The sequence below is a fragment of the Corynebacterium sp. KPL2734 genome (genome assembly GCF_040225595.1).
GTDB classification, from domain to species: Bacteria; Actinomycetota; Actinomycetes; order Mycobacteriales; family Mycobacteriaceae; genus Corynebacterium; species Corynebacterium rhinophilum.
In genome coordinates this window covers 57,672-173,014 of sequence record NZ_JBEHFO010000002.1, presented here as the reverse complement: position 1 = coordinate 173,014, position 115,343 = coordinate 57,672, and the positions used below count along the sequence as shown (strand labels likewise).

Genomic DNA, 115,343 nt, shown 5'->3' with positions numbered 1-115,343 from the left:
CGCCGTAGTAGCAGAATCCTTCAACCATCCGCGGTGCAGTTCAGCCTCCTCCGCGAGGCATTCGTAGGCGCCCTGCGCCCAGTGCAATTGCTGTGCGGTATCGGGCGCTTGGCTGGCCAGGCGAGCCAGGGCCTTCGAGTAGGACGCCAGGTATTGCGAATCCTGATCGAGGTAGAAGCTGAAAGCATCGTTGGCAAGTGCCCCGGACCCCAGCTTCTGAATAAAGGGTAGTGCCTTTACCTGCTCCCAGTGCTCCGCCGCGATATTCCACAGGCGCTGCGTGTACGGGCCAGCGGCCGCTACCCGCGGCTGTTCCGGATTTTCTACCTCTTCCAATGGCCCGGACAAGTGAGGAAGCGGTACCGAGGACGCAGCCCGCATCAAGCGCTGCGAGCGGTGCAGGTGGTCTACCGGCCCGCTGCCTTTGCCGACGGCCAGCGCATCCGCATTAGCAATCGCCTCGTGCAGCCAGTCCGTGGACCACTCTAGGGCGGTGGCGACTTCATCGCCTGCGCCAAGCCGCGTTGCTAGGGCAGAGGAGAGGGAGCAGCCCGTGCCGTGGGTATTCTTGGTCTGCACTCGAGCCGATTCCACGCGGTGAACCTTGCCATCGGCAGTGACCACGGCGTTATCGGCAATCGCCGAGTCAAGGTGCCCGCCCTTGACGATGACCGCCGTATCCGCCTCAGCGGCCCACGTCTTAGCCACCTCGATGGCACGGTCCAAGTCCGTAGCTTCCTCCGTCTGCGTCAGGACGGCCAGCTCCTTGAGGTTGGGCGTGATGACATCAGCGCGGGAACACAGCTCGCGCACCGCCTTTTCCGCCGCGGGGTCCAAGAGGCGGTCGCCACTGGTGGCCACCATGACCGGGTCCAAGACCACGGGGACGGACGGGTCGATCTGGTCGAGGAACGTGGATACGAGGTCGGTGATGGGGGCATCGGCAAGCATGCCGATCTTGATGGCATCGATGTTTACGTCTTCGCGGACGGAATCCAGCTGCTCTTGGAGGAAATCCAGCGGCGGGACGTGGACGCTGCGCACGCCTTGGGTATTTTGGGCCACCAGCGCGGTGACCACGCTCATTCCATACCCGCCCGCGGCGGCGATGGACTTTAAATCGGCCTGGATACCGGCTCCGCCTGTGGGATCGGTTCCAGCAATCGAGAGAATACGGGGGTAGGTTCCTTTAGCCACAGTAGGCCTCCTTTAGGTTGTGTGCTGCCGCTGCCGGGTCATCGGCAGCCATAATGTCGCTGACCACGCAGATCCCTGCAAAGTCGCTTGCAGAAAGTTCGTGGGCATTGTGTGCCTTGATGCCGCCGATGGCGACGGACTCGATGCCGCGTTCGCGCGCCGCGGTGGCAAGGCGCCTGGCGGCCTCGGCACCGATTCCCGCTGGCGCATTCTTCTTGGTCGCCGTCGAGTGAACCGGGCCGATGCCAATGACATCGGGGGCTTCCTGCGGGTCAATGGCGTCCAGCTCTTCCCGCGTGCCCACCGAAAGCCCGATGAGCTTATCGGGGCCAAGCAGCTCCCGTGCTTGGTTAAAATCCATATCGTTTTGGCCAATGTGCAGGTGGCAGCCTACCTTGGCCGCTACCTCGGCGCGGTCATTGATAAAAAGCGGTACGCCGCCTAAGACCTTCATGAGTTCGCGGGCGGTAGCCTCGACCTCCTCGTCGCTGGCCTCCTTATCGCGCAATTGCACGACGGTAGCCCCGCCGCGTACCGCCTCTTGCACGATGGGAACGACCTTGTCCCGCCCGCCGGCGAGCTCAGGATCGGTGATGAGATACAGCGTCCAATCGATGCTCATGACAGCTCCGCAATGTCGGCGACCTCGGAGGCAGAGATGCGCTCCTCGATTACATCGGTGGACAGCCCATACAGCGCATCGAGCCAGGCAACCGCAAAGGAGCCGGGCGCCGTGGATTTCTCCGCGGCAACGCTGCCTGCGGCCCCCACATGCGCATGCGCTGCGATGATCGCTGTGAATGGATCCTCCCACGCTGCCAGGTAAGCCGCGCAGATGGCGCCCAGCGAACAACCCGTGCCGATGACGTTTTGCAGCATCGGGTGTCCAGACTCGAGGCTTACCGCACGCGGCGTTTCGCCTGCCTGCACGATGAGATCCGTGGGACCAGACACGGCAATTACGGCTCCAGTATCGCGGGACAGTTTGAGCGCTGGTTCCAGAGCCGCCTCCACGCCATCGGTGGACTCCACGCCGCGCCCGCCGGCTCCGGTTCCGGCCAAGGCTATGATCTCGGAGGCATTGCCGCGAATCGCCGTCGGTCGCTGCGGCAAGACTTCATGCATGAACTCGGTGCGCTTCTGCAGACCACCCGCGCCAACGGGATCGAGGACCCACGGGTTTCCAGCCGCGGTCGCACCGGCGATTGCCTCTCGCATGCCGGCGTATTGCTCGGAATTCGGGGTTCCGCAATTGATAAGCACACCGCTGGCGATCTTCGCAAAATCTTGCGACTCATCTGGGGTATCTACCATTGCCGGGCTGGCGCCGATGGCCAACAGTGCATTGGCAGAAATATTGCTGACGACCTTATTGGTCAAGCACTGAATAAGTGGAGCGGTATCGCGCACCGCATCGTGGGCACGGAGAAATGATAAGTCCACAACAATCCCTTCGCTAGTTCTAACTGAGAGCAGGTTCAATGGGTGTATCTCAGCCACTGCGTGGCACCCCATGTTGTAATGCCCAAGCCTAACAAAAATGGGAAAATAGGAACGAAAACCACAAAAGCCGCCGCCCACAGCCCCGCAGCGGGGTAGTAGGACGGCGGCTGGTGCCGAGGAGAATTTAGTTCTTCTTCTCTTCTTCTGCCTCATCGATGAGGTTGCGGGCGATGCGCTGCTGGGTAGTAATCTCCAGGTTGCCGCGGTTGCGGGAGAGAATATTAGCCGCCCAGTTGACCAATACAGCCAAGCGGCTGCGTAGACCAACGACGTAGGTCAGGTGCAAGGCCAGCCATGCCAACCAGCCTGGGAAGCCGGAGAATTCGGTCTTGCCCAGCTTCACAACGGCATTGAAGCGGGTCACGATGGCCATCGAGCCCTTGTCGAAGTACTCGAAAGGTTCCTTTTCATCGGCCGTGGACTCCTCGTCCACCTTGGTCTCGATGAGCTTGGCGACGTGCTCGCCACCCTGAATTGCCACCTGTGCCAAGCCCGGCAGGCGGTTCAGGGACATCATGTCACCGATGATGTAGACGTTGTTGAAGTCACCAACGGTCATGTCATCGTTGACGGAAACGCGGCCCGCGCGGTCAGCCTCGACTCCGGCCTGGTCAGCGACCATCTTGCCCAGTGGGGAAGCGGAAACACCAGCGGACCAGATCTTGGTCGCGCCCTCGAGGGTGACCTCTTCCTCGGTCTTCATGTTCTTGTAGGTCACGGAGTCTTCGTTGACGTTGGTCACCATGGCGTTCAGGCGAACGTTGACGCCTTCCTTCTCCAAAGTGCGCTGAGCACGGCGGCCGAGGCGCTTGCCAAACGGCGGGAGCACTTGCGGCGCACCGTCGAGCAGGTAAATCTTTGCGGCGGAGGTGCCGTAGGTGGAGTAGACATCGCTAAGCGTGCGGTTAGCCAACTCAGCGATCTGGCCGGTGAGCTCCACACCGGTCGGGCCGGCACCGACGATGATGAAGGTCAGGAGGCGCTCGCGCTCAGCGGGGTCATCGGTAAGCTCAGCTTTTTCGAAGGCGGAAATGATGCGGGAACGCAGCTCCAGGGCATCATCCAAGGTCTTCATGCCAGGGGCAAACTCCGCGAAGTGGTCGTTGCCAAAGTACGACTGGCTGGAACCAGCGGCAACCACGAGGGAGTCGTAGGAGTAGGTGCGCGAAAAGTCATCGAGCTCGGCGGTAACCGTCTGGTCCTCCAGGTTAATGTCGGTCACGTTGCCGTTGACAAAGTCCACATTATCCTGGTTGCGCAGCAGCTGGCGGGTCGAGGGGGCAACCTCACCAGCGGAAATCATGCCGGTAGCCACCTGGTAGAGCATTGGCTGGAACAGGTGGTGGTTCTTCTTATCGATGAGGGTGATCTCAACATCGGCGTTCTTCAACTTCTTCACAGTGTTAAGACCGCCGAATCCACCGCCAACCACGACGACGTGGTGACGGCTTCCGTTTGGACGATAAGGGGTATCAGTCATGGAATTAATGCGACCTTCCTCGAGAAAGCTTATTTAAGTACCCGTATAGTGTAAACGCTCGTTACATAACGTGCATACTTGATACCCATTTACATGCGTTTCAGGTTTCCTTTCATGCGGAGCGCCTTAACCGAAACCGCTCAGAATCTAGCTAAAATAAGCGCAACCGTGACCCTTGCACCCAGGAGCGCTCCCCAAACCATGAGTTTTTCCACCCCCGAGCATCTACGCTCCATCGACGCGGAGGCATGGCCCAATATTGCGACCGTGCCATCGCAGCGCTGGGCGGCGCTAAAATCCCGTCGGGCCGAGGCAGAATTCGCCAAGGCCTGCGATAATGCCGGCTTGGAACTGGAACTCGATGCTGCTGGCGGCCCCGATTTGAAGGTAGGCCACGATGCATTATTCGAGCGAATCGCCGCCACCGGATGGTTAGGCTTCGCCGAAAGCTATATGGCAGGCGAGTGGACCGTCTCATCCTCCACCCAATTAGTGAAAGTTTTAGGCAAACTCCTGCAGGTGGGGTATCTTCCCAAACCGCAAGGGGTAAGCGTGCGCGATTCTGAGCCAGGGGAGCTGCCTCTCGACCTAGTGCGCCTCTATGCTGGCGATGGTCTAAGCCACGTTGGTGGGATCTTCTCCAGCGGCGTGCCGACGACGATCCGGGAAACGGTCGAAAGCTTTAGTCCAAAGGCCGGCGGCAGGGAACCGAAGAGCCACTTTGTCGATGTCACCACGGTGAGCGAACCCACCAACGTAGACCGGGATGACTTGGGCGAGGCGCAGCGTAGGGCGGCGGATTGGCTTCTCGATGTCACCCGCACCGGCGCCGGCACCCACCTTCTGGTCTATCCCGCGGCCGGAATGCAGGCTGCGATCCGCGCTACCAAACGCCGCGCCACTGTCGATGTCCTGACCAGCGATGTTGAACAAATCACCCAGATGCGCGAGGCGCTTGTCTTCGCCGGAACGGAGGACTCTATCCACGTAGAGCGGATTCCGGATTCTGTTCCGAGCCCGAAGCAATGGCGCGGGCACTACGATGCGATCATCAGCGTGGAAAAGTTCGAGCAATTAAGCCCGCGAGAGCGCAAGGCCTATATCCGAGTCCTCGACCGATTCCTTACCGCAAACGGTCGGGCGGCTTTTCAATCGATCGTGGCCACCGAGTCCATGTCGGAGGCTGCCCGAGCATCCTTGCAGGCCATGCGGGCCTATATCTGGCCAGGACTCGACTATCCGCTGACTATGGACGTGCACCGGCTCGTAGATAAGAACTCTCACCTGCGCATCGTGTCCGAAACGCACGTGGGCAGCCACTATATTGAATCCCTGCGCCAGCAGCGATCCTTTTTTGATGGGCACCTTCGCGAGGCCGCCGCCGCCGGCTTTGATCCGGTTTTCCGCAGGTTATGGACCTTCCAATTCGCACTTCGCGAGGCGCTCATGACCCTCGGAATGATCGATTCCGTCCAATTCGGCCTGACCCACCGCAATCGCGGCGGGCGCCGTTAGGCTTTCTAGTGCTTTTAGTGCGGAAGCTCGTCGAATCCGTCTAGCAAATCGACGCTCGGGACGAAAAAGTTCGTTCCAGTCAGGGCGGTGGAGAAGTCCAGGATTCGGTCATAATTGCCTTCGGGATCGCCGATGAACATATTGCGCAAACGCTCGTTGATATCTTCTGGGTCCTTGGCATATCCGATGAAGTAAGTACCCATCTCACCTGCGGCAAAGGAACCAAAGACCATGTTCTCGCGGTAGATATCTTCCTCGAGGTCATTGAGAGCGACGTGGGAATTTGATGGCTGTGCATCCTCATCGAGCTCCACGTCATCGGCCTTGGTGCGCCCGATAACGCGTTCTTGCTCTTCGGTGCTGATGCCGCTCCACTTATCTAGGTCATGCGTGTATTTTTGCACAGTGACGTAGGAGCCGCGGGGATAATCGGCGTCATCGGCAAGCAGCACTGTCTCGAGGGCTTCCTCGGGGAGGGGATTAGCGGTGCCGTCCACAAAGCCCAGGAGATCGCGCTGGTCCAGGTACTTGAAGCCCTGGGTCTCATCGATGACGGTGGCGGCATCGCCCAGCTGACGCAAGACCTGGCGCGCCATCTCGTGGCAGAGGTCATAAGTATTCGCGCGGAAATGCAGCAGGATATCGCCGGGCGTGGAAGGCGCCTTGTACGCGCCCTCGAGCGGCTCGAACTCCTTGAGCTTGTCCGGCCGGGGAGCGCTGGTGAGGCGTGGCCACATGGACGCACCGATGCCAACGACCGTATACAGCTCGCCCTCATTGTGGCGGAAATTGACGGACTTGAAGGTATCGCCAAATGCGGAGAGCATGTCCCGAGTGGCTTGCTCGCCGCCTTCCGCAATGTCCAAGACCAGGAACAGGGCGGCGCGGGAAGGCTTAATGACAACGCGTTGAATAGTCATGAGTTCCAGCATATGTGTTGGCTTTCGGCGGTGCACGTTTGGTGTCGTGTGCCGGCGTGGCTTGCTGGCATGGCCTGCTGGCGTGATGCGATGGCATGGCGTGATGCGTTTTTGCAAATAGTGAGCCGATTTGGGCGTTTCGAAGGGCACTATTTGTAAATTTGGAACAAACTGCGCCCGGAGTGGCTTTGCCATTCTTGGATGAAAGGCCTTGGCACGATGGGAGGGGCGTTCATGGATCTAAAATGACATAATGTACATTATCGGACAATAATGGAGATATGGAGGTTAAGTTGAGGGTGGTTTGAGCATAATCCCTTAGGCTCGTGGATTCGGTCCGGGGCTTGGCTAGCTCACCTGTTGGCGCGCGCTAAGACCTTGAGAGACTCGAAGGTTCTGTGGCCCACCTGTTGGCTCGACCCCTAAGTTGCCAGAGCTTAGATTCCTGAAGCGAGCCGTGCTTGAGAATTCGCTTCGGCGAGGCTCGTGTGGGGTGTCTGGCAAGCGGCACGCCACGACCTCGGACGGCTCGGACATCCGATTGGGCGCAGATTCGCTTCAGGCGGGCCTTTCCTGCCGCTGGACCTTGGCGCACTTATACCCCGTCATTTAGTCACCGTGACGTTAAAACAAGAGGAACGCTATTGATTTTTGTAGGCGCTCCACAGCTGCCAGATGGTTAATACGGCTAGCAATGCTGCAAACGCCGTGACTAGCCACATCTGTTGAACCGCAACGAAAATCGAGAAAGCTATGACGACTACGAGGCGGAACCACAGTACGGAAATTAAACGTCGAGAATTCACGGTCTAGTCCTTATTCAAGGAGATGCGCAGGTTGATCTCGCCGTCCTCGGCAACCTTTGCCGCCAGCATGTCTGGCGTCTCCACGTTGTAGTCCAGGCGGTTGATCGGAACGTCTCCGCCAATGACGATATCGTCACCGTCGCGCAGGACATCGAACTCGTGGGTGATTTCCTGCGTTTTATCCTTGATCGTGAGGTCACCAGTGAGCTTAACGGAGCCGATGGTGCCGTCTTCGGGGACATCGGCAAGCGAGGCGGGCTTAGTAAGTGTGAAGGAAGACTCTGGGAAGTCTGAAGTCTTAAAGAGCTTGGACTTCATGTTTTGGTCGCGGACCTTCTTGTCCGTGGTGAGGGCATCCATATTGACCGTAATGGTGGCGGATTCCAGCGTGGAATCGGAAATCTCCGCCTGTCCAGTAACCTCTGTGGTCGATCCAGAGGTGGACGTCCTTTCCGCCGGTAGAACCTCGTCGAAGGTAAAGCCCACCGAAGTGTGGTTATCGGCGCGGCCCTTGGCCACGGACCAGGAACCGTCGAGCGGAGTCGAGGCTGCCTTGGCGCCATCGGCAGTCACGGGCTCCGTCTTGACGCCGCCGCTTTTGAAAAGCGAGTACACAATCGGGCCGATAGCTACGGCGGTAAGCACGAGGATTAAAACCACGAAGATGGAAACGACGAGTTTCCGGTTATAAAAAAGCTTTTTCATCTACTATCGAAGTCCTTCTAAACGCCGAGCCAGCGAAATAAGCTCCTCACACAGACTGGAAAGCTCTTCCGCGCTCGCGCCTTCTTCTGCGGCGGTTTGAATGTCTTCTGCGGAACACCGCAATTCAAAAAGGCCGTCGCGCAAACCTTGCACTTTATCTGGGCTTAAGATTACTGCATCGGCAGGAATATCCGTGCCACTAACATTGTTTCTTTGTTCATAAGCACGCTGTTTGCACGAGGCGCTGCAAAACTTACGTGGTCGTCCCCTACCGCCTTGGTCAATATCCTTTCCACACCATTGGCAGGAACCGACATTGCTTTCACGACTAGCTGTACGGATCACTAGATACACTTTAGCCCATTAATCGGCGGGCTGGGAACAATACCGCGTGGGTGTTCGTTATAATAAATAGCTCTTAGGCGAAACTATCGCCGTCAATCAGGGATCTCTTTGAAAAGGATGATGTTGCATGGCAGATCGCGTACTCCGTGGCAGCCGTATGGGTGCAGTCAGCTACGAAACTGACCGCGACCACGACCTCGCACCGCGCCAGATGGTGAAATACCGCACGGACGATGGTGAAATTTATGAGGTGCCCTTTGCACATGAGGCAGAAATCCCTGAAGAATGGATGTGCAAGAATGGCAAGCTGGGCCACCTCGTAGAGGGCGAAGGCGTGGAAGCTAAGCCCATCAAGCCACCTCGCACCCACTGGGATATGCTGCGTGAGCGCCGTTCCATCGAGGAACTCGATGAGCTTTTGGAAGAGCGCATTAACCACCTGCGCTCCCGCCGTCGGACCGCTGCTCGCCTCCTCAAGGAGCAAGAACAGCAGAAGAAGTCTTAAAGGCTCAAGCGGAATTAATTTAAGCCCGTACCCTGACTGCCATATTGGCACGGGGTACGGGCTTAAATGCTGCCTAGATTATTTCTTCTTGGTCAGCTGGCCCACCTGGTGCTTGACCAAGTAGCCCAGTTCATTGGCAAAATTGGTGGCCCAACCTACACCGTTGCGGGCCTTCTGGCCGGCATTGTGAACGGAGCCGTATTTGACCTCGTGGTCCGCCAGCTTGGACATCTCGCCGGCAAAATCTTTCACCTGCTCCGCGCGGTGAGCCACGCCCCACTTGGTTACCTCGAAGAGAGAGTCCTTGACAAAGGAACCGTCCAGCTTGGACTCGCCGTACTCGCGCTCGGTGAAGGTAATGGGCACCTCGCGGATATCGTATCCAGCTTTGACTGCGCGGAAGGCCAAGTCCACCTGGAAGATGTAACCGGCCTTAGACAGCTCATCAAAGTCGATGTCTTCCAAGAGTTCGCGGCGGAAGGCGCGGTAGCCGGCGGTCATATCGGACAGGTCGGTACCGAGCGCGAAAGAGATGTAGAGGTTGCCCAAGCGGGACAGGTACTCGCGGGATGCCGGCCAATTGACGGTCTCGCCGCCCGGCACGTAGCGGGAACCGATAACGAGGTCCGCGCCCTTGTCAATCTCTTCCAGCAGCAGGTGCAGCTGTTCTGGGGCGTGGGAGCCATCAGCATCCATTTCACAAAGGACCTGGTAGTCGCGCTCCAGTCCCCATTCAAAGCCTGCGATATAGGCGCCCAAAAGGCCGCCCTTGCCCTCGCGGTGCAGCACGTGAATGTGGTCATCTTCTGCTGCGAAAGCATCGGCCTTCTCGCCGGTGCCGTCGGGGGAATTATCATCCACAACGAGGATGTGAACCTCTGGCAGCGCCTCGCGGACACGGCCGGTAATCAGGGGAAGGTTTTCAATCTCGTTATACGTTGGGATGATAACCAGCGTCGCAGAATCAAGAGTGCTCACAGTAATTAATGCTCCTACTTTTCTTTAGCGCCGACACCGCGAGGTGTACGACCCAATCGGTTGGTACGCACGGCAACGAGTGCGCAGACGGTACCAATAATAACCATCAGCCACTGCATGAGCGAACCGTAGCGCACCGAAAATGTTTCACCGGTTTTTAGAGGCAGGCTTTCTACCAGTGTCGCGGGCTCAAATAGCTCCGTGGATTGGCTCACGCTACCATCTGGGTGCACGAGTGCGGAGACTCCAGAGGTGGCTGCAACCACGACGGCGCGGTCGGTTTCGAGCGCCCGCAGCCTGCTCATGGCCAGCTGCTGGTACGTCATATCGGAAAAGCCGAATGTTGCGTTATTGGTTGGTGTCGTAAGAATCTGCGCGCCGTTTTTGATGGATTCGTGGAAGGCGTTATCGAAGGAGACCTCGTAGCAGGTCGCCACACCTACCGCGACGGAATTCATGGAGACCACACCGGGCCCATCCCCTGCTTTGAAATCTCCGGCGAGGTCGACGTAGTCCGAGAAATGCGCGAAGAAGTCCCGCATGGGCATGGTCTCACCGAACGGTTGCAGGTACTTCTTATGGTGGTGATCGCCCACACCGTGGCCGGGGGTAAAGACTTGCATGGTATTGCGCGCGCCCACCTCATCGCGGGTGGCGGTACCGACCAACACGGGAGCGTCGATGGCATCGACGGCACCGCTAATGGCCTGGGCTGCTTCGCCGTCGCGGAAAGGATCGATATCGGAAGAATTTTCCGGCCAGATCACCAGATCTATATCGTCTTCGCGGCGCGCGAGTTTCTCTGTTTCCTGGACGTGGTTATTCAGGACCGCACGACGCTGCCCAGCGAAGTCCAAACCGCTGCGCGGCACGTTTCCTTGGATGGCCGCCACCTTGGTATCTCCCACTTTGGTATCTGCGGGATCGATGCCGCGCTCGGCCGCGAGTCCCGCAATGAGTGGGAGAATAAGGGCGGCGCCAGCCGCGATCTTTACCCGCCCACCGCGCAGCAATAAGCCGGCAAGGCCGCAAGCACACAATGCCGTTGTCACCGTAATCAGCGAGGTCCCGCCCCACGGCGCGAGATTGGCTAAGGGCCCTTCAATTTGCCCCCACGCCAGCTTGACCCAGGGAAATCCCCCAAAGGGCACCGTGGAACGAAGGACCTCGACGGCGAGGTACACGAGGGGAAAGACCAGAAATCCATATCGCCATCGCGCCACCGCGGCCCCAAAGATACCTAAAAGGATGGCATAGACCGAAAGCCAGATAGCAAGCGCCGCATAGGGCACGGTCCCAACCAACTCGCCAATCCACGGCAGGCTCAGCAGGTACAAGACCAACCCGTGCGTCACCGCCAAAAGCGCGCCTACGGATCCGCGCACCTGTCGCCCACGCCACGGCATCAGGCTCACATATAACAGGGCGATGCCAATAATCGCGCCCCACCACCAGCCACGCGGCTCAACGGCGGTAAAGGTCAGCGCACCAGAAATGCCCGCTATGACGAGGCGGGCGAAAAATACCGCCACTTATTTTCCACCCTGTGAGTTATCGTCGCCTCCGCGGGGACCGAAGTCATCAGGATCTAGGTTCTCGGACCAGTTGCGCAGCTCTTCCTCATCGATTACCTCGTGGGAGTCGCTCTGACCAGACGATTGCCCAAAAGCCTGTCCAAAAGATTGCCCCGAGGCCTGCCCAAAGGATCCAAAATTGCCATAGCTATCGTGCTGCTGTGCCATGGGCGATGCCTCGTAGATGCGCACACCCATCTTCTCTACCTTGCGGTAGATGGATACGGCCATAAACTTTCGAAAGAGCGACCGCGTTGGGGCGAAGATGAGCAGGATCCCCATAAAACTAGTCAAAAATCCGGGCAGGGACAGCAGCATGCCACCGGCCAGGGTGAGGCCCACATTCCCGGCGGTTTTGCCCATATCGTTATCGCGGACGTAGTAGGTCCCGTCACCAGCCTGCTCTACTTGTTTTCCCATCAACCGGCGCACCTCGATGCCAGCGATGGACATTCCAAAGAACATGGTGATGAACAGGGCAATGAGCGCCCAAAAGACGCCAATCCACTCGGCGACGGCCCAAAACGCTAGGGTTTCCGCCAGCATATAGAGGACGAGATATAAAAACGGCATAGCTTCCAGTTTAACGAGCAAAGCTGACGATATGCTGGCAACACTCGATCCCGGCGCAGGGCTTCTCACCGGCTACACTGGCAAGCTATGCATTACCCCAAATTTTTCCAGCATCCCGAGTCCGGCACCTGCCTGCGCCTGCACGTTGTGGGCGGTTTTACCAGCCCTAATGATTGGATCCATTTGGGTTATTGCGCGGCGCACTGGGCCGATGGCAGCGTTTATATTCGCCCCAATTCCGCCATCGAGTTGCGGGGAGTTACAGACAAGGCCCAGCTCGCGGCGGAGCTGGATAAATTAGAGCTGCTAAGCTTCCACATTCCCGTGCTGGCCTCTCCCCTTGCTCCCGCGGCGCAGCAGGCAGCGCGCCAGCTGACCGCGCACCTGAATACCGAACAGCCGGGCTTGGAGTCGCTCGCGATTACCACTGACGCCGACGATCTGCCGGTTTCAGCCGCGCAGGTTAGTATGCAGCTGCTTGACGATGCCACCTTAAACATCACCCATTCCCCTGCCACCAACAGCCCGACCGCGGGCCTCTCGCTTGCCGATGCCGCAGCCCATCTCCAGCGCCTCGGTGCCTTGCGCACCGAGGAGAGGAGTACCGAAGCAAAAGGCACTGAGGCGAAGGGTACTGGGGCAGCTGGTGTGGAACTCGCCGCAGAGCCTGGCCCCATTGGCTGGTTGGATGAGCACCAGGCAGAAGGCGTGGTCGACCTTGGTGCGGGGGTCTACCAAGGCGCCATCCCGGCGCAGTTCGCGCAGCTTATCGGTCAGCTAGAAGTGGACATCACGGTCACCCCGTGGGGAGGCCTAGTCTTTCACGACATCGCAGAGGGCGATGCCGAGGTCGTCCTCCGCGTGCTCGCCCCGCGCGGTTTCATCTTCGATATCAATTCGCCCCTCCTGCGGGACGGCGAGGCCGACTAACGCGGCATATGCCGCCACACGGGCCGGGGCACTAACCGCATGACCCAGGCCAAGGCTTGCAGGGCCTTCGGGATCCACAGGGTGTGGCTGCGCGCCTGACCGCGGCGGTCGTCGTTGTCTATGCGGGCAACGACGGCATCGGCGACATCGCCTGGCCGCACCGATAGCGGGGCCGGTTTCATCCCCTGGGTCATGGACCCAATGACGAACCCGGGGCGCGCGGTAATCAGCCCGAGCCCACTGCCGTGCAACCTGTCCGCAAGTCCCTGGCAAAATGCGTCCAGCCCAGCCTTGGTGGAACCGTAGACATAATTGGCGCGACGGGCTCGCCACCCAGCGATGGAGGAAAAGGCCACGATATGGCCGCGCGGCATCGACTGCGCCGCTACCGTGAGCACGGAGACCTGGGCGGTGTAGTCGATGGTGGCGATCTGTGCCGCGTGGGACGGGTCGGATTCCGCCTTGTCTTGATCCCCCAGGATGCCGAAGGCGACCACCGTCAGCTCGATGGCGCCGACGCGTTCCTTGGCCTCGGTAAAGATCTGGCGGTGTTGGGAGAAATCCTCCGCATCAAAGGACAGCTGGTGGACGCTGCGTGCACCTGCGGCCTTAAGCTGGGCGGTAATCTCCTCCAGCCCGTGGGTCCCGCGGGCGGCGAGGACGATGTCGTTACCGCGGGCCACGCGACGGGCGATTTCGCCGCCTATATCGCTGCGCCCGCCCAGGATCAGTACGCCAGCCACTTAACGCACTTCGCGTTCAACGACGTTGAGGGACTCGTAGCCATCCTTGGTAAGTACCACGATGTCTTCTAGGCGCATGCCCCACTGGCCTTCTAGGTAAATGCCTGGCTCAATGGAAAAGGCCATGCCCTCTTCCAGCGCTAGGTCATTTCCCTCCATGATGAAGGGCTCTTCGTGGGTCGAAAGGCCAATACCGTGGCCGGTGCGGTGAACGAATTTATCGCCCCAGCCGGCATCGGCAATAGCCTTCCTAGCAACCCCGTCGATTTCTTCGGCCGTGCTGCCGGGCTTGGCGGCGGCGCGGGCGGCCGCTTGGGCATCGTAAAGCACGGCATAGGCGTCCTGGAAGTCCTGCGGCGCCTGGCTGAGATCGCCACCTACGACGTAGGTGCGGGTGCAATCGGAGTGGTAGCCGGAGGGCAAGGTGCCGCCGAGATCCACGACGACGGGCTCGCCCGCAGCCAGCTTCCGGTCGGAGAAGCTGTGGTGTGGATTGGCGCCATTCGGGCCAGAACCTACGATGACGAAGTCAATGATGGAATGCTCTTTGAGGATGAGCTTTTCCAGTTCATGCGCTACCTCGGCCTCGGTGCGGCCGGGCTGCAGGAGCTCAGGAACCTGGGCGTGCACGGCGTCGATAGCCTGGCCGGCCTTGCGCAGCTCCGCGATTTCCGCCTCATCCTTGCGGGTGAAAAGCTCCGCGAGCGCGTAGGTGGCAAGGACATAATCCGCCTCGGGCACGCGCGCCTGGAACTGCAGAATATGGTCTGCCGTCAGGGATTGTCCCAGCGCGACCTTCTTGATCGACGCAGCACCCTTGAGGGCGAGCTCGTAGGGATTATCGCCGTCATTCCACCCGCGCAGCTCCACATCGAGCTTGCCGACGGGCGCCGATTTAATATCCGTAATATCCGTATTCGGCGAGACTATCCACGGCGTACCGCTTTGGGGAACGGCTAACACCGTTAGGCGCTCGTGGGACGCTACCCACGAACCGGTCAGGTAGGCAAAATCAGGGCCGGTGCCAATCAGCAAAAGGTCAATGCCCTGCTGGGCGGCCGCTTCCTGCGCTGCCGAGAGCCGGCGCGAATATACTTCGGGAGAAAAAGCCTGAGTAGTCATGGCCCACAGTCTACTAGCCAGTAGGACGGGCTAGCTTAAGCCCCGATCGCGACAACCCCGCGCTGAATGGCGTCGATTGCGCGGCGCGCATTGCGCTGAATCTGGCCATCGTAGCCAGTCTTGGCGATTTGCTGCAGGAGGTCCACAACTTGGCGGCACCACCGCACGAAATCACCGGGAGTAAGCTCCGCGCCCGCTTCATTGGCCGCCGCCATGCAATAGCCCAAGGGCGCACCCGCCGCCCACTGGTGAATGGCCAGCGCAAATCCGGCTTCAGGCTCGCGCGTTGGGGGCAGGCGGTGGCGGCGTTCATCGGCGCCGAGCTCGGTATAGATGCGCCAGGTCGCATTCATGGCATCGGCCATGCGATCCGTTGCCGCCTCCGGCTGGCCCCCAGTGGCCTTCCTATTTTCAAAGCAGCACAGAGATGCAACGCCGGCCAATTCCGCCGGATCCAGCTCATCCCAAATACCTCGCTTCAGGCATTGGGCAACGAGCAGATCGGATTCGCTATGAATCTTTGCCAGGCGCTCGCCTTCCTCAGTGATGACCGGCGTGCGATCATTGCCGGCACCAGAGAACTCGACATAGTCCATCTCCGCGAGCAGATCCACGATGCGTTCAAAGGTTCGGCCCAATGTATCGGTCGCCTTATTCACCTTGGCCTGTAGCTTTTCGAGGTCGCGCTCGCGGCGCGCCAACTTCTGCGCCACGCCGGCCAGTTGCTCCCTGTCGGTGGCGGGCCAGTCGTGTGCAGGGTGCTCGCGAATGGCATCGCGCAACTCGCCTACCCGCTTATTGGGTCGCAGGCGCGGCTTCGACTTCATCCGCTTTGGGCGGTCAAACTTTTCGCGGTGGAAGACATCCTGGATGTACTTGGTATTGCGCCGCGGATTCTTCCGCACCGGCTTCGGGATCTTAATACGGCCCAGTTGAATCGGCGGATTGCTAATACCAGTGGCATCGATGCGCCCTGACCACCCAGACTCCGTGGTCACCCACGGGCGAGGATCCTCAGTCTGGTTGGCCGGGGTGACCACCGCGGCAAGAGTGGGCCGCTTCTTTCCGGCAAGCGCGATGACATCGCCCAATTGCAGGCGGGCTAGCACCGCGACTACTTCCTGGGTGCGCTGGTGTTCCTTATCGACCTTGGATTGCTTTTCTTCCGCCGTCAACTCGCGGCGCAGCCGGATATAATCCATGAGCACCTCGGCGGGATCCTCGCCGTCCTTGGCTGGTGGTGCGAGGGCATCCACGGCATCGTCAAGCTGCTCACGCAATTCGCGCACGCGATGCTCCGCGCGCTCTAAATCGCGGGTTTCTTCCACCACGGAACCATCGGCCTGGAACTGTGCAAAAGACTTTTCCAGTAGCCGCAGCGAGTCCTCAAAGCCGAGCATGCCCAGCAGGTTGATGGCCATGTTATAGCCCGGCGCAAACGTAGAAATGAGCGGATACGTGCGCGTTGAAGCTAAACCGGCGACAAAACGCGGATCCATAGCCGGTGCCCACTGCACGACCGCGTTGCCCAGGGTATCGATTCCACGCCGGCCGGCGCGCCCGGTCAGCTGCGTGTATTGGCCTGGCGTGAGATCCACGTGTGCTTCGCCATTGAACTTAATCAACTTCTCAAGCACCACCGTGCGGGCGGGCATATTAATGCCCAAGGCAAGGGTCTCGGTAGCAAATACCGCGCGTACTAAACCGCGGACGAAGAGATCTTCTACGATGTGGCGAAACGCCGGGAGCATCCCTGCGTGGTGGGCGGCAAAACCACGGGAGAGCGCTTCGCGCCACCGCCGGAAATCCAGGACCTGCAGGTCTTCTTCCGGAATGCCCTCAACGCCGGCATCGACGATGGCCTTGATCTCTTCTGCTTCCTCTTGCGTCGTCAGCACCATTCTGCTGCGCAGGCACTGATAGAGCGCGCCATCGCAACCGGCGCGGGAAAAGATGAAGGTAATCGCGGGCAGCATATCTTGCGATTGCAGCACCTTCAGCACCTCAGGGCGTCCTAAGGGGCGGTAGCGATCTTGCGGCCGGGAGGAACCGGAACGCCCGCCCGCTTTACCATGAAATTCGCTGCGCCCGCCGCCCTTATGGCGCGCCCTCGCGCGAAAACCCTTGCCGGATTTATAGTCCGCGCGCCCATCATCGCTATCGCCTGCCTCCAAGCGCTGAATGCGGCGCTCTAATTCGGAATTGACCTGGCCGCCGGATTCCGGCTCAAAGAGCGGGTAAATCTTGCGGCCCAGCATCATCCATTGATCAAGTGGGACCGGCCGGTGTTCGGTCACAATGACAGAGGTATCGCCGCGGACCGTGGCGAGCCATTCACCGAATTCCTCGGAATTGGACACGGTGGCAGACAGCCCAATGATGGATACGTGGTCCGCCAAGTTCAAGATGACTTCTTCCCAGACCGCGCCGCGGGAGGCATCCGCAAGGAAGTGGATTTCATCCATGACCACGTGAGTAAGTCTATCCAGCGCGGGAGAATCCGCGTAGATCATATTGCGCAGCACCTCAGTGGTCATCACCACGATTTCGGCATCCGAGTTGATGGAGACATCGCCAGTAAGCAGGCCGACGGCATCCTCGCCGTGCTCAGCGACGAGGTCGTGGTATTTCTGGTTGCTCAGCGCCTTAATCGGGGTGGTATAAAAGCACTTCGTGCCGCGGCTTAGTGCCAAAGAAACGGCGAACTCGCCAACGACGGTTTTACCTGCACCAGTTGGGGCGCAAACGAGCACCCCTTGGCCATTTTCTACAGCCTCACACCCCTGCACCTGGAACTCATCCAAGGGGTATGGGAGGCCGGCGGCGAAGGTATCCAGGTGAGTTTCAGTCATATCTCACAAGGCTACCCGTGCTTAAAGCACATCGTCGAAAAAGCCGCCTTCATCGGTAGGTCGCTGCGGACCCTTGCGATCCTCAGCCCGTTGGGAAGTGCTATCCGACGCCCGATTTTCCGTGCGGACGGTCTGCGATGACGCCCCAGCTGCCGCAGGCTTAGGCGAGGCATATACGCCCGACGGGGCATCGACAGGCGCGGGCCCGCCCACACCAGTGGGGCTTTCGTCTAGCGCAGACGCGGATTCATCATCAAGATCCATCCAGTCAGGACGCTGCCGGTTCTGGCGCTTGTCGTGAATGCGGCAGAACTGGAAGGCAATCTCGATAAGCAGCATCAGGCTGGCGGACAATACCACCATCGTAAAGGGATCTTGGCCTGGGGTCACGAAGGCGGCAAAGATCATCACCACGACGATGACGATGCGGCGCTTATCCTTAACGTGGTTATATTCCAAGACGCCGATGAGATTGAGCGAGACGATTAACAGCGGAATCTCGAAGCTGATGCCAAAGATGAGCAAGAGCGCCAAGAGGAAGTAGAAGTATCGCTCACCAGTTAATGCTGCGGTTTGATACTCAGCCCCAATGCCGACGAGGAATTCCAAGCCCACGGACAAGATGAAGTAGGCCAAGATGGCGCCCGCCAGGAAGAGGGAGACGGCCACAACGACGAAGCTCAAGGTGTAGCGGCGCTCATTCTTATGCAGGCCTGGCACGATGAATGCCCACACCTGGTAGAGCCAGACTGGGGACGAAATAACCGTACCTGCCAACGCACCGACCTTCAGGCGCAAAATGAGCATCTCGAAGGGGCTGGTGGCAAGCAAGCGGCATTCGCCATCGTTATTGAAGTTGGCTCGTTTATCTTCCGGCAATGAGCAATAAGGCTCGCGCAGGATTTCTCCCAGCGGTGGAATCCGGAAGGGCGCCTGCTGGTACCAAATAAAACCGATGATCGCGCCGATAACCAAGGCCAGCAAGGAAATAATGATCCTTCGCCGCAGCTCTTGCAGGTGCTGCACTAAGGTCATCTCGCCCGTTGGGTTCTTGGGCTTGCGTGAAAAACCTCGCCGCTTGCGGCGCACGCGGGATCCGTGTTCACCGGCAGGGTTGGACTGTGAGGACATCAATCTGGCTCTTTCAACGCACAAGAACGAACACTACCCTGCCCACTCGATTTCTGAGGGCCGGTCTCCGGCACGGCCGACGAGTGCATAGGCAGAGCGTGTTCGCCTTTTTAGCTGGCAGGCGTTAATTCTGGGAGGAAGAGTTTCCCTGCTGGTGGCCAGGCTGCATATCTGGGCGGTTCCAGAACTCCTCATCGGACTGCTGGCGCTTCTGGCTCAGTTGAGCTTGGGTCTCAGAGCGCTTGGTATCCTCCGATTGCATTTCATTGACCTCAGATTTGAAAATGCGCATCGAGCGGCCCATGGAACGAGCAAGATCCGGCAATTTCTTCGCGCCAAATAGCAAGATGATGACGAGAACAATCAGGCCGATTTCCAATGGTCCTAAGGTCATAAGATCCTCTTTCGGTTCTTCTTTGCCTGCGCCAGATGGCCGCCGCGCTCCCTGACTTCGCGGGAAAATTCGCGAGGCAATTTTAAGACGCATGTGCGTGCAGTAACTGAATTTTAAGTATAGCCCTTCAACGCGGCATTTCCGCGTTCCGCAATGAGATTCACAATAGATTGAGGGGCTATAACGCGAAACCTATCGGCCTGCCCGAGGGCGAAACGAACCAGCCAATCAACGGACCCCACCTGCATCGTTGCAGCTATAGCGCCGTTTTCCAGGCGTTTGCCTAGTTGCATATCGTAGTATTCTGCAAGCCAGGTGAATTCTTCATGAATGATTAATTCCACGGAATCCGCCGTACCTAAATTAAAGGGTGCTGCAGCGTCGAAATCCAGCTCTTTAAGGCGCGGATGAGCAGTCTCCTCGGTCAACTCGGCATGCTTGATGCGGTCAATACGAAAGGTCCTGTGCCCCTGCTTTTCTTCTTCCCACGCCGCGAGATAGGGCTCGGCATCCACGATAAAAATCCGGGCCGGATCAACTAGGCGCTCGGTTTCTTTATTAGATGAAGCACTCCAATACCGCATCCGGATGCGCCGTTTTTCATTAAGCCCGCGGTTCAAGGTTGCCTGGATGTCGGATTCTTGCGGATCCACCGTCGATAACGTGTCATAGATGCTCAGCGTGCGTTCATCCATAATGGAGCGCAATTTCGCCGCGGCAGACTTAATCGCCCGCGCATCTAATAGCCCGGGCATAGCCTCGAGGGACTCAAGGGTAAGTAAGAGCGCGCCCGCCTCGGTCGGCGTAAGCCGCAATGCTTGCCCCAAGCCTTGGTCATTGTAGATGGTGACCCCATCGCGGTAGCTGAAAGAGAGATCGATGAGCTCTTCGGTATTGCGGCCGGTCCCAGAGCAAAATAGGCGGTCCACGGCATCTTTCAGCTCCCCTGGGTCCATCCCCAAATCCGCGGCTGCCTCCATCGGAGTTTTATCCGGATGGTTTTGGAAGTACGGGATGAGGTTCAGCGACCGGACGAGCGCTTGCAGTTTATGAGATCCATCGGCCATTGGTTTACTCAGCTCCGTTGTGGTTGGCGGCTGCGCGCAAAAGGTTAATGATGTCAGTGCGCACCTCGGGGGGATCGAGCACTTTTACTTCTGGGGCATAGCCTGCGGCGGTGCGCACCAACCAATCCTTTTGGACCCCGGTCAGCACTACGGTACCTTCGACGGTGCGCTCCCCCGCGCTTTCTAGCTCTTGGGCTTGACCTTCAGGAATATGCAGGGTCGCGTCCACCTTTTCGCCGCGTTGTAGCGCCTCTTTGACGAGCTTGTCGATGTCCACCGTCGGCTCGGAATGCTCAGCTGGCTGGTGTGACCTTTTGACCTCGGAAAGCCTTAAGGCCCGGAAGACGCGCGGGGCGGCGCGGTCAACATCGAAGCCAACGATATAGATGCGACTTTGATGGTTGACCACTCCCCAGGGATCCATGGTGCGGCGCACGGTCTCTGCCGCTGGGTGGGGGCGATAGGCAAAAGTAATCCGAATTTTATTACGCACGGCGGCCAAAACAAAAGTGATCACCTCGGGGGCAAGGCGGGTGATGTCATTGACCGCGGTATAGACGGGCGCGCCCTCCAAGTTCCGGGAGGCACCCGAGGCGGCGATCTTGGTCCACCCTGACAGGGAGAAATCGCTCAATCCACCCGGGGTTCCCACTCCCCCTGCGATACCAAGCACCATCGCTTCTTCCGGCGAAAATTCCACCGGTGGGAGCTGGTAATTGCTTTGGTCGAGGCGGTATGAGGCGCCGTCTTCCCCACCGGTGTGCACGATGGGGACTCCGGCGCGTTGCAAAGTGGCGATATCGCGCGCCAGGGCCTTGGTAAAAGCCTCGTCGGATTTATCGCTATAGCCTGCGACGTGGCTGCGAATCCACGCCGCGGAGCGGTCCGGTGAACCACCCGAATTCGCCGCTCCTTGCAGCGCAAAGGATAGGTTGGTGAGCCTTTCTACAGCCGCATCCTGCCGGCTCGGCGTGGATCGTGATGCCACCACGTTGTCTACTCTCCCCAGTGCTCAATGTGCACGCCCTAGGCGTGATTATCGTGCATATAGTCTAGCAATGCCGCAACGCGCGGATCAGTGGACGCGAAAGGATCCAGCAGCTCCTCGGTGCGCGGTTCGGGGCGGTTGACCTTCAGCCGCGTCCAATCCACGGTCACGTGCGCACCGCAGTCTTCGGCGGCAGTCAGGAACGCGCCGCGCAAGGCCGCACGCGTGGTCGGCGGCGCGGTCGATATTGCACGCTCGATGTCTTCATCTTCAATCCAGCGCTCGATCATCCCGCGGCGCAGCAGCACGTCGTATAAGCCTCGCCCGGGCCGGATATCGTGATAGGTCATATCAACCTGCGTAAGTTTCGGATGCGCCCAGTCACCGCCTAGGCGGGAACGGTAGCGCTCGAGCAGCTCGAACTTGATGACCCAATCAATCTCGCGGTTTACGCCGGAGAAATCTCCGGTCTCGATGGCGCGCAGGATGCGCTCCCACAGGTCAACCACACGCTCCAATTCCGACGTGGGGGTGCCGGCATCCTCGCGGTGAGCGAGCCAATCGCGCGCCCGCGCACAGAGCTGCTGCTGGACTTCTAGGGCGGTAATGGTTCCCCCGCTAACAAGCGGCAGCGGTGTAGAGCCTGTCACATCTCGCGCGATGGTGCGAATGTGGTGGATTGGATCTGCGATCTCGAGTTCGGGCAGCTCGAAGCCTGCCTCCAGCATCTCTAACATGAGCAGGGTGGAGCCGACCTTCAATGCGATGGTGGGCTCTGCCATATTGGAATCGCCGACGATGATGTGCATCCGGCGGAAGCGCTTGGAATCTCCGTGCGGCTCATCGCGGGTATTGATGATGGGCCGGGAACGGGTGGTCGCAGACGAGACACCCTCCCATACCTGGTCGGCGCGCTGGGATAAGAGGAATTGCGCGGGTTGATCGCCCTTGGCTGGCTGCACCATTCCCGCCCCGCAGATAAGTTGGCGGGTAATCAAAAAGGGTAAGAGCTCTACGCCCAGATCTTTGAGCACCATATGCCGGCTAATGAGGTAATTCTCGTGGCAGCCAAAGGAGTGCCCGGCGGAATCCACGTTGTTCTTAAACAGGTAGACCGGCCGCTCGTTTCCTTCTGCGGCCAACGCATCTTCCGCTTGCAGCGCAAGGCGGTTCATCACGCGGTCACCGGCGCATTCATAGGCGATCAGCTGGCTAAGGCTATCGCACTCGGCGGTAGCTACCTCAGGGTGCGAGCCGACGTCGAGGTATAGGCGGCTGGCATTGGTGGCAAAGATATTGGACGAGGCGTATTTTTCGACGATCGGCCGGAAGAGCACGCGCGCAACCTCATCCGGGCTTAATGCCCGCTGGCTCTTCGGCGTCGCCGTGGACAGGCCATATTCGGTCTCGATACCCATGATGCGCCGGGCAAAAACGGGACGGGTGGATTCCACGCCTACTGTCCGCCCTTTTGGACGTAGGAGCGGACGAATTCTTCCGCGTTATTTTCTAGCAGGCCATCGATCTCATCTAGCAGGTCATCGGTGCCAGAGGTGTTGATATTGAGCTGGGTTGCGGTAAATTCTTCCTCTGACTCGGGGCCATTTCCCCCATTATTGCTAGTGACCTGGCGATTCGAATTGGACACGCTGTCATCCTTTCGTCGTATTAGGCGATCATTACTTACGATACTCGGGCTGGATACCGATGGCAGCAAGGCCTTCCAGCAACTCTTCTACGCTACTTGCGCCCTCGATGATGCTTTCGCAGTCCGCGCGGGTGAGCCCGCGGGCATCATCCATGGCCACGGTGGCCCAGACTCCGTTTCGGGCGTGTCCGTCCTTATCACCACGGCGCAGGGTGAGGCTTTGCCAGCTGGCAGCGATGATATCTTCGCCGAATTTCTGCGTTATGCGCCCGCGGAAATATGCCCGCGTATCAGCGGGCGGCTCGGCCGCAGCGCGGTGCAAATCTTCGGCGCTAAAGAGCTGGCGCATCTGGCCCTTGCGCACCAGTGCATGATGCAGCGACTTCTCCGGATCGATTTCCGCATATTGCAAGTCAATAAGGCGCAGCTTGGGATCATCTGGGGCAATGCCGCGGTCCAAGTAGCTCTTGATCAACCGGTACTTGGCCACCCAATCTAAGAGGTGGGAGGCCTTGAGGGGGTCATCGGCAAGCAGCTCTACTGCCTCGTCCCAGGCCGCCAGCACCTTGTGATCGGCGTCGGTCTCCGGCTGCAGGCGGCGGCGGTATTCGTTGAGCAGCTCGAGGGCGGTGAGCGTGCGGCCATCGGCAAGCGTGAGCCGGTGGCGCAATTCAAGGTCGCGGCTTACCAGGGGGACCTCCGCGACGGCATCGGCCAAACGCAGATCGCTAAAGTCCGTGCCCGCCTCAATGGCATCGAGCACTAGCGAGGTCATGCCCAATTTCAGCAGCGTCGAGGTCTGCGACATATTCGCATCTCCAATGATGACGTGCAGGCGGCCAAAATCATCATGGATGGCATGGGGCTCGTCGCGGGTATTGATAATGCCGCGATTGAGGGTGGTTTCCAGGGAAATTTCCTGCTCAATATAATCCGCGCGCTGGGAAATCTGGAACCCCGGTTCCTCCCCAAACTCGCCGCGCCCCATGCGCCCAGCACCAATGACGACCTGACGGGCCACGAAGAAGGGGATCAGCGCTTGGGCCATGACCGAAAAATCGGTGCTGCGGGCATACTGATAATTTTCATGCGAACCGTAGCTGGCACCCTTGCCATCGACGTTGTTTTTATACAACCGTAGCGGCGGGCACGGCTGCCGGTCCGCCAAGACGGACTTTCCCTGTGCTGTTAGCTCCGCGACGGCATCCCGGGCCTGCAGCAGTGTGTAATCGCCGGCGACATCATAGAGCGTCGCGTCCCAAGCATTCGTGCACTCCGGAGCCGAATACTCGGGGTGGGCGTGGTCCACATAGAACCGCGCCCCGCTCGGGGTGACAACATTGGCTACCCCCACCGCATTGGGGTCTACCACGGGAACCGTATCGTAGCGCTTGAGATCGAAACCGCGCGAGTCCCGCAAGGGGTGTTCCTCCGCAAAATCCCAGCGCGAACGCGCCCCCGTATACAGCGCGGCATAGGCCACAACCGCATGGGTCGAGGTAATGATTGGGGATTCCTCCGGCGAATCAGGCGTAGAAATACCGTATTCCGTTTCCGTTCCTAGCACGCGGGCCACGTACAGCTCCTTCCGCTTAAAAGTTCCACACTGGTCACGCGCGAACCGCTGTGATCCGTGGAGACAATCTTGCTCCATTCCTCGGGGTTGGTTGAGGTGGGCATGTATTCCGATTCCTCCTGCTCAGCGGCGATGGCTGCCCGCAGGTGCTGCTTGCCGATGCCCCCTTCAACGCCCCCAGTGCCTTCCTCCACGGCGCGCTCCGCACCGTGGTGCGATAAAGCTTCCTTGATGGCCAGCTTTTTAGCCCGGGCCAAAATATTGGCAATCATCGCGCCAGAGACGAAATCCCGGTAGTGCAGGACCTGGCGCTGCCCATTGCTAAAGTGCAGCTGTGCAAACGGCCTATCGCTATACAGCTCATCCACGGCATCGCCAATGAGCTCGTCAATATCACCCACATGCGGAATGGACGGATCGAAGTGGCGGGCGAAGATCTCGCGCGCGCCGCGCTTGGTGGGGCGATTGATGCGCACCTTCATATCCAGCCGACCCGGGCGCATGATGGCGGGGTCAATGAGCTCTTCCCTATTGGTGGCGCCGATGATGACCACATTGCTGAGGCCCTCCACGCCGTCGAGCTCCGTTAGCAGCTGTGGAACTACGGTGGTTTCCATATCGGACGAGACCCCGGATCCGCGGGTGCGGAAAATGGATTCCATCTCATCAAAGAAGATGACCACCGGGCGATCCGCGCTGGCCTGGGCGAGCTCGCGGGCGCGCTCAAAGATCAGCCGGATGCGGCGCTCTGTTTCGCCGACGTACTTATTCAGCAGCTCTGGGCCCTTAACATTGAGGAAGTAGCTGGATCCGTCTCCCCCCATTTGGGTAGACAAAGAGTTCGCCACTGCTTTAGCAATGAGCGTCTTTCCGCAGCCGGGTGGGCCATAAAGCAATACGCCCTTGGGTGGTTGCAGGCCATATTCCCTGTAGAGCTCTGGGTGGATAAAGGGCAGCTCGACGGAATCACGGATCTGCGAAATTTGCTCGTCTAGGCCGCCGATATCCTCGTAGCGCACATCTGGCACTTCCTCCAGCGAGAGCTGGGATACCTCTGCTTGATCCACCTTTTCCACGGCCACGGAGGCCTTGGTATCTAACAGCACGACCTCGCCCGCGCGCACGCTTTCTTGCAGCGCTTGTGCGAGGAGAACGACGCGGTTATCCCCCGCGGAATTAGCCACGACGGCCCGGCGCTGGTCCAAGCGCTCGACCACGGTGGCAAGCTCGCCGGTGCTCGTGGGGGCGCAGCCTTCGACGACCACGAAGCCATCTCCCAGCCGCACCTGTTGGCCCACCTGCAGGCTTCCCGGCTCCACGTTGGGAGAGACCTTGAGCTGCATGACGCGGCCGTTGGTATAAACCTCCGCCGTGGTTCCTACCTCGCTTTGGTGCGGCGAGTAGGCCAAAAAGACACCGTAGGTAGAGGCAGGCTCTGCAAGTGCATTGACCTCAGCAAATAACTGCTCAAGCTCGGCGCGCGATTTCTGTAAAAGCTCCACCAGCTTTTGATTGCGCGCAGCAAGCTGGCTGAGTTGCCGCTTATTATCCGTGGCTTCATCCATGCACACCACTTTAACGCGCGAAAAGGTATGAGCGAGGCCACTTTAGCAATTAATTACATCCGTGTACTTAAATACTGCGCATACTATTTGCGGGCGCGGCGCTGGGGGCGCGGCGGGGTGACGCCATCGGCAAGCCGCCTGGTCCAAATGAGGAATGCGGTGTGCGCATTCATGCGGTGCTCTGGGCGGGTGGCCAGGCCTTCTACCTTCCACTCGCGCACCAGGGACTCCCATGCCTTCGGCTCTGTAAAGCACTGCAACTCGCGAATGCCCTCCATGACCTTCATCAGCTGCGGGACCGTTGCCACATAGGTCATGAACACGCCGCCGGGGATCAGCAGATCGCGTACGGTCTCCAAGTTCTCCCAGGGCTCAAGCATGTCCAAGATGATGCGGTCAACGGGGCCGCCTAGGTCCTCGGCTGTGACATCGCCAAGATCCCCTAGGCGCGGCGACCACCACTCGGGGCGGCTGCCAAAGTATTCCTCGACATTATCGACCGCATACTCCAAGTGATCCTCACGGATTTCGTAGGAATAGACGTGGCCTTCGGGGCCCACGGCGCGCAGGAGGGACATCGACAAGGCACCGGAGCCCGCACCAGCCTCAAGCACGCGGGCGCCCATGAAAATATCGCCCTCGACCAAGATTTGTGCGGCGTCCTTGGGGTAGATGACTGCGGCGCCGCGCGGCATCGAGAGGACGTGATCCACCATGAGGTGGCGGAAGAGCAGGAAGGACGAGCCCAAGGTGGACTCGATGACGGAACCTTCATCCATTCCCACGATGTCATCGTGGTTGATTATGCCTTTATGGGAATGGAACTGGCCTCCTTCTTTCAAAATGACCGTGTAGTGGCGCCGCTTGGCGTCCGTCAGCTGCACGCGGTCGCCATAGGAAAAGGGGCCAGAATAAGCCATGCCGCAAAACTCCTCGAGGTTGTGGGAAACTAACCCTTCAAGTATGCCTCAAGTGCCCGCGAGAGCCATATTTGGTCCTGCTCGCCCACCATCTCGCGCGCGGAGTGCATCGATAGCATCGGCACGCCCACATCGACGGTGTCGATGCCCAATCGCGTTGCGGTAATGGGGCCGATGGTCGATCCGCACGGCACATCGTTATTGCCCACGAAACGCTGCACCGGAACCCCAGCCGTGGCACACGCGGTCTCCCACAACGCGATCGTCTGCGCATCGGAGGCATAGCGCTGGTTACCGTTGATCTTGGTCACTGGGCCCTGCCCAATGATCGGCTGGTGGGTGGGATCGTGCTTATCCGTGTAATTGGGGTGCACCGAGTGCGCGGCATCGGCAGACACGCAGCTTGAGCGGGCGAACATCTGGAATCGCTCTTCCTCATTGGCCCCCAGCGCGCGGGCGGTGCGGGTCAACACGTCCTGCAGGATGGGCCCGGCGGCACCATAGCGGGAGCTCGATCCCACTTCCTCGTGGTCAAAGGCCATCATAACCAAAATATCGGAGCCGTCATAGTCCTGCGCAGCGCTCTGCATAGCCTCCAGCGAGGCATGCACCGAAGACAAGTTATCCATGCGGCCAGCCGCGATAAACTTTTCGCCCGCGCCAAAGACCGCGCCTCGGGCGGCATCGGCCGTAATCAGGTTGAAGGACGCGATATCCTGCTTGGCGATGCCCGCCTGCTCCCCCACCACCTGCAGGATCGACGCATCTTCATCGCCCACCGTCAGCACCGGCTGCATGTGCTTTTGCCGGTCCGGCTTGAACTCATCCTTGCGGTACAAGTGGATAGCCAGCGAAGGAAGGCGCAGAACTGGGCCCGTATTCACCAAGTGCTGGCGTCCATCCGTGGTCACAACTTGGCCGGCGACGGTAAGTTCGCGGTCAAACCACGTGTGCAGCAAGGCGCCGCCGTAGATTTCTACCGCGACCTGCTGCCAGCCCGCAGCAGAAAAATCGGGCGTGGGCTTAAGCGCCAGCCCCGGCGAATCAGTATGCGAACCGATAACGCGGAAACCGGAATTCTTATCGGCGCCTTCCGGCACGTACCACGCGGCAACTGCACCGCCGCGGACCATCACGTGCCCGCCCGGTGCCGCCGACCAGTCCTCGCGCTCATCCTGGACCTGGAAACCGAATTCTTGCAGCTGGCGCGCTACCTCATGCGCGGCGTGGTACGACGACGGCGAAGCCGCCAAGAAATCAAGGAACTTATCGGTATAACTCATACCTTCTAGCTTGCCACGAAACTATCGGCGATAGGCTAGATACACCATGGCTACTTCATCTACTCCCCGCCCTCTTGCCCTGTCGCCCTCGCGCGCCTCCGACTACCAGCAGTGCCCTCTGCTCTACCGTTTCCGGGCCATCGACAAGATTCCCGAGCCCAAGACCATCGCCCAAGTTATGGGAACCCTGGTCCACGCGGTCCTAGAAGAAACGCATAAACTCCCGCGCGAAGAGCGCACTTACCCAGCCGCAGTAAAGATGATTAAGCCAAGCTGGGCAGCGATGACGGAACAGGACGCTGAATTGCTCGAGCTCGTGTCCGAAGACGAGACGTATGATTTCTTCGTCGCCGCCCGCGAGCTGCTCAAAGGCTATTTCCAGATGGAAAACCCGCAGGGCTTCGACTGCCAAGAAACCGAGATGTATGTCAACACGGTTCTGCCCAACGGCGTGCCCGTGCGCGGGTTTATTGACCGCGTGGACCGCGCCCCCACCGGCGAGGTGCGCGTCGTGGATTATAAAACGGGCAAGAAACCAGCACCGCGCTTTTCCCACAGCGCCCAATTCCAGATGCGGTTTTATGCCCTAGTGTATTGGCGCCTGTTGGGAACAATCCCCCACCAGCTACGACTGATGTATCTAAAGGTGCTGGATTCGATGTTTTTAGCCCCTACCCAGGAGGAACTCGAATACTTCGAGCGCGATCTAGGCCAGCTGTGGGCCAAGATTGAGGCCGATGGGCGCGCCGGGGATTTTCGCCCGAAACGCTCCAAGCTCTGTAATTGGTGCGCGCATCAGGCGATCTGCCCCGAATTTGGCGGCACGCCGCCGGAGTACCCGGGTTGGCCGGGCTCCGCGGCGGATTAACTCCTTTTAGAACAGTCCGGATACCGTGCCATCGGCGGCGACGTCGATATTATTGGCCGCCGGCTTCTTGGGCAGGCCCGGCATGGTCATCACGTTGCCGGTAAGCACCACGATAAACCCCGAACCGGTGCGCGGCAATAGCTCGCGCACGTGCAGCGTGTGGCCTTCCGGAGCGCCCAATGCGGTTGCTTCATCCGAGAAGGAATACTGCGTCTTGGAAATGACCACGGGTAATTTATCCCAGCCATTGTCCTTGATGTATTGCAAGTCCTTCACAGCCTTTGAGCCGTATTCCACGCGGTCCGCGCGGTAGATCTCGCGGGCGATGGTCTCGATGGAGGCCTCGATGCCTTCTTCAGGATCATAGAGCTGCTGCGCGCCGCCCTCGAGGTTCTCCAGCAAGGTCTCGGCCAGCTTCGTCGCTCCCGCGCCGCCTTCGGCCCAGACGTTGGCCTCTTCCAAGGCCACGCCGAAGTCCTTGGCCCAATCGCGCATAAACTGGCGCTCCGCCTCCGTATCGGACCAGAAGAGGTTCAGCGCGACAACGGGCTTGATACCAAACTTGCGCAGGTTTTCTACGTGGCGCTCAAGGTTGACGATGCCCTTCTGCAGAGCCTCAACATTTTCCTCGGTGAGCTTATCCTTGGCAACGCCCCCGTTGTACTTCTGCGAGCGGATTGTCGCCACGACCACCGCGCCGGCCACGTCCAGGTCACCAAACCGGGACTTGATATCCATAAACTTCTCGCCGCCGAGATCCGCGCCGAAGCCGGCCTCAGACAGCACGATATCGCCGAACTGCAGGGCAGTCTGCGTCGCCAGCAAGGAGTTGCAGCCGTGCGCGATATTGGCGAAGGGGCCACCGTGCACGAGTGCGGGCACCCCGCCGAGGGTTTGCACGAGGTTCGGGTTCAAGGCATCGCGCATCAGCGCGGTCAGCGCGCCTTCCGCATCGAGCTCGCGCGCGGTCACCGGCCGCTGGTCATAGGTAAACCCGACGGTAATATCGCCGAGCCGCTGCTTGAGGTCATCGAGGCTCGTCGCCAAACACAAAATCGCCATGATCTCGGAGGCCGCCGTGATGGTAAAGCCCGTTTCTGCCGGCACGCCGTGTGCCGATCCACCAAGGCCGGTCACCACATTGCGCAATGCGCGGTCGTTCACGTCGACGCAGCGCTGCCACGTCACGCGGCGCGGGTCGATGCCCAGCTGGTTGCCCTGGTGAATGTGATTATCGATGATGGCCGCAAGCGTATTCGTAGCCGCGGCAATGGCGTGGAAGTCACCGGTGAAGTGCAGGTTGATATCCTCCATCGGCACAATCTGGGCGTAGCCACCGCCCGCGGCACCACCCTTGATACCCATTACCGGGCCTTGGGATGGCTCACGGAGGGCCACGATGGCCTTCTTCCCGATCTGATCCAGCGCATCGGTCAAGCCGATGAGGACCGTAGATTTTCCTTCCCCGGCAGGTGTTGGGGACACTCCTGTCACCAACACGAGCTTGCCGCGCTTATCCTTGGCGTAGTCCACCTTAGTGATATCCACCTTGGCTTTTGTGGAACCAAAAGGAATTACTGCATCTTCTGGGATTCCTGCTTTGTCTGCGATTTCCGCAATCGGCTGCAGGTTATGGGCTTGAGCGATTTCAACATCGGATGGCTGCGTAGTCATGGCATCTACCCTACCGATTTCTGGCATTAGCCAAGTCGCATGGGGGTATAAACTGTGAGGCAGAACATTTCTTTTGGTGAAGATTCCACATAAAAGTGGCGCCCTCTCCGCGGAGAAGACGCCACCAAGACCTCGAGTTCGAAGACTCGCTAAATGATTACCGCACCGAGTGCGTAGCCAAGGAGCACGGAACCGACGATGCTGACCACGCCGGGGATAAGGAATGGGTGGTTGAATACGGCCTTGCCGATCTTGGTCGTGCCCGTATCATCCATTTCGACAGCTGCCAGCAACGTTGGGTACGTCGGCAGGATGAACAGAGCAGATACTGCTGGGAATGCGGCCACGGCGGTAACCGGGTTAACACCTAGCGCCAATGCGGCGGGCATGAGCGCCTTAGTGGTAGCAGCCTGCGAGTACAGCAGGGCTGCGGCGAAGAAGAGCACCACTGCCAGCAACCATGGCGAAGCTTCGATGACGTCGCCGGCCAGCGCTTGAATATCGTCCAAGTAGTGGTTGATCAAGGTGGTTCCCAACCACGCAACGCCCAGCACACAGATGCAGGCGGACATACCCGATTTAAATACCGGAGTATTGAGCACGTCGCCGGTCGGAATCTTGGTTTTCAAGACGATGATCGTCGCGGCCGAGAGCATGACGGTCATGATTGCCTCATTGCGCGGCAACGTGGGATCCGTAATCAGGCCAACTTGTTCGGAAGAAATGGTAGCCCACGCCATGACGACGACGATGGCGATGAGAAAGATGACTACGGAAGACTTAGCGCCTTCCTTTGGCTCATATTTACTAGCACCAATCGGTTCTTTGACCAGGCCTTGGGCCTTGCGCTCTTGGTATACAGGATCATCTTCTAGTTCCTTGCCAAACTTATTGGCAAGCCAAGCTGCCGGGAAGATGGACAGGAAGGTAGCTGGAATCAGCACTCCGAGCACCTGGAGGTACCCCACCCCCATGGGCTCAAGCAGACCAGCCAGGATGACAACTGCAGCAGAAATCGGCGAGGCACAAATACCCATCTGCGCAGCGACAACCGCGATAGATAGCGGGCGCGACGGGCGAACCTTGCCTTCCTTGGCTACCTCTACGATGACCGGCAACGTGGAAAAGGACGTGTGCCCGGTACCGGCCAAGACCGTCATCAACCAGGTCACAATGGGTGCGTAAAACGTAATCTTTTTGGGGTTTTTGCGCAGGAACTTCTCGGCCACGTGAACCAAATAGTCCATGCCGCCGGCCTTTTGCATGGCGGCGATGGCCGCAATCACCGTCATAATAATGGCGATGACGTCGAACGGAATGTCTTCCCTGGTTACGGGAACTCCCGTAACGCCCAAAAGGAGAACGCCTAGGCCGCCGGCCATGCCGATGCCTATGGACCCAATTCTCGCACCCAGGATAATGGCCGCGAGAACGATGACAATATGAATAATAACCATGGATACGCTCCACACGTTCTCAACTACACGTGGTGGACCCGCCTTAGCCTGCCGGTCGTGGACCACCCTTACACTTCTATTTTGCCCTGAATATGTTGCTTTATTTACATATTCCGCCCGTTTGTGCTGCTTCCCACATGTGTTCTACCTCGCGTTATAAACCGTTCGGTATATTTCCATGCCGCTGCACTATGGAACCGTGAGTCACCAGTCAGGCATTCACGTAAGAGACCGCACACACCATGGAATACTTTTCCGCTTTCCACGGAAAAGTAAACACGGTGTGTGCGGAATGGTGGGCGCCTCCATGAGGATGGGCATCGCCCACCTCATGCGGGACTACAGATCGCGAACTTTACTTAGTTGTCATCGAGGAAAAGCTGACCGCGAAATTCTGGGTGCATCAGGTTTTCTACCGACAGGACCTTGTTCAGCGTTGCCTCATCAAGTAAACCCTTCTCCAGCACGAGTTCCTTGACGCCCTTGCCGGTCTTGAGGGATTCCTTTGCAACCTCATCACCGTTGTGGTGGCCAATAAATGGGTTCAAGTAGGTAACGATACCGATGGAGTTCTCCACGTACTGGCGGCACACATCAGCGTTGGCAGTAATACCGGTGACGCACTTCTCACGCAGCGCATCAACCGCGTTGCCCATGATGCGGATGGACTGGAACAGTGCCTCACCGATGACCGGCTCCATCACGTTGAGCTGCAGCTGGCCAGCCTCTGCGGCCATGGTCACAACGTGGTCATTGCCGAAGATCTTGAAGCAGGTCTGGTTGACAACCTCTGGGATAACTGGGTTGACCTTACCCGGCATGATGGAGGAACCTGCCTGGCGGGCGGGCAGGTTGATCTCGCCCAGGCCAGCGCGCGGGCCAGAGGAAAGCAGGCGCAAGTCATTACAAATCTTGGAGAGCTTCATGGCAGCGCGCTTGATGGCAGAGTGCAAGAAGACGTAGGCACCGCAGTCAGAGGTGGCCTCGATAAGGTCGCTTGCAGTCTTCATCTCCAGACCAGTGACCTCAGACAGGGCGGCGGTTACCTGGTGACGGTAGCCGGCTGGAGTGTTAACACCGGTGCCGATGGCGGTTGCACCGAGGTTGATCTGCAGCAAGCGGCTCTGTGCGTCGCGCAGAACGGCCTGCTCCTCGTTCAGGTTATTAGCAAAGCCCTTGAATTCATCGCCCAAAGTCATGGGGACGGCATCCTGCAGCTGGGTGCGGCCCATCTTCAGGATGTCTTGGAACTCATTGCCTTTGTCCTGGAATGCGGAACGCAGGCTGTCGATGCGCACGATGAGGTCATCGATGGCAGCGTACAGGCCCAGACGGAAGCCAGTTGGGTAAGCGTCGTTGGTGGACTGGGACATGTTGACATCGTCATTGGGGTTGATGATGTCGTAGGAGCCCTTCTCCTCCCCCAAGTGCTCAAGTGCCAGGTTGGCAACGACCTCATTGGTGTTCATGTTCAACGAGGTGCCGGCACCGCCCTGGAATACATCGAGCGGGAACTGGTCCATGCAGCGACCCTCGTCCAAGATCTGGTCACATGCCCAGATGATGGCCTCTGCCTTCTTCTTCGGCAGCACGTGCAGGCGACGGTTGGCCATCGCGGCGGCCTTCTTGACCTTCACCATGCCGCGGATGAAGTGCGGAATGGTGTTAATGGTCACGTAGGAAATCTGGAAGTTATCCATCGCGCGGACGGTGTGGACACCAAAGTAGGCGTCAGCAGGAATTTCCAAATCACCGATCAGGTCGGTTTCCGTACGAGTGTTTTTGCTCGACGTCTTTGGTTTCTTCTGCTCAGCTACCTTTTGCTGTGCAGACTGGGTGGTCTTATCCTCCTGCTTATCCTCCGCTTGCTTTGCGGCAGACTTAGTGTCTTTTTCTTCTTTCTTAGACGACTTTGCCATGATGGCGCGGCTCCTTTGCCTGTCGAGAATGATGTCCGAGTGAATAATCTCAAGCGCCAATGGTAGCCACGTTTCGCCCCAATTGGGACGACCAAGAATTTAATACTCCCCCTAAAAGCGGGCAATACGGAGATCGGAAGCCAAAATTGCCTCCGCACCGAGTTGGGAAAGTCGATCCATAATCTGGTTGGCTTCCTTTTGCGGAACCATCGCACGCACCGCCACCCAGTCCTGTCGCGCCAACGGTGAAACCGTCGGCCCAGTCAGGCCCGGAGTAACACCAGCTGCTTTGTCCAGATTTGCTTCCGCGATGTTGTAATCGATCATGAGGTAGGTGCGGGCGTGCAAAATACCTTGGATGCGGCCCAAGACAACCTGCTCTTCCGGCGTCACCTCTGCATCGTGGCGTTTAATGACGACAGCTTCCGAGCTGACGATGGGCTCACCAAAGGGTGCCAAACCCTGCTGTCGCAGCGTAGTACCAGTTGACACGACATCGGCAATGGCATCGGCCACACCTAAGTGGATGGATATTTCCACCGCGCCGTCGAGACGGATCACATCGGCGGAAATCCCCTTCTCCGCCAAGTCCTGTCGGACCAAATTCGGGTACGACGTTGCTACGCGCTTGCCCTCAAGGTGAGAGATATCCCACCCTTCTCCTTGGGGTGCGGCGTAGCGGAATGTTGAGTCACCGAAGCCAAGTGAGAGGACTTCTTTAAATTGGGCGTTGGAATCGAGCGCCAAATCGCGCCCTGTGATCCCGAGGTCGAGCACGCCGCGGGCGACATAGATTGCGATATCCTTCGGGCGGAGGAAGAAAAATTCCACCCCATTGTCTAGATCCACCACATTTAGGGTTTTGGAGTGACCGCGTCCCTTGTATCCGGCCTCACCAAGGATTTCTAAAGCCGCTTCTGATAGGGAACCTTTATTTGGTACTGCAATTTTGATCATGCTGTTCTCCAGGAAGTCTGCTCCACCGCAGGTGGGCAACAAGTTATAGGTATTTATAAATATCTTCAGGCCGCAGGCCGCGCTTGATCATCATGACCTGCGTCCAATAGATAAGCTGCGACATTTCTTCCGCCAGTTCCTCGTCGGACTGGTATTCGGCGGCGATCCATACTTCGCCTGCCTCTTCGATGATCTTTTTGCCAATATGATGGGCGCCTTCTTCCAACGCCTGGACGGTCCCAGAGCCCTCGGGCTTCTGGTCTGCTTTGTTCAGTAGCTCAGCAAAAAGTGTCTCAAAATCCTTCACAGCTACCTATTGTTCCACAGGTAAGCGGTCAATGCGAAGGATTTTATTTCATTTCCTGGATAGCCCGGAACCATTCATAGACATCTACATGGCGTGCGCCCGCAAGGTGGCGAGAATCGCGCAGCCGGGAGATCTCCACTACCCCCTCCGGTACTTCCACGCCTTCATCCTCGGGCAAACCGATAACGGTGCACCCCGCGGCAACGGCCGCGCGCATACCGGCCGGAGAGTCTTCGAATACGAGGCACTGAGCTGGATCAAGTTGAAGGCGCCGAGCCGCTTCCAAGTACATGTCTGGAGCGGGCTTGCCGGTGGGGACTTCATCACCGCAAATAGTGTCCACGAAATACTCCCGGCCTATTACCGCGATGGCTGCGTCCGCGACGTCGCGATCCGTATTCGTCGTGACCATCATCGGCATGCCGTCTTGGTGCAGCGCGGTTAAAAGCTCCGGGATTCCGGGAAAGATTTCTAGGCGGCCAGCAAAAAGAGTCTTCACATAATCAAACATCTTGCGCCGGTAGGCTTCGACGTCGCCTTCGCCCAAGGAAACTCCCGCATTATCAGCGCAAATGCGCAGCGTCGTAGGAAAGGTAGCCCCGACCGTATCCATGCGTTGCCTGGGTGTCAGGCGCTTGCCCAGCACTTCCGAAAGATAGTACGTCGCCTCACCCCACAAGGGCTCTGAGTTGGTCAAGGTGCCATCCATATCCCAGAAAATCGCCGCGGGACGGGACAAAGGCTGGGAATCACTTTCTGTGGTCATACACACTCCACCGGCTTTTCCGGCATGGAACTACGGCCCAACGGGGAGGAAATATTCGCGCTGCGCGGTGATCAATCAACGTCACCGTAGAAATTTACCCACAGTAGGCTGCAGGCGTAAAGGTTTTTAGAAGTCCAACTCGGGGATCTGTGAGAGTGCCTCATCATCGGCACCGGTAGCCGCAGAAGCGTTGTACATAAGCTCGGCGATTTCTTCCTTTTCCTCCGGCTCCACCACGGCATCGTGCTGTTTGCGATTAAAGGTAGCGAGTTTTTGCACGGTCTTATTCAATACCGCGGCGAGCTGGCCGCCATCAGGATCGTCCGGCAAACCGTCCAGCCCATCCAACATCTGCTCGAGATGGCCTTTAAGTTCTGGGAGCACCGCCGCGTCAAACGGCGCCTCCCAGAACTCTTTCTCCTCGTCTTTGAGGTAATCGCCGGTGGCAAAGGACTTAAGATCAGCAATGAACTCATCAACGGTGGGTTGGAAATCTGCGCGAATGCTCATGCTGTCGATATTGCCTTAAGTTGGCTAGGCCTGCACGCCGAGCAGCGAATTAAGTGCTGTACGCACCAACTCTGCAGCGCCTTCCTCGTCTTCGCCACGGTCGCTGCCTGCCCAATCGTCGATGGCGCGCAGCGCAGTGGGGGTATCGAGGTCATCGGCAAGTGCTTGGCGAAGCCCCGCTACCGCACCTTCCGCAGCCGACAGGGACCCAGGGGTTTCGAGGGCAGAGCGCCAAGTGGCCAGCCGGTTCTTGGCCTGGTCGAGCACCTCATCGGACCAGTCCCGCTCGGCGCGGTAATGACCGGAAAATACGCCGAGGCGAATAGCGGAGGGATCCTCGCCCTGCTCCACAAGCTTGTGCACGAAGACAAGGTTTCCCAGGGACTTGGACATTTTTACGCCGTCCAGGCCGATCATTCCGGTGTGGACATAAAACTGCGCCATGCGGTCAACGCCCAATGCGGCCTCTGCATGCGCGGCGGAAAATTCGTGGTGCGGGAATTTCAGATCGCTGCCGCCGCCCTGGATATTAAAGGTGCTACCCAAGTAGTTGGTGGCGATGGCAGAGCACTCGATGTGCCAGCCGGGGCGGCCTGGACCGAAGGGAGACTCCCACGCCGGCTCACCTTCGCGGTGGGCACGCCAAATCAGGGCATCCATGGGGTGCTTCTTGCCTGGACGATCGGGGTCCCCGCCGCGCTCGGCAAAAAATTCCTGCATCTGTTCCATCGAGTAGTTGGATTCATAACCAAATTCCTCGGTGGCATCGATGGAGGCATACACATCGGGATACTCAGGGTCATCCACCACGTAAGCGGCGCCGTTATCCAGCAACTTTTGCACCATGTCCACGATCTCATCGACTGTTTCCATGGCACCAATGAAGTGCTGCGGCGGGATGACCGATAAAAGCTCCATATCGGAGCGGAAAAGGTCGATCTGGGAGGTGCCGAGTTCGCGCCAATCAACGCCGTCGCGCTCCGCGCGCTCAAAGAGTGGGTCATCGACGTCGGTGATATTTTGCGCGTAATTAACCTTCTTGCCTGCATCCAAGAACTGCCGGTAAATCAGGTCAAAAGTGAGATAGGTGGCTGCGTGACCCAAGTGGGTCGAATCATACGGGGTAATGCCGCACACGTACATGGTGGCGGTATCCCCCTTTACCTGCACGGGGGCCTTGGTTTGATTCGCGGAATCGTAGAGATAGAGCTGTGCCGCATCGCCTGGGACGGGGCTAAAAGAAGGTGTTGGCCAAGAATGCATGGCACCTATACTAACGCTTCTTTATGGGTGGATTTAAATGGGCTGTAGGACTCCCAAGGCCAGCAGAATCATCACGATAATGCCTACTGGGATGCGGTAGGCCGCGAACCACGCAAAGGAGTGGTTGCCCACGAAGTTCAGCAACCACGCGATCGAGGCGTAGCCCAAGGCAAAGGCGATGCCGGTACCGACGAGCAGCTGCATACCGGAAGCGGCTTGGCCGGCCTCGGGCGCGAAGGCATCGGGAAGCGAAAAAAGCCCCGACGCCAGTACTGCCGGAATGGCCAAGAGGAAGCTAAAACGCGTGGCCACCTCGCGATCGAGACCCAAGAAAAGACCACCGGAAATGGTGCCGCCCGAACGTGACACGCCAGGAATCAACGCCAAGCACTGGCACAGACCCATGATGATGGCATCTTTCATCGTCAGCTCCTCAAAACCGCGCTTTTTGGAGCCGACGCGCTCTGCGGCGATGAAGACGAAGGAGAAGACGATCAGCATCGTGGCAGTGATCCACAGGTTGCGCAGCGCCCCACGAATGGCGTCTTCAAAGACCAAACCGATGACGCCGATGGGAATGGATCCGACGATGACCATCCAGCCCATGCGCCAGTCCTGCCCGCGCGAGGCGGGATTGGTCCACCCGCGGAACCACCCGGATAAGATTTGCCAGATCATCGGGGCGAAATAAACCAGCACGGCAAGCTCGGTGCCGAGCTGGATAACGGCGGTAAAAGAAGCGCCGGCGTCGTTGCCCCAAAAGAGCTCAGAAACAATGCGCAGGTGCCCCGAGGAGCTTACTGGGAGAAACTCCGTAAGGCCCTGCACAATGGATAAGACGATAACTTGTGCCCAAGAAACTGCTTCGGTCGCGGTATCAGAAATCACCCGCCATACACTACCGTCGCGCACGGCTTCGGGAAATCACAACGCGCGCTGTTAGGATAAGTATCCGTGAAATCACGATCCCGCTCCACATTCGTACTATCCAGCTTGCTAGCACTCTCCACTGCTGCGCTGGCCGCCTGCGATTCCACCGTGGGCGTAGGCGGTGATCCCGAAACCGCGGTAAAGGGCAACGCCACCCCGGCCGCATCTCCCAGTGACACCGATCCTACCGGCACGGTCATCGATTTCGATGAAGACATTACGGATCTGGCTGCGGTAAAAGATACGATTGCCGTTCGCACCGCAGACCAGGTGCACATTGGCAGCCAGGATGACTTTGGGGCCAACAAGGCTAAGAGCATCGATATCGATTCCACCTGCGGCGATTTAAGCTCTTCTGAATCTGGATTCGTCTTGGCTTGCCAGGACAAGGTCTTGCTCATCGATCCTTCTGCGCCGGAATCACCGGAAGAAATCAACATGGATGAGGGCTTCCAGGTCACCGCCGCTACCCAGATTTCGACCGGCGAGGTCTTTGTCACCGCAGACGATTCCGCTGTGGTGGGCCGGTACAAGGATGGCACGCGGGACGGCGAAATCTCCGTAGAGGCCGGATCGGACCAGATGCTCGCCGTTCCCAATGCGGATGGCGATGACGGGATTGTGCGCATTCAGCGTTCGGATTCCACGATCCAGAATATCGATTGGCCCAATGACCGCGCCGGCGGCCGGTTGCGCGCTGGCCAGGGTGTCGGCCAAATCGCGGTGGGTAATAACGGCGTCGTGCTCGCCTCCGATACCGAGGGCGGCCGGATCGCAGTCTATACTTCCGATGACGTCGTCCGCCTGCACCAATACGGCGTGGTGGACGGCACTCCCTGGGCGGTAACCTGGGATGACTCGCGCGAGCTCGCATGGGTCACCACCACCGATAACAACACCGCGCACGCCTATTCCATTGACAAGGGCGTTCCCGAATCCCGCGGCGACTTTGCCACGCTTGCCGATGCCCAAAATATTTCCGCTCTTTCCAATGGCACCATCGTGGTTGCCTCCGCATCCGGCCAGGGGCTGCAGTTCGTGGCGGATCCGCACCTGAAAAAGGAGTCTTAATCCATGGTTTCGACCTTTGATTCGCTGCGCAAAAGCGCCTATCAGCTGGCGTTGCGCGGGATGTTTCGCTTAAGCCCCGAGCGCATCCACGGCATAATCAACTCCGGCCTGCACATCCTGCACGCGGCAGGGCCCGCCAATCGCACGCTTGACCGCATCCTGCCTGTCAATGATCCAGTCTTGAAACAAGAAGTTTGCGGGATCACCTTCCCGCGCCCGCTTGGCCTCGCGGCCGGTTTTGATAAGAACGCCGCGGCTGCCGATGCCTGGTCGCCGCTTGGTTTCGGCTACGCCGAACTGGGCACCGTCACGGCGCAGGCGCAGCCGGGCAACCCGACTCCCCGCCTCTTCCGCCTCAAAGAAGATGCCGCGATCTTAAACCGGATGGGCTTTAATAATGAGGGCGCTGCCGCCGTAGCAGAAAACCTGCGCAAGCGCCGGTACAACGACGTCATCGGTATTAATATCGGCAAAACCAAGGTCACCCCGGCAGAACGCGCCGTGGATGATTACCGCCGCTCTGCTTCCGTTTTAGGCGGTCTGGCGGACTACCTGGTGGTCAATGTCTCCTCCCCCAATACTCCCGGGCTGCGGGACCTGCAGGCGGTCGAATCGCTTCGCCCCATCCTGCGCGCCGTGCAAGAATCCACCGATGTTCCCGTCATGGTCAAGATCGCACCAGATCTTTCGGATGCCGATGTCGATGCCGTCGCCGATCTCGCCGTGGAACTGGGCCTTGCCGGCATCGTCGCCACCAATACCACCATCTCCCGCGAGGGACTGAATACTCCCCGCGCGGAGGTAGAAGCCCTTGGCGCCGGTGGAATTTCCGGCCCACCCGTGGCCGAGCGCTCCTTAGAGGTGCTCCGCCGACTTAACGCGCGCGTGGGCTCGCAGCTTGTTCTGATTTCCGTCGGCGGGATTACCACCCCGGAGCAAGCGTGGGAGCGGATTGCCGCCGGTGCCAGCCTCCTCCAGGGCTATACCGGCCTTATCTACGGTGGTCCGGACTGGATTCGGGATATTCACAGGGGCATCGCCAAGCAAATTCGCACCCATGGCCTGAACAATATTTCTGAGGCCGTAGGCTCCAATCTGCCGTGGAAGGCGATAAACTAGCAGCCCACCAGATAGCACAATGCCACGTGTATAAACACGTGGCATTGCTTGTTTGAAGGGCTGCTTAAGAGGTCGCCATGACGCTGCGCCGCAAAATTAAGGCACAGATGGCGGACATGCCGGCATAAAAGAGCAGCCAATACTGCTGCTGAATCAGAAGTTCGTGCTGCGGCAGAAAGCGGCTAGCAATGATCAAGGCCACCGCCATTGCCAGGGCGATAATCTGCGCGCGACTACCAGCATGCTCCTTGCTCATCGTGCTGAATGCACCCACCATCACCGCAGCGATAATGATCGCGAGGTTGCTGTAGGTCCAGACAAAGGGTGCGCCCCATCCATCGCTAAAAACGGAGATGAGGGCGAATAGGACCAGCACAAAAGCGACGACCAAAAAAGCGCCGCCCACCCGCAGCGCTGCGGGTGGGGTCACTGGGTTTTTAGGAGCGGAACTCGCCATTACTTGGCCTCGTACCAGCCCCAAAGGATTGCCCGGCCCAATGCGTGGAAGTGCAGGTTGAAGCCGAGGACGGTCGGGGAAGAATCCGGATCGATATCAAGGGTTTCTACGTCTACGGCGTGGACCGCGTAGAGGTAGCGGTGCGGCGCGTGGCCGGCCGGTGGGTTGGCACCAAAATGGGTGCGGTTGCCGGAATCATTGCGCAGGCTGATAACACCGTCGATGCCAAGGTCCTCTGCCGCGCCGGCATTGGTGGGCAGCTCGGAGACATCGGTGGGGATATTAAAAGCGGCCCAGTGCCAGAAACCGGAGGCAGTCGGTGCATCTGGGTCAAAACAGGTAACCGCCAAAGACTTGGTTCCCTCCGGCAGTCCGGACCATGCCAGCTGTGGGGACACGCTTTCCGGCGCGCGGTGCTTTTCTGGGATCTCATCGCCTTCTACCAAGTCGGTAGAAGACAGCCCGAAGCTGGGGAGATCGCGCAGCGGAGCGTAGGGGTCAGGTCCGGGGAATCGAGTGTCATCTGCATAAGAAGTCATGTACCCCTTTGTACCGCAGATCACACGCGCTTGTCGATGCCCCTCCCACTCACCCCACAACCGTGCGGCTGGTGTCAGGCCGTGCTCCTATCTAGGCGCTGCGGCCTACCAAGTTACAAGGATGTATTTCCCCGCCTTGAAATCGTGCGGTTTATGAGGATTTACCTGGCGATTTGTATTCCGATAGCGGAACACGATAAAGTTTCGGGGTGCCCAACCGAGAGGTTGTAAACACCCTGCCCGGGTGGCGGAATGGCAGACGCGCTAGCTTGAGGTGCTAGTGTCCTATTAACGGACGTGGGGGTTCAAGTCCCCCTCCGGGCACACTGTGAAGTATCGAGACATCGTTCCTATGGTGTCTCGAGATTTTTCTTTTTTGCGGTGCCCAAAAATGTTCAAAACTTTAGGATCTTTGTGGCTTAATTTCCCGATTCATGGATCGTCGACGCCCGATGGAATCTGCCCGGGCGAAGTACTGTTCGGTGCGGAATGTAAGCCTTCGATGCAGGTTCTGCGGGCGCCAGAACTTTGCGACGAGGCACTTTTGAGCCTCTCGCGTGCCTGCTATCTTCGGTGGAAGCTGAGCTTAAGGTACGTGTAACTATCTGCTTGACGTTAACGCACTATGACCTTGTTGGAACGATGTCTCGAGACATTCCTTTTTGCCCAGTTGGGGCATTTTCATCCATGGGTTGTCTGCCGGATCGATGTGGTGAGACATTCTTGCAGGGCGAACCGGAACGATCTCATGAGACATGCGGAACGATGTCATGGAACCAGACACCCCTCCGGGCACACTGTGAAATCTCGAGACATCGTTCCTATGGTGTCTCGAGATTTTTCTATAAGTACAGCTCTTTTCTATCAGCCCGGCCGAGCCGACTACGATACAAACGCATGACCACTTTCCGGGATTGGATACGCAGCTTTGGTAGCTTCTGCGTTCAACTCACCCACTCAGCTTGGGGCTCAATCCGTGCGTGGTCGCCGCGACGCTGGATACTCATCATCGCGCTCGCACTTGCTGGAGCTGCGCTTTTTATCTGGCTCGACATTCCCGACCTCTCCCAGATGCGGGCCGCCGCTGCCCGCCTTGGCGCGTGGTTTCCGGTCGCCTTCACGCTAGGTTATGTCATATTTACGCAATTTCCCCTGCCCCGAACCATCTGGACGGTTGCAGCGGGTATCCTTTTCGGCCCTTGGCAGGGCCTTGCTATCTCGCTGCTCGCGCTCACCATCTCGGCCGTATTATCGTTGCTGATTGTGCGCCGCCTGCTCGGAGAATGGATGAGGCCGCATCTTGCCCATCCCGCGGTTTATACCATCAATACCCACCTGGAGCGGCGCGGTTGGCTGGCCATCGCTTCCCTGCGCATGGTGGCGGGAGTGCCCTTCAGCCTTCTCAACTATGTCGCCGCGCTTACCCCCATCAGCGTTTCGCACTTTACGGTCGCTACGTTGGTCGGCTCGATTCCCACCACGGTCATCGGTGTCTTTTTCGGCGATGCGCTTACTGGCACGGCCAGTCCCGGGATCATCGTTGCCTTTATCGTCTTTGCCCTCGCCGGTATCGGCGGGCTTGTGCTCGATTCGCGCCTGCCAACTCCCGTCCAGTCAAGGTTAAGCGGTAGACTGTAACGAACTGCTCGCAATAAAGGAGGATCCTCGTGCTCGCTGTCCATGCCCGCTACCGTGGGCGTTCCGTGCGCCGCGCTGAGCTCGTACAGCGCTCGGCCGCCGCGCTATCCACCCTCGAGGGCGTCGGCGAGTTTCACGTCCTTGGCGTCGAGGATATTTGCGCCGTGGTCGACTCCGCCACCGCAGTGTGTGAGGTCGTCATGGCCTTGCTTGCCGATGGCGACTGGGCCATCGGCATCGGCATCAGCCCTGGCAACCAGGCAGACGAAGAAAGCGCGCGCCACGTGGCTACCGCGGCGCTCAAAAATTCCGCGCGCATGGGGCAGGTCTACACCAAGCTCAATAAGCGCGGCCGTTCTGCGGAGGCGAGCGATATCGCCGCCGCCTTCGCGCTCATTGGATACGTGCTCAATAAGCGCACCATCGAGGGCCGCGAGGCAACCTCCCTTGTAAGGGCGGGGCTCAATCAAAATGAGGCCGCAGAAGAATTGGGAATTTCCAAACAGGCGATGTCCCAAAGGCTGCAAGCCGCGGGCTGGAGCGCCGAGATGGCCGGGTGGCAATTAGCGGTCAACCTCATTGAACGCGCCAATCTAGCCTAAACCGAGAAAGCGTCGCTTACTGGGGGCTTAGACAAGGTCTGATTTGCGCAGTTCAGGCGTGGTCACAAAATCCACCAGGCGCTCGACCGCACCAATCAGGCTCGAGTCTAAGTCCCTGAAGGAATGGACCGCGTTATAAACGTGGCGCCACCCATCGGAGGGATCGGACCACCCCACGCGGCGGCAGATTCCGGTTTTCCAATCTTCACCCCGCGGTACCTCCGGCCATGCTTGCAGGCCTACCCGTTGCGGTTTTACTGCCGCCCAAATATCCACGAAGGGATGGCCGGTAACTAGAACGTGCTCCCCCACAGACTCGGTCATTCGCGTTTCTTTCGACCCTTTGACCAGGTGGTCCGCGAGCACGCCGACCCGACGGCCGGGGCCAGGCTGAAATTCGGCGAGCCTTTCTTCGAGGTTGTCTAAGCCCTCCAGGTATTCCACGACCACGCCTTCTACGCGTAGATCGTGCCCCCATACCTTTTCCACAATGGCGGCATCGTGGACGCCTTCGACCCAAATGCGTGATGGCGCTGCCACCTTGGCCTCTACGTTTTCTACACGCCTAGAGCCCGAGTTTGATTTGCGGGGTGCTTGCTTGGGCACGTACCTCGTAAGCGTCACCGGCTGACCTTCTACCAAGAATCCGCCTTTAATGAGGTTAAATACTCGCTCGACGCCGTGGCGGTCTTCTAGCCGTACGACCTCACCAAAGACGGTCTTATCCACGCCTAAAACGGCGCCCACAAAGTCATCACCGCGCACTTCTACCACCATGCCCGGTTCTGCGGGCACTTCTGGGTACTGGGTGGGCTTGCTGCGTCGGTGCCCAGCAAAAATATCTCCGCCATAAGGATCTAAACTCATGGCCCGATAGTCTATCTACTACACTTGCTCGCCATGGATATGCGCGCCGAAGTCTGGTCCCCTCTCCAAAACTCTGCCATCTGGCTAGCTGCGTGGTTGTGGGGACATGAGACAACAGATGAGCTGCTCGATGCCCTGACAGAGCTGGGCGGGCGCCCCGAATGCTTGGATGAATCTCCCTTCATCGATTTGCTCGCCTTGCTGCGCGCCGAAACGAAGGAGCTCACTTCTCAGCCAGGCGCGGGCGGGGAGCCTCTTCTCCGGCTTATTTTATCTGGCCCGGGTGAAGCGCCGGCGCTTCCCGCAGGATCAGACTCTGCCCGTGCGGCCGCGCAAAGTTCAGCGGGCGCCATCGTTGTGCGCACCAACGATCCGGAAGTTTCGCTCGTCCTTGTCCCCCACCCCCATCGAGCTCACACGGCATGGCAGGTAATCCGCGAGGATCAGCCGCTACCTTCACCGGCATGGCTGAGCCCCGGCGAAGCGGATGCCTTGTTAACTAAGGCGACGGATGAATCCGCCGATCTCATTACGGCCACCGGCTACCAGTCCACCGCGCTGACTAATCCCCGGCTCACGGTGGGGACCCTGAGCGATTTTTATGACACGCCCGGCCTGCCACCGGCCACCCCGCCCCGGGCTGCGAAACTCTTTGCTCGCGCGGACCGCGTTGCCGCGATCATCGAAACCGTCACGGATAGGATCAACGATCACAGCCTCGATCCGCAGCTCCTCCGCTTATGGCGCCATATCCGGCAAGCGCGGATGACGGGAGTGGCTTATTCAGCAGCGGAATTCGCTCGCTAGAGCAGGCCCGCCCAGAGTACTTTTAGTGGGCGCGAATATCGCAGCAGCCTGCAGCGCAGGGCGCGCCGTTGGTGGTACACCCTTGTACGGTGACATTCCCGCTGGTCTCCCACGGTTTCCCCTGTTCGAGTTCTTCCACCAGATCCACGACCATGTCCGCAAACCGCTGGGAGGGGCCAGCGGTACGGGCGCGCTCGACCTGTACTCCCATCTCATCGGCGGCAGCTTGCAGTTCAGAGTCCAAGTCCCAGATGACCTCCATGTGATCGGAGATAAAACCGATGGGGCACACCACTACGGCGCCTACCCCGTCTTTTTCATGGAGTGCGGTGGTGTGGTCAACGATGTCCGGCTCCAGCCACGGCGTCTTCGGGTTACCGGAGCGCGATTGCCACACCAAGTCGTAATCCGAAATTCCGACGCGCTCGGCCACTAAGCGGGAGGCTTCGGCTACTTGCCGGGAATAAAGGTTCTTGTCCCCGTCTGCACCACCGACATTATCGTGTGCATTCGGCACCGAGTGGGCCGTAAACAGCATGCGCGCGCTGCCCGTTTTCTCGGCGGGAATACGCCGCCAGGCTTCGGCGACGGCATCGGCCATCTCCGCGATGAACTTGGGATGATCATAAAATTGTCGAATCTTGGTGAACTCGATTTCTGGCAGACCATTATCTGCAAGGTGTTGCCGCATCGCAGCAATGTCTTCATCGTATTGCCGGCACGCCGAGTAGCCACCCCAAGCGGAGGTGGCGAAGACGGCCACCCTGCGAATCCCTTCTTCCGCCATCTTCTCTGCGGTAGCTGTGGCAAAGGGGTGCCAGTTCCGATTGCCAAAATAAACCGGCAGATTATGTCCGCGTTTTTTCAGCTCGCCTTCGACGTTACTGATAATCTCCCGGTTCAGGCCGTTGATCGGGCTTACCCCGTCAAAGTGGTAATAATGCTCGCCCACTACTTCTAAGCGCTCGCGCGGAATTCCGCGGCCCCGCGTCACGTTCTCTAAAAACGGAACGACCTCCTCATTTCCTTCCGGGCCACCGAAAGAAAGAACGAGGAGGGCGTCGAAATTTTGGGCAGGATGCTGTGCGTCAGTCATGCCCTAAATAGTAGCAACCACAAGGCTGAGAATTAGAGAAGGCGCACGACCTCCGGGGTCGCACCAGCCCAGCGCACTGGGGAGACCTGTACATTCTGGCCAGACTGCGGGGCCTCAATCATTTGGTCATTGCCCAAGTAGATCGCAACGTGCTGGCTGCCGCCGGCGCCGTAGAAGATGAGGTCGCCGCGCTGCAAGTTGTCACGCGAAACCTTATTGCCCATTTGGTACTGCGCACCGGAGTAGTGCGGAAGGTCCAAGCCGGCCGCGGCGAACGCGTACTTAGTCAATCCAGAGCAATCAAAACCGCTCCGTCCGTAGTCACCAAAGCTATCGGCGATGCCGCCGTCCCGGAGGCCGCCAGTTGGGCCATTGTTGTCGCCACCGCCCCACACGTATGGGGTTCCGATGACAGATTCTGCGCGAGCGATCACCGCCTCAATCTGGCTGCTATTGCCCGGAGCAGGGTTAGATGGCGCTGCGGGCCCTTGACCGGTGGCGGAAGGATCAGTGCTTGCCGATGGCGCCGTATTCGGGCTGCCAATGCCCAACAGGTCTGCAGATCCGTCCATCAGTGCCCGCATATCGTCTTGATCAACGGCTGCGGCGAGATCGCCTGCGATGTCCATAACATCCGATGCCGAGGAACCGGTACCGTAGTCCACCGTGTTAAAAGACGGCGTTGCTCCTTGATTAAGTGCGGTGCCGAACTCCGCCTTCGGGGTGGCCGCATCCGCCCGCCCCTCTACGACGGCGTCATCGTGCGTCACCTCAGGAAGCGCAGTTTCATCCGGAACAATCTCGTCGGTAAAGTTTTGAGCCTTGTCTTTATTCAAGCCTTGCGGCTTGACGGGATCGCCGGAAAGCGCATCCGCGTCTACCTTAAAGTCAAGGTTTTCATCTTGATTTTGTACCTTTGGAAGGTCGCCCTGCTGGGTCACTTCCACCGCCTGCTGCTGGTGGGCAAAAGAGGCCTCAGCGAAGTTGCGGGTGGCATTCATTTGAGCCTCCCGCTGGGCTAAGTTGCGGCGGTGCTCGACCATTGCCGATTCGGCTGCACGCTTTTCAGCATAAGCTTGGTCAAACTCTGCCGCGTCGTCCGCAACCGCAGGATCGGCCGAAAGCTGGGCGATGCGCTCCGTCGCGGCCACCGCTTGCTCCTCCGCCTGGTCGAGCAGCTGGCGCAGCTGATCTACGTCCCGCTGCTGAGCATCAACGTTGGATACGGCGCGGGCAATGGAGTCATCTGCATCGGTGCTTGGAACTTCTTCAACCGCACCGGCCTGGGCGGGATCGAGGAGCTCATCTGCTCCGGCAGGAGCGATGGACGTCAGGGGCGATAGCGCTGCGACACCTATGACTGCAGCGATAGTTGCACGAACATGTCGGATGCGCGGTAGACGAATGGTGGCCACTGGAATTCTCCTTGTTTGGACCACCTCCCTTTTAAAGAATGGGACGCAATGTGCCGCACTTGGGCATAGGAATGCCCGAGACACTGAAGCTTGCGCATTTCGCACAGCAGCAAGCCCAGAGTCTTCTTTGCGATATTCCGAATCCGATAGCTCACACCCAAAGGCTTATGGGCTTATGGGTATGCGTTATCGCCCTGGCAGCCCGCGGCCCCAGGATGTACATGGCACATGAGCCCGAAAATTGTAGAGACTTCACCTAGGGAGTGCGCACGTCAATTAAAGCTCTATGCAACTGATGCTTGAGCTCAGTAGCCTCACGTCACGCTGTCCAACAATCGCTACTATTTCCCCATACCAGCGACAAGGATGGTGCATTTTCTCCACGTGTCCTACGCGGTTCATTGTGAACGTGAGCGCTCTAACGCTACTGGGAGCATTTACAACTCTCCCATCGCAGTGCCAATCTCAGATTGGCGCATCTTCATCGAGCTCCACTTGTGACGTGCAGTGAATTTAGGTAGCTGGCAGAGTCCAGACCCTTTCGCACGCTGCGCTTGGCACAGTGAGAACTGCCCTATGATCCTTGGCACGACTCGCCGCGGCGCAGTGGAGGTACAGCTTTATGCGTGTACCCATTCGTGCGAGGGCAAGTGGCCACAAACCATGAACAGGCCACACGATGCTGGCCCTAGTGTGATTCCGGTTCCCTCATTCTCTCATTCTGCACGTACCCGACTGCGCTTCTCAGCGAACCTCGTATCTGGATTCCGCTTGACCGAGAATCCACTATCGAAGGGCTCGACAAAGAACCACACCCGCATACCCACACGATGGAGCTCTAGCGAACTCGTCTCACCACTTTTAAGGAAGGTGGGTTGATGTTTATTTTTCGAACATTGTCATCGCTCAAGTGAAAAGTTTTTCTACTCTCCCGTTCGAGAGTTCCCTCGTGGTTCATTGACTTCCAAGAACCGCCAATTCCTCAATTCCCGCGAGGCGTGCTTCCCCACATACCCGTGCGAATCTTCAATTGACCGTCAAGGCTAAGCCCATGAACTCAAGAAGATATTCACGTCTCTTGAGTCGACACTCGAACCATACGTCACGACACGCCCTTTTCGCACACATTCCACTTAATTACGTGGAGTCAAGTTAAACCACATGACGCAACATTCGTACCTAACCTGCAATAATTTTGTTACCAACCCGTTATTGTGATGTTCGCCACTTTGGTTTTTATATTCCGAGGGCCGTGCGTCATGAGCTGCAGCCAAATCGGGGCCATTTCACCGCAGTAGAACCACTCCCCCAGTGAAAATCAACCACTAAGCCTTTACTTTTGCCCCTCCCCCGCTCCCCTGACACTTTTAGGCAATGGGAGTTTTCTTCATTCGCAACGACCCGGAGTCGCCCGAGGGCCGCCCATAAAGAACCGATGGATTACGCCAATGTCTGAACATCATTTTCCATAAATCTCAGGGTAGGCACCGCGAGTTCCTTCGGTGCGGTGCGCCACGACGCTCTTGCAGCCGTAAAATTTAGCTCGCTTCGACGGATGGTTTTGGGGCGCGCCGAGCGCCGAAAACGGAAAATTTTCTTCTACTTTTTCGAACAAACATAGTTAGAAGTTGGATACGCTTGGACGCCTTGATGCGTCCGCTCTCTCCAGATCGAGCCCCCTTAATGGCCGCTACTTATCCCGAATTTCGCGATGATGGGAGGCACGCCAATAACTTAAGCCGCCGAAAAGGAGGGCGAGTATGGCGACGACGGCGACGACGGCGACCATCGGAAAGCTGCTTTGCTCAAGCCCTGCATAGTACTGCTGCACAAGATCGACTTGGTTCAGTCCTGGCCTTAATTGCGCTTGGGAAGATTCAATATCCGCGCGGCTATAGTTCTCGCTAACCGAGGAGACATGACGCGGGGTCTGCACGATGACGGTGTGCAGATTGGTAGCATCATAAAGCTCTTGTGCAATGTCGCGCGCGTCGGCGGCCTTGAAAACAGAAACATCGACCACGGCAATCCCGTCGCCCTCACGCAGTTGCTCGGCGACGTGTGCATTTAGCTGAGCATCCGATTCCAGCGAGGGTGCAGAATAAGCTACGCCGTCCTGCTTGAGCTGCTGAGCCAACTGCGGGACGTCCACTTCACCCGGAACCATTCAATCCTCTTCCCTCTTCTTAATTATAGCCGGGGCTCGTGCACCCGAGATCGGGGGTTATGCCTTGCGCATATTCCTTGGTCTTTCTTCATTAAAGATAAAGGTTACCGCCGCCGCCTACACAGTAAACGCGCCGAGTACGGCAAAAAGCTTTAAACAGAACGCTTGTCCCGTTACAATTGGAGCAACGGAAGGTTTTTACCTCTACAATAAATAGGTGAACCATCGCGTTCTTTGCCGTCTTTGGCACTGCGGGCCCCATGGCTTCGTCTCGACCACTATGTGGTCGCGCACCTTTTGCTTATCCCGCATCTCCAGCAGGCGGCGAGTACAAAACAGAACAGACTGTTTATCAACAAGGAATGGAGCTCCCTGTGACTGAAAGCTTGAACTCCTTCGATGCCAAGAAGACCCTTGATGTCAACGGCAAGTCTTACGACTACTTTGACATCAACACGGTTCCTGGCATGGAGAAGTTGCCGTACTCCCTCAAGGTGCTGGCAGAAAACCTGCTGCGCAATGAGGACGGCAAGAATGTAAACGAGGACCACATCAAGGCCCTCGCCAATTGGGATCCAAAGTCCGAGCCGGATACTGAAATCCAGTTCACCCCAGCCCGCGTCCTCATGCAGGACTTCACCGGTGTTCCCTGTGTCGTCGACCTCGCAACCATGCGTGAAGCCGTGTCCGCTCTTGGCGGTACGCCAGACCAGGTTAACCCGCTGAACCCGGCCGAGATGGTTATTGACCACTCCGTCATCGTTGAGGCCTTTGGTTCCACCGACGCTCTTGAGAAGAACGTTGAAATCGAGTACCAGCGCAATGAAGAGCGCTACCAGTTCCTGCGTTGGGGTGCTGAGAACTTCTCCAACTTCCGCGTTGTTCCTCCGGGAACCGGTATTGTCCACCAGGTCAACATCGAGTACCTGTCTCGCGTTGTCTTTGACAACGAGGGTCTTGCATACCCGGATACCTGTATCGGTACCGACTCCCACACCACCATGGAAAACGGCCTGGGCATCCTGGGCTGGGGCGTTGGCGGCATCGAGGCAGAGGCTGCCATGCTTGGCCAGCCGGTATCGATGCTCATCCCAAAGGTCGTCGGATTCAAGCTCACCGGCGAAATCCCGACCGGCGTTACCGCAACTGACGTCGTCTTGACCATTACGGAGATGCTGCGTGAGCACGGCGTTGTCCAGAAGTTCGTAGAGTTCTACGGCAATGGCGTCAAGTCCGTCCCGCTGGCTAACCGCGCCACCATCGGCAACATGTCGCCAGAGTTCGGTTCCACCGCGGCCATCTTCCCCATCGACGAAGAGACCACCAAGTACCTCGAGCTCACCGGTCGCCCGCAGGAGCAGATCGACCGCGTCGAGCAGTACGCCAAGGCACAGGGCATGTGGCTGGCAGAGGACACTCCGGAGCCGGAGTACTCCGAGTACATCGAACTCGACCTGTCCACCGTTGAGCCATCCATCGCTGGTCCGAAGCGCCCGCAGGACCGTATCCTCCTTTCGGAGGCCAAGGAACAGTTCCGTAAGGACCTGTCCAACTACACCACCGACGAGGTATGCGTGGATGACTCCTCCGTAGAGGCAAAGCGCATGTCCGCTGAGGGCGGCGCGCCTGGCGATGAGGACGTTACCGGTGGTTTGAACAAGTCGCGCGAGGGCCACGGCGAATCCGCCGCCGCTGGTGCTAAGGGACGTCACTCCAACCCGATCACCGTTGAACCTGATAACGGTGGCGAGTACACCCTTGACCACGGCATGGTGGCAATTGCCTCCATCACCTCCTGCACCAACACCTCCAACCCATCCGTCATGGTGGGTGCAGGTTTGATTGCACGTAAGGCCGCCGAAAAGGGCCTGCGCTCCAAGCCATGGGTTAAGACCATTTGTGCACCTGGTTCCCAGGTTGTCGATGGCTACTTCCAGCGTGCAGACCTCTGGAAGGACCTCGAGGCTATGGGCTTCTACCTGTCCGGCTTCGGCTGCACCACCTGTATTGGTAACTCCGGCCCACTGCCAGAGGAAGTCTCTGCAGCCATCAATGAGAACGACTTGGCAGCTACCGCAGTTCTGTCCGGTAACCGCAACTTCGAGGGTCGTATCTCCCCGGACGTCAAGATGAACTACTTGGCATCCCCAATCATGGTTATCGCCTACGCTATTGCCGGTACCATGGACTTCGACTTCGACAACCAGCCGCTGGGCCAGGACGAAGACGGCAATGATGTCTTCTTGAAGGACATCTGGCCTACCCCACAGGAGATCGAGGACACCATCCAGTCCGCTATCTCTCGCGAGATGTACGAGGCTGACTACGCCGACGTCTTCAAGGGCGACGACGCATGGCGCAACCTGGATGTTCCAGAGGGCGAGACCTTCGAGTGGGATGAGGACTCCACCTACATCCGCAAGGCTCCATACTTCGAGGGCATGCCGACCGAGCCGGACCCAGTTGAGGACATCAAGGGCGCTCGCGTTCTTGCGAAGCTTGGCGATTCCGTCACCACCGACCACATCTCCCCTGCTTCTGCCATCAAGCCGGGCACCCCGGCCGCGCAGTACTTGGACGAGAACGGCGTTTCCCGCTCTGACTACAACTCCTTGGGTTCCCGCCGCGGTAACCACGAGGTCATGATGCGCGGTACCTTCGCTAACATCCGCCTGGCCAACCAGCTGGTGGACGAGACCGGTGGATACACCCGCGACTTCACCCAAGAGGGTGCACCGCAGGCATACATCTACGATGCATGCGAGAACTACAAGGAAGCCGGCATCCCACTGGTCGTTATCGCTGGTAAGGAATACGGCACCGGTTCTTCCCGTGACTGGGCTGCAAAGGGCACCAACCTTCTGGGTGTAAAGGCAGTTATCACCGAGTCCTTCGAGCGCATCCACCGCTCGAACCTCATCGGTATGGGCGTTATCCCGCTGCAGTTCCCTGATGGCGAGTCTCACGAGTCCTTGGGTCTGGACGGTACGGAGACCTTCGACATCGAAGGCATCACCGAGTTCAACGACGGTTCCATCCCGAAGACCGTTCACGTCACCGCTACCAAGCAGGACTCTGACGACGCCGTCGAGTTCGACGCTAACGTACGTATCGACACCCCGGGTGAGGCAGAGTACTTCCGCCACGGCGGTATCCTGCAGTACGTGCTGCGCCAGATGGTGAAGAACTAAGCCACTTAATGCGACGGAAAAGTACTAAGCTTTTTGGGCTTAGTGCTCGTCGCTGAGCTTGAAGACGCGGGGTCGCACCGCTCTCTCCCGTAGAGGGCTCTGCGGCCCCGCGTTTCTTTATTGTCGTTCTATGTTCGTTTCAGAACATACTTAACTTGAAGTATTAATCATTCCTAAAAGGAGACGACCTCACTATGCCAATCGTGAGTGAATCTGAGTTAAATCGGCGCAGGCACGAAATTCTCGTTGGGGCTCGCCGGTGCTTTGCCGAACATGGCTATGAGGGCGCGACTGTCCGCCTCTTAGAACAAGCCACCGGGAAATCACGCGGCGCCATTTTTCACCACTTTGGGGACAAGGAATCTCTATTTCTTTCCCTAGCACGCGAAGATGCCGCACGCCAGGCAGAAGTAGTGGCTAATAATGGCCTCGTCGAGGTCATGCGTGAAATGTTGCGTCACCCAGAACGCCACGATTGGCTTGCCACGCGTCTAGAGATCACTTCTCTATTGCGCACTGACCCCTCGTTTGCCGCGCGGTGGAAAGAACACCAGTCCATTCGTGACGAGGCTATCCGCGCCCGACTTGCATCCAACGCAGAGCAAGGCCGCCTTCGAGATGACGTGGATATAGATACCCTGGTGTGCTATTTGGAAACCTTCATGGATGGGTTTATTAATAGGCTCGCCTTAGGGGATACGGATGGTCTGGAGCGTGTCCTCGATCTGGTGGAGCAATCGATCCGGAGTTCTAAATCGCCACAGCGCTAACCGCGCATCAGCCTTCGCCTTTCTGTTTTCTTAGCAGGAGGCGGAGGCTGCGGCTCAACGCCGCCATGCTTAGTTGGTGTCTTCTTGTCTGCCGTCGGTGCTGGAAAGTTCCACTTCCTGGATACAGACATACTGCGCGATCTCTTCGACGAAGCCTGGATCGTGGCATGTAAGCACTATTGCCGCTCCTGATTCCAGCGCGCCGTGAATTAGTTGATGCATCAGTGCTCGGTCCGTTAGCGAAAGCAGGCTATCGGGCTCATCCATGAGCAAGATTCCGTGGCCCATCCCCACCACATGTGCCGTTTGGGCCAGCCTGAGCCGGGAGGCGGATAGATCTAACGGGTGCTCAGCCGCATCAAGCTCTAGTAGCTCCCGTAACGCGCTATCGGAAACAAAGTCACCCAAGGTGGAATATATTACCTGGTCATAAGGAGATTGGAGGACCAATCCCCGGGGCTCAGCTGGGCGCTGTGCCCCATCAAGGCCGGCGGCGGCGCGCAGGAGAGACGTTTTTCCAGTACCGTTTGCCCCGCGCAACCAAGTCACGCCCCCTCCGCGAATGGGTATGGTTACCGGTCCGACGCTAAAGGTATTGCCGGAAGGCTTCGCCGATTGCCACCACCGCTTCTTTTCTTGCCCGCGGCGCGCAGTAAGCGGACCAAGAGATCCCCGGGATCCATAAGAAGAAATCACGTCTACGCTTACTGGGGCTGGTTGTGGGATCTCCCCTACGACTTCCCCACCCAATTCGGGCCAATGCATGGATGACACGGCAAGAACGCAGGTATTGCGCAGCGAATGCAATAGCTTCACCATCATCGCCAACGATGTGGGGTCAAGACCCGCGCTCGGCTCACAAATAATGAGTACCTCGGGCTCGCGGATCGCTACGCATGCAGCGGCGAGCCTCCGCGTCTGACCGCCCGAAAGCTGGGTGGGGTTTTTCTCCGCGTAACCGCTGAGCCCCACCGCCGCGAGCATTTCCTCTCCCCGCACCTGCATGCGGGCTGGGTCCTCACCCTGGTTTTCTAATCCTAGGACCACTTCTTCGATGCAGGTATCGCGCAGGTAGCTCATCTGCGCGGAAGAGTCAGTACCGATGATGGCAGACGTAGAGAATTTTTCGCCCAGCTCTTGCGCCACGTTTTCGGCGATGGCATCCGAAGGCACAAGTACTTGGACGATGCTTCCCTTACTTGGCTGAATATCGTCTATATCCATACAAAGACCATGACTCCTATGGTTCCAAGGGGAACGATGTAGCGCAGCACGCGGGACAGGATTGAATCCGGTACCGGCCGCAAAAGGGTCCTGGTCCCCTCTTCATCAAAGCCCACGGCGGCAAGGGCGTGGCCACGCTCGGTGCCTTGAATCAAAAGGCGCGAAATCACTGGGATGACCACCCGGGAAATAGTATTGCGCCACGTCACTTTGATTCCCGCCAGCTGGTTGGCGTCGCGGACGGTCCGCCAGGCTTGCGCACCTTGCGGTAAAGACTGCAGTGAAGCACCAACGATATAGGCAATTTTGTGTCCTGCGCGCGAGACCTGGAGCCATTTCGCAATATCGGAAATTCGCAGCACGGACATCGCCACGATGAAGCACACCATTAACGCGAAAAAGCGCAGGGCTAGCGTGGCGGCAACAAGCAGGCCATCGGTTGTGACCAGCGGAATCAGTTGGTTATCGCCATAAGGGGCGTGGATCACCAGCATCGATAAGGCCACCGGAACACAGAGCGCCCCAGAGACCAAGACGATCGCGATGGACCTCGTGGCCCACACGCCATAGGCAAGCATTGCGCCTGCGACCAGTGCAGATGTTAGTGGGCTATTGAGAGCGAGGATGAGTAGCCAACCGCACGCAGCAATGGTGAGGACCGTCGACGGGTGAAGGCGATACATTAGCGAGGCTGCAAGGATTCCCGGGTGCGCTTGGGCAAGGATTTCACGGCAGCCCACACGATAAGGAAGACGACGGCCTTATCCAGTGGGTCAGAGATGAGGGACTGCATCGTCACGGATGCAATCAAGGAGTTGCCCAGTTCGCGGAAGAGGGACGTGAGCGCGCCGGTACCGACACCAGCCGTACCACCGTAGACGAAGGCGGCAACAGGAGCGGCGAGCATACCGCAGATGATGCCGATAATGGCACCACTGACGATGACCTTCCAGATCTTGGTGAACGCACCTTTTTGAATGGCCCAGCCAGAAAGGAAGCCGGTAGCCGCGGAAACGGCGGCGAAGGGGAGCGCCATCGGGTTAAGCAGGCCCCAGACCACTGATGACAGCGTACCGGTAGCGAGCCCGGCGATGGGGCCTGCGAGGGCGGCTACCAAGATGGTTCCCACGGAGTCGATATACAGCGGAATACCGCTCGAACCGATGATTTGGCCCACCACGATATTAAGAACCAACGCGATGGGAATAATGGCGATGGTACGAGCCGGCAGGGACGGCACGGTGCCGGCAAGCAACAGAACCGCACCAATGAGGTAGCCGGCCAAGGTGATCAAGGCTTCGGCGGAGCCCGCTACGGACTCCCAATCGGTCGGGCGGAAAAGCACCAAGTAGATCCATGTGGCGACGACTAGCGCGGCGCCCGCGATGACCATCCCCCGGCGGGCAGGGGTAAGAGAAAGCTGAGGCATAGAGGTATTCCTAATCCATCAATGTGTAAAGGAGAATGGGGCACACTGCTCTTTTGGTCCCAGCCTATGTCACCTCAGCGTAGGAAAATGTGGCGTATGCGCTGCGGATTAGGGTAAAAGATTTATTCGCCTTGAGCAACACGCGTGCCCAAGTTGCGCAGCGCCCTGTCGAATTCGCGATGGGCGGCTGGAATGTCTGCGCTGGTCACCAGCGAGGCATTGGTCGGCCGATCCCAGTGATTGCGGAGGTCTGCGACGCTGGTACCGCGCATCATCGCAGAGTCCGCTTCCACATCAATGGTCGTTTCTACCGCCTCAAACGGTATCTTCTTTAGGGCAATTATGCAGGTCAGAAGATCATGAATCTGGGCTTGGTAGCCTTCTTTTTGCGCTTGATGGAATTCGAAGTAGAACCGCAGTATCTCCGGCAATGTTACTGCCATCGGTTGTGTACCAAGAATCCCCTGAATTTCTGCCAAGCGCTCTGGGGTGATGAGAAATTGCTCGGTAACTTCGAGCGAGCAGAGAGTGCTGGGTAGTGCCGCTGAAGCTGCGAAATGGTGAGCTGCAGCGTGCGGATCCACCCAGAAATTCCACTCCGCAGTCGGCGTCGTATTGCCGCGGTAATTAACGGCACCGCCCATGATGGTAATCGAGCCGCACCGCGCAACGGCATCGCCATGCTCCCGCTCGAAGTCTGCCAAATTAGTTACCGGCCCGGTGATAATGAGGTGCAGACCTGGATTGTGGGCAATCGCGGTCGACCACAACTCCTGCCAGTGAATATCGCCGAAATCGTGGTCGGGTGCAGAAAGATAGCCCAAGCCGGTCTCCCCGTGTGTTTCCGGGGTTGTGGCCAGCTCAACTTCGAGCGGAGTCGGCCGCCCAGGCGCGACGGGGACCTCCGGCAATCCACAGAGGTCCAAAATCCACCGTGCATTGGTGGCAGTCTGCTGGACCTCGGCGTTTCCAGCAGTCGTGCTCACGCCCACTAATTCAATCTCGCCTGCGTGATGCAGCCCCGCTAAGTACATTAGGGCGAGGCAGTCATCAATCCCTGGATCGCAGTCGAGCAATACAGCTGGGCGCGAAACACTCATAGATAGTTTGGCTGACTATTACTTAATGGAGCTTACTGGCTTGTCGCCGTCAACGAATACGACTGGGGACGTTGGAAGCTCTTCGCGGCCCAGTACCTCTACGATGACGTCTGCCACTAGGTCACGAGACGAGGTCTGACCTTCTTGCAGCATCTTGTCCTCGGCGAACTCCAGTCCCTGCGCGGGCTCTTCCGTCAGGCCAGCGGGCTTCAGGATGATGTGTGGGATGGAGCTGTCTGCCAAGCGGTTGTCTACTTCCTTCTTGGATTCCACGTAGGCATACCACTTTTCATCGGCTGGATCGGTCGTCGCAACCTGAGAGTCGACATAAGAAATCATGACGAATTGCGGGACATCCTTGCCCAGCTTTTCCAGAGCCTCGATGGCCGCCAGGGCGCCGTCGCGGTCAACCGCCCACGTCAGCTCTGCGCCGCCACGGCCGCCGTTTCCGGCACCCCATACAACTGCGTCATAATCTGCGAATAGCTCGGCCCATTGGTCAACGGACTGCTCGGTAATATCTGCAATAACCGGCGTAGCGTTGGCCTGCTCGATATCGGCCTTTTGGTCTGGGTTACGGATAAGCGAGTGAACCTCGTGGCCAGCTTCCGCTAATTTTGGAGCCGCCAGCAGGCCAACCTTGCCGTGTCCACCGATGTACAAAACCTTTTTCTTAGTATCAGTCATAGCGCCCCATGGTAACAGCGCATTTTTTATGCTGCAGCGGCTCTTTCGCGGCGAACTAACTACATGCCGCGCCCGTGGTGTGAGCCTTACCCACCGAACCAGATAGAATATCGGTTATGTATGCCATTATGACCGTCACCGGTGCCGATAGCACCGGAATCATTGCCGCAGTGACCACGACCCTTGCTGATCTAGACATCAACGTCATTGATGTCTCGCAGACCATTATGGGTGACTACTTCACCATGATCCTCCGCGTTGAATTCGATGCGGATGCCGTATCCATCCAGACCATCAAGGAGCGGATGCGCCCGGTGGCGGAGGAAAAGCAGCAATCCATCCGCATTCAGTCCGAAGACCTCTTTACCGCCATGAACGAGATTTAACATGAGCACGCGTTTCAATACCACCAATATCTTGGACACCATCGAGATGATCGAAAATTATCGTCTCGATATCCGCACCGTGACGATGGGCATTTCCCTGCTGGGATGCACGCGCTCGACCATGGAGGCAACCTGCCAGGCCATCTACGACCGCGTAACGCAGCAAGCCGGCCGCTTGGTTGAGGTATGCGAGGGCATCGAAGGTGAGCTCGGCATCCCGATCGTCAACAAGCGCATCTCCGTCACCCCCATTTCCCTCGTTGTCGCAGGCTTGGATGGCAACCCCGTCGATGCCGCACGGGCGCTGGATAAGGCCGCGAAGGAGGTGGGCGTTAACTTCGTCGGCGGCTACTCCGCGCTGGTGGAAAAGGGCGCGACGAGCGCGGAGCAAAAGCTCATTGCCTCCATCCCAGAAGCCTTGGCTGATACGGACGTGGTGTGTTCCTCGGTCAATATCGCCAGCTCTCGCGCCGGCATCAATATGGATGCAACGAAGCAGATGGGCGAGGTCATTAAGGAAGCCGCTGAGCTCACCAAGGATAATTCCGCGATTGCCTGCGCCAAGCTCGTCGTCTTTGCCAATTCCGTGGGCGATAATCCGTTTATGGCTGGTGCTTTCCACGGCATCGAGGAGCCGGACTGCGTCGTTTCCGTCGGTGTCTCGGGCCCTGGCGTAGTGGACCGCGCCCTTGGTTCCTTGGAAGGCGCAACCCTGGATCAGGTTGCAGAGGAAGTGAAAAAGGCCGCCTTCAAGATCACCCGCGCCGGGCAGCTCGTGGGCAATATGGCCTCCGAGCGCCTCGGCGTTCCCTTCGGCATCATTGACCTTTCCTTGGCTCCCACGGCGGAACTCGGCGATTCCGTGGCGCACATCCTCGAGCACATGGGCCTCGATCAGGTAGGTACGCATGGCACGACGGCGGCATTGGCGCTGCTTAACGATGCCGTGAAGAAGGGCGGCATGATGGCATGCTCGCGCGTGGGTGGCTTGTCCGGTTCCTTCATTCCCGTCTCTGAGGACAGGGGCATGATCGATGCCGTGAAGTCCGGCTCCATTTCCATGGACAAGTTGGAGGCCATGACCGCGATCTGCTCGGTCGGCTTTGACATGATTGCACTGCCTGGTGATACCTCCGCGGCCACGATTTCCGGCATGATTGCGGATGAAGCCGCAATCGGCGTGATGAATCATAAGACCACCGCCGTGCGCGTCATTCCGGTACCTGGCGCCAAGGTGGGCGACGAGGTCAGCTTCGGTGGCCTATTGGGCTATGCCCCGATCATCCCGGTTAATACGGTGGGCAACTCGCAGTTCATTAACCGCGGTGGCTTTATCCCCGCACCGGTGCACGGTTTCCGCAACTAGGTGTGGGGTACTCCACACCTAGGGGGACACGCGCCTAGGGCAAGCGCGCCAAGGCTCCGCTAAGACTCGGAGTCCTCATTCTCCTCGCCCGGTTTCTCGGATTCTTCCCACCGGGCGAGGTTTGCTTTAAAGTGCTGAAAAGAATCCTCTAGCTGGCGCAATTCCACCTCGCCACCGACCTGGCGGCCCGCATCGGAGTAGATAGCCTCCGCCGCCTCATCTAGGACGTCGCGGCGCTCCACGGTGCGCAGCAGTGCCACCACCTTGGCCAGGTTATTGAGCAGGCTGAGATAGATTTCGGCGTTATCGGCCGCATCGCGGCGGATTTGGGTGAACATCGCCTCAATGATCTGTTCATAGCTAAAGGTTTGATAGTCCAGGCGGAACTCGCCATCGATATGCATAATGCCTTGCGGCAGGCGCTTGTCCCCTATGACCACCAAAATTTGCGTGAAGCGATCAATGATATCGATGACCGTATAAGGGTCATTGACGCCGGTACTTAAAGCACGGGCGGCGATTTCCGCAAGGTGCCGGGCCGTAAACCGCGGGTCGTGCGCGGAGGCGTCCTCGCGATGCTGCGTGACCACGATGTGCTTTTCAATGTTTTCCGGCATGTGCGGCACGCCGTGGGCAATGACCTCGCCTTCTAACACGAGATCGCCGGGGGCGACGCCCAGATGAACAGCACAATCTTCTTCGGCCGCGGCTTGGGCAATGGACTCGTAGTCCACGAACTTCAGGTACCCCGTTTGGGAGCTGCGGGTTGCGTCGGCGGATTCGTAGAAATCCGTCCCCGGGGCCTTTGATACCTTCTCTTCCTCACCACGCTCAATAAGGCGCCGCATATGCTCTTCCACATCTTGTGCCACCACGTGCACCACGTGAGACATGCTAATAGACTGCGCGATGTGGACGATGAAATAAATCAAAAAGACCACGCATATCAGCGCCAAGGCAATGTCGACTGCGACATTCAGCGAGGGGACGTGTTCTTGCTTGCCCTCGCCGCCGGCGCGCACGGCACGCAGAGAGAGCAGCGAATAGGTAAAAGTCGCCAGGTAGATCCCCAGCGTGGACTGGATGGAACGGTCCTTTAAAAACTCGTGCAATAGGCGCGGGCCCATCACCGTCACCACGCCGGAAAGCGCGGTCAGGGTGATAAAGAACAGGGTCCCGGCCAAAGACAGCGTGGCGGTGGCAACGGCGGTGAGCAGGCCCTGGGCACTTTCCGCGCTGCCGTCATAAAGTCGAGAGAGCGCCAGATCGAAGTTGCGGTCGATCGCCAGCATGCCTTCGGCCGCCACGACGGCTACCGCTACCGCTACGGCGGGAATGACCCAAAACTTATCCCGCCAGGCGGGCATCCTCTCGATCAGCGTCTTCATAAGGCTTAAGCCAGCTCGACGATTTCCATGTACTCATCGGACCACAGATCTTCATCGCCGTCCGGCATGATGATCACGCGCTCGGGGTCGAGTGCCTTGACCGCACCCGGATCGTGGGTTACCAAGACCACCGCGCCCGTGTACGTATTGAGCGCATCGAGCACCTGCTCGCGGGAAATGGGGTCGAGGTTGTTGGTCGGCTCATCGAGGAGCAGCACGTTCGCGCGGCTGGAGACCAGAGTAGCCAGGGACAGGCGAGTTTTCTCACCGCCGGACAGCGTTCCGGCGGGCTGCTGCAGTTTATCGCCGGAAAACATGAAGGCACCCAGCAGCCCGCGCAGCTCTTGCTGGTCCGCATCGGGGCAGGCCTCGATGGTGTTTTCCCACACGCTCTTATCCGGGTGGATATTGTCGTGCTCCTGGGCAAAGTAGCCAATGCGCAAACCGTGGCCACTGACGATGCCGCCTTCGCCGTCGGTGCGCTCCTCCCCCGCCAAAAGCTTCAGCAGGGTGGTCTTACCGGCACCGTTGTATCCCAGGACAACGACCCTGGAGCCCTTATCGATGGCCAGGTCCACTCCCGCGAACACCTCCAGCGAGCCATACATCTTGGTCAAGCCCTTAGCGTTCATAGGCGTTTTGCCACACGCGGCCGGCTCGGGGAATTTAATATTGGCTACCTTATCCGCAACACGCACCTCATCGAGGTCATTCATCATGCGTTCGGCTCGGTTCAGCATCTGCTTAGCCGCTGCGGCCTTGGTGGCCTTGGCACCCAATTTAGCGGCCTGCTTTTGCAACGCGGAGGCCTTCTTTTCCGCATTCGCGCGCTCGCGGCGCCGGCGCGCCTCATCAGTGGCGCGGGCGTCGAGGTACTTCTTATACCCCATGTTGTAGACATCCGCCTCGCCGCGCACCGCATCAAGGAACCAGACCTTATTACAGACCGCCTCGAGCAACTCCACGTCGTGCGAAATCATGACCAGACCGCCCTCGTGCTTGGACAGGAACTGGCGGAGCCAGACGATGGAGTCTGCATCTAGGTGGTTGGTCGGCTCATCCAGGAGCAACGTGGTCTGGGATTTGCCTGATCCCTCGCTGGCTGCAAAAAGGATCTGCGCCAGCTCTACGCGGCGCCGCTGGCCACCGGATAACGTCTTAAGCTTTTGGTCTAAAACGCGCTGCGGCAGGCCCAAGTTATCGCAGATTTGAGCGCACTCGGAGTCGGCCTCGTAACCGCCCAAGGAATCGAATTGTTCTTCCAGACGGGAGTATTTACGGATGGCCTTGTCGCGAAGCTTCTCGTCCGTTGCCGTTTCCATCAGCTCTTGCTGCTTGGCCATCCGCCGCTTAATATCATCCAGCCCTCGGGCAGAAAGCACGCGCTCGCGCGCGGTTTGCTCGATATTGCCTTCACGCGAATCCTGCGGAAGGTAGCCAATCGGACCCGAGCGAGAAACCGTGCCTCCATAAGGCTCGGTCTCACCGGCCAAGATGCGCATGGTCGTGGTCTTTCCCGCACCATTGCGGCCCACTAGCCCGATGCGGTCGCCGGGTTGGACGCGGAGGTGCTGTCCGGGGGCATCGAGAAGCGTGCGGGCGCCTACGCGTACCTCAAAATCATTGGTCACAATCACGACAAGCCAGTCTAGCAATCAAAGCTCAAGGCACTAATTCACGCAGAAAAGCGGCGGTAATACTACCGCCGCTTTCCCGCTATTCCGTGGTGATTAAACCGCGAAGCCCAGAGCTTGGAGCTGCTCGCGGCCTTCTTCGGAAATCATGTGTGGGCCCCAAGGCGGCATCCACACCCAGTTGATACGCACGCCATCGGCAAGCTTCTTGCCGGTAACGATGTCCTCAACCTGCTCCGCAATGACATCGGTCAAAGGGCAGGCCGGCGAGGTCAGCGTCATGTTAATCATGGCGAGCTCTTTGCCATCTTCTTCTTCCAGCCACAGGTCATAGACCAAGCCCAAGTCAACAACGTTGATGCCGAGCTCGGGGTCGATGACGTCGCGCATGAACTCGGTGATGTCAAAGGCCTTCGACAGCTGTTCTTCCGTCTGCTCCGGCCGCTCACCGCCTGCGCTGAAGGACGAATTCTCGTTCTGGTAAGGATCTACGGGATCGGTCATTTACTTCTCCACTTCATTGAGCGCATCTGCGGTGGCGGCCTGAAAAGCCTTCCACCCTAGCAGCGCGCATTTAACTCGTGCCGGGTATTGAGAAACGCCTGCAAAGGCAACACCATCGCCGATGATGTCCTCATCGCCTTCGTCCTGGCCACGCGAGGTAACCATCTTTTCAAACTCGGCAAGCTTTTTATTGGCTTCCTCCAAGGGCAGGCCGACGATCTCTTCCGCCATGACGGACGTCGATGCTTGGGAGATGGAGCAGCCTTCGGCGTCGTAGGACACATCCTCAACGGTCTTGCCATCTGCGGAAAGGTTGACGCGCAACGTGAGCTCATCACCGCATGAGGGGTTCACGTGGTGGACCTCTGCCTGGAACGGCTCGCGCAACCCCGCGTGTTGCGGATTTTTATAGTGATCCAAGATCACGTCTTGGTACATCGAATCAAGATTCATTAGGCAACTCCAAAGAAATCGCGGGCGGCCTTAATGGCTTCTACCAGCTTATCTACTTCAGCTTCCGTGTTGTACAGGTAAAAGCTAGCGCGCGCGGTGGACTGTGCACCGCAGGCGCGGTGCAGCGGCCATGCGCAGTGGTGACCTACACGGATGGATACGCCCTGGTCATCGAGCACCTGCCCCAAATCGTGCGGGTGAACGCCTTCCACGGTAAAGGAGATGGCCGCGCCACGGTTTCCAGCCGTTTCTGGGCCGATGATGCGCAGGCCAGGAATCTCACGAAGCTGCTCCAAGGCATAGGCGGTGAGCTTCTGCTCGTGGGCATGGATATTATCCATCCCCACTTCCTCGAGGAACTTCACCGCTGCACCGAGGCCTACGACCTGGCTGGTCATCTGCGTTCCGGCTTCAAACCGCGTTGGCGGTTCCGCGAAGGTGGTGCCTTCCATCTTCACTACCTCGATCATGGATCCACCCGTGAGGAATGGAGGAAGCTTGCGCAGCAACTCGTCCTTGCCGTAGAGCACGCCCACACCATTGGGGCCACACATCTTGTGGCCTGAGAATGCGGCGAAATCCACATCCAAGGCATGGAAATCTACCGGCATGTGCGGGACGGACTGGCAGGCATCGAGCACCACCATGGCGTTAACCGCGCGGGCGCGGCGCACCATTTCCTCGACATCGGATACAGCGCCAGTCACATTGGACTGATGAGTAAACGCAACAACCTTGACGGACTCATCGAGCTCGAGCGAATCCAGGTCGATGCGGCCATCGTCAGTTAACGAGTACCACTTCAAGGTGGCCCCGGTGCGCTCACAGAGCTCTTGCCAAGGCACGAGGTTAGCGTGATGCTCGAGCTCCGTGATGACGACGGTATCGCCCTCTCCTACGTAGAGCTCGCCCGCGCGCTCATCGGAAAGCGTATAGGCAACCTCATTAAGCGCCTCGGTGGCGTTTTTCGCAAAGGCAATCTCATCGCGATCCGCGCCAACAAAGGCGGCAATGGCCTGCCGGGCCGACTCATAGGCGTTATCCGCCTCCTCAGCCAGCTGGTACGAGCCGCGGTGGACAGGGGCGTTGGTATGGAGAACGAACTCCTCCTCTGCCTTCCATACCGGCAGCGGGCGCTGGGAGGTAGCCCCCGAATCCAGGTACACCAGCGGCTTATCGCCGCGCACGGTGCGCTGCAGGATTGGGAACTGCTCCCTAATTGCGTTTACATCAAATCCAGACATAAAACTTCTTCGATTCATCGAGGATGAACCAGCACTGGGCTGGTCTTTACTGCAGGAACTGGTCGTAGCCGTCAGACTCAAGCTGGTCTGCCAACTCGGCCCCGCCGGTCTTAACAACCTGGCCGTTAGCGAATACGTGCACGAAATCAGGCTGGACGTAGTTGAGGATGCGCTTGTAGTGGGTAATCATCAAGATGCCGCCATTGGTGTCATCCTGGTAGCGGTTGATGCCATCAGAAACGATGCGCAGCGCGTCAACGTCCAAGCCGGAGTCGGTCTCATCCATGACCGCGAACTTGGGCTTTAGGATGTCCAGTTGCATGACCTCGTGGCGCTTCTTTTCGCCACCAGAAAAGCCCTCGTTGACGGAGCGGGAGATGAAGGACTTATCAATCTTCAGGTTCTCGCGAGCCTCAGTAAGTTCCTTATTCCACTCGCGCAGCTTGGGGGCCTCGCCGCGGATGGAGGTCACGGCGGAACGCATGAACTGCGATACCTTCACGCCAGGCACCTCGGTTGGGTACTGCATGGCTAGGAACAGGCCGGCGCGAGCGCGCTCGTCGACGGGCATGTCAAGGAGGTTTTCGCCATCGAGAAGCACCTCACCCTCGGTGACCTCGTACTTCGGGTGACCAGCAATGGTGTAGGACAAGGTGGACTTGCCGGAGCCGTTCGGGCCCATGATGGCGTGGATCTCGCCGGAGTTGATGGTGAGGTTGACGCCCTTGAGGATTTCCTTGGGCTCGCCGTTTTCTTCATTCGGCAGAACCTGGGCGTGGAGATTCTTAATTTCCAGAGTAGACATAGTTTTTGTGGGTTTCCTTCTGTAAGTGCGTTAAGCGGAGATCTTTTCCAGTTCTTCGGAAATGCGGTTTTCCAGTTCCTCGGACAGGGATTGCACCGGAATGCGGTGGATGACCTCATTGAAGAAGCCACGAATGATGAGGCGACGAGCCTCTGCCTCCGGAATGCCGCGGGACATCAAGTAGAACAGCTCGATATCGTCAAAGCGTCCAACCGTGGCGGCGTGGCCGGCGCCGGTGATCTCACCGGTTTCGATTTCCAAGTTCGGGATGGCGTCAGCGCGCGCACCGTCCGTGAGAATAAGGTTATTATTCGTCTCATAGGTATCGGTGCCCTGTGCGTTGGAGCGGATAAGCACGTCTCCTACCCAGCAGGTACGAGCCTCGTTCTTCTTCTCACCCTGCAATGCGCCCTTGTACAGGACATTGGAGCGACAATTCGGAACCGAGTGATCCACGAGCATGCGGTTTTCGAAGTACTGACCAGAATCGGCGAAGTACACGCCCAGCAACTCGGCGTCGCCGCCAGGAGCGGTGAAGTTCACGCGTGGGACGATGCGCACGACCTCGCCGCCGAAGATGGCAGAGTTATGGCGCAGCACTGCATCGCGTCCTACCTGAGCTACCTGGTTGGACAGGTGCACCGCGTCGTTTTCCCAGTCGACATCCACGATGACGGTCAGGTGCGCGCCATCGCCGAGGATGAACTCCACGTTATCCGCATGGGTGCCAGAGCCAACGTACTTCAGCACAACGGTGGCTTCTGCATGGTGGCCTACCTCGATGGAGGTGGCACCGAAGGAGGTCACGTCCTCGCCCTTACCCGTATAGGTAATGGTGATGGGATCTTCCACCTGCACCTCAGGGTCAACGGTTACCACTTGACCTCCCGGCATGGAGGTCCATGCCTGGGCGGCCACGCGGTCAGAAGGCTTGCCCACGCGGCCAAGACGCTCATCGTCGCGGCTTACAGTCTCCGCAGAAACGCCAGGGTGCTCGCTTACCTTCACGTCCTGGGCAACCGCTTGAGCAAATTCCCCGTTGTGCAGGCCCCGCAGCTTGCGGAGGGAAACAAAGCGCCATACCTCGTCGCGGCCGTGCGGTACCGGGAAATCCTCCACGTTGGTAGAGGTAAAGACGTCACCCTTGGTGATCTTATCCGGATTGAATTCGTTCGAAGCGACCATTTCTTTAGCCGACCGATCCTTCCATTTGCAGTTCGATGAGGCGGTTGAGCTCGAGGGCGTACTCCATCGGCAGCTCCTTAGCAATCGGCTCAACGAAGCCACGCACGATCATTGCCATTGCTTCTTCTTCCGCAATGCCGCGGGACATGAGGTAGAACAGCTGCTCTTCAGAAACCTGCGAAACGGTTGCCTCGTGGCCCAGCGTGACGTACTCGTTGCGGATATCGTTGTACGGGTATGTGTCCGAACGCGAGATATTGTCCACGAGCAAGGCATCGCATTCCACGTTGGACGTGGAGTGGTGCGCATTCTGATTGACCTGCACCAGTCCGCGGTAAGCAGCGCGGCCACCGGCGCGGGCAACGGACTTGGAGACGATATTGGAGGAGGTGTAGGGAGCCATGTGCGTCATCTTCGCACCGGTGTCCTGGAACTGTCCCTCGCCGGCGAAGGCAACGGAGAGCACCTCACCCTTAGCGTGCGGACCGGTCATCCACACGGCCGGGTACTTCATGGTGACCTTGGAGCCGATGTTGCCATCGACCCATTCCATGGTGCCGCCCTCTTCCACCTTGGTGCGCTTGGTCACCAAGTTGTAGACGTTGCTGGACCAGTTCTGGATCGTTGTATAGCGGCAGCGGCCGCCCTTCTTCACGATGATCTCAACTACCGCGGAGTGCAGGGAGTCTGACTTGTAGATAGGAGCGGTGCAGCCTTCCACGTAGTGAACGTAGGCATCCTCATCCACGATGATGAGGGTGCGCTCAAACTGGCCCATGTTCTCAGTATTAATACGGAAGTAGGCCTGCAGCGGGATGTCAACGTGCACGCCCTTCGGGACATAAATGAAGGAGCCGCCGGACCACACTGCGGAGTTCAACGCGGAGAATTTATTGTCACCGGCAGGGATGACGGTGCCGAAGTATTCTTCAAAAAGCTCCGGGTAATCGCGCAGCGCAGTATCGGTATCAACGAAGATAACGCCCTGGCTTTCCAGGTCCTCGCGAATCTGGTGGTAGACAACCTCAGACTCGTACTGCGCGGCCACACCGGCAACTAAGCGCTGCTTTTCCGCCTCTGGAATGCCCAGCTTGTCGTAGGTGGCCTTAATATCATCCGGGAGGTCGTCCCAGGTCTGTGCCTGCTCTTCGGTGGACTTGACGTAGTACTTGATCTGGTCAAAGTCGATGCCGGAGAGATCCGCACCCCAAGAGGGAATAGGCTTCTTGTCAAAGATATTCAGAGCCTTGAGACGCTGGTTCAGCATCCACTCGGGCTCGCCCTTCTTTGCGGAAATATCGCGGACAACGTCCTCGTTCAGGCCACGGGCGGCAGAAGCGCCGGCCGAGTCCGAGTCGTGCCAGCCGTACTCATACGCACCAATAGAATCGATGATCTCATCATCGGTCATTTTATTGTCAGGTGCCGATTGTGCCTGGGTCATGACTCGCTCCTTTCAGTATTAGTTTTGACAGGTGTCAAGGGGATATTCGTGGTACAAATTCCGTGGCCATCTGCGATAGAAGCCAAAGGTTGTACGTGTTTGCCTAAGAGGGCGGAAAAGACTTCCTGCTCTGCCTCGCACAGTTCGGGATGCTCGGCCGCCACATGGGCAACCGGGCAATGGTGCTGACAGATTTGCACTCCCTGTCCAGCACGGTCCACGGTGGCGGCGTACCCGTGCTTGTCCAGGGTTTCAGCCAGTTTGCGCGCTACTTCCTCGACCGATTCTTCCGCGTCCACGAAGGGACGCACATCAGCGATGATGCGCTCAAACCGAGCCTTAGCGAAGTTCTTCACAGCCTCTGAACCGCCCGCAGAGCGCAGCGCGGTCAACGCTTCAGAAGCTAATTCATCATAGGCGTGGCCAAATTGCGCACGCCCACGATCCGTCAGGCGGAAGTGCTTTGCCGGTCGCCCACGCCCCGTTCCGGAGTGCATCCGCGAACGAGAAACTGGACGGCGCTCGACAACTTCCGTTAGTTCTTCTTCCACCAGAATGTCTAAATGCCGGCGGATCCCGGCGGTCGAAAGACCAAGGCGCTCACCCAGGTAAGAGGCGGTTACAGGGCCATCTTTAAGCAAAAGCAGCAGTACCTGGCGGCGGGTATCACCATCCGTGGATCGTGATTCCTTCACCGCCATATGCGCGGCTGCCGCGCGCTGCGTGTTGCCCATACCCTAAAACCTCCCTTCCCTAGGTCAGCTACCTGCAGTCGCTGTGCTCCGTCGCGCCGAAAATACCGTCGCCACGGAAGCGCCATAACTGCGCTTTCATCATTAGACAACACTAGTGTTCCTTAATTCATTCCGGAATGCCACCATTGCAGTTACCGGGCGTGGCAGCGGGGGTAAATTTCCCACCCTACGGTCCTCGCGTAAGGTCTTAAGCCATGAAAGGGAAACTACGGGGAGTGCTCGATAGCGTTAAGGCAGAATTGCCGCGCTTGGGTACCGCAGGTTCTCGTTCCGCACAGTTGCACGCTGAAGGCACAGGCGCGCAAGCCGGTGATACTCGCTACGATTTCATCACCCAAGCGCCAGAGGTCCTCCAGCACACCACAGTCTCCCAAAAGCGCACCTTTTTCATCTTGCGGTGGGCGGGAACCGTCGGATCCCTTCTCATCGCCTTTGGCGCGTTGGGCGCGGGTGCCTTGCCGGTAGTGGGCAACCCTTATGACAATGTGCCCTTTGGCTCGCTCATGTCACGCATGCTGCAGACCTCGTCTGCGCTCGTCATGGTGGGCGTGGGACTTTTAGTTACGGCCTGGATTTTCCTCGCCCCATTCGTGGGCACCCCGCTGCGCCAGGCCCGACCCGGCGAGCCCGCCAGAGATCGCCCCCGCCGGCTCGTTTCTCCGCGCCAGCTGTGGATCACGTGGGCCGGGTGGGTCTTCCCCCTCATCTTCACCGCGCCCTTATTTACCCAAGACATTTATTCTTATTTGGCCAATGGATCCATCGTCGCACAAGGGATGGATCCCTATTCCGCCGGCCCGGTGCAGCTCTTGGGCGCTGGCGACGAGCTCGCGCGCTCCGTCCCATTTATCTGGGCAAATTCACCATCCCCCTACGGGCCAGTTGCCCTGGGATTGGCGGCAGTCGTCAGCATCGTCACCGGAAACTCCATCGTCTTAGGCGTAATCGCCCACCGCCTACTTTCCATCGTGGGCATCATCGTGGCCGGCTGGGCCATCACGCAGCTTGCTCAGCGATGCCGCGTCTCCCCTGCCTCTGCACTATGGCTCGGCATCTTGAACCCACTGACCATTCTTCACCTCGTGGGCGGTATCCATAATGAATCCATCATGCTTGGATTGTCGTTATTGGGCATGGAGCTCGGTTTAAGGGGCATCGATAAGCTGGGACACGATAAAAGAGGAGCCTACTTAGCACTCATAGCCTCGGGAGTTTTCCTATCCTGCGCCGGAATGGTCAAGGTTACTGGCTTTATTGGACTCGGCTTTATCGGCATGGCTTATGCCCGCCACTTGCACATGCAGGCACGCGTGCCACGCTGGCAAGCCTTATTCACGGCCATCGCCGTACAGGCTGCGGTGCTCGTAGTCACCATTGCGCTCATCAGCCTCATCACGGGAATTAACCTCGGATGGATTACCGGGCAAGGCGGCGCCGCCACAATTCGGTCTTGGCTTTCACTGTCCACAACGGTAGGAGTTGGCGCCGGTTTCCTCGGGATGTTTTTAGGGCTTGGGGACCATACAGACGCCATATTGACCATCACCCGCAGTTTCGGTGTCTTGGTCGCAGTCGCCTTTATGGCCCGCATGCTGTACGCCACCCTGCGCGGATATATCCACCCCGTCGGCGGGCTGGGAATCTCTACCCTGGTGCTTGTCATTTTCTTCCCGGTGGTCCACCCCTGGTACATCCTGTGGGCCGTTTTGCCATTGGCAGCATGGGCGAACCGGCACATCTTCCGGTTTAGCGTCGTTGCCTATACCGGCGCGATGAGCTTTTTCGTCCTACCGCGTGGCCTAGGCCTACCTGCGGGAACGGTGCTTTCCATTTATATCGCCGCTGCCTGCGCATTCGCCGTAGTGGCCGGATTGTGGTGGGTTGCTATGCGCCGAAATGGAATCCGTGTCTTAAACTAGGCACCCGTGAATGCAATTCCAGCTGATAACCCCGCCCTGTCCTTGGAGGGTGTGGTAAAGAAATTTGGCCCCACGGCAGCCGTCAACGGGCTCAGCCTGAGCGTTGCACACGGCGAAATATTCTGCCTGCTCGGGCCCAATGGTGCTGGCAAGTCCACCACCATCGAAATGTCTGAAGGCTTTATCCACCCCACCGCCGGGTCCATTAAGGTCTTGGGCCTTGACCCGAGCACCGCACCAGATAGGGTGCGCGAAAAAGTGGGGATCATGCTTCAAGGCGGCGGGTCCTACTCAGGTATCCGCGTGCTAGAAATGCTGGAATTGACCGCTCGCTATAACGCCAATCCACTGCCACCGGAATGGTTGCTCGAAACCCTCGGCTTGCAAGGTGTTGCACGCACGTCCTACCGACGGCTGTCCGGAGGGCAACAACAGCGGCTATCGCTCGCACTCGCGGTCATCGGCAGGCCCGAGCTGGTTTTCCTCGATGAACCCACCGCGGGCATGGACGCCCAATCCCGCCTCGCCGTGTGGGATCTCATCCGCGCCCTCAAGCGCGACGGGGCCACCGTTATTTTGACCACCCACCTGATGGATGAGGCTGAATCGCTGGCAGATCACATCGCCATCATGGATCACGGCGCGCTCGTGGCGCAGGGAACCCCGGCAGAACTGACCTCCCAGGGCGAGGCCGCCGGTTTTAGTTTTAGCGCCAACTCCGCAGTTGACTTGGACGCCTTGCAGCGAATTGGGATCCCCACGACCGCCTCGCGGCCACTGCACTACCGCGTGAGCCAGCCCAGTTCACCGGAATTGATTTCCGCCCTCGCCGCCGAGCTCGCCCGGCAAGGAGTGCTTTTGCGAAGCCTAGAATCCCACCACCGGAACCTCGAGGAGGTATTCCTCGATCTCACAGGCAGGCACTTGCGCAGTTGATGAAGCCCTGTGTCTTGTCTTCATCCTAGAATCACCAGTACCCGCACCCACCACAAGCGAATTTTCAAGGAATAGGCCCCCGTTTATGAGCACAACGTTTCCCCCCGGCACTTTCCGCCCGGCACCCAAGCGGGCGAGCGCAGGCGCCATCATCCTTGCCCAAGGCGGCATGGAAGCCAAGCTCATGCTGCGCCACGGCGAACAACAACTGCTCAGCATCGTTATCCCACTCGCCATCCTGCTTGGGACCGCCCACCTGGAATCAACCACAGGCCATGGTCTGCACGAAGTTTTTCCCATGGTGCTTGCGGTGGCGGCGACATCGGCTGGCTTTACCGGGCAAGCCATCTCCCTGGCCTTTGACCGCCGATACGGGGCTTTAAAGCGCACCGGCGCCTCCGGCGTACCGGCATGGGCGATTATCGGCGGCAAAATCATCGGCGTGTTGACGATGGTGGTATTCCAGATTCTCGTGCTCGGTGCCACTGCCTTTGCCTTGGGCCTGCGCATCAGTGTGCCCGGGATTCTGCTCATGATCGTCTCGCTCATATTTGGCGTCGCTGCCTTTACCGCCATGGGTTTGGTGCTAGGCGGCACCCTCAGCTCCGAAGCCGTACTCGCGCTAGCAAACCTCATTTGGTTCATCCTTCTGGCGATCGTCGGCTGGGCCCTATATTCTCAGGGCTTGGGGGATAATGGCCTGCTCAATATCGTGCCTACGGTGGCGCTTGCGGGCGCGCTTGCTGATGCCTCCAATTCCACCTTTCCCGGCATCGAACTCATTTCCTTGACCGCGTGGCTGGCAGTGGCGTCGTATGCGGCCGTTCGTTGGTTCCGCTTCGACGGCTAAATGTGAGTTATTACCAGATCCCTGCGAAATAGAGCCAAAGGTTTCGGTTCGCTACACACCCACTAGTAGGATGCACCTTGTGAATTACTGGACCAGAACTAAACGCTTTTTTAAAGAAGCCGTCCCCACCGTGGAGCAACAGCGCCTCATCGCGCTGATCCTGATCTTCTGCCAAGGCGGCATCACCGTATCTGGTTCCATTGTCCGCGTCACCGGCTCCGGCCTTGGCTGCCCCACATGGCCCCAGTGCCAGCCTGGTTCCCTGGTGCCGGTAGAAGGCGCAGCACCGGCAATCCACCAGGTCATCGAGTTTGGCAACCGCCTCCTCACCTTTGTTGATTCCGCCGCAGCCGGCGCGGCAGTAATCGCGATGTACATGGCGTGCCGCCGTCCTGAGCTCAGGGTCTATGCCTGGCTCAACGTGGCCGGCATCGTGCTGCAGGCCGTTATCGGCGGCATCTCCGTGCACCTGGATCTGCGCTGGTGGTCCGTAGCACTTCACTTCCTGCCTTCCATGGTGCTGGTATGGCTTGCCTGCATGTTGTACGCCCGCATTAAGGAACCCGATGATGGCACCGCACAGCCGCGGTTCCCGCAAGCGATTCGTATTCTCGCCGTCATCGCTACCATCGCCCTCTCGATCGTCCTGATTACCGGCACCATGGTGACCGGTTCCGGTGTGCACTCCGGTGACTCCGGAGTGGGAATGGAAGGCCGCTTGGATGTAGATACCGAGTCCATGGCTATCGCCCACGCCATGTGCATGTACGTCTACCTCATCTTTACCGCCATTACCGTCTTCCTGCTGTACAAGCACCGCACGCCGCAGGAAACCAAGAAGGCTGGCTGGGTCCTTATCGTCTGCATCCTCATTCAGTGGGCCGTGGGCGTCTTGCAGTTCTATCTGGGCGTGCCGCGGTGGACGGTCCCCTTCCACATCGGTATGTCCGCCGTGGTCACCGGTTTTACCGCCCTGCTCTGGGCACATGGGCGCCACCGCGTCGGTGGCACTCCGAACCTCATCTCAGGCTCGCCCCTCGGGGACGATAAATACGCCGTCCGCCAGCATGCATTAAATGAGGAACGCGCCGCCGTCTAAGATTTAGACAGCACTATTTTTCTGCAGCTACTGGGCTTTGTGGGATAGCATGGCCGTATGCATGCTATCCAGATCAGAGAAACGGGCAGGCCGGAAGTCTTGCGCTATGCCGAGGTTCCTGCCCCTACGCCCACTGAGGATGAAGTCTTAGTCGATGTCACCGTAGCGGGCGTGAACTATATCGATACCTACTACCGCGAGGGTATCTATAATGCTCAGACGCCTTTCATCCCTGGCTTTGAGGGAACGGGACGCGTTGTCCACGATCCCAAGGGAGAAATTGCGGAAGGCTCCCTGGTGGCATGGCACCACGCCTTTGGCTCCTATGCGGAGCAGGTTTGCGTCCCTCGAAATGGCCTTGTCGCCGTGCCGGATGATTTCCCCACCGAAATCGCGGCCTCGATGCTGCTGCAAGGCATGACCGCACACTTCCTGTCCCACGGCGTCTATGAGCTGGGCGAAGGCGCCACCTGCCTTATCACCGCTGGTGCGGGTGGTGTGGGCCAACTGTTGACCCAAATGGCGTCCTCTTTGGGGGCAACGGTCTATACCGTCGTCTCCACCGATGAGAAGGAAGAGATTTCGTATAAGTGCGGCGCCGACCACGTCTTTCGCTACAGCGATGGCTTGGGCGAGCAGGTTCGCCGGTTTAATGGCGGCGGCGGCGTCGATGTGGTCTATGACGGCGTGGGCCAAGCCACCTTCTTCGAATCGCTCGAAGCCGTTCGCCCGCGCGGCACCGTCGCACTCTTTGGTGCTGCCTCCGGCCCGGTCGAGCCCATCGATCCTCAGCTGCTTAATAAGCACGGCTCGATTTTCTTAACGCGACCTTCACTTGGAGCGTGGACGGCGCAAGAGGGCGAATTCCAGATGCGCGCGCAAGCGGTGGTCCAGGCCGTGATGGATGGAGACCTCAAGTTCAACGTTTCGGCCTCCTACCCCTTAGAAGATGCAGCACAGGCCCACCGCGACCTACAATCGCGCAGCACCACCGGTTCCATTGTCCTGCGGGTAAAACAGGACTAAGGCACAAAAAGCGCGGGCCACAAAGGCTCGCGCTTGAACGTGCTACTGGGTTCTAGAACAGGGTGGAGGACCAACCGAGCATCCGACCGATTGGTTCCCAGCCTATGACGGCATCGATGGACAGGCCGATAAAGAGTACCGATAAGTAGTTATTTGAATAGATAAACAGGCGCATGGGTTTTACCTTTGCGCCTTTCTTTACGCCTTGATGCAGGCGAATGGATAGCCACAAAAAGACCGCACCGGAAGTTACGGCGGCGATAAGGTAAATCCACGATGCCGCGGGAACGATCAACAGCGTGACGATGACGGTGCCGATGGAATACCACACGATTTGGCGCGTTACCTCTTGCTCCGTCGCCACGACCGGCAACATCGGGACGCCGGCCTTGCGGTAATCTTCCTTATACTTCATGGCCAAGGCCCACGTATGTGGCGGAGTCCAGAAAAAGATAATGAGGAATAGGACTATTGCCTGCCACCAGCGGTCGGGCTCGCCTGCTGGCGCGTTATCACGAATCACGGCCCAGCCCACCATGGCCGGCATACATCCTGCTAAACCGCCCCACACGATGTTTTGGGCATTGCGCATCTTCAAAAACTTGGTGTAGACGAAGACATAGAAGAAGTTCGTCAGGATGACGAAGAACGCCGCCAACCAAGAATTTGCCAGGATTCCCAGCCACAGCACCGACACCACGAGCATGATCCAGGCAAAGATCGCCGCGTTCCGCTTAGAAATCGTGGCGCGCACTAGTGGCCGCGCGCGGGTGCGTTGCATCTTTTGGTCAATTTCATAATCGACCACATTATTAAAGGTATGGGCAGCAGCAGCGCCCATCCAACCGCCGAAAATGGTGGAAATGATGAGCCAGATATTTTCAGAAACCGCCTCAACGCCCCGTTGTGCTTGGAGCATCGCCGGAATTGCGGCCACGAGGAGGAGTTCAATAATCCTCGGCTTCGTTAGCGCAAAATAGGCCTTGATGGTCTCCAAGGAATTCCTCCACTATCTGAACAGACGTTAATCTACAGCACACACGCTACACAGCGCGGTATGCCCACGGTGTAGTGGTCGCACACCCCGGCACAAAAGTTCCGGAGAATTAATTCACACTATGGCTTACATTTAAAATGCGCTACACATGGATCGTATCAATGCAGCGGAAATGCAGAGAGTAACTAATGCTATGCCGTACACCGCTTAGCCATGCCAGCTTACCGGTTACCCGCAGCTTTCAATAATTCCGCACCACCGTCAAAAAAGTAACTAGACTGTATGGAGTTCAGTAATTAACGCCTAGAGTTAAGCGAGGCCTTATACCGTGTCGAAAGATAATTTGTCCCCAGACCTGCAAGCTATGGTCGAGCGCCGTTATCCGGACGACTGGACAGAGACCGATACTCGCGCGGTCGACACCGTGCGCGTCCTTGCTGCCGATGCCGTCCAGAATTGCGGCTCCGGGCACCCAGGCACGGCGATGTCCTTGGCTCCCCTCGCCTACACGCTTTACCAACGCGTTCTCAATCACGACCCCAATGACGTGAATTGGGCGGGCCGCGACCGCTTCGTGCTGTCTGTCGGCCACTCCTCCCTCACCCTCTACATTCAGCTCTTCTTGGGCGGTTTCGGCTTGGAGATGAAAGATCTCCAACAGCTGCGCACCTGGGGCTCCCTTACCCCTGGCCACCCTGAGGTGCACCACACCGATGGCGTGGAGATCACCACCGGCCCCCTCGGCCAGGGCCTGGCATCATCGGTGGGCATGGCCATGGCCGCCCGCAAAGAGCGCGGCCTCTTCGACCCTGAGGCACCAGCTGGTCAATCCCCATTTGACCACTACGTCTACACCATCGCCTCCGATGGTGACCTGCAGGAAGGCGTTACCGCAGAGGCATCGTCCTTGGCGGGCACCCAGAAGCTAGGCAACCTTATCGTTTTCTGGGACGATAACCGCATTTCCATCGAGGATGACACCAATATCGCCTTCAACGAGGACGTCGCCGGGCGATATGAGGCATACGGCTGGCACGTCCAGACGGTTGAATCCGGCGAGGACGTCGTCGCCATTGAAGAGGCAGTGCGCAATGCCCAGCAGGAAACGGAGCGCCCCTCCTTCATCCGCGTCAAGACGGTGATCGGTTACCCGGCCCCCACCAAGATGAACACCGGTGGCGTCCACGGCGCCGCGCTTGGCGATGACGAAGTTGCCGCCACCAAGGAAGTGCTCGGCTTCGATCCAGAAAAAACCTTCCACATCGATGAAGAGGTCTTGGCTCACACCCGCAAGCTGGGTGAACGCGGTGCCGAAAAGCACGCGCAGTGGCAAGAAAAGTTCGACGCTTGGGCAGCGGAAAACGCCGAGAATAAGGCGCTCTTTGACCGTGTGACGGCCCGCGAATTGCCAGAAAACTTCGACGCCGAGCTGCCTGTATGGGAGCCAGGTGATGCGATTGCCACCCGTAAAGCCTCCGAAGCGACCATCCAAGCGCTGGCCGCTGCCTTGCCAGAAATGTGGGGCGGCTCGGCCGACTTGGCGGGTTCCAATAACACCGTGATTAAGGGCGCGGATTCCTTCGGTCCTGAAAACATCACCACCAATAAGTGGTCCGCACAGCCATATGGCCGCAACCTGCACTTTGGCATCCGCGAGCACGCGATGTCCGCCATCATGAACGGCATCGCTCTCCACGGAAATACCCGCGTATATGGCGGTACCTTCCTGATCTTCTCCGAGTATCAGTACCCTGCCGTGCGCCTCGGCTCGCTGATGTCTACCGATACCTACTATGTGTGGACGCACGATTCTATTGGCTTGGGCGAGGACGGCCCAACCCACCAGCCAGTAGAAACCCTGTCAGCGTTGCGCGCCATTCCGAACCTGTCTGTAATCCGCCCTGCCGATGCCAATGAAACCGCGCAGGCCTGGGCCGCAGCGATGGAATACAAGGCTGCACCGAAGGGCCTTGCGCTTAGCCGCCAGAATCTTCCCATCTTGGAAGGCACCAAGGAAAATGCACGCGATGGCGTTCGCCGCGGTGCCTACACCTTGGTCGAAGGCTCCAAGGATGAGCCAGATGTCATCTTGCTGGCCACTGGCTCGGAGGTACAGCTCGCGGTGGAGGCAGCCAACCAGCTCGAAAGCGAAGGCACGTCCGCTCGCGTGGTATCTGCTCCGTGCCTGGAGTGGTTCGACGAGCAGGATGCAGAGTACCGCGAATCGGTCCTGCCCAGCAGCGTGAAGGCTCGCGTTTCCGTTGAGGCTGGCCTCGCCATGTCCTGGCACAAGTACACCGGTACTTTCGGCCGCAACGTCTCCCTAGAGCACTACGGCGCTTCTGCTCCCGGCGATGAGCTCTTCAAAAAGTTTGGCTTTACCTCTGCTGCGGTTGCCGATGCCGCACGCGAGAGCATCGCCGAAACGCAGCGCTAAGCCCACCTCACCGACGCTTAAAGGAATGACTATGAACAACATTTCTGAACTTGCCCAATTAGGTACCTCCACATGGCTCGATGATCTCTCGCGCCAGCGTTTGGAGTCTGGAAACTTAAAAGAGATTATTTCCTCCAAGTCCATCGTGGGTGTGACGACCAACCCGGCCATCTTCGCCACCGCTATGACTAGTGGCACAGCCTATGACGCGGACTTGGCTGCATTGAAGGAGAAGGGTGCTTCGGCCGATGAGGCCGTCTACTCCCTGGCCATTACGGACGTGCAAAACGCCTGTGACCTTTTCGCCGATATTTACGCCGAGACCGACGGCCAGGATGGCCGCGTATCCATCGAGGTGGATCCGCGCATCTCTGACGATGCAGCGGCAACTCTCAAGCAGGCCCGCGAACTGTGGGATCAGGTGGATCGCCCAAACGCGATGATTAAGATTCCTGCTACCAAGGGCTCCCTTCCCGCAATCGAGGATGCCCTCGCAGATGGAATCAGCGTCAATGTCACCTTGATCTTTTCGGTGTCTCGCTACCGCGAGGTCATCTCCGCATTCCAGGCTGGGCTCAAGCGCGCGGCCGAGGGTGGCAAGGACGTCACCAAGATTCATTCGGTCGCATCCTTCTTCGTCTCCCGCCTGGATACGGAAGTTGATAAGCGCTTAGAAGCTATCGGTTCCGAAGAAGCCCTGTCCCTGCGCGGCAAGGCCGGTGTCGCTAATGCGCAGCGTGCCTACGCCCTCTTCCAAGAAGAATTGCTCGGTGACAACGGCCTCCCAGAAGGCGCTCCCGTACAGCGACCACTGTGGGCTTCCACCGGCGTGAAAAACCCTGATTACCCAGCAACGCTGTACGTGACCGAGCTGGCTGGGCCGCACACGGTCAATACCATGCCGGAAAAGACCATTGATGCGGTCCTGCAGGAAGGTGGCCTCCACGGCGACACCCTGTCCACGGCCGGCGAAGAAGCCGAGAAGGTCTTCTCCCAGCTCGAATCGGTGGGCATTGACCTAGAAGATGTCTTCGTGGTCCTTGAGCGCGAAGGCGTCGACAAGTTCGTCGCCGCGTGGAATGACCTCCTTGATTCCCTCAAACAGCGACTCGCGTAAACTACGACCGTGGTCTTAGCCCCGCCGGAAAGCCGGCGGGGCATTATGCCGCCACTAGTTGAAAGACTACTTAGCTTTTCCCTCCAGGAAGGATAATCCGTGACGGACTCAGCCGCTTGGGTCAATCCCTTGCGTAATGCCGCCGATAAACGATTGCCACGCATCGCGGGCCCCGCGGGCATGGTCATCTTTGGTGTAACCGGCGATTTAGCTTTCAAAAAGCTCTTGCCGGCCATCTATGACCTTGCCAGCCGCGGTCTCTTGCCCGCGGGCTTCACGCTCGTCGGCTATGGCCGCAAGGACTGGGATAACGCGGACTTCTGCGATTATTTCCGCAGCGCGGTAGAAGCCGGTGCCCGCACTGACTTTAACCACGACGTCTGGGAGCACTTATCCCAAGGAATCGAGTTCGTGCAAGGATCCTTTGATGATGAGGGCTTCGACAGGCTTTCTGCACGGTTGGCCGAGCTGGATAAGGCCCGGGGCACGGGAAGCAACTGGGCATACTACCTTTCGGTGCCGCCAGAGTTCTTCTCCGATATCTGCCACCAATTGGAACGCGTGGGCATGGCCAATTCCATGGAGGATTCGTGGCGCCGCGTGATCATCGAAAAGCCCTTTGGACATGACCAGGAATCCGCGCGCGAACTCAATGAAATTGTCAACGCGGTCTTCCCCGAATCGGCCGTCTTCCGCATCGATCACTACCTGGGCAAAGAGACCGTGCAAAATATTATGGCGCTGCGGTTTGCCAACCAGATCTTTGAGCCGATGTGGAACGCGCACTATATCGATCACGTGCAAATTACCATGGCCGAAGATATCGGCCTCGGCGGCCGCGCTGGCTATTATGACGGAATCGGCGCTGCACGCGACGTTATTCAAAACCACCTCCTGCAGCTGCTCGCCCTCGTCGCAATGGAGGAACCCTCTTCCTTCGAGCCGGAGGCGCTGCGCGCCGAAAAGGTCAAGGTGCTGCGCGCCACGCAGCCAGTGCATCCGCTGAATAAAACCACCGCTCGTGGCCAATACACCGCCGGCTGGCAGGGCTCGGAATACGTGAAGGGCTTACGCGAGGAGGAAGGCTTCGATCCCGCCTCCACTACCGAGACGTACGCGGCATGTACGCTGGAGGTCAATTCGCGGCGCTGGGGTGGCGTGCCGTTCTACCTGCGCACGGGAAAGCGGCTGGGGCGCCGCGTTACCGAGATTGCCTTGGTCTTCAAGGCCGCGCCGAACCAGCCCTTTGTCGATGGCGAAACCGATGCCCTTGGCCAAAATGCGGTGGTTATCCGCGTTCAACCAGATGAGGGCGTCACCATGCGCTTTGGCTCAAAGGTGCCAGGCTCCACCATGGAGGTGCGCGATGTGAACATGGACTTTGCCTATGCCGAGGCATTCACCGAGGAATCCCCCGAGGCCTATGAGCGCCTCATCTTGGATGCCCTCCTCGATGAATCATCCCTGTTCCCCACCAATGAAGAAGTCGAACTATCGTGGTCGATTTTGGATCCGATCATCGATTACTGGTCCAAGCATGGTGAGCCCGAAGATTATAAGGCGGGCACATGGGGGCCCACCTCAGCCGATAAGATGCTGCGCCGCCGGGGTCACTCCTGGCGCCGCCCGTAGAAGGGATGTAGTCAATGATTATTCCATTGCCTAATACCACCACTGGTGAAATTGCCAAGAAGCTTGTCGATGCCCAGGAGCACTACACCCGCACCACGGGCCGCGTGCTCACCTTAATCGTGGAGGCACAAGAAGGCGACGATCTGGAACAAATTCTTGCCTCTGTGCGCGATGCCTCTCATGAGCACCCCTCCCGCGTGCTCGTCGTGGTCCCCGGTGACCCGAATTCTGATACCCAGCTCGATGCCCAGCTCCGCGTCGGTGGCGAAGCCGGTGCCTCCGAGACCGTCGTCATGCAATTGCACGGGGCACTCGCGGATCAAGCCGAGTCCGTGCTCACCCCGCTCTTGCTGCCGGATACCCCACTGGTCGCATGGTGGCCCAACGTGTGCCCCCAGGTGCCGTCAAAAAGCCCCGTGGGCAAATTGGCCCAGCGCCGCATCACCAATGTGGCCCATAAAGGTACCGTGGGCGAGCAGGATCTGCGCGCGCTTTCTGATGGCTACTCCCCCGGCGATTCCGATATGTCCTGGGCCTCCATCACGCTGTGGCGCGGGGTCGTCGCATCGGCGCTCGATCACCATCCCCATGAAAAGGTGCTATCGGTAGAGGTCGCCGGCCCTGCCGGGCATCCGGCGCCTAACTTCGCGGCGGGTTGGTTGCTTGACCGCCTCAGCGTCCCAGTACAGCGCACGGCCGAGGAAGCAAATAATGACTATTTCCCGGTTACCCACCTGCGCTTTAACCGGGAATCGACCCACGTAGATGTGGATGTCGTCGATGAGCGCACTGTGCGAGTGCGCGTACCGGGTACCCCAGACTCGCTAGTCAGTTTGAGCCCGCGCACGCAAACCGAAATCCTCTCTGAGGAATTACGACACCTCGATGCCGATAAAACTTATGCCCAGGCACTACGTGCTCTGGGAGAAGTAGACTACAGTAAGCTTTAACAGCGCACTTGTTTATACCGATTCTTTGCAAAGGATTCTGATACCGAATGGTAACGCTTCACCGCGTCAGTGATGTAGATGACCTTATTTCCCAAGCCGCACTCAAATTTATTGAGACCATCGCCGGAATTCAGGCTGGCAACGGTGGCATCCATGGTGACGGCGTAGCAAGAATCGTACTAACGGGTGGGGGCGCAGGAATCGGACTGCTGCACGAGCTTGCGCGCCTTGACTTTTCCGCCCAACAGCAAGGTGAAAACTACCCTGCCCTGCGTATCGATTGGTCCCGCGTGCACATCTTCTTTGGCGATGAGCGCAATGTTCCGGTCAGCGACCCAGATTCCAACGAAGGTCAAGCGCGTTCCGCGCTGCTCGATCACGTCGATATTCCAGATCAGAATATCCACGGATTCGACCTCGGTGCGGTCTCCATGGAGGCTGCCGCCAATGCTTACGAGCCGGAGCTGAAAGACTTCGCACCTTTAGGCTTCGATCTACACCTTTTGGGCATGGGCGCAGAAGGCCACATTAACTCCCTGTTCCCCCACTCTCCTGCCATCCGTGAGCAGGAAGAACTCGCGGTACCGGTACACGATTCTCCCAAGCCACCCAGCGAGCGCATTACCCTCACGTTGCCGGCGGTCAATAGGTCCGAGCGCGTCTGGCTCTTGGTTGCCGGGGAGGAAAAGGCCGCTGCTGCGAAGAGCATCGTTGACGGCGTCGACGCTGAGGAGTGCCCAGCGGCCGGTGCGCAAGGGACGAAGGAGACGATCCTCTTCCTTGCTGACGATGCCGCGCAGGAACTTTAAAAACATCGCCGCCCTTCCTGCTTAACGCACAAAGCGCCGGTACCTCAGCCCCACCCTTTCTCTGCGAAAGGACACGGGATGAAGTACCGGCGCTGTTGTTTGGCCGGGTCCTAGGCCGCGAAGGCCTGGATGAGGTTAAGGCCAACGATGCAGGCCAACCAGATAATCACCATGACGATGGTATAGCGGTCCAAATTCTTTTCCACCACGGTCGAACCGGACAGGTTCGATTGCACACCGCCGCCGAAAAGGCTAGACAGGCCGCCGCCTTTGCCCTTGTGTAAAAGCACAAAGATGGACATCAAAATAGCTGAAATTAGCAAAATGATTTCCAGTGCTAAGACCATGAGGTTCTTCCTTTTCTCAACGTGCGCCCAGTGGCACCTTCGATGTACTACCGAAAGTCACGCTTGCCACCGGCGCGAAGTACTTACCTGCTTTGCCTACGCAAAGCAATCACAAGGGCCTACTGTACACCATGCCGCGGGCGGGGCTCACCCCAACCCGCGGCATACCAGTCACCTTGTGATGGTTGTTAACGCATGTTAACTAACGGCATTAGCTGCATTGGCGGCTAGCTTGGCGAAGTCCTCTCCTACCAAGGAAGCACCACCGATGAGGCCGCCGTCTACGTCCGGCTTGCTGACGATATCCGCAACGGAGTCAACCTTTACGGAACCGCCGTACAGGATGCGAATACCTTCGGCAACCTCGTCGCCCGCGAGTTCCTTGACCAAGCCACGGATGGCGGCGCACACTTCCTGCGCGTCATCCGCGGAGGCAACCTTGCCGGTGCCGATGGCCCACACGGGTTCGTAGGCGATAACCGTCTTGGATAGCTGCTCGGCGCTAAGTCCATGCAGGGAATCGCGGGTTTGGTTCACCACGTAGTCAACGTGGGTGCCGGCCTCGCGCACGTCGAGCGGCTCGCCCACGCAGACGATGGGGCTGATGCCATTTTCCAAGGCCGCTGCGGCCTTTTCAGCGACCAGCTGGTCGGTTTCGCCGTGGTATTCGCGACGCTCGGAGTGGCCAACGACTGCCCAGCTGCATCCCAGTTTGTTCAGCATCTGGCCGGATACCTCGCCGGTGTAGGCACCAGACTCGTGCTTGGAGATGTCCTGCGCACCGTAGGTGATCTTCAGCTTATCGCCCTCAACGAGCGTCTGAATCGTGCGGATATCGGTAAATGGAACCATGTAGGCTACATCTACCTTATCGTAGTAATCCTCCGGCAGGGAGAATGCGAACTTTTGAACGGAGCCGATGGCCTCAATGTGATCGAGGTTCATCTTCCAGTTGCCAGCAATAAGTGGTGTACGTGCCATAATTAGTCCTTTCTTTATACGCCTGTATTTAGCTGTTTAGGCGGTTTATGCTTCGAGCACGGAAACGCCCGGCAGCTCCTTGCCCTCGAGGTACTCGAGGGACGCGCCGCCGCCGGTGGAGATGTGGCTGAAGCCATCCTCATCGAGGCCCAGGGTGCGCACGGAGGCTGCGGAGTCGCCGCCGCCGACGACGGAGAAGGAACCGTTAGAGGAGGTGGCATCGATAATCGCCTGCGCTACTCCAGCGGTGCCCTTGGAGAAGGCCTCCATTTCGAATACGCCCATGGGGCCGTTCCAGAATACGGTCTTGGAGTCTGCCAGTACGTCGGCAAATTTCTCGATGGACTTCGGTCCGATGTCCAGGGACATCCAGCCCTCAGGAATGCCATCGAGCTCAACGACCTTGGTCTCAGCATCGGCGGCGAACTCGCTGGCGGCGGTGAGGTCAACGGGAAGGACGATCTTGTCGCCAAAGCGCTCCAGCAGGCTCTTGCAGTTTTCGATCTGGTCCTCTTGCAGCAAGGACTCCTGAACGTTGTAGCCCTTGGCTGCCAGCAGGGTGTAGCACATGCCGCCGCCGATGATGATCTTATCGGCCTTTCCAGCAAGTGCTTCGATAACGCCAAGCTTGTCAGAGACCTTTGCGCCACCCAGTACAACGACGTATGGGTGCGCCGGATCCTTTGCCACGGTGGACAATACGTCCAATTCCTTTTCCACCAGCTTGCCGGCGTAGGCGGGCAGGCGCTTGGCGACGTCATATACCGAGGTCTGCGCGCGGTGCACAACGCCGAAGCCATCAGAGACGAATGCGCCATTATCAGCAGCCAGGGCGACGAGCTCGTCGGCGAATTCGCCGCGCTCTGCCCCATCCTTAGAGGTCTCGCGAGGATCGAAGCGGACATTTTCTACCAGCATGACATCGCCGCTGTTTAGCCCGTTTGCGCGCTCGTGAGCGTCTTCCCCGGTGACGTCGTTGGCCAAGGCAACGTACTGATCTAGGGCCTCGGACAATGCTTCTGCGACAGGAGCCAGGGAGTACTTGGAATTTACCTCACCCTTGGGGCGGCCGAGGTGGGCGGAAAGGATGACCTTCGCGCCGCCATCGACAAGAGCCTTAATCGTGGGAAGAGATGCGGTGATGCGGCCGGGGTCGGTGATATTTCCGGCATCATCCAGCGGCACGTTGAAGTCAGAACGAACCAGAATGTGGCGGTCCTCTACGCCTTCTTCTAACAGGTTATCTAGGGTCTTAAAAGCCATGTGTTACTCCTTTTAAAGTGGATTCTGCAGTTAAGGTTGCTACATAAAATGATACCGGCCACAACGTCGTGCCGTCAGGGCGTTCGTTGTGGCCGGTATCGCATTAAGAGGTGCTCTGTATTAGAACTTTAGAGCTTTTCTGCAACCAAGTTGGTCATGCGGACGAGCTGGGAGGTGTAGCCCCACTCGTTGTCGTACCAACCCAGAACCTTGACCAAGTTGCCGTTGGAGACCTTGGTCATGCCGGCATCGAAGATGCAGCCGTGCGGGGAGGTTACGATGTCAGTGGAAACTAGGGGATCCTCGGTGTATGCGAGGGTGTCCTTCAGCTCGCCTTCAGCTGCCTCCTTCAGTGCCGCGTTGATTTCCTCAACGGTGACGTCGCGAGAAGCGGTGAAGGTCAGGTCAGTTGCGGAACCGGTGATGACCGGAACGCGCATTGCGTAACCGTCCAGCTTGCCTTCCAGCTCAGGCAGGACCAGGGACACGGCCTTTGCTGCACCGGTGGAGGTAGGCACCAAGTTGACGGCTGCGGCGCGGGCACGACGCAGGTCCTTGTGAGGAGCGTCCTGCAGACGCTGGTCACCGGTATAAGCGTGAACGGTGGTCATCAGGCCCTTTTCCACACCGAACTTGTCATTCAAGACCTTGGCCATAGGGGCCAGGCAGTTGGTGGTGCAGGAAGCTGCGGAAATAACGTTGTGGTTAGCTGAGTCGTAGGTGTCGGAGTTAACACCGTAGACGAAGGTTGCGTCAACTTCCTTACCAGGGGCGGAAATGATGACCTTCTTGGCGCCGGCCTCAATGTGAGCCTTTGCGTCGTTACCGTTGGTGAACAGGCCGGTGGACTCGATAACGAGGTCCACGTCCAGCTCGCCCCACTTCAGGTTCTTCGGGTCCTTCTCGTTGAAGACCTGGATGCGGTTGCCATTGACGGTGATGGAATCATCGTCGTAGGTAATCTCGCCGTCGAAGCGACCCAGTACGGAGTCATACTTCAACAGGTTAGAGAGAGTTTGGTTATCGGTCAGGTCGTTGACGGCAACGATCTCAAGGTCGTTGTCGGTCCGGTTAACTGCGTGGAAGAAGTTACGACCAATGCGGCCAAAGCCGTTAATGCCTACGCGGGTAGTCACTGTAAATCTCCTCAAAGAGTCGAGTAATTATTTCTATGGGCCTACCGCGGGTCCTTCGAGTACTTTACTGCTCTGGGTGAGTAAGGTGCCCGAGGCTTTGCCCAACAACCGCAATACTACAGAGCCTTTATAGCGCGTGCAGTGGGCTGCAAGCCTGACAACGCAGGATCTGAAAGTTTTCCGATCTAGGCGTACAATTTTCCCGAGTATTTTTGTTTTTTCCGAATATTCAGGCTGTTCAAGCCCGTTTAAGTTGGTTCTTGTGGACTTTACACCGTTAATGTGTGATATATCACTACATGTGGGCGTTCCCCTACTTCACCGCACACCAGTCCTCCAAAGACACAGTGGTATAAATTAACTTAACCCAAATCACACCTCAGCGTTTATGACGCGATATGCTTGCGCTAACTCACTGTGTTCCAGGTAGCACTCGGGCATTCGCTGGGCGCTAATCTCTCGCCTGAAACGCGTGGGCAATAAATTTACATCCCTCGCAGACCGAATGCGCCTGCGATAGTACCCCCGTTAGAATCGAGGATACTCAATGTTTGAGATAAACACCTCTGTTGTGGGAGACAGTCTTGGGCTCACCGCGCTCGTGGCGATTCTCCCCCTCGTAGCCTTTTTCATTATGTTGATGGGCTTTAAAGCCCGCGCACATACTTCGGGAGCCGTCGCCCTTGCGACCTCCATCATCCTAGCCATAGTTGCCTTTGCGATGCCCGTGGATATGGCACTGTCCTCCGCGGTCCGCGGTGGGCTCTTCGGCCTACTGCCCATCGTCTGGGTCATTATTACAGCGATTTGGTTTTACGAGATCACGGTCGCCTCAGGCCGCTTCGAAGATCTACGTAAGACCTTCGACCTCTTGGGCGATGGCGATATCCGCATCCAGTCGATGCTCATCGCCTTCTGCTTCGGTGGCCTCCTTGAAGCCCTTGCGGGCTTCGGTGCCCCCGTTGCTATTACCGCCACCATGATTATGGCGCTCGGCGTCAAGCCGCTGCGCGCTGCGACGGTGGTTCTTATTGCCAATACCGCACCGGTGGCATTCGGCGCGGTTGGTATTCCGGTCACCACCGCCGGTGAGGTTGGCGGACGTACCGCCGAGCAAACCCAAGATATCGCCGGCCTTATCGCCCTGCAGGTCTTGGTCATTGCCGCGATCGTCCCGTTCCTCATCGCCTTCATCTTGGACGGTATGCGCGGTGTGAAGGAAACTGCACCCGCCGCCGCGGTCATCGGTATCTCCTTTGCCGGCGCACAGTGGCTTACCGCCACCTTCTTCGCCTACCAGCTCACCAACGTTATTGCCTGCATCGTGTCCCTGGGTGCTGCCTTCATCTTCCTCCGCGTGTGGAAGCCACACGGTGTTACCGAGCTGCGCGAGCGCATGGAGCTGCCCGCTGCAGAAACCACGACCGACCTCAATGGTCGCCGCATCTGGATGGCGCTGCTGCCCTACGCCGTCGTTACCGCAGTATTTGCCGTTGCTACCGCAGCACCAGCAATCTTCGGCTTCTGGAAGCTGAAGTTCGCATGGCCGCTGCTTGATGGCACCGTCATCGGCACTAACGGTGAGGCCATGGACACCAGCTTTAGCTTCAATGTCTTTGGCAACCCCGGTACCTTGCTCTTGCTCTCCGGCATCATTGTGGCCATCGTTTACCACTTCTGGAACGAAAACGGCCGCTACAAGCTCAGCTTCTCCCAACCCGTGCAGGCCTTCGGTGAAGTTGCCAACCGCATGAAATTCTCTGGGCTGACCATCGTTCTGGTCCTCGCTTTGGCCTACACGATGAACTACTCGGGTCAGACCATCGCCATCGGTGAATTCGTCTCCTCCGCAGGCTCCATCTTCGCGCTCTTCGCACCCGTGCTGGGCTGGATTGGTACCGCGGTGACCGGCTCCGATACCTCTGCGAACGCGCTCTTTGGCAACCTGCAGGTTGCGGCCGCCGACCGCATTGGTGTGAACCCTGACCTCATGCTGGCTGCCAATACCGCCGGTGGTGTTGTGGGTAAGATGATTTCGCCACAATCACTGGCCATCGCGGCAACCGCCGTATCCATGGAAGGCAAGGAATCTGTCATCCTGAAAAACGTCGTGGGCTACTCCATCGCGTTCTTGGCCGTTGTCTGTGTCATCGTCTTCTTGATGACCAACGTCCTGGGCTTCTTGGTCCCATAAAACGCAAGCCACCACTGGCTATAAGCGCCTCAGCCGCGACGCAACAAAAGGCGGGAGGGAAAGCACCTCAATGCTTTCCTTCCCGCCTTTCGTGGTTCAAAGTTCCAGAGCCAATCGTGCCCCGCGACTAAGAGTCACCAAAAAGATCATCTGAGATGGACTCATTAGTATCGGGGATGTCCAGTTCTTCGGCCCGCTTATCCGCCATGGATAATAAGCGCCGAATGCGCCCTGCCACCGCATCTTTGGTCATAGGCGGATCCGCCAGCCTGCCGAGCTCCTCCAACGAGGCCTCGCGGTGCTGCACGCGCAAGCGGCCGGCATCGGCTAGGTGCTCAGGAACGTCATCCCCCAAAATCTCCATCGCCCTATCTACGCGCGCCGCGGCGGTGACGGCGGCCCGTGCCGAGCGGCGCAGGTTGGCATCATCAAAATTATCCAACCGGCGCGATGTATCGTGCGCTTCGCGCTTTACCCGCTTCTTTTCCCAAGACAGGCGGGTCACTTGCGCGCCCATGCGGGTAAGCAACGCGCCAATGGCATCGCCGTCGCGGACGACCACGCGATCTTCGCCGCGGGTCTCTTTAGTCTTTGCGGAAATTCCCAGGCGCCGTGCGCATCCCACGAGTGCCAACGCGGCCTCCTGGCAGGGGCAGCTGACTTCCAATGCTGAAGAACGCCCGGGTTCCGTCAGGCTGCCGTGCGCAAGGAAGGCACCGCGCCACGCCGCCTCGCTATCAGCCACCGTGCCGGAAATGACCTGCGGCGGAAGCCCCACCACAGCGTGACCGGAGCGGGTAATCAGGCCTAGGCGGCGGGTAAGCTCCTTTGCCCCTTTAGTGATGCGCACGATGACGCGCGATCTCTTCACCGTCCCCGCAGGGCCGACAACGTGGCTTTCCGCTTCGATCCCGTAGAGCTCGTCTAAAGCCACGAGGATGCGCTGCGCAATAGCCTGGTTATCAAGCTCCAGCTCATAGGCCATGCTCTCACCAGAGACATCTACTTCTCCGGCAAAGCGCAGGATCGATGCGAGCTCCGCAGCGCGCGCGGACTGACGTGTCACGCCAACCGCCGCTAGTTCTTCTTTGACCTGTTCGGTCAACGGTGTGGTCACCTAGTTCGCCCCATTTCTCTGTCACAGTCACGAATGACGCTTGTGCAATGCACGGTCCCACGCACACCAACTACTGCGTGGGAAACGGAATTTTCTCATTTTACCGTGTCCCGCGCCCTGAGGACTGGCTGGCCTGAACTTAGCTAGGCCCGCCGGTACTCGTTATAAAGATCCACGATGACAGAAGAAAGTTTGTCTGGATCGTGTTTCATCAATCGCTGTCCATTGTCATCCTGGATACTGACATCTGCAAATACCGCGCGTGCGCCCAAGGCTTGCGCAGCGCGCTGTACATATACCCGTTCGCTCTCATTTGGCAGCGCTGCCGCATCTAGGACGATGCGGTCGATGCGTAGATCCGGGGCGTGACGAGCCAGCACATGCACGTGGCGCTCCGCGGAAAAGCCTTGGGTTTCTCCCGGTTCGGCTGACAGGTTGAGCATCACGACGCGCAAAGCATCGGACTCAGAAATAGCCTGCACGATTTCTGGCACCAAGGTATGCGGTAATACCGAACTAAACCAGGATCCTGGACCGATGGTAATAAGATCTGCTTGCCTAATAGCCTCCAGCGCGGCGGGATTGGCTTCCGGGGCTTCAGGCAGGATTCGCACGCGCCGCACATGCCCCGGCGTCGATGCCACTGCGACCTGGCCGCGGACCTGGCGCATGACCCGGGGGTCATCGTCAAGCCCTGAGACATCAGCCTCAATCTCTAAGGGATGCGGGACCACGGGGATGACCCGCCCGTGCGAGTGCGTTAGCTCTGCTACCGCGTCCAAGGCGGCCTGGTAATCGCCCAAGACCCCGGTCAAACCGGCGATCATGAGGTTGCCCACGGCGTGGCCAGCCATGGCGCCATTGCCGCCGAAGCGATGCTGGAGGGTCTTGCCCCACAGCTCGCCTACGCGATTGTCATCGGCTAGCGCGGCCAACGCCATGCGCAGGTCACCAGGCGGAATGATATCCAATTCTCGGCGCAGGCGCCCCGAGGATCCGCCATCATCGGCGACCGTCACGATGGCAGAAATATCCGCCGCATTGCTGCGCCTAGCGGATAAAAGTGTTTGATAAAGACCATGGCCGCCGCCAAGGCAGACCATATGAGAAGGGTGTTTCATACAGTTTTTAATGCTCCTCAGCCCTAATTGCGGGCAATATCCCGGTGCAAAATGCTGACGTCAAGGGTGTCATTGGCGCGCAGGCGCTTGGCGATGTCCTCTGCTACCGCAACCGAGCGGTGATGCCCGCCCGTGCAGCCGACGCCCACGGTGATGAAGTTCTTTCCCTCGTGCCGGTATCCCTCCAGCATGGTAGAAAACATGGCGACAAAATTATCCACGAATTTCTGTGCGGCAGGCTGCGACAGGACATAATCCGCCACAGGCGCATCTGTACCGCGGCAGCCGCGCAGCTCCGGAATCCAGTAAGGATTGGGCAAAAAGCGCACGTCGACGACGATATCCGCATCGCGCGGGGAACCATTCTTAAAACCAAACGATTCCACCGTGACGTGCTGGTTGGTATTTTGAAATTCGCCAAACGCAGCTTCGATAGCTCGGCGCAAGTCATGAATCGAGAGGTTCGTGGAATCAATGATGATATCGGAGCGATCTCGAATTTCCGCCACCACTTGGCGTTCGCGTTGGATGCCCACCTTTAAGGTATCGTCGCCCTGCAAAGGGTGGGTGCGCCGCACGGAGTCGAAGCGACGGATGAGCACGTCATCGCGTGCATCGAGAAACAGAACGGTGGGTTTCATGCCCAATGCCGTTAGCTCATCGATGGTTTCCATGAGGGAACCCGGAAACATGCGAGACCGCACGTCCGTTACCGCGGCGACCTTTTCAACGGGTGTTTCTTCCTCGTTGCACAATTTCCACAGATCCACAATGGCGCGCGGCGGGATATTATGCGCCACATAGTAGCCCTTGTCCTCAAAAACCTTGGCGGCGGAGCTCAACCCGCCGCCGGACATGCCGGTAATCAAGATGGGCGGAGTGTCGAAGTGCGTCATGCCCACCAGTCTAGCGTTTTCGCGCTCTGGACTTCTGCCGGAAAGCTGCTTATTTACTGTGCGTCGTGCAACTTATCGTAGACAGTCTGGGCCAGTTTCGGCCCGAACCCGTTTACCTCGCAGATCTCATCCACCGTGGCCGCCTTGAGCTTTTTGACGGAGCCAAAATGCTTGACCAAATCCGTCCGGCGTTGCGGTCCAAGCCCCGGAATTGCATCGAGCGCCGAGGAGCGCATGCGCTTAGAGCGTTGTTGCCGGTGATAGGTAATGGCAAAGCGGTGCGCCTCATCGCGAATTTGCTGCAGCAAGAACAGCGCCTGGGAATTGCGCGGCAAAATCACCGGTTCATCATCCCCTGGCACCCAGATTTCCTCCAAGCGCTTGGCTAGCCCTACGAGGGTGACATCGACGATGCCCAGTTCATCAAAAACCTCTTGTGCCGCCGCCACCTGGGGCGCGCCGCCGTCCACGATGAATAACTGTGGAGGATAGGCAAAGCGGCGGCCTGCCTCGGCGGATTCTTCTGCCACCTTTTCTTCCGCGAAGGACGATTCTTCCTTTTCCTCGTCCGGGTTCGCCAATTTATCTTGGTTGTGGCGCTTAAACCGGCGACGCGTGATCTCCGCAATGGAGCCAACGTCATTGGAATGCCCGTCGCCGGCTGCTTCCTTGATGCGGTAGCGCCGGTAATCGGACTTCTTTGGGATGCCGTCTTCAAAAACCACCAGGGAGGCGACGACATCGGTGCCTTGGATATGCGAAATATCGGTGCACTCGATGCGCAGCGGTGCCTGGTCCATTCCCAAGGCATCCTGGATATCCTGCAGCGCCGCGGACCGCGCGGTAAGGTCACCGACGCGCTTGAGCTTATGCTGGCGCAGTTGCTCCTTGGCGTTCTTTTCCACGGTATCCATGAGCGAACGCTTATCGCCTCGTTGGGGTACGCGCAGATCAACGCGCGCGCCACGCAGCTCTTCCAAGAGGGAGACCACTTGATCGGATTCTTCCGGCATGGCTTGAACCAAAATCTCACGCGGTATGACGTGGACATGGCGCTGTTCCATGTGCGATTCCTGGTCCACGCCGCGCCGCTGCACATCAGCAGCTAAAGCCGCATCCTCACGAGCTTCTTGTTCTTCTCGCTCCACGGCATCGGAGTAAAACTGGATGAGGAAGTTTTGCACCAAGGCGGGCAGGGCCGGATCGGGTTGGCCCTCCTCTATGGGCTCAGAGGTTGCCTGGTCACCGGCGCGTTCAACGACCCAGCCGCGCTGGCCGCGGATCCTGCCGCCGCGTACGTGAAAGATTTGGACGGCGGCTTCCAACTCATCGGAATTAAACGCAATCAGATCGGCATCGGTGCCGTCGGCGAAGACAACCGCTTGCTGCTCCATGATCTTATCGATGGCCCCAAGATCATCGCGCAATCTAGCCGCACGCTCAAATTCGAGGTTTTCAGCGGCAGCCTCCATGTCTTTGACCAGCTTGCGCCTAACACCAGCCGTATTGCCATTCATGAATGAGACCAGCTCATTGACAGTCTCGCGGTGTTCTTCTTTGCTCACCCGTCCGATACAAGGTGCATCGCACTTGCCGATGTACCCCAAAAGGCACGGCCGCCCCAGCCGCTCATGCCGGTTATATACACCTTTAGAGCACGTGCGCATGGGGAAGACGCGGGTGAGCAGATCGAGGCTTTCGCGCACCGCCCACGCATGGGAATAGGGGCCAAAGTACCGCACTCCCTTGCGCCGGGGGCCGCGGTAGAAAAAGGCGCGCGGGACCACCTCTCCCACGGAGACGGCAAGCATGGGATACGTCTTGTCGTCGCGGTACATGACGTTAAAGTGCGGATCGAACCGCTTGATCCAGGTATATTCCAGCTGCAGCGCTTCAACTTCGCTGGCGACAACCGTCCATTCCACGGAGCTGGCGGTCAGCACCATCTGCCGCGTGCGCGGGTGCAGCTGCGTAATGTCTTGGAAATAATTAGACAGGCGCGCCCGCAGGTTTTTGGCCTTGCCTACGTAAATGACGCGCCGGTTCTCATCGCGGAACTTATAGACACCCGGCTCCGTCGGAATGGTTCCCGGGGCGGGGCGATAGGTTGTTGGATCTGCCAATGCTTAATCCTGCGGCATGTATTTGGCTTCCAGATCGCGGAAGTCACGGACTTTTGTGATCACGGTATCTTTATCGCCGGATTGCAATGCCCACACGGGCACGGCCTCAAATTCGGGCAGCTCAAGGCGGGCCATGCGCTGGCCGACGGGGAAAGACAGCCCGTAGACCACCTGCCACGAGTAAAAACGCGTGCCGATGATGTTGCGGACCTCTACCCCATCTTCATTGGCCTGCAGCCGCGGCCGGTTGAGAGCAATCCACGACAAGATGGAAATGACTACGCCGACACCGGGAAAGGCGAATTTGTCGATAGTGGTCACGTGCGCACCGGTAAAGGAAATATCGAGCGTAACACCCATAAAAATATGGATGGCCATGACAAGAATGACCCAACCGATGGCAATCTTGCGCAAGAACGGGGACTTGGCGCTATATTCCCACGGCTTCGACGTTGTCCGTGCGAAGGGATCCGCGCTGGTATAGGCCAATACCTCCGCATCGCTAAGGGTGCGGCGCGGCTGGGATTCATTCGAAGCTGCGGCCTCATTCATGTGCTTTACTCCTCTGGAAGTCCTGCCTGCCGGTCAATGGTCAGGATTTCGATTGGCCTTTTATTAATATTCTGCGTTTAGTCTACGCAATTGCAATGCGGTGTCTAAAGCCGCGATCATGGATTCTGCGCCCTTATTTTCCGCAGAGTCAGGGAAACCTGCGCGGTCGATGGCCTGCTGCTGGTCATTGACGGTCAAGACACCATTGCCAATCGGCGTCGATTCATCCAAGGAGATGCGCGTTAGGGCTTGGGTAACAGAATCGCAGACATAATCGAAGTGCGGAGTGCCGCCGCGGATGACGCAACCCAAGGCAACGACGGCATCGAATTTTCGCGCGGCTGCCTGAACAACCACGCCCAATTCTAGGGAACCAACGACCCGGAATTCTGCGACTTCTGCCCCATTTGCACGGGCAGTCTCCACTGCCTGCTGGTGCAGCTGATCGCAGACCTCTTCGTTCCAAGTCGCGGTCACGACCGCGACGCGGAGGCCGCGCGCATCTACCTGCGCGATAGTGGGTAATCCTTCTTTACTCATTTACCTAATTCTCCTTCGTGCTGCGCATCCCACTGTGCCACCTGCGGAAGATCGTGGCCCATGCGGTCGCGTTTGGTCCGCAGATACCGAATATTATCGGCGTTGGCAGCGATGGTAAGTGGGATATGTTGGCTGACTTCGATGCCGAATCCGGCGAGCCCTTCCCCCTTGTGCGGGTTATTGGTCAACAGTTGTGCCGATTCCACCCCAAGGTCCTTCAGGATCTGGCCCGCCACGGAATACTCCCGGGCATCTTCTGGCAGGCCTTGTTCCAAATTGGCGTCGACCGTATCCCAGCCCTCGTCCTGGAGCCGGTACGCCTGGAGCTTGTGCACCAATCCGATTCCGCGGCCTTCGTGGCCGCGCAGGTAAATTACTACCCCGCTGCCGGCTTCCTGCACCTTGCGCAGGGATTCTTGCAATTGAGGGCCACAGTCGCACCGGCGCGAGCCAAAGACATCGCCGGTAAGGCACTCAGAGTGCACGCGCACCACTATATCGCGGGCTCCGCGAAGCTGCGCGGGATCGCCGGCGATTAAGGCAATATGTTCTTGGCCGTCAAGGTCATGCCGGTAACCAATCGCGGTGAATTCGCCATACTCTGTGGGCAGGCGGGTTTCTACCGCGCGCTGGGTTTGCACCTCGTGGTGGCGGCGCCACTCAATAAGCTGCGCGATAGAGATCAGTGCGAGGCCATGCTTATCGGCAAAACGGCGCAGTTCCGGCCCGCGGGCCATATCCGTCAGGTCTTCTTCTGATACGACTTCACACAGCACGCCGGCGGGACGAAGGCCTGCAAGGCGTGCCAAATCGACGGCGGCTTCCGTGTGCCCATCGCGCTCTAATACCCCGCCGGGTCGCGCGCGCAGGGGGACCACGTGGCCTGGCCGGGTGAAGTCGCTGGACCGAGTCGAAGCATCAGCCAAGCGGCGGATGGTTTCTGCGCGGGAGGCCGCAGAAATTCCGGTAGAGCCCGTTGCCGCATCCACGGTGACCGTATAAGCGGTCTGGCGCACGTCCTGATTCTGCGCCATCATCGGCGGCAAATCGAGCCGCTGGCAATCTTCCGGCATTAATGAGGCGCAGACATATCCGGAGGAATACCGCACCATAAACGCGACCAGTTCCGGGGTTGCCAGCTCCGCGGCAAAGATTAGATCCCCTTCGTTTTCCCGTCCTTCATCATCCATGACGATGACCGGCTTGCCGGCGGCAATCTCCGCAATGGCGTGATCGATGGCATCAAAATGGATGCTCTCTTCAGTCGCGAACATAACCTAGCAGTCTAGTCCTTTGCTTGAGCACTTCCGGATTCGGGGTGAAGCATCTTTTCTACATACTTCGCCAGCACATCCACCTCGAGGTTTACGATATTGCCGGGCTGAGATTCTCCGTGCGTCGTCTCCCGCAAGGTGGTGGGAATAAGGGAGACCTCAAACCAGTCCTTACCTACGGCGCTGACCGTCAAAGACGTACCGTTGACCGCAATAGAGCCCTTTTCCACGACGTACTGGGTAAGCTCGCGGGGCAAGCTAAAGCGCAGCACGTCCCAGTGCTCCGAATGCTCGCGCGAGACCAACCGTGCCGTGCCATCGACATGGCCCTGCATAATGTGTCCACCCAGGCGCGTGGTGGGCAGTACTGCCGGCTCGACATTCACCCGCGCGCCTTCTTCCAGCTGGCCGAGTCCCGTCCGATCCAAGGATTCTCGCATCACATCGGCGCAGAAAATATCCCCATCCAATTCCGCGATGGTAAGGCACACGCCATTGATGGCAATGGAATCCCCTAGGTGCGCGTCACTCACCGTCTGCGGTGCGCGGATACTCAACCGCAGCGCATCCGCCTGCGGCTCTAGCGCGGCTACCGTGCCCTGTTCTTGTACTAGCCCTGTAAACAATGAAACCCCTTGTGCTCGTCTCTTAAGTATCTATTCTTTTAACGCTCGTTCCGCGCCTCGTATTCGATGAGGACATCGGGCCCAAGGCTGGTGGTGCGCACGGTGGTAAAACGTGGGGCATCGGCAAGCGTATGCGCCACCGCATTCGCCAGAACCCCGCGCCCCTGGCCTAACAGGATAGGGGCAATATACGCCGCGAGTGCATCCACGACACCGGCCTCGATGAAGCTCTGGGCCAGGCCCGCCCCGCCTTCAACCAAGACGTCGCGGGCGCCGCTGGCATAAAGCTCCTTCAGCGCGCCCTCGATGGTGTCATATTGTTCAAAACCCAGCCGCTGCAGGTGAGAAACCTTCTCACCCGCGGCCTGGAGATCGCGCTTGCCGATGACCACGCGGCGCGGCTGGTGCTCGCGCAAACTCCCATCGCTAAAGCGCGCGGTAAGCGAGGGGTTATCGGCAAGCGCGGTGCCCGTGCCAATGATGATGGCATCGCGCCGCGCCCTATCGACGTGGACCCACTCGCGGGCCTTAGGCCCGGTGATCCACTGGCTCGTGCCATCGGCGGCAGCGGTAAACCCATCCAAGGTCTGCGCAAATTTCAGGGTGACGTGCGGGCGCTGCAGCTTTACCGCGCGCAACCAGGCATACACCGCGTCTTCGACGCCATCCGGTGCGGTGAGCTCGCCCACCTCTACCCCGGCGGCGGCCAGGGCCTGCGCACCCCCGCCTGCTTGTGGCGTGGGATCGGCATGCAAGTAGTACACGCGGGCAATTCCGGCATCGATAAGCGCCGTGGCGCAGGGACCAGTCCTGCCCGTATGCGCGCAGGGCTCCAAGGTAACCACGGCCGTACCGCCGCGTGCCTTCTCGCCGGCCGCGCGCAGCGCCATGACTTCCGCGTGGGCGCCACCCACCGGCTGGGTCGCACCAATGCCCGCAACGGCGCCGGTAGCAGACAAAATCACCGCACCTACCGGCGGATTGGGGCTCGTGGTACCGCGCACCGCCGCACCGGCCTGCATGGCCTGAACCAAAGCTCCGGACACGTTGGTTTCATCCATCGCGCCGGCCATTATGAACGCGCCGCAAGCGCGCGCAGTTCTTCCACCGCCCGCGCTGGATCATCGCTTTTGAATACGGCCGATCCCGCCACGAAGGAATCGCATCCGGCCTCGGCTGCCAAGGCAATGGTATCCGGATCGATGCCGCCGTCGATCTCGATGATGGTATCGAGATTCTGCTGGTCAATGCTCTCGCGCAGGGCGCGGACCTTATCCAGCATATCGGGCATGAATTTCTGGCCGCCAAAACCTGGCTCTACGGACATGACCAGCACCTCATCGAAGTGGTGCAACTTGTCTAGCCACGGCTCAATGGGCGTATCCGGTTTGATGGAAAAGGCCGCACGCGCACCCAGGTCCCGGATCTTGTGGGCCAAATCCACCGCGGCTACCTCATCGTCTACCGCCTCCACGTGGAAAATGACGGTGGTGGCACCGGCCTTGATGTAGGTCTCCACCCATTTCGCCGGCTCCTCAATCATCAGGTGCACGTCAAGCGGCTTATCCGTGGACTTTCTCACCGTGGCCGTAATATCCGGGCCAAAGGAAAGGTTGGGGACAAAGTGGCCGTCCATGATGTCTACATGGATCCAATCAGCGTTGGAAATGGCCTCTAGTTGTTCACCCAACCGCGCGAAGTCAGCAGCCAAAATTGACGGAGAAATAAGTGGTGCAGGCATACCGTTAATTCTAGCTCCCTTCCTCATCGCCGCGCCGCAATACCGCCATGAACATGGCATCGGTGCCGTGGCGGTGCGGCCACATTTGGACAGATTTTTCTTTGCCCACATTGCCCATATCTGGGATAAATTCCCGCGCATCTAGCTCCTGTGCACCCAGCTTTTCTACCGCCTGGTCCACGATGGCGCGGGTTTCGCGCAGGTCCGGCGAACACGTGGAATACACCACGACCCCGCCCGGCCGCACGAGCTTGAGAGCAGAGGACAACAACTCGAATTGCAGTGTCGAAAGCTCGGCAATATCGGCTTCAGATTTCCGCCAGCGTGCCTCTGGGCGGCGCCGCAAAGCGCCCAGCCCCGAACACGGCGCGTCCACCAAGATGCGATCGAATCCCGAGCCGACTTGCGGGTCGCGGCCATCGGCCACGTGGACGGTCACCGGCAACCCCTGCACCGTCTTTTCAATCAGTTTTGCGCGGTGCGGCGATACCTCCACGGCATCAACGTGCGCGGACTCGATGCGCGCCAAGGCCCCCATCAGGGCCGCCTTGCCGCCCGGGCCCGCGCACAGGTCGAGCCAGCGGCCCTGGTCGGTACCGCTGACGGGCACCTCGCAGACCGCACGGGCGATAAGCTGTGAGCCTTCATCTTGTACCGCGGCCATTCCCTGCTGGACCGGTTCCAATTGGCCTGGATCCCCGGAATCCATATACACCGCGTAGGGCGAATAGGTACCTTCTTCGTTTCCGGTAATCAGCGCCAATTCCTCGGCGGAAATTTCGCCTGGACGCGCCACCAGGTGCACGCTCGGGCGCTCGGAATCCGCTTCTAAGGCAGCGGGCAATTCTTCGGGGCCGACAACGCGGGCAAAAGACTCCGCGATCCACGTCGGGTGGGCATGCCTAAAGGCCAGGCCTGCAATCTCGCCTTCTGGGGCCAGCCGCTTGAGCCACTCATTCGGCGGTGTGCGGGTAATGGTGCGCAAGATGCCATTGGCGAATCCCTTCGCTTTTTCTTCCCCTCCTGCCACAACGAGCCGGACGGAGGTATCTACCGCCGCGTGGGGTTCCACGCGCGTATACAGCACCTGGTAGGTGCCCAGGCGCAGGGCATCGATGACCACCGGCGAGATTGACTCAAGCTCGCGCGAAGAACACCGCGCGATCACCGCATCGAGCACACCCAAGGTGCGCAGGGTGCCATAGGTAATCTCCGTGGCAAATGCGGCATCGCGGCCGGAGAGTTTCTGCTTGCGCAGCGCCTTGGGCAAGACGAGGTTGGCAAACGCATCTTCTTCGCTTACCCGGCGCACCACTTCGAAGGCGACGGCGCGGGCCGGATCCACGCCCTGGTCGATGGCGGCCTGCACCAGTGATTTCCCCGCGCCTGTGTTCTTTGCGCCCGCATTCCGATTGCCTCGGTTACCTCGGTCATCGCGATTGCCACGGTTGCGCTGGTCCTGCATGCCGCGACCACGCTGGGCGGATCCACGTTGGGAGGGCCCACGCTGGCCTTGGCCGCGCTGCGCACTGCCACGCTGCGCATTACCGCGTTGGGGCGCGCCGTTCTTGCCGTGTTGTTTAGCCTCCGGCGCCTTGTCGCCGGACTTACTGCGGGAGCGGAATCCACCAGTCACTGGAACCTCACCTCTGCGTTCTTTCCTAATCCACGCGCCCAATCGGCCGCATTCATCATCTTTTTGCCCGGTGGCTGAATCCTATCCAGCTGCACCGGCTGCGTCGCGGTCCCGATATACACCGCGTCCTTGTTAATCAGCGCCTCGCCAGGCGCTAGGTGCTTGTCGATGCCCTCGGTAACGCGAACCGGGCCGACCTTGAGGCGGGAATCGTCAAGCAGCGTCCATGCGCCCGGGCCCGGGGTGTGGGCGCGGATATGCCGGTCAATGGCAAAGGCTGGCTGCGCCCAGTCGATGCGCGCTGCCGCGGTAGAGATTTTCGGCGCATAGGTGGCCTCTCCTTTTTGGGCCTGCGGCTCCAGCGTGCCGGCCTCGAGCCCATCCATGGTGGCTACCAGGAGATCTGCCCCGGAATACGCGAGCCGGGTGAGCAGATCGTCTGCGGTATCCGTCCCAGTGATGCCTTCTGTGACCGTGCCGAATACCGGGCCCGTATCCAGGCCTTCTTCGATCCGGAAGGTGGATGCGCCGGTAATATCATCGCCTGCCGCGATAGCCGCTTGTACCGGTGCCGCGCCACGCCAGGCGGGAAGGAGGGAAAAGTGCAGGTTGACCCAACCATGGCGCGCGACATCCAAGAGATCCTTGCTAATGAGATTGCCATAGGCCACCACCGGGATGGCCTCTGGCTGCAGCTCGGCCAAGCGCTGGCGCAGGTTATCGCCATCTTCCGTGCCAGGCCGCAGCGTGGATGGGGTCAGCACCTCGATGCCGTGCTCTTGCGCCAGCGCCTTTACCGGGCTCGGGTGAAGGCTGCGGCCCCTGCCTTTCTTCGCATCGGGCCGGGTGATGACCGCTACCACTTCATGGCTGGAGGCAAGCAATTTCTCCAATGCCACCACCGCCGGCTCTGGGGTGCCGGCAAAAATAATCCGCATACTGGATGAGTCTCCTCAGGGTCTCGGGTGAAAATTCTAGGGTACAACGACCCCGCCTGCGTTGCCGAAGCTCGCCTAGCCCGCGGTATTAAACCAATCGGCTTCGCGGATGGTACGCATGGCGGCCTTGCGGTCGTCGTCACCAAGCCGGCGCAGGAATAACACCCCGTCAAGGTGATCGGTTTCATGCTGAATGCACCGCGCCAAAAGGCCGGAGGCCACCATTCCCACCGGCCTGCCTTCTACTTCGCGCCCAGAGACAAATACCCGATTGTGCCGCGGCGTATCGGCGCGAATCCCAGGAATGGATAGGCAGCCTTCCAGGCCAGCCTGCATGTCTTCTCCCAAAGGCGTCCACACGGGGTTAATCAGAGCCCCGCGCAACCCGGTCTGCGTATACGAGCAGTCATAGACAAAGATGCGCTTGAGTATGCCCACTTGATTCGCCGCCAGCCCTACCCCACCGGCGGCATCCATGGTCTCCAGCATGTTTTGTGCCAGCGTGCGAAGACCAGAGTCAAAGGTAGTAATCTCTTCTGCCCGCGTACTTAGTACGGGATCCCCGTAGAGCCTGATGTCTAATTCCGCCACTGAATCTTCCCTTTCTCATGTACTGCCTATTCGCCTAAGTTTATGCGCACTTCTAACCCACGTGAATGGGATCGACCATGATGCGTAGTGGCAATTCATCCTTCCGGGCGCTGCGCGCCGCATTAGCCTTGCGCAATGCGCGCCCAAGCTGCGATCGCGGCCCCAGCGGGGCGCGAACCACCAAGCGTTGTGGTGGGCCAAAGCGGTCCGCATCGTATTCCCCGGGAAGGCTGTCCCCTGGCGGGAGCGGAACCGGGCCTAAGACCTCGGCGTGCTCTGGCAGGTCCACCAATTGCTCGAAGGAATCCAAAGCGGCGTCCGCCCCGTCAATGGCGGCGAAGTGCACGGCTGGTGGAAAGCGCACCTCGCGCCGGGCACGCAATTCTTCTGCAGCGGCCGCGACCATGTCCCAGCTCATGAAGTGGCGCACGACGGGAAGTTCCGGATCCGCGGCGATGATGACGCGCCCGCCCTTGAAATGCGGCCTGACCATGGTAGCTGCCTGCGCCCATTTGGCCAGGCAGTCCTCGGTGGCGCGCAAATCCTGCCAATTCAATAAGGTGCCTGCATCCAATAAGAGGGCAGCGCCATAGGCGCCGCCTTTCACCCGCGGCTCAGCGCCCGGGGTAGCAATCACTAATGCAGGGGCATTCTCAATTGAGCCCACAACCTTATTGCCGCCGGAGACCACAACGGATGTATTGGGAAAGGCCCGCCCCAATTCCTCCGCGGTGCGTTCAGAGCCTAAAACGATGGCGCGCAGCCGCGGCGAACCGCACTCAGTACAGCGGTGATTGGTGGCAATGCGCCCGCACCAACGGCAGGTAGGCATGACCGCCTCCTCGCTTGAGCGCTCGGAGCTCGGAGGCAACCCCAATGGCCCGTTGCAGTGGCGGCACCGCGCAGGAGAATGGCACTTTCCACAAGCCAAAATAGGCGCATACCCCTTGCGCGGGACCTGCACAAGCACCGGTTCACCGCGGTCGAGGGCCTGCTGCGCTGCCTGAAAGGCCGGCGCTTGTACAGAGGTGGTACCGCCCTCCAAATCCCGGGAAATGGACAGCCCGTAGGCACCAATGGCCAAAATATCGGGCCGGCGTGCCTCTATGGTTGAGCTACTCGGCACGAGGTCGTGTGCCCACCCAGAGTCCACCAATAATTGAGTTTCTGCCGTGCGCGAATGGTTGGCCGCAATGAAGCTGCAATTTTCGAATGCAGAGCGGGTAGTTAGCACTTCTCGGGCGTGGACGTAGGGCTTGATATTGTCTACCAAGTTATCGTTGCCGTCATCAAAAATAACGGCCAGCTGCAGGTTCTCCACGGGAGTAAAAGCCGCCGAGCGCGTACCAATGACTATTCGCGCCTGGCCCACCAAGGCCGAAAGGTACCGGCGATAACGCGCCTGCGGGCCCATACTATTGGTAAGCACCGTGATTTGTTTCGGCCCGACGACAGCGCGCAGGGCGTTTTCCAAGGAGTCGATTACCTTTTGGTCTGGGACGACGATAAGGACACCTCCCCCGCCCAAGGCGACCTTGGCAGCTAAGGCCGCGAGTGCATCTTCCCATTCATCGCCGGGAGCGATTTGCCATGCGGCGCGGGCTAATTTCCCGCTCAAGATGGAATCAACAAATGTTTCACCATGCTGATAGGCAGACCACCCTGATAAATCGGGCTCGCTGGCTGCGCCGAGGTCTTCCCACGGGGTATCCAAATCCGCTTCTTCCGCCTTTGCATGCCGCGGTGGAATGGCAGAGCGAATGATATCGGAGCAGATTCCGCCATAGCGATCCGCAAGGGCTTCTACCAGCTGGGACAGCTGCGGTGGGTAGACCTGAAATGGCGAGATGACTCGCTCAATAAAGCGCAGCTGCCCACCGAAGTCGGAATCATGCTTGCGCTCGACGATGATCGCATCCACCAGGCGCCCATTGAACCGAATGCGTACCTTCACCCCGGCTTGGGCGCTGTCAGATTCGGCCTCATCTACCAGGTAATCAAATCCCCGATCGAGGTGGGCAACCCCTAAAAGAGGCAACACCCGCGCGACCGGTTTCCGGGCGGCGGGTGTTTTCTTAGGCATAAGCCCACATTCTACAGACCAGCGGCAGCGCGCAATTCCTCCACGCGGTCCAACTGCTCCCAAGGCAGGTCAACGTCGGTGCGACCGAAGTGACCGTAGGCGGCGGTCTGGCCGTAAATAGGACGCAGCAGATCCAATTCGCGGATGATGGCGGCTGGGCGAAGGTCGAAGACCTTATTAACGGCAGCCTGGATGTGCTCATCGGTCAGGTTCTGCTTCGCGGTGCCGAAGGTCTCGACGTATAGGCCGACCGGCTTGGCGCGACCGATGGCATAGGCCACCTGCACCTCTGCGCGGTCTGCCAGGCCTGCGGCGACGATATTCTTAGCCACCCAACGCATGGCGTAGGCCGCAGAGCGGTCCACCTTGCTGGGGTCCTTGCCGGAGAAAGCACCGCCGCCGTGGCGGGCCATGCCACCGTAGGTATCCACGATGATCTTGCGCCCGGTAAGGCCTGCATCACCCATCGGGCCACCCAAAATGAAGGAGCCGGAAGGGTTGACCAAGAGGTTGGTGTCCTCGGTGTAGTACTTATCAAGGCCTGCGTCCTTGATAACCCATTCCAACACCTCGCTGCGCAGGTGGGTTTCTAGCCACTGACTATCTACCTCAGGATCGTGCTGGGTAGAAATAACGACCGTATCCAGGTGAGACGGCTCATTGTTCTCGGTATATGCGAAGGTCACCTGGGTCTTGCCATCCGGGCGCAGGTGGTCCACAATACCCTCTTTGCGCACCTGGGTCAGGCGGCGGGACAGGCGGTGCGCCAAGGCGATGGGCAATGGCATGTACTCCGCGGTTTCATTCGAAGCATAACCAAACATCAGGCCCTGGTCGCCGGCGCCGGCGGTGTCATTTTCTTCGTCATAATCCGCGCCCTGATCGCGTGCCTCGGTGGAGGTATCCACGCCAGCACCGATTTCCTGCGACTGCTCGCCGATGGCGATATTAACGCCACAGGTATTGCCATCGAAGCCCACATCGGAAGAGGTAAAGCCGATGGACTTCAGGGTCTCGCGCACGAGAGCCGGGATTTCCACGTAGGCATTGGTGCGAACTTCGCCCACGACGTGTACTTGGCCGGTGGTGACCAGGGTTTCCACGGCGACGCGGGACTCCGGATCCTTATCTAAAAGCGCATCCAAGATGGCATCCGAGATGGCGTCACAAATCTTGTCTGGGTGCCCCTCAGTAACGGACTCGCTTGTAAAAAGACGAGCTTCCACTGCAGCGTTATCAGTCACAAAAACTTCCTTTGATTATTACGTATTCGATACCGAGGCATTCTGCCCCTACCAATCATATGGCCACCCTAGACCAAGCGGTCTATAAACGCAATATTTAATTTCCCGGTTCAATCATTTCATTCACGACGCCGAGAATCTGCGCCGCGACGACCTGCTTAGATCCATGCTCTACGCGCTGCGGTTCCACATTCCGCCGCAGGATCCACCCCTCGCTACTTTCCTGGCCAAAGGTCACGCCGCGGCCGACCTCATTGGCCATCAGTACGTCACAACCCTTGCGCGCAAACTTTTCTTGGGCATACTCCAGTGCCGAAGAATCAGCATCTCCCGTCTCCGCCGCAAAGCCAACGATGACGCAGTTTTCCGGCACCTCGCCCTCTTCGCGCGCGGCCACGAGAGACTTCAAAATATCTGGATTTTCCACCATCTCCAGCGCGGCAAGCGCATCATCCGCTTTGCCCTTTTTCATCTTGGACTCTGCCACATTGGCGGGCCGGTAGTCCGCGACCGCCGCGGCCATGATGACGATATCGGCATCGCGGGATTCCTCGCGCATCGCGGTTTCTAGGTCTTGCGCGGACACGATGTCCCGGATTGTAGCCCCGCTCGGTAACGGCAACTCCGCGGTATTGCCCGCCACAATCGTGACATCTGCGCCCTTGTGCGCGGCCACTTCTGCCAGCGCAAACCCTTGCCGGCCGGAGGAACGGTTTCCTATATAGCGAACTGGGTCTAATTCCTCTTGCGTGCCACCGGCGGAGATAACAACCTTCAGCCCCGACCAGCTGTGGTCGATGTGAAAGCCAGCCAGCTCGGTGCGTGCGATGGCCGCAATCTGTTCTGGATCCGGTAGCCTTCCTGCGCCCGTATCCTTACCCGTAAGACGACCGTGCGCCGGTTCCATGACGGTAATTCCGCGCCGGCGCAGGGTCTTCACGTTGTCTTGTGTCGCTGGGTTATTCCACATTTCGGTGTGCATGGCGGGCGCCACGATGATGGGGCACGTTGCTACCAGCACGGTCGCGGTCAAGAGATCATCGGCGCGTCCCGCAGCCAGGCGGGCAATGAGGTCCGCCGTAGCAGGGGCGATGACCACGGCATCGGCCTCCTGCCCCACAGCTACGTGTCGAACGTCCTCTACGGCTTCAAAAACACTGGTTGAGACGGGGTTTCCGGATAATGCCTCGAATGTTGCGGCGCCGACGAAGTTCAAGGCGCTTTCTGTAGGAACGACGCGGACATTATCGCCGTGTTCTTTAAAATTGCGCACTAGGTGGCAGGCTTTATACGCGGCGATGCCACCGGCAACGCCCAGCACGATATTGCGAGGAGAATTTGAAACAGTCACACCGCACAATCGTACCGTGCAGGCATGACAAGAGCCCCGCCCGGCCACCACGTTAGTTCCACAAAAGTGAAACCATTGGGGGGTTAGCCGGACGGGGCTGAAATGAGGCACAAGGTGCGCACGCGAAAGCGCGCGTTACTTACTTGCCTTCCTCGTGGTCCAACAGACCTGCGTCGATTTCGCGCAGCGCGATGGACAGTGGCTTCTCGCCGGGTTCTGGGTTAACCAGCGGGCCCACGAACTCAAAGACGCCTTCATCTTGCTCTTGGTAGTAGCTATTGATCTGGCGTGCACGCTTGGCAGCGAAAATTACCAAGGCGTACTTGGAAGAAACCTTGTCCAACAGCTCATCGATTGGCGGGTCAGTAATACCAATCGGATCATCAAATACCGGTTCCGACTTTGCGGATTCAGTGTTAGAAGGGGTGGTCACGTTAGTCACATGCACCTTTACATTGGTTGAAGATGGTCAAAAGAAGAATCTATCCTCGCAGGATATCACTAATGGCGGCCACTGCCTCATCTAGGTTTTCATTGACCACAACGTGATCAAACTCATCCTGTGCAGCTAGTTCCTCATATGCAGTGTGCAACCTACGATCGATGACGTCTTGTGGTTCGGTACCGCGACCGGTCAGGCGCTCTACCAACACCTCCCAGGAAGGAGGGGCCAAGAAGACCAAGTCCGCCTCCGGAAGGGCCTTCCGGACGCTACGCGCACCGGCCAGGTCAACCTCGACGAGAACCGGGCGCCCTGCCTCCAAAGCCTCTTCTACGGGACGGGCAGGTGTTCCAGAACGCTGCAATCCGCCGTGAATATCTGCCCACTCGAGCATCTCACCGGCATCAATGCGTTCTTGAAAAGCCTCAGGGGTGACGAAGAAATAATCCACGCCGTCTTTTTCCCCGGGGCGGGGCTGGCGCGTAGTCATAGACACGCTGAAATACAGCCCCTCGACGTCATGCCGTAGACGCGACACTACGGTGGATTTACCCACTGCGGAGGGACCCGCCAACACGACGAGGCGACCGCGAGCAGTTGCGTCAGCCATGGACGTGATTATTCGTCGCCGTAACCGAAGCGCTCAAGAAGAGCACGACGCTGGCGCTCACCCAGACCGCGCAGGCGGCGGGTCTGTGCAATCTCCAGATCTTCCATGATTTCCTTGGCCTTGACCTTGCCAACCTTAGGCAGAGCCTCGAGGAGTGCAGAAACCTTGGTCTTGCCGATGATCTCATCGGTCTCAGCCTTTTCCAGCACGTCCTTCAGGTCGGTCTCGCCGCGCTTAAGCGCAGCCTTGAGCTCAGCGCGAGCCTTGCGGGCCTCAGCGGCCTTTGCGAGAGCTTCCTTACGCTGCTCATCAGTCAACTTTGGAAGGGCCACGAGTTTCCTCCGATTCATTAGATTGGTTCTATTACTTCTGGCACTGGGTACCAGATTCCGGTTGCCAAACGCGATAGAAATACCGCGGAAAGTTACCCTGAACCTTCGAGCACACCGACTTCTGATTATCCTAGCACCGCTAGTGACACGATGACGATAGGCGACCCAGATGGGCCACTCGTTTTAGCACGTCAACACACATGCTTAGACTAAAATACCAGGTAAACGGCGCGGCCGTTAATCGACCCCGCCGCGTGTTCTAATCCCGGAATTGGTCTGCGGTATCGATCACCGCTTTGCGCAGGTCATCGACCTGAGGACCGCGCTGTAGGACGGCGCGCGAGACATTCGCAAAGCCCAGCTGCGGGCACTCAGACACAATGGCGTGCACCTGCGCGGGACCCGCCCCCTGGGCACCGACGCCGGGAAGCAACACCGGGCCATTAAGCGAGTCCAATCGGGGCGGATTATCCACGGTCGCACCCACCACAATGCCCACGCTTCCAGCAACACCGGCCTCTTTCTCCGAGGCATTGAAGGCGGCGCACTCGTCGACGACCGCTTGGGCAATCGAGTCCGCAGTGCCTGCAGGCACTGCCTGAATGGCGCGGGCCTCCGGATTAGAGGTAGCCGCGAGGACGAATACACCGCGGTTGTTTTCTTGCGCCGTGGCAATAGCCGCGCCCAGCGCCCCAACGCCGAGGTAAGGCGAAAGTGTCACCGAGTCAGCGCGTAGGGGCGAGGTCTCCCCTAGCCAAGCATCGCCATAGCCTTCCATGGTGGAGCCGATATCGCCGCGCTTGGCATCCGCCACCGTCAGGCATCCTGCCTCGCGCAAACCGGACAGCGTTTCTTCCAAGACCGCAAAGCCTGCGGCGCCGAAGCGCTCGAAGAAAGCCACCTGTGGTTTTACCAAGGCTGCGGAATCCGCGAAGGCCTCGACGCAGCGCATACTGAAGGTGCGCAGGCCTTCTGCCGAATTATCCAGCCCCCATTGCTCTAAGAGGTACGGGTGAGGATCGATGCCTACACACAGGCGACCTCGTTCGCGGCCGGCGTCTACCAGGCGCTGGCCAAAGGATTTAGTTGCGTGGTCCATGCTCAAGCTCCTGAAGTGCGCGGACCTGCAAATCACCCTGGCGCAGCGCTTCGATGCCCTGCACCGCCGCCGTCACGCCTTGAACCACCGTGACCAGTGGCAGCCCCATGTGCACCGCTGCGGCGCGGATATCGTAGCCGTCGTGACGGGAACCGGCGGAGCCTGCTGGCGTATTGAGGATCCAATCCACCTCGCCGTTGAGGATCTTGTCCACGATGGACTCTTCGCCGTCCTTGGCCTCAGAGACCTTGACGGCGACCTCACACTCGATGCCATTGCGGCGCAGCATCTGCGCGGTACCCGCAGTAGCGATGATGTTGTAGCCCATCGTGGCCAAGCGCTGGATGGGGAAAATCAGCGTGCGCTTATCCCGGTTGGCGACGGAGACGAAGACCGTGCCTTCAATCGGCGGACGAGCAAACGCGGAGATTTCCGCCTTAGCAAAGGCCGCACCGAAGTTGGTGGCCAAGCCCATGACCTCACCGGTGGACTTCATCTCGGGGGATAGCAAGGAATCGAGCAGGCTGCCATCTGGGCGTCGGAAACGGTTGAAGGGCAAGACCGCTTCCTTGACCGCAATCGGGTGATCAAGTGGCAAGGAACCGCCATCGTAGGACGATGGAATAAGTCCTTCTTCTCGCAGTTCCGCGATGGTGGATCCCATCATGATGCGGGCGGCGGCCTTTGCTAGCGGCACGCCGGTCGCCTTTGAGACGAACGGAACGGTGCGCGAGGCGCGTGGGTTGGCCTCGATGACATAAAGGATGTCGTCCTTCAAGGCGAACTGGACGTTCATCAGGCCCTTGACGCCGATTCCCTCGGCCAAACGGCGCGTGGACTCGCGCACATTCTCGATGTCCTCTGGGCCCAGCGTCATCGGCGGCAGAGCGCAGGAGGAGTCACCGGAGTGAACGCCAGCCTCCTCGATGTGCTCCATCACGCCGCCGAGATAGACCTCGTTGCCATCGCACAGGGCATCAACGTCAATCTCGATGGCCGAGTCCAAGAAGCGGTCCACCAGGACCGGGTGGTCTGGGGAAAGCTCGGTGGCGCGCTCAATATAGTTCTCCAGAGACCGCTCATCGTAAACAATTTCCATGCCGCTGCCGCCCAACACGTAGGAAGGACGAACCAGGACTGGATAACCGATGGAGGCGGCTACCTTCCGGGCCTCCTCGAAGGAGGTGGCGGTGCCGAATTGCGGTGCGGCAAGCCCACCGGCTTCCAGAACCTTGCCGAATTCGCCGCGGTCCTCGGCGGAGTCGATGGCAGCAGGGCTGGTGCCCACCACCGGCACGCCGGCGGCATCGAGGCGCTCTGCCAAGCCCAGCGGGGTCTGGCCGCCCAGCTGCACCAGCACGCCGGCGACCTCGCCGGAGGCCGCCTCTGCGTGGTAGACCTCCATGACATCTTCAAAGGTCAGCGGCTCGAAGTACAGGCGGTCAGCGGTGTCATAGTCCGTCGATACCGTCTCCGGGTTGCAGTTGACCATCACGGTCTCATAGCCCTTGCGAGAAAGCTCGAGCGCCGCGTGCACGCAGGAGTAGTCGAATTCGATGCCCTGGCCAATGCGGTTCGGGCCAGAGCCCAAGATGATGACCTTGCCCTTCGAGCCTTCCGGCGCTGGGTGCACCTCGGTTTCGGCATCGGGGTCCAGCTCATAGGAGCTGTAGTGGTACGGCGTTTGCGCCTCAAACTCGCCGGCACACGTATCGACGGTCTTGAAGACGGGGCGGATGCCCATGCGCCAGCGCAGGCTGCGCACGCCATCCTCGCCGTTGAACTCGGGGCGCAGGGCGGCAATTTGGGCATCGGAAAGCCCAAAGACCTTGGCCTCGCGCAGGAGTTGCTCGGTGAGCACGGGGGCATCGACAAGCTCCTGGCGGAATTCCACCAGGCCCTCGAGCTCCGCAATGAACCATGGATCCACGCCGGAGGCTTCGTGGACCTCATCCACCGTGGCGCCGAGGCGCAGGGCCAGCTCGATATCGTACATGCGGCCCTCAGTGGGGCGCTCGAGGTCCTTGAGCACCGCCTGCACGTCGGTGGCGCGCTCGCCCGCGAAATACTCATCGGGCTTGGTCCAGAAACCATTGGGCTTGTTTTCCAGCGAACGCATGACCTTATTCAGGCCAGAGATATAGTTGCGGCCGATGCCCATGGCTTCGCCCACAGATTTCATCGTGGTGGTCAAGGTGTCATCGGAGCCGGGGAACTTCTCAAAGGCAAAGCGGGGCGCCTTGACGATGACATAGTCCAAAGTCGGCTCGAAGGCCGCTTGGGTTTCGCCGGTGATGTCATTTTGCACCTCGTCCAAGGTGTAGCCGATGGCCAACTTCGCGGCCAGCTTGGCAATGGGGAAACCCGTTGCCTTGGAGGCCAGCGCCGAGGAGCGGGATACGCGCGGGTTCATCTCGATGACGATGATGCGGCCATCATCTGGGTTCAAGGCGAACTGGATATTGCAGCCGCCGGTATCGACGCCAACCTCGCGGATGATGTCGATGCCCAAATCGCGCATCTTCTGGTACTCGCGGTCCGTCAGCGTCAGCGCCGGAGCCACGGTAACGGAGTCACCGGTGTGCACGCCCAAGGCATCGACGTTTTCGATAGAGGCCACGACGACCACGTTGTCGTCGCCATCGCGCATGAGCTCGAGCTCGTATTCTTTCCAGCCGAGGATGGATTCCTCGATGAGCACATTAGCCTCGGGCGAGGCCGCAAGCCCGCCGCCGGCGATGCGCTCAAGGTCCTCGTTATTGAAGGCTAGGCCGGAACCCAGTCCACCCATGGTGAAGGACGGGCGCACCACGACGGGCAGGCCGAGCTTGTCGACGGTCTCGTGGACCTCGTCCATGTTGTGGCACACCGCCGAGCGAGCGGATTCTCCGCCTACAGAGGCCACGATGTCCTTAAACTTTTGGCGGTCCTCGCCGCGCTCGATGGCATCGATATCGGCGCCGATGAGCTCGATATCGTACTTATCCAAAATTCCCTGGCGGTCTAGCTGCACCGCAGCGTTGAGCGCGGTTTGCCCGCCCAAGGTGGCCAGGACGGCGTCGATGGGGTGGCCTTCCTCTGCCTCCTTGACCAGGATCTTTTCGATGTACTCCGGCTCGATGGGCTCGACGTAGGTGTGGTCGGCGAATTCCGGATCCGTCATGATGGTCGCGGGGTTCGAGTTCACCAGGGTCACGCGCAGGCCTTCGTCCTTCAGGACGCGGCAGGCCTGGGTTCCGGAGTAGTCGAACTCGCAGGCCTGGCCGATGACGATGGGCCCGGAGCCGATGACCAGGACGTGATTAATGTCAGTGCGCTTTGGCATAATATTTCTTCCTTTTCCTGGGTGACTACTTATTCGGGGTGTGGTTGGCCATGAGCTCTAAGAATTGATCAAAGAGCGGGTTGGCATCGTGCGGGCCGGCGGCGGATTCCGGGTGGTACTGCACCGAAAAGGCCATGCCATTGCGCAAGGCGACGCCCTCGACCGTGTCATCGTTCAAGCAGATGTGCGTGATGTGGGCCGGGCCGAAGTCCGAGGCGAATTCGGCATCTTCATCGGCCAAGTCGTAGTTATCTGGGGCTTGCAGCGCGAAGCCGTGGTTTTGGGAGGTGATATCGATTTTGCCGGTGAGCATGTTGCGTACTGGGACGTTGATACCGCGGTGGCCGAACTTCATCTTGTAGGTGGATAGGCCAAGCGCGCGCCCGAGCAGCTGGTTGCCAAAGCAGATGCCGAAGAACGGGATTTTCGCCTCAAGTACCTTCTTAATGGTGGCAACAGTGTCGTCGGCGGTGGCCGGGTCACCCGGGCCGTTGGAGACAAAGACGCCATCCGGGTTATAGGACTGAACTTCTGCAAAGGTGGTGGTAGACGGCACCACGATGGTCTCGATTCCGCGCTGGGAAAGGTAGCGCGGCGTGGCGGATTTCACGCCCATGTCAAAGGCGACGATGGTGTATTTCTTCTCCCCCTTGGCCTCAACAACGTAGGGCTTGTCGGTAGATACCTCGGCGGCAAGGTCCGCGCCCTCCATGGAGGATTGACTCTTTACCTCCGCGAGTAGTTCCTCGACGGGCCGGGTGGCAGCCTCACCAGAGAAGAGGCCCGCGGAGATAGAACCGTAGTTGCGCAGGTGGCGCACCAGGGTGCGGGTATCGATGCCGCGGATGCCGATGACACCTTGCGCCTGCATTTCCTCGCTCAAGCTGCGCTCGGCGCGCCAGCTGGATACGCGGCGGGACAGATCGCGGATAACCAGGCCTGCGACCCAAATATTATTGCCGTGGGACTCGTTGTCCTCATCGTTCCAGCCGGTATTGCCAATGTGCGGGGCGGCGGAGACAACGATCTGGCGGTGGTAGGACGGATCCGTCATCGTTTCTTGGTAGCCGGTCATCGCGGTGGTAAATACGGCCTCGCCGAGGGTGGTGCCGGTAGCGCCGAAGCCGTAGCCACGGAAGGTACGCCCATCCGCAAGGACGAGGATTGCTGGGGTTTTGTCAGTCACGTCGTGGCCTTTCTGTGCCTTGATTGGGTGCTGTGTGCAAGGTTAGTCCTGAGTAGCGGCGTTCAGATCGAACGTTACCGAGCCGCGCAAGATGGTGTGGGTAACTCGCGCACCAAATTCCTCGCCCGCATAGGGGTTGTTCTGGGACTTGGATGCGAGCTGCGCGGAATCGGATACCCAGTGGTGTTGTGGGTCAACGATGGTTAAGTTGGCTGGCTCCCCCACTTCCAAGGGGCGACCGTGGCCTGGCAGGCGCGTGATTTCGGCGGGGCGCTCGGACATGACGCGGGCGATAAAGCGCCAGTCCGCCAGGCCGGTTTCCACAAAGAGCTTGGCGATGACCGCCAGCGAGGACTCCAGCCCCAGCATGCCGGGACGCGCGTTTTCGAATTCCACGCACTTGTCTTCGGAGCCGTGCGGTGCGTGGTCGGTGGCGACGCAGTCAATGGTGCCATCAAGAAGCGCCTGGCGCAGCGCCTCTGTATCGCGCTGTTCGCGCAGCGGCGGGT

At 58.8% G+C, this 115,343-nt stretch carries 104 protein-coding genes, 1 tRNA gene and 1 riboswitch (2 of these 106 cut by a window edge); of the genes, 25 read left to right on the top strand and 80 right to left on the bottom strand.

Annotation, left to right across the window (positions count from 1 at the left end):
- The 4 genes from ABRP88_RS02365 to ABRP88_RS02350 form a co-directional block, all read right to left on the bottom strand.
- Positions 1-1,197, bottom strand: partial view of a bifunctional hydroxymethylpyrimidine kinase/phosphomethylpyrimidine kinase gene (locus ABRP88_RS02365; RefSeq protein ID WP_349836011.1) — the 5' portion only. Its footprint begins 339 nt before the window's first position; the window shows 1,197 of its 1,536 coding nt (coding positions 1-1,197); it begins with the start codon at positions 1,195-1,197; its stop codon lies beyond the left edge, outside the window.
- A complete protein-coding gene (thiE, locus tag ABRP88_RS02360; protein WP_284782822.1) occupies positions 1,190-1,819 on the bottom strand; it encodes a thiamine phosphate synthase in 630 nt (209 codons plus the stop codon). Before thiE ends, ABRP88_RS02365 begins: the two co-directional genes overlap by 8 nt.
- Positions 1,816-2,640, bottom strand: coding sequence for a hydroxyethylthiazole kinase (thiM, locus tag ABRP88_RS02355; RefSeq protein WP_349836009.1), 825 nt, complete (start codon positions 2,638-2,640; stop codon positions 1,816-1,818). Before thiM ends, thiE begins: the two co-directional genes overlap by 4 nt.
- Positions 2,628-2,721: riboswitch (TPP riboswitch) on the bottom strand. It overlaps the preceding gene by 13 nt.
- 103 nt (positions 2,722-2,824) lie before the next feature.
- A complete protein-coding gene (locus tag ABRP88_RS02350) occupies positions 2,825-4,180 on the bottom strand; it encodes an NAD(P)/FAD-dependent oxidoreductase (protein WP_284782821.1) in 1,356 nt (451 codons plus the stop codon).
- Between the two features lie 201 nt (positions 4,181-4,381).
- Here ABRP88_RS02350 and ABRP88_RS02345 point away from each other — a divergent pair, with 201 nt between their 5' ends.
- Positions 4,382-5,695 carry a class I SAM-dependent methyltransferase gene (locus ABRP88_RS02345; RefSeq protein ID WP_349836007.1) on the top strand — a complete coding sequence of 438 codons (1,314 nt, stop codon included), beginning with the start codon at positions 4,382-4,384 and terminating at the stop codon, positions 5,693-5,695.
- 14 nt (positions 5,696-5,709) lie between these two features.
- Here ABRP88_RS02345 and ABRP88_RS02340 read toward each other — a convergent pair whose 3' ends face one another.
- The 3 genes from ABRP88_RS02340 to ABRP88_RS02330 form a co-directional block, all read right to left on the bottom strand.
- Positions 5,710-6,615, bottom strand: coding sequence for a Dyp-type peroxidase (locus ABRP88_RS02340; RefSeq protein WP_349836005.1), 906 nt, complete (start codon positions 6,613-6,615; stop codon positions 5,710-5,712).
- Positions 6,616-7,424: 809 nt separating this feature from the next.
- Positions 7,425-8,126, bottom strand: a complete 702-nt coding sequence (locus ABRP88_RS02335) for a YceI family protein (RefSeq protein ID WP_239268093.1) — start codon at positions 8,124-8,126, stop codon at positions 7,425-7,427.
- 3 nt (positions 8,127-8,129) lie between these two features.
- Complete coding sequence (locus ABRP88_RS02330) at positions 8,130-8,471, bottom strand: hypothetical protein (protein ID WP_042403724.1); 342 nt, start codon at positions 8,469-8,471, stop codon at positions 8,130-8,132.
- Positions 8,472-8,598: 127 nt separating this feature from the next.
- Here ABRP88_RS02330 and ABRP88_RS02325 point away from each other — a divergent pair, with 127 nt between their 5' ends.
- Positions 8,599-8,976, top strand: coding sequence for an RNA polymerase-binding protein RbpA (locus ABRP88_RS02325; RefSeq protein ID WP_005279221.1), 378 nt, complete (start codon positions 8,599-8,601; stop codon positions 8,974-8,976).
- A gap of 78 nt (positions 8,977-9,054) precedes the next feature.
- Here the strand turns inward: ABRP88_RS02325 and ABRP88_RS02320 are convergent, their stop codons facing one another.
- The 3 genes from ABRP88_RS02320 to ABRP88_RS02310 are packed head-to-tail and all read right to left on the bottom strand — an operon-like array spanning position 9,055 to position 12,101.
- On the bottom strand, positions 9,055-9,954 hold the full coding sequence (locus ABRP88_RS02320; protein WP_349836004.1) for a polyprenol monophosphomannose synthase: 900 nt from the start codon (positions 9,952-9,954) through the stop codon (positions 9,055-9,057).
- Positions 9,955-9,968: 14 nt separating this feature from the next.
- Positions 9,969-11,486, bottom strand: coding sequence for an apolipoprotein N-acyltransferase (gene lnt / locus ABRP88_RS02315; protein ID WP_284782818.1), 1,518 nt, complete (start codon positions 11,484-11,486; stop codon positions 9,969-9,971).
- Complete coding sequence (locus ABRP88_RS02310) at positions 11,487-12,101, bottom strand: FxsA family protein (RefSeq protein ID WP_284782816.1); 615 nt, start codon at positions 12,099-12,101, stop codon at positions 11,487-11,489. It abuts the gene before it with no gap.
- Between the two features lie 87 nt (positions 12,102-12,188).
- Between ABRP88_RS02310 and ABRP88_RS02305 the strand changes: the two genes are divergently transcribed.
- Positions 12,189-13,031: a precorrin-3B synthase gene (locus ABRP88_RS02305; protein ID WP_349836002.1), complete on the top strand. Its 843-nt coding sequence runs from the start codon at positions 12,189-12,191 to the stop codon at positions 13,029-13,031.
- Here ABRP88_RS02305 and ABRP88_RS02300 read toward each other — a convergent pair.
- The 13 genes from ABRP88_RS02300 to ABRP88_RS02240 all read right to left on the bottom strand — a co-directional run bounded on the left by ABRP88_RS02300 (position 13,028) and on the right by ABRP88_RS02240 (position 28,320).
- On the bottom strand, positions 13,028-13,774 hold the full coding sequence (locus tag ABRP88_RS02300; protein WP_349836000.1) for an SDR family oxidoreductase: 747 nt from the start codon (positions 13,772-13,774) through the stop codon (positions 13,028-13,030). The genes ABRP88_RS02305 and ABRP88_RS02300 overlap by 4 nt on opposite strands.
- Positions 13,775-14,896 carry a M24 family metallopeptidase gene (locus ABRP88_RS02295; protein ID WP_349835999.1) on the bottom strand — a complete coding sequence of 374 codons (1,122 nt, stop codon included), beginning with the start codon at positions 14,894-14,896 and terminating at the stop codon, positions 13,775-13,777.
- A 35-nt stretch (positions 14,897-14,931) separates the two neighbouring features.
- Positions 14,932-17,748 (bottom strand): DEAD/DEAH box helicase, encoded by a 2,817-nt coding sequence (locus ABRP88_RS02290; RefSeq protein WP_349835997.1) that lies wholly within the window; start codon positions 17,746-17,748, stop codon positions 14,932-14,934.
- 21 nt (positions 17,749-17,769) lie between these two features.
- The gene (tatC, locus tag ABRP88_RS02285) at positions 17,770-18,879 is read right to left on the bottom strand and encodes a twin-arginine translocase subunit TatC (RefSeq protein ID WP_349835995.1); all 1,110 of its coding nucleotides are present in this window, start codon (positions 18,877-18,879) and stop codon (positions 17,770-17,772) included.
- 124 nt (positions 18,880-19,003) lie between these two features.
- Positions 19,004-19,273: a Sec-independent protein translocase subunit TatA gene (tatA, locus tag ABRP88_RS02280; protein ID WP_284770669.1), complete on the bottom strand. Its 270-nt coding sequence runs from the start codon at positions 19,271-19,273 to the stop codon at positions 19,004-19,006.
- Between the two features lie 113 nt (positions 19,274-19,386).
- Positions 19,387-20,340 carry a helix-turn-helix transcriptional regulator gene (locus ABRP88_RS02275; protein ID WP_349835993.1) on the bottom strand — a complete coding sequence of 318 codons (954 nt, stop codon included), beginning with the start codon at positions 20,338-20,340 and terminating at the stop codon, positions 19,387-19,389.
- Between the two features lie 4 nt (positions 20,341-20,344).
- The gene (locus ABRP88_RS02270) at positions 20,345-21,331 is read right to left on the bottom strand and encodes a helix-turn-helix transcriptional regulator (protein WP_349835992.1); all 987 of its coding nucleotides are present in this window, start codon (positions 21,329-21,331) and stop codon (positions 20,345-20,347) included.
- A gap of 35 nt (positions 21,332-21,366) precedes the next feature.
- A complete protein-coding gene (gene pafA, locus ABRP88_RS02265; protein WP_349836042.1) occupies positions 21,367-22,746 on the bottom strand; it encodes a Pup--protein ligase in 1,380 nt (459 codons plus the stop codon).
- 38 nt (positions 22,747-22,784) lie between these two features.
- A complete protein-coding gene (locus ABRP88_RS02260) occupies positions 22,785-22,976 on the bottom strand; it encodes a ubiquitin-like protein Pup (RefSeq protein ID WP_349835990.1) in 192 nt (63 codons plus the stop codon).
- Positions 22,977-23,007: 31 nt separating this feature from the next.
- The gene (dop, locus tag ABRP88_RS02255) at positions 23,008-24,552 is read right to left on the bottom strand and encodes a depupylase/deamidase Dop (protein WP_349835988.1); all 1,545 of its coding nucleotides are present in this window, start codon (positions 24,550-24,552) and stop codon (positions 23,008-23,010) included.
- Positions 24,537-26,117 carry a proteasome ATPase gene (arc, locus tag ABRP88_RS02250; RefSeq protein ID WP_284770665.1) on the bottom strand — a complete coding sequence of 527 codons (1,581 nt, stop codon included), beginning with the start codon at positions 26,115-26,117 and terminating at the stop codon, positions 24,537-24,539. The genes dop and arc overlap by 16 nt, the downstream gene beginning before the upstream one ends.
- Before the next feature lie 83 nt (positions 26,118-26,200).
- Positions 26,201-27,037, bottom strand: coding sequence for a tRNA (adenine-N1)-methyltransferase (locus ABRP88_RS02245; RefSeq protein ID WP_284771882.1), 837 nt, complete (start codon positions 27,035-27,037; stop codon positions 26,201-26,203).
- Positions 27,038-27,066: 29 nt separating this feature from the next.
- On the bottom strand, positions 27,067-28,320 hold the full coding sequence (locus tag ABRP88_RS02240) for a M18 family aminopeptidase (RefSeq protein WP_284782786.1): 1,254 nt from the start codon (positions 28,318-28,320) through the stop codon (positions 27,067-27,069).
- A gap of 46 nt (positions 28,321-28,366) precedes the next feature.
- Here ABRP88_RS02240 and ABRP88_RS02235 point away from each other — a divergent pair, with 46 nt between their 5' ends.
- Positions 28,367-29,188: a RecB family exonuclease gene (locus tag ABRP88_RS02235; RefSeq protein ID WP_349835986.1), complete on the top strand. Its 822-nt coding sequence runs from the start codon at positions 28,367-28,369 to the stop codon at positions 29,186-29,188.
- A gap of 6 nt (positions 29,189-29,194) precedes the next feature.
- Here ABRP88_RS02235 and ABRP88_RS02230 read toward each other — a convergent pair whose 3' ends face one another.
- The 9 genes from ABRP88_RS02230 to ABRP88_RS02190 form a co-directional block, all read right to left on the bottom strand.
- A complete protein-coding gene (locus ABRP88_RS02230) occupies positions 29,195-30,862 on the bottom strand; it encodes a formate--tetrahydrofolate ligase (protein WP_349835984.1) in 1,668 nt (555 codons plus the stop codon).
- A 149-nt stretch (positions 30,863-31,011) separates the two neighbouring features.
- Positions 31,012-32,319 (bottom strand): anaerobic C4-dicarboxylate transporter, encoded by a 1,308-nt coding sequence (locus ABRP88_RS02225; RefSeq protein WP_284770660.1) that lies wholly within the window; start codon positions 32,317-32,319, stop codon positions 31,012-31,014.
- Positions 32,320-32,678: 359 nt separating this feature from the next.
- Entirely contained in the window at positions 32,679-34,238 is a 1,560-nt protein-coding gene (aspA, locus tag ABRP88_RS02220; RefSeq protein ID WP_349835982.1) for an aspartate ammonia-lyase, read from the bottom strand.
- A 111-nt stretch (positions 34,239-34,349) separates the two neighbouring features.
- Positions 34,350-35,195, bottom strand: a complete 846-nt coding sequence (gene hisG, locus ABRP88_RS02215; RefSeq protein WP_349835981.1) for an ATP phosphoribosyltransferase — start codon at positions 35,193-35,195, stop codon at positions 34,350-34,352.
- 43 nt (positions 35,196-35,238) lie between these two features.
- A complete protein-coding gene (locus tag ABRP88_RS02210; protein WP_005279188.1) occupies positions 35,239-35,502 on the bottom strand; it encodes a phosphoribosyl-ATP diphosphatase in 264 nt (87 codons plus the stop codon).
- Positions 35,503-35,545: 43 nt separating this feature from the next.
- Complete coding sequence (locus ABRP88_RS02205; protein WP_284782774.1) at positions 35,546-36,268, bottom strand: HAD family hydrolase; 723 nt, start codon at positions 36,266-36,268, stop codon at positions 35,546-35,548.
- A gap of 126 nt (positions 36,269-36,394) precedes the next feature.
- Positions 36,395-36,778: a hypothetical protein gene (locus tag ABRP88_RS02200; protein ID WP_284782771.1), complete on the bottom strand. Its 384-nt coding sequence runs from the start codon at positions 36,776-36,778 to the stop codon at positions 36,395-36,397.
- A 24-nt stretch (positions 36,779-36,802) separates the two neighbouring features.
- Positions 36,803-38,041, bottom strand: a complete 1,239-nt coding sequence (gene mshC, locus ABRP88_RS02195) for a cysteine--1-D-myo-inosityl 2-amino-2-deoxy-alpha-D-glucopyranoside ligase (RefSeq protein ID WP_349835979.1) — start codon at positions 38,039-38,041, stop codon at positions 36,803-36,805.
- Between the two features lie 33 nt (positions 38,042-38,074).
- Positions 38,075-38,929 carry an undecaprenyl-diphosphate phosphatase gene (locus tag ABRP88_RS02190; protein ID WP_284770654.1) on the bottom strand — a complete coding sequence of 285 codons (855 nt, stop codon included), beginning with the start codon at positions 38,927-38,929 and terminating at the stop codon, positions 38,075-38,077.
- 66 nt (positions 38,930-38,995) lie between these two features.
- Between ABRP88_RS02190 and ABRP88_RS02185 the strand changes: the two genes are divergently transcribed.
- Together ABRP88_RS02185 and ABRP88_RS02180 are read left to right on the top strand one after the other, a co-directional pair.
- Positions 38,996-40,042: an NHL repeat-containing protein gene (locus ABRP88_RS02185; protein ID WP_349835977.1), complete on the top strand. Its 1,047-nt coding sequence runs from the start codon at positions 38,996-38,998 to the stop codon at positions 40,040-40,042.
- Between the two features lie 3 nt (positions 40,043-40,045).
- Entirely contained in the window at positions 40,046-41,161 is a 1,116-nt protein-coding gene (locus ABRP88_RS02180) for a quinone-dependent dihydroorotate dehydrogenase (protein ID WP_349835976.1), read from the top strand.
- 64 nt (positions 41,162-41,225) lie between these two features.
- On the opposite strand, the gene ABRP88_RS02175 is transcribed toward ABRP88_RS02180, so the two are convergent.
- Together ABRP88_RS02175 and ABRP88_RS02170 are read right to left on the bottom strand one after the other, a co-directional pair.
- Positions 41,226-41,618, bottom strand: coding sequence for a hypothetical protein (locus tag ABRP88_RS02175; protein ID WP_349835975.1), 393 nt, complete (start codon positions 41,616-41,618; stop codon positions 41,226-41,228).
- A complete protein-coding gene (locus tag ABRP88_RS02170) occupies positions 41,618-42,157 on the bottom strand; it encodes a YbhB/YbcL family Raf kinase inhibitor-like protein (RefSeq protein ID WP_023022376.1) in 540 nt (179 codons plus the stop codon). The genes ABRP88_RS02175 and ABRP88_RS02170 overlap by 1 nt, the downstream gene beginning before the upstream one ends.
- Positions 42,158-42,395: 238 nt before the next feature.
- On the opposite strand from ABRP88_RS02170, the gene ABRP88_RS02165 reads away from it, so the two are divergent.
- The 3 genes from ABRP88_RS02165 (at position 42,396) to ABRP88_RS02155 (ending at position 44,397) form a co-directional block, all read left to right on the top strand.
- A tRNA-Leu gene (locus ABRP88_RS02165) sits at positions 42,396-42,481 on the top strand.
- A 573-nt stretch (positions 42,482-43,054) separates the two neighbouring features.
- Positions 43,055-43,795, top strand: a complete 741-nt coding sequence (locus tag ABRP88_RS02160) for a TVP38/TMEM64 family protein (protein WP_284770649.1) — start codon at positions 43,055-43,057, stop codon at positions 43,793-43,795.
- A gap of 29 nt (positions 43,796-43,824) precedes the next feature.
- Positions 43,825-44,397: a hypothetical protein gene (locus ABRP88_RS02155; RefSeq protein ID WP_023022380.1), complete on the top strand. Its 573-nt coding sequence runs from the start codon at positions 43,825-43,827 to the stop codon at positions 44,395-44,397.
- Between the two features lie 27 nt (positions 44,398-44,424).
- Here the strand turns inward: ABRP88_RS02155 and ABRP88_RS02150 are convergent, their stop codons facing one another.
- Positions 44,425-45,264 (bottom strand): DUF3097 domain-containing protein, encoded by an 840-nt coding sequence (locus ABRP88_RS02150; protein ID WP_284770648.1) that lies wholly within the window; start codon positions 45,262-45,264, stop codon positions 44,425-44,427.
- 33 nt (positions 45,265-45,297) lie between these two features.
- Between ABRP88_RS02150 and ABRP88_RS02145 the strand changes: the two genes are divergently transcribed.
- Positions 45,298-46,071 (top strand): Rv1486c family protein, encoded by a 774-nt coding sequence (locus ABRP88_RS02145; RefSeq protein ID WP_349835972.1) that lies wholly within the window; start codon positions 45,298-45,300, stop codon positions 46,069-46,071.
- A gap of 22 nt (positions 46,072-46,093) precedes the next feature.
- Here ABRP88_RS02145 and ABRP88_RS02140 read toward each other — a convergent pair whose 3' ends face one another.
- From ABRP88_RS02140 to ABRP88_RS02130, 3 genes are all read right to left on the bottom strand, one after another.
- On the bottom strand, positions 46,094-47,167 hold the full coding sequence (locus ABRP88_RS02140; protein ID WP_349835970.1) for a ferrochelatase: 1,074 nt from the start codon (positions 47,165-47,167) through the stop codon (positions 46,094-46,096).
- A 32-nt stretch (positions 47,168-47,199) separates the two neighbouring features.
- Positions 47,200-48,582, bottom strand: coding sequence for an NlpC/P60 family protein (locus tag ABRP88_RS02135; protein WP_349835969.1), 1,383 nt, complete (start codon positions 48,580-48,582; stop codon positions 47,200-47,202).
- Positions 48,583-50,272: 1,690 nt separating this feature from the next.
- Entirely contained in the window at positions 50,273-50,749 is a 477-nt protein-coding gene (locus ABRP88_RS02130) for an Rv1476 family membrane protein (protein WP_284785140.1), read from the bottom strand.
- Between the two features lie 374 nt (positions 50,750-51,123).
- Here ABRP88_RS02130 and can point away from each other — a divergent pair, with 374 nt between their 5' ends.
- Positions 51,124-53,940, top strand: coding sequence for an aconitate hydratase (gene can / locus ABRP88_RS02125; RefSeq protein WP_284819495.1), 2,817 nt, complete (start codon positions 51,124-51,126; stop codon positions 53,938-53,940).
- Between the two features lie 194 nt (positions 53,941-54,134).
- Positions 54,135-54,710, top strand: coding sequence for a TetR/AcrR family transcriptional regulator (locus ABRP88_RS02120; protein WP_349835967.1), 576 nt, complete (start codon positions 54,135-54,137; stop codon positions 54,708-54,710).
- Between the two features lie 69 nt (positions 54,711-54,779).
- On the opposite strand, the gene ABRP88_RS02115 is transcribed toward ABRP88_RS02120, so the two are convergent.
- The 5 genes from ABRP88_RS02115 to ABRP88_RS02095 form a co-directional block, all read right to left on the bottom strand.
- Positions 54,780-55,934, bottom strand: coding sequence for an ATP-binding cassette domain-containing protein (locus ABRP88_RS02115; protein WP_349835966.1), 1,155 nt, complete (start codon positions 55,932-55,934; stop codon positions 54,780-54,782).
- Entirely contained in the window at positions 55,925-56,617 is a 693-nt protein-coding gene (locus tag ABRP88_RS02110; RefSeq protein ID WP_349835965.1) for an energy-coupling factor transporter transmembrane component T family protein, read from the bottom strand. Before ABRP88_RS02110 ends, ABRP88_RS02115 begins: the two co-directional genes overlap by 10 nt.
- Complete coding sequence (locus ABRP88_RS02105) at positions 56,617-57,363, bottom strand: ECF transporter S component (protein WP_284784098.1); 747 nt, start codon at positions 57,361-57,363, stop codon at positions 56,617-56,619. The genes ABRP88_RS02110 and ABRP88_RS02105 overlap by 1 nt, the downstream gene beginning before the upstream one ends.
- A 122-nt stretch (positions 57,364-57,485) precedes the next feature.
- Entirely contained in the window at positions 57,486-58,463 is a 978-nt protein-coding gene (locus ABRP88_RS02100; protein WP_349835964.1) for a nucleoside hydrolase, read from the bottom strand.
- An 18-nt stretch (positions 58,464-58,481) separates the two neighbouring features.
- A complete protein-coding gene (locus tag ABRP88_RS02095) occupies positions 58,482-59,150 on the bottom strand; it encodes an SDR family oxidoreductase (RefSeq protein ID WP_349835962.1) in 669 nt (222 codons plus the stop codon).
- Positions 59,151-59,266: 116 nt separating this feature from the next.
- Between ABRP88_RS02095 and ABRP88_RS02090 the strand changes: the two genes are divergently transcribed.
- Positions 59,267-59,536: an ACT domain-containing protein gene (locus tag ABRP88_RS02090; RefSeq protein WP_034654051.1), complete on the top strand. Its 270-nt coding sequence runs from the start codon at positions 59,267-59,269 to the stop codon at positions 59,534-59,536.
- Position 59,537: 1 nt separating this feature from the next.
- Positions 59,538-60,902 carry a PFL family protein gene (locus ABRP88_RS02085; protein WP_349835960.1) on the top strand — a complete coding sequence of 455 codons (1,365 nt, stop codon included), beginning with the start codon at positions 59,538-59,540 and terminating at the stop codon, positions 60,900-60,902.
- A 59-nt stretch (positions 60,903-60,961) separates the two neighbouring features.
- Here the strand turns inward: ABRP88_RS02085 and ABRP88_RS02080 are convergent, their stop codons facing one another.
- The 9 genes from ABRP88_RS02080 to ABRP88_RS02040 form a co-directional block, all read right to left on the bottom strand.
- Positions 60,962-62,290: a DUF2254 domain-containing protein gene (locus tag ABRP88_RS02080; protein ID WP_349835959.1), complete on the bottom strand. Its 1,329-nt coding sequence runs from the start codon at positions 62,288-62,290 to the stop codon at positions 60,962-60,964.
- A gap of 5 nt (positions 62,291-62,295) precedes the next feature.
- Entirely contained in the window at positions 62,296-63,927 is a 1,632-nt protein-coding gene (locus tag ABRP88_RS02075) for an ABC-F family ATP-binding cassette domain-containing protein (RefSeq protein ID WP_349835957.1), read from the bottom strand.
- A 93-nt stretch (positions 63,928-64,020) separates the two neighbouring features.
- Positions 64,021-64,428, bottom strand: a complete 408-nt coding sequence (locus ABRP88_RS02070; RefSeq protein WP_005279145.1) for a metal-sulfur cluster assembly factor — start codon at positions 64,426-64,428, stop codon at positions 64,021-64,023.
- Positions 64,429-64,881 carry a Fe-S cluster assembly sulfur transfer protein SufU gene (gene sufU, locus ABRP88_RS02065; protein ID WP_005279143.1) on the bottom strand — a complete coding sequence of 151 codons (453 nt, stop codon included), beginning with the start codon at positions 64,879-64,881 and terminating at the stop codon, positions 64,429-64,431.
- The gene (locus ABRP88_RS02060) at positions 64,881-66,125 is read right to left on the bottom strand and encodes a cysteine desulfurase (protein WP_349835955.1); all 1,245 of its coding nucleotides are present in this window, start codon (positions 66,123-66,125) and stop codon (positions 64,881-64,883) included. The genes sufU and ABRP88_RS02060 overlap by 1 nt, the downstream gene beginning before the upstream one ends.
- A 46-nt stretch (positions 66,126-66,171) precedes the next feature.
- A complete protein-coding gene (gene sufC, locus ABRP88_RS02055; RefSeq protein WP_005279139.1) occupies positions 66,172-66,930 on the bottom strand; it encodes a Fe-S cluster assembly ATPase SufC in 759 nt (252 codons plus the stop codon).
- Between the two features lie 30 nt (positions 66,931-66,960).
- Positions 66,961-68,115: a Fe-S cluster assembly protein SufD gene (sufD, locus tag ABRP88_RS02050; RefSeq protein ID WP_349835953.1), complete on the bottom strand. Its 1,155-nt coding sequence runs from the start codon at positions 68,113-68,115 to the stop codon at positions 66,961-66,963.
- A 4-nt stretch (positions 68,116-68,119) separates the two neighbouring features.
- Entirely contained in the window at positions 68,120-69,559 is a 1,440-nt protein-coding gene (sufB, locus tag ABRP88_RS02045; RefSeq protein ID WP_284769780.1) for a Fe-S cluster assembly protein SufB, read from the bottom strand.
- Positions 69,556-70,293 carry a helix-turn-helix transcriptional regulator gene (locus ABRP88_RS02040; protein ID WP_284769779.1) on the bottom strand — a complete coding sequence of 246 codons (738 nt, stop codon included), beginning with the start codon at positions 70,291-70,293 and terminating at the stop codon, positions 69,556-69,558. Before ABRP88_RS02040 ends, sufB begins: the two co-directional genes overlap by 4 nt.
- Before the next feature lie 215 nt (positions 70,294-70,508).
- On the opposite strand from ABRP88_RS02040, the gene mptB reads away from it, so the two are divergent.
- From mptB to ABRP88_RS02015, 5 genes are all read left to right on the top strand, one after another.
- The gene (mptB, locus tag ABRP88_RS02035) at positions 70,509-72,233 is read left to right on the top strand and encodes a polyprenol phosphomannose-dependent alpha 1,6 mannosyltransferase MptB (RefSeq protein ID WP_349835952.1); all 1,725 of its coding nucleotides are present in this window, start codon (positions 70,509-70,511) and stop codon (positions 72,231-72,233) included.
- A 6-nt stretch (positions 72,234-72,239) separates the two neighbouring features.
- Positions 72,240-73,169, top strand: a complete 930-nt coding sequence (locus ABRP88_RS02030; RefSeq protein WP_349835951.1) for an ABC transporter ATP-binding protein — start codon at positions 72,240-72,242, stop codon at positions 73,167-73,169.
- Between the two features lie 85 nt (positions 73,170-73,254).
- Positions 73,255-74,019 (top strand): ABC transporter permease, encoded by a 765-nt coding sequence (locus ABRP88_RS02025; protein ID WP_284769776.1) that lies wholly within the window; start codon positions 73,255-73,257, stop codon positions 74,017-74,019.
- A 70-nt stretch (positions 74,020-74,089) separates the two neighbouring features.
- A complete protein-coding gene (locus ABRP88_RS02020; protein ID WP_349835950.1) occupies positions 74,090-75,118 on the top strand; it encodes a COX15/CtaA family protein in 1,029 nt (342 codons plus the stop codon).
- Between the two features lie 57 nt (positions 75,119-75,175).
- Positions 75,176-76,144, top strand: coding sequence for a quinone oxidoreductase family protein (locus tag ABRP88_RS02015; RefSeq protein ID WP_349835949.1), 969 nt, complete (start codon positions 75,176-75,178; stop codon positions 76,142-76,144).
- A gap of 52 nt (positions 76,145-76,196) precedes the next feature.
- Here the strand turns inward: ABRP88_RS02015 and ABRP88_RS02010 are convergent, their stop codons facing one another.
- Positions 76,197-77,141 carry a heme o synthase gene (locus ABRP88_RS02010; protein WP_284781974.1) on the bottom strand — a complete coding sequence of 315 codons (945 nt, stop codon included), beginning with the start codon at positions 77,139-77,141 and terminating at the stop codon, positions 76,197-76,199.
- Positions 77,142-77,505: 364 nt separating this feature from the next.
- Here ABRP88_RS02010 and tkt point away from each other — a divergent pair, with 364 nt between their 5' ends.
- From tkt to pgl, 5 genes are all read left to right on the top strand, one after another.
- Positions 77,506-79,578, top strand: coding sequence for a transketolase (tkt, locus tag ABRP88_RS02005; protein ID WP_349836040.1), 2,073 nt, complete (start codon positions 77,506-77,508; stop codon positions 79,576-79,578).
- 31 nt (positions 79,579-79,609) lie between these two features.
- Complete coding sequence (gene tal, locus ABRP88_RS02000) at positions 79,610-80,695, top strand: transaldolase (RefSeq protein ID WP_349835947.1); 1,086 nt, start codon at positions 79,610-79,612, stop codon at positions 80,693-80,695.
- A 99-nt stretch (positions 80,696-80,794) separates the two neighbouring features.
- Entirely contained in the window at positions 80,795-82,327 is a 1,533-nt protein-coding gene (gene zwf, locus ABRP88_RS01995) for a glucose-6-phosphate dehydrogenase (RefSeq protein ID WP_349835946.1), read from the top strand.
- A gap of 14 nt (positions 82,328-82,341) precedes the next feature.
- Entirely contained in the window at positions 82,342-83,277 is a 936-nt protein-coding gene (locus ABRP88_RS01990; protein WP_284784115.1) for a glucose-6-phosphate dehydrogenase assembly protein OpcA, read from the top strand.
- Positions 83,278-83,324: 47 nt separating this feature from the next.
- The gene (gene pgl / locus ABRP88_RS01985; RefSeq protein WP_284784119.1) at positions 83,325-84,086 is read left to right on the top strand and encodes a 6-phosphogluconolactonase; all 762 of its coding nucleotides are present in this window, start codon (positions 83,325-83,327) and stop codon (positions 84,084-84,086) included.
- Positions 84,087-84,196: 110 nt separating this feature from the next.
- Here pgl and secG read toward each other — a convergent pair whose 3' ends face one another.
- The 4 genes from secG to gap all read right to left on the bottom strand — a co-directional run bounded on the left by secG (position 84,197) and on the right by gap (position 87,813).
- Positions 84,197-84,433, bottom strand: coding sequence for a preprotein translocase subunit SecG (secG, locus tag ABRP88_RS01980; RefSeq protein WP_284769768.1), 237 nt, complete (start codon positions 84,431-84,433; stop codon positions 84,197-84,199).
- Between the two features lie 198 nt (positions 84,434-84,631).
- On the bottom strand, positions 84,632-85,414 hold the full coding sequence (tpiA, locus tag ABRP88_RS01975) for a triose-phosphate isomerase (RefSeq protein ID WP_284864746.1): 783 nt from the start codon (positions 85,412-85,414) through the stop codon (positions 84,632-84,634).
- Between the two features lie 45 nt (positions 85,415-85,459).
- Positions 85,460-86,677, bottom strand: a complete 1,218-nt coding sequence (locus ABRP88_RS01970) for a phosphoglycerate kinase (protein WP_284784124.1) — start codon at positions 86,675-86,677, stop codon at positions 85,460-85,462.
- Between the two features lie 128 nt (positions 86,678-86,805).
- Complete coding sequence (gene gap, locus ABRP88_RS01965; protein WP_284784126.1) at positions 86,806-87,813, bottom strand: type I glyceraldehyde-3-phosphate dehydrogenase; 1,008 nt, start codon at positions 87,811-87,813, stop codon at positions 86,806-86,808.
- 547 nt (positions 87,814-88,360) lie between these two features.
- Here gap and ABRP88_RS01960 point away from each other — a divergent pair.
- Positions 88,361-90,007: an L-lactate permease gene (locus ABRP88_RS01960; protein ID WP_284864747.1), complete on the top strand. Its 1,647-nt coding sequence runs from the start codon at positions 88,361-88,363 to the stop codon at positions 90,005-90,007.
- A gap of 127 nt (positions 90,008-90,134) precedes the next feature.
- On the opposite strand, the gene whiA is transcribed toward ABRP88_RS01960, so the two are convergent.
- The 23 genes from whiA to ABRP88_RS01845 form a co-directional block, all read right to left on the bottom strand.
- Positions 90,135-91,124 (bottom strand): DNA-binding protein WhiA, encoded by a 990-nt coding sequence (whiA, locus tag ABRP88_RS01955; RefSeq protein WP_284781981.1) that lies wholly within the window; start codon positions 91,122-91,124, stop codon positions 90,135-90,137.
- Positions 91,125-91,267: 143 nt separating this feature from the next.
- Positions 91,268-92,245, bottom strand: a complete 978-nt coding sequence (locus ABRP88_RS01950; RefSeq protein WP_284864748.1) for a gluconeogenesis factor YvcK family protein — start codon at positions 92,243-92,245, stop codon at positions 91,268-91,270.
- Positions 92,246-92,268: 23 nt separating this feature from the next.
- On the bottom strand, positions 92,269-93,150 hold the full coding sequence (gene rapZ, locus ABRP88_RS01945; RefSeq protein WP_284854031.1) for an RNase adapter RapZ: 882 nt from the start codon (positions 93,148-93,150) through the stop codon (positions 92,269-92,271).
- A 44-nt stretch (positions 93,151-93,194) separates the two neighbouring features.
- Positions 93,195-95,264 (bottom strand): excinuclease ABC subunit UvrC, encoded by a 2,070-nt coding sequence (gene uvrC / locus ABRP88_RS01940; protein WP_349835942.1) that lies wholly within the window; start codon positions 95,262-95,264, stop codon positions 93,195-93,197.
- A gap of 3 nt (positions 95,265-95,267) precedes the next feature.
- On the bottom strand, positions 95,268-95,816 hold the full coding sequence (locus ABRP88_RS01935) for a PH domain-containing protein (protein ID WP_349835941.1): 549 nt from the start codon (positions 95,814-95,816) through the stop codon (positions 95,268-95,270).
- Positions 95,817-95,879: 63 nt separating this feature from the next.
- On the bottom strand, positions 95,880-96,356 hold the full coding sequence (gene ribH / locus ABRP88_RS01930; protein ID WP_284781989.1) for a 6,7-dimethyl-8-ribityllumazine synthase: 477 nt from the start codon (positions 96,354-96,356) through the stop codon (positions 95,880-95,882).
- On the bottom strand, positions 96,353-97,630 hold the full coding sequence (locus tag ABRP88_RS01925; protein ID WP_284864750.1) for a bifunctional 3,4-dihydroxy-2-butanone-4-phosphate synthase/GTP cyclohydrolase II: 1,278 nt from the start codon (positions 97,628-97,630) through the stop codon (positions 96,353-96,355). Before ABRP88_RS01925 ends, ribH begins: the two co-directional genes overlap by 4 nt.
- Positions 97,631-97,641: 11 nt before the next feature.
- On the bottom strand, positions 97,642-98,256 hold the full coding sequence (locus ABRP88_RS01920) for a riboflavin synthase (RefSeq protein ID WP_284864751.1): 615 nt from the start codon (positions 98,254-98,256) through the stop codon (positions 97,642-97,644).
- A gap of 38 nt (positions 98,257-98,294) precedes the next feature.
- Positions 98,295-99,317 (bottom strand): bifunctional diaminohydroxyphosphoribosylaminopyrimidine deaminase/5-amino-6-(5-phosphoribosylamino)uracil reductase RibD, encoded by a 1,023-nt coding sequence (ribD, locus tag ABRP88_RS01915; protein ID WP_502879839.1) that lies wholly within the window; start codon positions 99,315-99,317, stop codon positions 98,295-98,297.
- A gap of 11 nt (positions 99,318-99,328) precedes the next feature.
- The gene (gene rpe, locus ABRP88_RS01910) at positions 99,329-99,997 is read right to left on the bottom strand and encodes a ribulose-phosphate 3-epimerase (protein ID WP_349835937.1); all 669 of its coding nucleotides are present in this window, start codon (positions 99,995-99,997) and stop codon (positions 99,329-99,331) included.
- 10 nt (positions 99,998-100,007) lie between these two features.
- Complete coding sequence (locus ABRP88_RS01905) at positions 100,008-101,633, bottom strand: RsmB/NOP family class I SAM-dependent RNA methyltransferase (RefSeq protein ID WP_502879837.1); 1,626 nt, start codon at positions 101,631-101,633, stop codon at positions 100,008-100,010.
- On the bottom strand, positions 101,630-102,571 hold the full coding sequence (gene fmt / locus ABRP88_RS01900; RefSeq protein WP_349835935.1) for a methionyl-tRNA formyltransferase: 942 nt from the start codon (positions 102,569-102,571) through the stop codon (positions 101,630-101,632). Before fmt ends, ABRP88_RS01905 begins: the two co-directional genes overlap by 4 nt.
- A 75-nt stretch (positions 102,572-102,646) precedes the next feature.
- Positions 102,647-103,162 carry a peptide deformylase gene (gene def, locus ABRP88_RS01895; RefSeq protein WP_284816847.1) on the bottom strand — a complete coding sequence of 172 codons (516 nt, stop codon included), beginning with the start codon at positions 103,160-103,162 and terminating at the stop codon, positions 102,647-102,649.
- Positions 103,163-103,214: 52 nt separating this feature from the next.
- Positions 103,215-105,245 carry a primosomal protein N' gene (locus ABRP88_RS01890; RefSeq protein WP_349835933.1) on the bottom strand — a complete coding sequence of 677 codons (2,031 nt, stop codon included), beginning with the start codon at positions 105,243-105,245 and terminating at the stop codon, positions 103,215-103,217.
- An 11-nt stretch (positions 105,246-105,256) separates the two neighbouring features.
- A complete protein-coding gene (gene metK / locus ABRP88_RS01885; protein ID WP_284796101.1) occupies positions 105,257-106,489 on the bottom strand; it encodes a methionine adenosyltransferase in 1,233 nt (410 codons plus the stop codon).
- A gap of 97 nt (positions 106,490-106,586) precedes the next feature.
- Positions 106,587-107,840, bottom strand: a complete 1,254-nt coding sequence (gene coaBC / locus ABRP88_RS01880; RefSeq protein ID WP_349835931.1) for a bifunctional phosphopantothenoylcysteine decarboxylase/phosphopantothenate--cysteine ligase CoaBC — start codon at positions 107,838-107,840, stop codon at positions 106,587-106,589.
- Positions 107,841-107,979: 139 nt separating this feature from the next.
- Positions 107,980-108,282 carry a DNA-directed RNA polymerase subunit omega gene (gene rpoZ / locus ABRP88_RS01875; protein ID WP_005279075.1) on the bottom strand — a complete coding sequence of 101 codons (303 nt, stop codon included), beginning with the start codon at positions 108,280-108,282 and terminating at the stop codon, positions 107,980-107,982.
- A 40-nt stretch (positions 108,283-108,322) separates the two neighbouring features.
- The gene (gene gmk / locus ABRP88_RS01870) at positions 108,323-108,892 is read right to left on the bottom strand and encodes a guanylate kinase (protein ID WP_023022483.1); all 570 of its coding nucleotides are present in this window, start codon (positions 108,890-108,892) and stop codon (positions 108,323-108,325) included.
- An 8-nt stretch (positions 108,893-108,900) separates the two neighbouring features.
- Positions 108,901-109,224 carry an integration host factor, actinobacterial type gene (mihF, locus tag ABRP88_RS01865; RefSeq protein ID WP_121910735.1) on the bottom strand — a complete coding sequence of 108 codons (324 nt, stop codon included), beginning with the start codon at positions 109,222-109,224 and terminating at the stop codon, positions 108,901-108,903.
- Between the two features lie 259 nt (positions 109,225-109,483).
- Positions 109,484-110,323 (bottom strand): orotidine-5'-phosphate decarboxylase, encoded by an 840-nt coding sequence (gene pyrF, locus ABRP88_RS01860; protein WP_284819547.1) that lies wholly within the window; start codon positions 110,321-110,323, stop codon positions 109,484-109,486.
- Positions 110,307-113,648, bottom strand: coding sequence for a carbamoyl-phosphate synthase large subunit (carB, locus tag ABRP88_RS01855; protein ID WP_349835928.1), 3,342 nt, complete (start codon positions 113,646-113,648; stop codon positions 110,307-110,309). The genes pyrF and carB overlap by 17 nt, the downstream gene beginning before the upstream one ends.
- A gap of 25 nt (positions 113,649-113,673) precedes the next feature.
- On the bottom strand, positions 113,674-114,834 hold the full coding sequence (carA, locus tag ABRP88_RS01850; protein ID WP_284852041.1) for a glutamine-hydrolyzing carbamoyl-phosphate synthase small subunit: 1,161 nt from the start codon (positions 114,832-114,834) through the stop codon (positions 113,674-113,676).
- Between the two features lie 42 nt (positions 114,835-114,876).
- Positions 114,877-115,343, bottom strand: the final stretch of a protein-coding gene (locus ABRP88_RS01845; protein ID WP_349835926.1) for a dihydroorotase. The gene runs 874 nt beyond the window's last position; only the last 467 of its 1,341 coding nucleotides appear in the window; its start codon lies beyond the right edge, outside the window; it ends in the stop codon at positions 114,877-114,879.

Excerpts from the sequence above, each read along its gene's own strand:
- ABRP88_RS02230 (WP_349835984.1), bottom strand. The coding sequence starts at position 30,862 with ATGACTACGCAGCCATCCGATGTTGAAATCGCTCAAGCCCATAACCTG.
- sufB (WP_284769780.1), bottom strand. The coding sequence starts at position 69,559 with ATGACCCAGGCACAATCGGCACCTGACAATAAAATGACCGATGATGAG.
- rpe (WP_349835937.1), bottom strand. The coding sequence starts at position 99,997 with ATGCCTGCACCACTTATTTCTCCGTCAATTTTGGCTGCTGACTTCGCG.
- ABRP88_RS01890 (WP_349835933.1), bottom strand. The coding sequence starts at position 105,245 with ATGCCTAAGAAAACACCCGCCGCCCGGAAACCGGTCGCGCGGGTGTTG.
- sufD (WP_349835953.1), bottom strand. The coding sequence starts at position 68,115 with ATGGTCGCTTCGAACGAATTCAATCCGGATAAGATCACCAAGGGTGAC.
- pafA (WP_349836042.1), bottom strand. The coding sequence starts at position 22,746 with ATGGGTATCGAGACCGAATATGGCCTGTCCACGGCGACGCCGAAGAGC.
- ABRP88_RS02175 (WP_349835975.1), bottom strand. The coding sequence starts at position 41,618 with ATGGCGAGTTCCGCTCCTAAAAACCCAGTGACCCCACCCGCAGCGCTG.
- ABRP88_RS02295 (WP_349835999.1), bottom strand. The coding sequence starts at position 14,896 with ATGACTACTCAGGCTTTTTCTCCCGAAGTATATTCGCGCCGGCTCTCG.
- tal (WP_349835947.1), top strand. The coding sequence starts at position 79,610 with ATGAACAACATTTCTGAACTTGCCCAATTAGGTACCTCCACATGGCTC.
- ABRP88_RS02100 (WP_349835964.1), bottom strand. The coding sequence starts at position 58,463 with ATGAGTGTTTCGCGCCCAGCTGTATTGCTCGACTGCGATCCAGGGATT.
- ABRP88_RS02130 (WP_284785140.1), bottom strand. The coding sequence starts at position 50,749 with ATGGTTCCGGGTGAAGTGGACGTCCCGCAGTTGGCTCAGCAGCTCAAG.
- ABRP88_RS01925 (WP_284864750.1), bottom strand. The coding sequence starts at position 97,630 with ATGTTCGCGACTGAAGAGAGCATCCATTTTGATGCCATCGATCACGCC.
- mshC (WP_349835979.1), bottom strand. The coding sequence starts at position 38,041 with ATGCATTCTTGGCCAACACCTTCTTTTAGCCCCGTCCCAGGCGATGCG.
- ABRP88_RS02235 (WP_349835986.1), top strand. The coding sequence starts at position 28,367 with ATGGCTACTTCATCTACTCCCCGCCCTCTTGCCCTGTCGCCCTCGCGC.
- ABRP88_RS02310 (WP_284782816.1), bottom strand. The coding sequence starts at position 12,101 with ATGCCGTTTTTATATCTCGTCCTCTATATGCTGGCGGAAACCCTAGCG.
- ABRP88_RS02070 (WP_005279145.1), bottom strand. The coding sequence starts at position 64,428 with ATGACCGATCCCGTAGATCCTTACCAGAACGAGAATTCGTCCTTCAGC.
- ABRP88_RS02085 (WP_349835960.1), top strand. The coding sequence starts at position 59,538 with ATGAGCACGCGTTTCAATACCACCAATATCTTGGACACCATCGAGATG.
- mptB (WP_349835952.1), top strand. The coding sequence starts at position 70,509 with ATGAAAGGGAAACTACGGGGAGTGCTCGATAGCGTTAAGGCAGAATTG.
- ABRP88_RS01990 (WP_284784115.1), top strand. The coding sequence starts at position 82,342 with ATGATTATTCCATTGCCTAATACCACCACTGGTGAAATTGCCAAGAAG.
- ABRP88_RS02140 (WP_349835970.1), bottom strand. The coding sequence starts at position 47,167 with ATGACTGACGCACAGCATCCTGCCCAAAATTTCGACGCCCTCCTCGTT.
- ABRP88_RS02115 (WP_349835966.1), bottom strand. The coding sequence starts at position 55,934 with ATGGATATAGACGATATTCAGCCAAGTAAGGGAAGCATCGTCCAAGTA.
- tatA (WP_284770669.1), bottom strand. The coding sequence starts at position 19,273 with ATGACCTTAGGACCATTGGAAATCGGCCTGATTGTTCTCGTCATCATC.
- tatC (WP_349835995.1), bottom strand. The coding sequence starts at position 18,879 with ATGTCCTCACAGTCCAACCCTGCCGGTGAACACGGATCCCGCGTGCGC.
- ABRP88_RS02340 (WP_349836005.1), bottom strand. The coding sequence starts at position 6,615 with ATGACTATTCAACGCGTTGTCATTAAGCCTTCCCGCGCCGCCCTGTTC.
- ABRP88_RS02025 (WP_284769776.1), top strand. The coding sequence starts at position 73,255 with ATGAGCACAACGTTTCCCCCCGGCACTTTCCGCCCGGCACCCAAGCGG.
- thiE (WP_284782822.1), bottom strand. The coding sequence starts at position 1,819 with ATGAGCATCGATTGGACGCTGTATCTCATCACCGATCCTGAGCTCGCC.
- carB (WP_349835928.1), bottom strand. The coding sequence starts at position 113,648 with ATGCCAAAGCGCACTGACATTAATCACGTCCTGGTCATCGGCTCCGGG.
- sufU (WP_005279143.1), bottom strand. The coding sequence starts at position 64,881 with ATGAATCTTGATTCGATGTACCAAGACGTGATCTTGGATCACTATAAA.
- ABRP88_RS02145 (WP_349835972.1), top strand. The coding sequence starts at position 45,298 with ATGGATATGCGCGCCGAAGTCTGGTCCCCTCTCCAAAACTCTGCCATC.
- ABRP88_RS02245 (WP_284771882.1), bottom strand. The coding sequence starts at position 27,037 with ATGGCTTATTCTGGCCCCTTTTCCTATGGCGACCGCGTGCAGCTGACG.
- ABRP88_RS02345 (WP_349836007.1), top strand. The coding sequence starts at position 4,382 with ATGAGTTTTTCCACCCCCGAGCATCTACGCTCCATCGACGCGGAGGCA.
- ABRP88_RS02200 (WP_284782771.1), bottom strand. The coding sequence starts at position 36,778 with ATGAGCATTCGCGCAGATTTCCAACCCACCGTTGATGAGTTCATTGCT.
- ABRP88_RS02040 (WP_284769779.1), bottom strand. The coding sequence starts at position 70,293 with ATGGGCAACACGCAGCGCGCGGCAGCCGCGCATATGGCGGTGAAGGAA.
- gmk (WP_023022483.1), bottom strand. The coding sequence starts at position 108,892 with ATGGCTGACGCAACTGCTCGCGGTCGCCTCGTCGTGTTGGCGGGTCCC.
- ABRP88_RS02305 (WP_349836002.1), top strand. The coding sequence starts at position 12,189 with ATGCATTACCCCAAATTTTTCCAGCATCCCGAGTCCGGCACCTGCCTG.
- tkt (WP_349836040.1), top strand. The coding sequence starts at position 77,506 with ATGGTCGAGCGCCGTTATCCGGACGACTGGACAGAGACCGATACTCGC.
- ABRP88_RS01960 (WP_284864747.1), top strand. The coding sequence starts at position 88,361 with ATGTTTGAGATAAACACCTCTGTTGTGGGAGACAGTCTTGGGCTCACC.
- ABRP88_RS02110 (WP_349835965.1), bottom strand. The coding sequence starts at position 56,617 with ATGTATCGCCTTCACCCGTCGACGGTCCTCACCATTGCTGCGTGCGGT.
- secG (WP_284769768.1), bottom strand. The coding sequence starts at position 84,433 with ATGGTCTTAGCACTGGAAATCATTTTGCTAATTTCAGCTATTTTGATG.
- ABRP88_RS02105 (WP_284784098.1), bottom strand. The coding sequence starts at position 57,363 with ATGCCTCAGCTTTCTCTTACCCCTGCCCGCCGGGGGATGGTCATCGCG.
- hisG (WP_349835981.1), bottom strand. The coding sequence starts at position 35,195 with ATGATCAAAATTGCAGTACCAAATAAAGGTTCCCTATCAGAAGCGGCT.
- ABRP88_RS02335 (WP_239268093.1), bottom strand. The coding sequence starts at position 8,126 with ATGAAAAAGCTTTTTTATAACCGGAAACTCGTCGTTTCCATCTTCGTG.
- ABRP88_RS02180 (WP_349835976.1), top strand. The coding sequence starts at position 40,046 with ATGGTTTCGACCTTTGATTCGCTGCGCAAAAGCGCCTATCAGCTGGCG.
- ABRP88_RS02120 (WP_349835967.1), top strand. The coding sequence starts at position 54,135 with ATGCCAATCGTGAGTGAATCTGAGTTAAATCGGCGCAGGCACGAAATT.
- ABRP88_RS02225 (WP_284770660.1), bottom strand. The coding sequence starts at position 32,319 with ATGGTTATTATTCATATTGTCATCGTTCTCGCGGCCATTATCCTGGGT.
- sufC (WP_005279139.1), bottom strand. The coding sequence starts at position 66,930 with ATGTCTACTCTGGAAATTAAGAATCTCCACGCCCAGGTTCTGCCGAAT.
- ABRP88_RS02090 (WP_034654051.1), top strand. The coding sequence starts at position 59,267 with ATGTATGCCATTATGACCGTCACCGGTGCCGATAGCACCGGAATCATT.
- ABRP88_RS02080 (WP_349835959.1), bottom strand. The coding sequence starts at position 62,290 with ATGAAGACGCTGATCGAGAGGATGCCCGCCTGGCGGGATAAGTTTTGG.
- ABRP88_RS02095 (WP_349835962.1), bottom strand. The coding sequence starts at position 59,150 with ATGACTGATACTAAGAAAAAGGTTTTGTACATCGGTGGACACGGCAAG.
- ABRP88_RS02325 (WP_005279221.1), top strand. The coding sequence starts at position 8,599 with ATGGCAGATCGCGTACTCCGTGGCAGCCGTATGGGTGCAGTCAGCTAC.
- ABRP88_RS01950 (WP_284864748.1), bottom strand. The coding sequence starts at position 92,245 with ATGAAACACCCTTCTCATATGGTCTGCCTTGGCGGCGGCCATGGTCTT.
- ribH (WP_284781989.1), bottom strand. The coding sequence starts at position 96,356 with ATGAGTAAAGAAGGATTACCCACTATCGCGCAGGTAGATGCGCGCGGC.
- ABRP88_RS02020 (WP_349835950.1), top strand. The coding sequence starts at position 74,090 with ATGCACCTTGTGAATTACTGGACCAGAACTAAACGCTTTTTTAAAGAA.
- pgl (WP_284784119.1), top strand. The coding sequence starts at position 83,325 with ATGGTAACGCTTCACCGCGTCAGTGATGTAGATGACCTTATTTCCCAA.
- ABRP88_RS02150 (WP_284770648.1), bottom strand. The coding sequence starts at position 45,264 with ATGAGTTTAGATCCTTATGGCGGAGATATTTTTGCTGGGCACCGACGC.
- fmt (WP_349835935.1), bottom strand. The coding sequence starts at position 102,571 with ATGCGGATTATTTTTGCCGGCACCCCAGAGCCGGCGGTGGTGGCATTG.
- ABRP88_RS02350 (WP_284782821.1), bottom strand. The coding sequence starts at position 4,180 with ATGACTGATACCCCTTATCGTCCAAACGGAAGCCGTCACCACGTCGTC.
- arc (WP_284770665.1), bottom strand. The coding sequence starts at position 26,117 with ATGGATGAAGCCACGGATAATAAGCGGCAACTCAGCCAGCTTGCTGCG.
- ribD (WP_502879839.1), bottom strand. The coding sequence starts at position 99,317 with ATGGATGAAACCAACGTGTCCGGAGCTTTGGTTCAGGCCATGCAGGCC.
- ABRP88_RS01970 (WP_284784124.1), bottom strand. The coding sequence starts at position 86,677 with ATGGCTTTTAAGACCCTAGATAACCTGTTAGAAGAAGGCGTAGAGGAC.
- ABRP88_RS02205 (WP_284782774.1), bottom strand. The coding sequence starts at position 36,268 with ATGACCACAGAAAGTGATTCCCAGCCTTTGTCCCGTCCCGCGGCGATT.
- ABRP88_RS02170 (WP_023022376.1), bottom strand. The coding sequence starts at position 42,157 with ATGACTTCTTATGCAGATGACACTCGATTCCCCGGACCTGACCCCTAC.
- ABRP88_RS02275 (WP_349835993.1), bottom strand. The coding sequence starts at position 20,340 with ATGGCCGATGGATCTCATAAACTGCAAGCGCTCGTCCGGTCGCTGAAC.
- ABRP88_RS01935 (WP_349835941.1), bottom strand. The coding sequence starts at position 95,816 with ATGAATGAGGCCGCAGCTTCGAATGAATCCCAGCCGCGCCGCACCCTT.
- ABRP88_RS02015 (WP_349835949.1), top strand. The coding sequence starts at position 75,176 with ATGCATGCTATCCAGATCAGAGAAACGGGCAGGCCGGAAGTCTTGCGC.
- tpiA (WP_284864746.1), bottom strand. The coding sequence starts at position 85,414 with ATGGCACGTACACCACTTATTGCTGGCAACTGGAAGATGAACCTCGAT.
- ABRP88_RS02160 (WP_284770649.1), top strand. The coding sequence starts at position 43,055 with ATGACCACTTTCCGGGATTGGATACGCAGCTTTGGTAGCTTCTGCGTT.
- ABRP88_RS02290 (WP_349835997.1), bottom strand. The coding sequence starts at position 17,748 with ATGACTGAAACTCACCTGGATACCTTCGCCGCCGGCCTCCCATACCCC.
- aspA (WP_349835982.1), bottom strand. The coding sequence starts at position 34,238 with ATGGCAAAGTCGTCTAAGAAAGAAGAAAAAGACACTAAGTCTGCCGCA.
- ABRP88_RS02240 (WP_284782786.1), bottom strand. The coding sequence starts at position 28,320 with ATGAGTTATACCGATAAGTTCCTTGATTTCTTGGCGGCTTCGCCGTCG.
- pyrF (WP_284819547.1), bottom strand. The coding sequence starts at position 110,323 with ATGGACCACGCAACTAAATCCTTTGGCCAGCGCCTGGTAGACGCCGGC.
- ABRP88_RS02060 (WP_349835955.1), bottom strand. The coding sequence starts at position 66,125 with ATGTCTGGATTTGATGTAAACGCAATTAGGGAGCAGTTCCCAATCCTG.